Raw genomic sequence first — 113,572 nt, 5'->3', positions numbered from 1 at the left:
AAACGCGTGCTGAAACGGATCGTCGCCTCCGGGTAATCCAGATGCTCGAAAATAACGTGGGAGGCCGCCAGCGTAGCGTGCCCGCAAAGGTTGATCTCCCCCTGGGTGGTGAACCAACGCAGCTCAAAGCCCTCATCCGTGGTCACAAAAAAAGCCGTTTCCGACTGATTATGCTGCTGCGACATTTTCAGCAGCGTTTCATCCGGCAGCCATTCGCTGAGCGGGCAAACCGCCGCCGCGTTGCCGCCAAACGTTGCGTCTGCGAAGGCGTCTACCATATAAAAGTCAATTGCTTGCATTGGCGTTACTCCTGCTTTTCATTGTTATTTTCTTCACCTCTACCATGACATACTCGCCCGAACTGTGCTGTTTTTTTTCTACCGTACCCAGGCGCCAGCCCCAAATGAGACATAAATCACAAAATGGGTTGTGTCGTCGATCTGATGGTTTTATGATCGCCCCATTCCTACCCCTTATTTACCTGCATATTCCCTTATGACAATTGCTACCGTTTCACGCAAAACGGCGTGGCTGCGGGTCGTCACTCTCGCCGTCGCCGCCTTTATTTTTAACACCACCGAGTTTGTGCCCGTCGGCCTGCTGTCCGACATTGCGCAAAGCTTTGGCATGGAAACCGCGCAGGTCGGGATCATGCTGACTATCTACGCCTGGGTGGTGGCCCTGATGTCGCTGCCCTTTATGCTGATGACCAGCCAGGTTGAACGTCGCCGCCTGCTGATTAGCATTTTCCTGCTGTTTATTGCCAGCCACGTGCTGTCGTTCCTCGCCTGGAACTTTACCGTGCTGGTCATCAGCCGCATTGGGATTGCTTTCGCCCACGCCATTTTCTGGTCGATTACCGCTTCCCTGGCCATTCGTATGGCTCCGGCGGGCAAAAAAGCGCAGGCGTTAAGCCTGCTCGCCACCGGCACGGCGCTGGCAATGGTGCTGGGCTTGCCGATCGGGCGTATCGTCGGGCAGTATTTCGGCTGGCGTACCACCTTCTTCGTCATTGGCGTCGTGGCGACCATCACGCTGTTTTGCCTGATGAAACTGCTGCCCAAACTGCCGAGCGAGCATTCTGGCTCGCTGTCGAGCGTGCCCAAACTGTTCCGCCGCCCGGCGCTGATCAATATCTATGCCTTAATCGCGGTGGTGGTCACCGCGCATTACACCGCCTACAGCTATATCGAACCTTTCGTCCAGCAAATTGCCGGGCTTAGCGCTAACTTCGCCACCCTGCTTTTACTGCTGTTTGGCGGCGCGGGCATCATCGGCAGCGTGCTGTTTGGCAAATGGGGGAATAAATACGCTTCGGGGCTGGTGTCCGGCGCGATTGCGCTGATGGCCGCTTGTCTGGTCCTTCTGTTGCCCGCCGCGCAAAGCGAACTCACCCTTGCCGGGCTCAGCCTGTTCTGGGGCATTTCAATTATGATCGTGGCCCTGGGGATGCAGGTTAAAGTCCTGGCCCTGGCGCCGGATGCCACCGACGTGGCGATGTCGCTGTTCTCCGGGATCTTTAATATCGGCATTGGCGCGGGCGCGCTGGTGGGGAACCAGGTCAGCCTGCATATTTCCATGTCAGATATCGGCTTTATCGGCGCGATTCCGGCGCTTATCGCGCTGGTCTGGTCCATTCTGGTGTTCCGCCGCTGGCCGGTGGCGCTGGAAGAGCGGCCCCAGCCTACGCAGTAACAAAAATGCCCTCATCACGAGGGCATTTTTTTCCATCACGCTCAAATCAGGCGGGATAAGTTTTAATAATTTCCAGCACGCCGTTAATAATAAACTGCACGCCCATACATACCAGCAGGAAGCCCATCAGGCGGGAAATCGCTTCAATGCCGCTTTTACCCACCAGACGCATAATCGCACCGGAGCTTCGCAGGCTGGCCCAAAGAATCACGCCCACGGCCAGGAAAATCAGCGGTGGCGCAACGGTAATGACCCAGCTCGGGAAGTCAGAGCCCGCCCGCACCGTAGACGCGGAGCTGATAATCATCGCGATGGTGCCCGGCCCTGCCGTGCTCGGCATCGCCAGCGGCACAAAAGCGATATTGGCTTCCGGCTCTTCGCTTAACTCTTCCGACTTGCTTCTCGCCTCCGGGGATTCATGTGCTTTCTGCTGCGGGAACAGCATACGGAAGCCGATAAAGGCGACGATCAAGCCCCCGGCAATACGCAGCCCGGGAATCGAAATCCCGAAGGTGTTCATCACCACCTGCCCGGCGTAATACGCCACCATCATGATGGCGAACACATTCACCGAAGCTATGAGTGCCGTGCGATTGCGCTGCCGGCTGTTCATGTCCCCGGAAAGCCCAAGGAACAGTGCCACGGTGGTGAGCGGGTTCGCCAGCGGCAGCAGTACCACAAGGCCAAGGCCGATAGCCCTGAGTAAATCCATCATATTTTTATCCTTTTTTTGTCCTTTATTGAACAGCTATAGCGCAGGTTAGACTATAGCAGCCCGCAGTTTACTGACCGCTGTTGAAGCGTTTTAGCTTTTCGTGGCATCGGCTGAATCATCACGTTGACTTATACTTGCCTCGGCAATAGTATCTGCCGTGACTAATCTACTTGCCTGGGCAAACATAGTGAAAAGCACCTGTGATCTGTTTAACGAAATGATCCCCCTCGGGCGATTGATCCACATGGTGAATCAGCATAAAGATCGCCTGTTAAACGATTCTCTCTCCCCGCTGGATATCACCGCGACCCAGTTTAAGGTGCTGTGCTCCATTCACTATGAAGTGTGTATTACCCCAGTCGAGCTGAAAAAAGTGCTTTCCGTTGACCTCGGTGCGTTAACCCGAATGCTGGACCGCCTGCTGTGCAAAGGCTGGGTCGAGCGTTTGCCGAACCCCAACGATAAGCGCGGCGTTCTGATCAGGCTGACGCCGGATGGCGTGGCGCTGTGTGAAGAATGCCGAAACCTGGTGGGGCTTAGCCTCCATAAAGAACTCACTAAAAACCTTACGGACGACGAAGTCGATACGCTTTATCGCCTGTTGAAAAAGGTATTGCCGTAAACCTGCAAAGAGGTGAAACGATGTCCAGACGCAACAATGATGCGGTCACAATTCAAAGCATTTTGGGGTGGATTGAAGAGAACCTGGAAACCCCGCTCTCGCTGGAGAAGGTTTCTCAGCGCTCAGGCTACTCCAAGTGGCATCTGCAGCGGATGTTTAAAAAAGAAACCGGCCACTCAATGGGCCAGTACATCCGCAACCGTAAGCTGACCGAAATCGCCCTGAAGCTTAAAGAGAGCAACGAACCGATCCTTTATCTGGCCGAGCGCTACGGTTTTGAATCGCAGCAGACGTTAACCCGCACCTTCAAGAACTACTTCTCGGTGCCGCCGCACAAGTACCGCGTAACCCGTCTCGCTGGCGAAGGCAAATATCTGCACCCGTACAACCAGTATTGCAGTTTGTGTAACTAACGCATCACCGTCCGTTTTACAGACGTAACCGAGGAAATATGAAAGTCATCTCCGCAGCCGCGCTCCTTCTGGCGATGGCATCAACCAACGCTCTTGCGGAGCAGTCCGGCAGCTTCAACGCCACCCAGGCCAACTACGGCAACATGATCACCTGCTCCGGCAGTCAACTGTCTAAAGGGCCGCAGCAAACGGCAGCTGAACGTTCAGAAGAGCTGGGCTCCCCGTACTACCACGGTCATTCGCGTTCGTAAGATAAAGGCTGACCCGCCCGATGCTGGGCGGGTGCCGCGAATATCAGGATGAGGCCCGCTTCACCGACCGGCCAAAACGCAGACCAAAGACGTTGATATACAGCCCGCCCATAATCAGCATCGCGCCCAGCAACTGCATTACCGTCAGCTTTTCACCGAGCAGCAACGCCGCGCTGGCCATACCCACCACAGGCACCAGCAGCGACAGTGGAGCTACGCGCCAGGTTTCATAGCGCCCCAGCAGCGTGCCCCAGATCCCGTAGCCCACAATGGTAGAGATAAACGCCAGGTAGATCAGCGACAGAATGGTCGTTGTATCGATGTTCACCAGGCTTTGCAGCATCGTTGCCGGGCCATCCAGCAGCCAGCTTGCCGCAAAAAACGGCAGCACCGGGATCAGCGCACTCCAGACAATCAGCGACATGATTGCCGGGCGCTGTTCATGCTGCATGATCATCTTGTTAAAGATATTGCCGAATGCCCAGCTCATGCCCGCCGCCAGCGTCAGCATAAAGCCGAGCAGCGCGACGTGCTGGCCTTCGAAACTGCCCTTAATCAGCACCAGCACGCCGAAGACCGCCAGGGTGATCCCGGCCAGCTGCTTAGCCTGCAGCCGCTCGCCAAAGAAAAACGTTCCCAGAATAATGGTGAAAAACGCCTGAGACTGCAGCACCAGTGAAGCCAGCCCGGCGGGCATGCCAAACTTGATCGCGGTAAACAGGAAGGCAAACTGCCCGAAGCTGATGGTCAGCGCATAGCCCGCCAGCAGCCGAAACGGCAGCTTTGGCCGGGCCACAAACAGCAGCGCCGGAAACGCCACCAGCAAAAAACGCAGCCCCGCCAGCATCAGCGGCGGCATATTGTGCAGCCCCAGCTTAATCACCACAAAATTCACGCCCCAAATCACCACCACCAGCAATGCCAGCAATCCATCTTTACGCGTCATTGTCCCGCCCTGTATTTATTATCGATTTGTAAAAAAATAAACCTTATCCCCCTGAGTAAATAGATACAGATCCCACTTTTTGTCAGGAGTACAGATGTGATGTATCGTGCTTATGTCAGATCTGGTTGCTATACCAGGCTGATTTTTCGTGATAAATCTTTCTTGTTCTCTTACCTCACGATGACTAAAACAGGCCGCCATGACCGCCCTCAGAAATCCGTTTGCAGGCAAACAACTTGCAACAACTGTGTTACTTATTTCTTCGCTGCTGCTGACTATCGGGCGGGGTCTGACGCTGCCATTTATGACCATTTATCTTTCGCGCGAATACCAGATGGCGCTGACGGATATCGGCCTGGCGATTACCGTCGCGCTGGTGGCCGGGGTGATCTTCAGCCTGTGGTTTGGCATCCTTGCGGATAAATTTGATAAGAAAAAAGCGATGCTGCTGGCTATCGTCATCTTCCTCGGCGGTTTTGCGGTTATCCCGCTGGTACACAACGCCGGGCTGGTGGTGCTGTTTTACTCGATTATCAACTGCTCTTACACCGTGTTCTCCGTGGTGGTGAAAGCCTGGTTTTCCGAAACGCTGGACATCAGCCTGAAGCCCAAAATCTTCTCCCTCAACTACACCTTCGTCAACGTTGGCTGGACGGTTGGCCCGCCGATAGGCACCTTCGTAGTGATGTACAGCACCAATCTGCCGTTCTGGCTCTCCGCCATGACCGCTTTGCTGCCGATTCTGATGATTGCCCGTTACGTACAAAGCCAGCCGGTGAGCAGCCGCGCTACGGAAGTGGAAGACAAGGTGCTGCCGTCGCCGCGTATGATGCTGCGCGACAAACAGCTGATGTGGTTCACGACCTCGGCATTTTTAGGCTCGATGGTTTACGGCGCGTTCGCCGGCTGCCTGTCGCAATATGCGATTGTTATTGGCGATACCGGGCTGGCGGAAAAGGTGGTCAGCGTCGTGCTGTCGGTCAACACTATTGTGGTTGTCGCTTTCCAGTACTTCCTGGGTAAAAACATACGCCCCGATAACATCAAAAAGATGATGTTCTACGGCACGCTATTTTTCGTCTGCGGCCTCGGCGGCTTTATGATTTCTGGCACTAATCTGTGGCTGTGGGGCTTGTCTTCGCTGGTGTTTACCATTGGGGAGCTGATCTACGCGCCCGGGGAATACATGCTTGTCGACAACATCGCGCCGTCGGGGCTGAAATCAAGCTACTTTGCCGCCCAGCAACTCGGCTGGCTTGGTGGAGCCTGCAACCCGCTGGTCACCGGGCTGTTGTTGAGCTGGCTGCCGCCTTACATGCTGTTCGTGGTGCTGATGGCGACAATTGTACTGGCTTACTACGTCATCGTGATCGGCATGAATACGCCGCCCCGCCAGCCCATAACGGCCTGACGAGGCGCTCGTGATTACACGTCTTTTTCGTATTTGATAAAGCCGGATTTCTTCGCCACTTTGTCATACAGCGTCTGCGCAGTGGCGTTAGTTTCATGGGTATGCCAGTACAGGCGCGAACTGTTGTTGGCTGCAGCATGCTGACGTACCGCTTCAATCAGCGCCCGACCAACGCCTTTGCCCCTCGCCTGCGGCGTCGCAAACAGATCTTCCAGGTAGCAGTAGTTAGTTGCTGACCAGGTACTGCGGTGATAAAGGAAATGGGTGAAACCAAGCATAGTGCCCTGGTCGTCAAAAGCCCCGAATCCCCACAGCGGCTCCTGCGCATCCAGCATACGTTCCCAGGTCAAATCGGTGACACTGTCACTTATTTGGGCATCATAAAAGGTCAGATAGCCCTGCCAGAGCGCCTGCCACTGCGCCCGGTCGCCCGCCGTTAGCAGGCGGACATTCACCTGCCGAGCGGGTTCACTTTTCTGGCGGCTAAGTGCGTCGCGAATAGCCGCCAACCCAACACGCTGTACGCCGTGAGGCATATTGTCCGCGGCAAGCCAGCGTTCAAACGCGCTTTTCACCAGCGGCCACTCGCCATCGGTGATAGAGAACCACGCCGTATCGCGGGTACGCCCTTTGTAGATGCCCATCTGACGGAACACGCCTTCAAAACGGAAGCCCAGACGCAGCGCCGCGCGGCGAGATGGCCCGTTCAGGCTGTCGCACTTCCACTCATAGCGGCGGTAGCCCAGCGTTTCAAACGCATACTTCATCAGCAAAAAGTGGGCTTCCGTGGCCAGAGCGGTACGCTGCAGCAACGGCGAAAACACCACAAAGCCGACTTCAATACTGCCGTTCGCCGGGTCAAGGCGCATCAGCGACAGCGTGCCCAGCGCCTGGCCGCTGGCGGTATCCACCACGGCAAAATGAAAAGGATCGGCGCTTGTTTCTGCCCCGGCAATGTACTGCATAAAGTCGGCTTCGGTATCGAACGGTCCAACGCTGAGATAAGTCCAGCCTCGCGCATCTTCAGCCTGCCCCCAGGCCTGCCAAAGCTGCGCCCCGTGCCGAGCCGCACTTAATGGCTCGAGGCGGCAAAACTGTCCGTTTAACGTGACGCGTTCCGGCAGCGGGCGGCGCTGCCAGTCAGGAAGAGATAAGCCAATCGGCTGTTGGAAACTGTTGACGGTAAAAGACATGCTAACCTCTGGAATTCGATGGTGAATGTCGAAAACTATAGGCGCAAAGAGGTTCAGCCAAAAGTACCACAATCGGTATTTTTTGGCAGACCACTTATATCGCCACCAGCCCCCGGACGCCTTCCTGTTCCATGGCGCTGCCGTGCCCGCGCTGGACTATCTCCCCGCGCGACATCACCAGATACTGGTCCGCAAGCTCTGCGGCAAAATCGTAAAACTGTTCCACCAGCAGAATTGCCATATCCCCACGCCCGGCGAGGTGGCGAATCACCTGGCCAATCTCTTTGATGATCGACGGCTGGATCCCTTCCGTCGGTTCATCCAGAATCAGCAGCTGTGGCTTACAGGCCAGGGCGCGGCCAATCGCCAGCTGTTGCTGCTGCCCGCCGGAGAGATCGCCGCCCCGCCTGAGCTTCATCTCTTTTAGTACCGGAAAGAGCTGGTAAATCTCGTCCGGGACGGCCTTTGCCTCGCGCCCGGAAAAGCGCGACAGCCCCATCAGCAGGTTTTCTTCCACCGTCAGCCGCGGAAAGATTTCCCGCCCCTGCGGCACGTAGGCAATACCGGCCTGAACACGCTGGTGTGGTTTGCGCTGGGTGATGGTTTTCCCCTGCCAGCTAACGCTGCCGCCTTTCACCGGCACCAGCCCCATCAGGCTTTTCAGCAGCGTGGTTTTCCCCACGCCGTTACGCCCGAGCAGGCAGGTCACTTCCCCCACGCGTACCTCAAAACTGACGCCGCGCAGAATATGGCTGCCGCCGTAATACTGGTTAAGCTCATTCACCTGCAGCATATTTGCTCCTTAACGGCCAAGGTAGACCTCAATAACCTGCTCATTCGCCTGCACTTCGCGCAGGGAACCTTCCGCCAGCACCTGCCCCTGATGCAGCACGGTAACGTGGTCGGCAATGGTTTCCACAAACCCCATATCGTGCTCAACCACCATCAGCGAATGTTTCCCCGCCAGGCTGCGAAACAGCTCCGCCGTGTATTCGGTTTCGGCATCGGTCATGCCCGCCGCAGGCTCGTCCAGCAGCAGCAAATGCGGCTCCTGGACCAGTAACATGCCGATCTCGAGGAACTGCTTTTGCCCGTGGGACAACAGCCCGGCCCGGCGATGGCGCTCCCCGGTCAGCCGCAGCGTCACCAGCATGTCATCAATGCGGTCGCGCTGTTCACCGCTGAGTTTTGCCCGCAGGCTTGGCCATACCGACTTCTCGTTTTTCTGGGCGATCTCCAGGTTCTCGAAGACCGTCAGCGCCTCGAATACCGTGGGCTTTTGAAATTTACGGCCAATGCCCCGCCGGGCGATTTCAATGGGTTCCAGCCGCATCAGGTCGATGGACTGATCGTAAAAGGCCTTGCCGCTTTGGGGTTTGGTCTTGCCGGTGATCACGTCCATCAGCGTGGTTTTTCCCGCACCGTTCGGCCCAATCACGCAGCGCAGCTCCCCCACGCCGATGTTCAGCGACAGGTTGGTTAACGCCTGAAACCCATCGAAGTTAACGTTGATATTTTCCAGCGCCAGCACCGGGTCGGTCTGTTCGCGAAAGCGATCCGTGGCGTACTGGCGGGTAAACAGAGATTCGGCAGGCTGCATCATTTCTCTCCTTTGCGCAGCAGGCCAATCACCCCGCGCGGTAAAAACAGCGTCACCAGAATAAAAATCAGGCCAAGGAACAGCTGCCAGTACTCCGGCACCGCCATGGTGAAGTAGCTTTTCGCCCCGTTCACCAGCCCCGCGCCCAGCACCGGACCAATCAGCGTGCCGCGCCCGCCCAGCGCCACCCAGATAGCGGCCTCAATAGAGTTGGTCGGCGACATTTCGCCCGGGTTAATGATGCCCACCTGCGGCACGTACAGCGCCCCGGCCAGGCCGCACAGCACCGCAGAAAGCGTCCACACCAGCAGCTTGAAGCCCCGGGGATCGTACCCGCAGTACGTCAGGCGGTTTTCCGCATCGCGCACCGCCGTCAGAATGCGACCAAACTTGCTGCGCGCCAGCCAGAAGCCGAGGCCAATGCTCGCCACTAAAAGCAGCACGGTAGCGATAAACAGCCCGATACGCGTCCCGACCGCTGTAACGGGCATCCCCAGCAGAGTGGTGAAGCCGGTAAACCCGTTATTGCCGCCAAAGCCGGTTTCATTGCGGAAAAACAGCAGCATCCCCGCATAGGTCAACGCCTGCGTCATGATCGAGAAGTACACGCCCTTAATCTTTGAGCGAAAGGCGAAATAGCCGAACACAAACGCCAGCAGCCCCGGGGCCGCCATCGCCAGCAGCAGCGCCCAGGCGAAGTACTGTGTGCCGGACCAGTACCACGGCAGCTCGTTCCAGGAGAGAAACGACATAAAGCCGGGCAGCCCGTCACCGGCGGCCTGGCGCATCAGGTACATGCCCATGGCGTAGCCGCCGAGAGCGAAAAACAGACCGTGCCCGAGGGAAAGCAACCCGGCATAGCCCCAGACCAGATCCAGTGCCACCGCGACGATGGCATAACAAAGGATTTTGCCGATCAGCGTCAGGGTGTAGGTCGACAGGCTGAACGGATTACTGGCAGGCAACAGCGCCAGAAACGGCAGCGTCAGCAGCAAAACCACCAGCAGCATCCCCAACACCAAAGTCAGGCGCGGGGCTTTACGTCCGAGCGTTAAAGTCAGCGGCATACTCATCAGTCAATGACCCTCCCTTTGAGCGCAAACAGCCCCTGTGGCCGCTTCTGAATGAACAGTACAATCAGCACCAGAATCAAAATTTTGCCCAGCACCGCGCCGATTTGCGGTTCGAGGATCTTGTTGAAGATGCCCAACCCGAACGCCGCCGCCACGCTCCCGGCAAGCTGCCCGACGCCGCCCAGCACCACCACCAGGAAGGAGTCGATGATATAGCCCTGGCCGAGCTCGGGGCCGACGTTACCCAGCTGAGAAAGCGCCACGCCCCCCAACCCGGCAATGCCGGAGCCAAGCCCGAACGCGAGCATATCCACGCGCCCGGTCGAAACGCCGCAGCAGGCCGCCATCGCGCGGTTTTGCGTCACGGCTCGCACGTTCATGCCCAGCCGCGTTTTATTCAGCAGCAGCCAGGTAAACAGCAGCACCAGTAGCACAAAGCCCAGCACCACCAGGCGGTTCCACGGCAGGATCAGGTTCGGCAGCACCTGCAGCCCACCGGACAGCCAGGCCGGGTTAGCCACTTCCACGTTCTGCGCCCCAAACAGCATGCGCACGATCTGAATCAGCATCAGGCTGATACCCCATGTCGCCAGTAGCGTCTCCAGGGGGCGGCCATACAAATGGCGGATAATCGTGCGTTCAAGCGCCATGCCAATCCCGGCGGTGATCGCAAAAGCCACCGGCAGCGCAACCAGGGGATAAAGCGCCAGCCATGCCGGGGCAAACTGCTGGAAAGCAGCCTGAACGCCCCACGCCGAGTACGCGCCCAGCATCAGCATTTCGCCGTGCGCCATATTGATTACGCCCAGCAGGCCATAGGTGATCGCCAGCCCCAGCGCGGCAAGCAGCAAAATCGACCCCAGAGAAAGCCCCATAAACGCCTGGCCGAGAATATCCCCCAGCATCTGGCGGCGTTCGATTTGACGCAGCCCGTCAGCGGCGGCCTGCCGCACGTTGGCATCCGTCTCTGCGCCAGCATCGGTTAAAGGTTTGAGTAACGCTTCCGTGTCCGGGTCGGTGGACTTGCCGAGCAGCTTAACCGCCTCCAGGCGCACGGCGGCCTGCGGGCTGGCTAGCTCAAGGCGGGCGGCGGCCAGCGTCAGCGCATCACGCACGCTTTGCTCTTTTTCTGCGCTCATCCGCTTCTGTAAAACGGGCAGCAGCTCCGGCGGCGCCTCTTTCTGCAAAGCTTTCGCGGCGTTTAAACGAACGGTGACGTTGTCACTTATTAATTGATGGCTGGCCAGCGCTCCGGCGACCAAAACGCGCAGCCGGTTGGTCAGTCGGAGTTTTTTGGTTTCGCCCTGCGGCTGGGCTTCGTCGCCCAACGGCGTCAGCACGGCTCCGGTCTGGTTGAAAGCCGAATGCCCGTCGGTGACCAGCGTTTCCTGCTGCAGCGCATTGAGCAGCGGTAAACGAGCGGGATCGGGCGCCAGCGTCCAGCTTTGCAGCAGGTCAGCCTGCGCCGTGCGGTTTGCCGCCGCAAACGTTTCTGCATCCCCGGCGGCGGCTAGTCCCGGCAATATTGCGGCCACAACCAGCAGCAGCCGGGCCAGTGTTGCTAATGTCATGGCGTTCTCCTGAATGGTTTTACCCTGATGCCCCTCGGCCAGCCCCTCACCCTAACCCTCTCCCCAAAGGGGAGAGGGAATAAAAGATTTCCCCAGCTCCTTTTCAGAGAGGGCTTTCCCTCTTTCTCCCTCTCCCTTCCAGGGAGAGGGCCGGGGTGAGGGTTAATGCGCCGAAGGTCGAACATCAGTTGCTGGCAGTCTTCACCGGCAGATCCGATTTCTTATCATTCCCGGGAATAAACGGGCTCCACGGCTGGGCGCGCACCGGCTTATCCGTCTGCCACACCACGTTGAACTGGCCGTTGCTTTCGATCTCGCCGATCATCACCGGCTTGTGCAGATGGTGGTTGGTGGCGTCCATCGTCAGGGTAAAACCAGACGGCGCTTTAAAGGTCTGTCCGGCCATCGCCGCGCGGACTTTATCCACGTCAGTCGTCCCCGCTTTCTCTACGGCCTGCGCCCACATATGTATGCCGACGTAAGTCGCTTCCATCGGATCGTTAGTGACCACGGTATTGGCGTTCGGCAGGTTGTGGGCTTTGGCGTAGGCCTTCCACTCGCTGACAAACTGTTTGTTGGTCGGGTTATCGACGGACTCGAAGTAGTTCCAGGCCGCGAGGTTACCCACCAGCGGTTTAGTGTCGATGCCGCGCAGCTCTTCCTCACCCACGGAGAAGGCCACCACCGGCACGTCGGTCGCCTTCAGGCCCTGGTTCGCCAGCTCTTTGTAGAACGGTACGTTGGAGTCGCCGTTGATGGTGGAGATCACCGCCGTTTTACCGCCAGCGGAGAATTTTTTGATATTGGCCACGATGGTCTGGTAGTCGCTATGGCCAAACGGCGTGTAGACCTCTTCGATATCTTTGTCCTGGACGCCCTTAGAGTGCAGGAAGGCGCGCAGGATCTTGTTGGTAGTGCGCGGATAAACGTAGTCCGTGCCCAGCAGGAAGAAGCGTTTAGCCGCCCCGCCGTCTTCGCTCATCAGGTATTCCACCGCTGGGATCGCCTGCTGGTTAGGTGCCGCCCCGGTATAAAACACGTTCGGCGACATCTCTTCCCCTTCGTACTGCACAGGGTAGAACAGCAGGCCGTTCAACTCCTCAAAGACCGGCAGCACGGATTTACGCGACACGGACGTCCAGCAGCCAAAAACCACGGCCACTTTGTCCTGGCTCAGCAACTGGCGGGCTTTTTCAGCGAACAGCGGCCAGTTAGACGCCGGATCAACCACCACCGGCTCAAGTTTTTTCCCCAGCACGCCGCCCTTCGCATTAATGTCGTCGATGGTCATTAACGCCACGTCTTTCAGCGGCGTTTCTGAGATAGCCATGGTGCCCGACAGCGAGTGCATGATCCCGACTTTGATGGTGTCCGCCGCCTGGGCGGCGAAGGCCAACCCGAAGCTGACAAACGAAGCGGAAAGCGCGAAAGCTTTAACAAAGGTACGACGTTGCATAAGTCTGACTCCCCTGAAGAAACAATAAGTGATTAGCTCAGCTTGAATTGCCGGGCCTGGTGCAGCATATGAAGCGTTATCTGACGAACCTCTTTCTGACTGGCGGCGATATGGTCGTGTAGTCGGGTTTGGGCCTCCTCAAGGTTACGGTCCCGGACGGCGAGCAGGATCTGCCCATGCTCGGCATACGTCGCGCTGACGCGCGGCTGACGAGTAAAGTCCAACCTGCGCACAATGCGAATTTTTTCGGTGATCTCCCGGTGAACCCTCGCCATTTCAGGGTTGCCCGCCGCAGAGACCAGCGTCATATGAAAAGCCTCGTCGTGCGGCGCGACGTTCATTCCCTCAGCCAGCGGTGGTTCATCCAGCCAGAACTGTTTCAGCGCCTGCAGCGACAGCGGGAAAACGGAGTCTGCCCGCAGGCAAAGGCGCTTCACCGCCTCCAGCTCCAGAACGATACGCAGATCGTAAAGCGCTTCGAGATGATCGAAATCCACGGCGCGGATCTGCCAGCCGCTGCGGGGCTGTACATCGACATAGCCTTCCTGCTGCAGGGCATAAAGCGCCTGGCGAACCGGCGTGCGGCTGGCGCTCATGCGCTCCGCAATTTCGTTTTCGCTAAAGCGGTCCCCCGGCAGCAGCAGGAAGTCGAAAATTTCCTTTTTGAGCTGCTGGTAGATGCGCTCGGCTACGGCTTCTGGTCGCTTTGGCATAGTGCTACACCGCCTCCAGCCACAGCAGCGCATCCCCTGGCCCCACTGGTCGGCCCTGCTGGCACTGGATCCGCACCACCTTGCCGTCGCACGGGGCGCTAACCAGCAGCTCCATCTTCATCGCCTCAACGACGAGCAGCGGCTCGCCCTGCTTCACGCTTTGCCCCGGCTCAACCAGAATCTTCCAGATATTGCCGTTCAGGTCGGCGCTGACGAGCTGCCCGGCCTGCTCTTCCTCCGGCAGATCCGCCGCCATCAGCGCGCTCTCCACCGCCGCGCTTTCCTGCTCTTTCCAGTGCGCCACTTCGCTCAGGAAAGCCGCCTGCTGACGGCTGCGGAAATTGGCAATATCGTCGGCGTTGTCCGCAAGAAAACGGCTATATTCGGCAAAATCGAACTCAACTTCTTCGATCTCAATCTGCGCACGCCCTTCCCGGAACGCCGTGCGAAACGCAGTTAACGCTTCCTCGCTTACCGGGTAGAAACGCACCTGATCGAAGAACTTGAGCAGCCACGGCTCGTCGCCAAACTGGTCGTTTTTGAGAAATTTGTTCCAGATGGGCAGCGTGCGGCCCACCAGCTGATAGCCCCCCGGCGAATCCATGCCGTAGATGCACATATACATCCCGCCGATCCCTACCGTGCCTTCTGCCGTCCACGTCCGCGCCGGGTTGTACTTCGAACTCAACAGCCGGTGACGCGGGTCGAGCGGCACGGCGCAAGGTGCGCCGAGATACACGTCTCCCAGGCCGAGCACCAGATAGCTGGCGTCAAACAGGATCTGCTTCACCTCGTCGCGGCTTTGCAGCCCGTTGGTGCGCTGAATAAAGTCCACGTTGTTCGGCAGCCACGGCGCGTCTTCCCGCACCGTTTGCTGATAACGCTCCACCGCCGCCAGCGTGGCGCTGTCTTCGAAGGCCAGCGGTAAATGCACGATGCGTGAAGGAATTTTCAGCTGGGTCACATCGCCCAGCTGTTGCTCAATGCCCAGCAGCAGCGTGAGCAGCTGGCTCTGGGAAATACGCTGGCTGTCATAGCGGATCTGCAGCGAACGCACGCCGGGGGAAAGCTCCTCAATGCCCGCCTGCGCCGCCTGGGTAATCGCCTTCATCAGCAGATAAATGCGCAGCCGCAGCGCCAGGTCGAGCACGTTATCGCCGTATTCAATCAGCACATAGTTGTCGCCTGCCTGACGGTAAACCACAGCCGGAAGCTCAGCCTGAGCGGGGATTTCCGCCAGAATCGCCGCACTGGTCGTCGCGCCTGGCGCAATAGAAGGATGCAGATCCGGCAGGCTTGTGCCGGCACACAGATTGGTCACCGCCACCTGCTGGGCAATTTCCAGCGACTGCGCGTGCTCAAAGCCGATGGCGTGAAAGCGAATCCGGTCGCCCGGCTTCACCTGCCCGACTTTCCACAGTTCGGCTTTGGCAATCGTCACCGGGCAGACAAATCCCCCGAGGCTTGGGCCATCGCGCGTCAGGATCACCGGGAAGTCACCGGTAAAGTTCACCGCACCGATAGCATATTCGCAGTCGTGCACGTTGGAAGGATGCAGCCCCGCTTCGCCGCCGTCGGCCCTGGTCCACTCCGGCTTCGGCCCGACAAGGCGCACACCGAGGCGGTTAGAGTTGTAGTGAACCTGCCACTCGGCGTTGAAAAAGGTGTCCATCGACTCCGGCGTGAAGAAGTCTGGTGCGCCGTGCGGCCCGTACAGCACGCCTATCTCCCACAGCTCGCCATAGTGCGGGATCAGCGCCGGTTCCGGGGCCTGCGGCAGGCTAATCGGCGCCGGCGTCGTGCAGGCCGGCAGGCAAGGCTGAGAAATAGCCAGCACATCGGCCACCCGCAGCGTGCGCCCGGCGTGGCCGCCAAACTGACCAAGGGCAAAAGTGGAACGACTGCCGAGATACACCGGCACGTCAAAACCGTTACGCACCGCCAGATAGGTACGACACCCGCTGGTCGCCCTGCCCAGCGTCAGGATCTGCCCGGCTTTCACTACTGTGGGCTGCCAGAAAGTCACCGGCTGATCATCCAGCGTGGCCGGACAAGGAGCCCCGGTCAGCGCGATGATGGCCTCGCTGTGGAAGCGCAGCGTCGGCCCCTGCAGGGTAAATTCCAGCCCGGCGGCCGACGGATGGTTGCCGACAATACGGTTCGCCAGACGGAAGGCAAAATCATCCATCGGCCCGGACGGCGGCACGCCGATATCCCAATATCCAAGGCGGCCAGGGCTGTCCTGAATGCTGCTCCAGGTGCCCGGCTCCAGCACTTCCACGGCCTGCGCCCGATAGCTCACGCTATCCAGCAGCCGCGTCCACATTACGCCAGCTTTGAACTCCGGCAGGCGGACGATCTGGCGCAGATAATCCAGATTGGTGGCGATCCCGTGCAGGCGGGTAGCGGCCAGCGCCTCGTTCAGTTTACTTAACGCCTGCAGGCGGTCATCGCCGTGAACGATGATCTTGGCGATCATCGGATCGTAGAACGCGCTGACTTCGCTGCCGGTGCTGACCCAGCCGTCAACCCGCACGCCCTCAGGAAAATAAACATCGGTTAATACGCCCGGCGAAGGCTGGAAGTTTTTCAGCGCGTCCTCGGCATAAATGCGGACTTCAATCGCCGCCCCCTGAGGCGCTTCGACCATTTTTTGCCAGTCCGGCGATGCGCCTGCCGCCACCCGCACCATGCATTCGATCAGATCCAGCCCCGTGACGCATTCGGTTACCGGGTGTTCAACCTGCAGGCGCGTGTTCACCTCCAGGAAGTAAAATGCATCCCGCGCTGCGTCGTAGATAAACTCCACGGTTCCCGCACTGCGGTAATCAACGGATTCACCCAGCGCCACGGCGGCACGGTGCAGCGCTTCACGCGTGCTCTGCGGCAGATTTGGAGCGGGCGTTTCCTCGACCACTTTTTGGTTGCGGCGCTGCAGCGAGCAATCACGCTCCCCCAAGGCAACCACCTTGCCTCTGCCATCGCCAAAGATCTGCACTTCCAGGTGCCGCGCTTTATCAATAAAACGTTCGATAAACACGCCGTCGTCGCTGAAAAACTGCGCGCCCATACGCTTCACGCTTTCCCAGGCCTCAAGCAGCGCCGGTTCGCTGTCGCAGCGGGTCAGGCCGATCCCGCCCCCGCCCGCCGTGGTTTTGAGCATCACCGGATAGCCGATTTCCGCTGCCGCCAGCTGCGCCTCAGCAAGGGATGTCAGCAGCCCGGTGCCCGGCGTCATCGGCACATCTACGCCGGAGGCCAGCTCGCGGGCGCGGTGTTTCAGGCCAAAATCGCTGATTTGCTGCGCCGTTGGCCCGATAAAAACAACGCCTGCCGCTTCACAAGCCTCGGCAAATTCCGCGCGTTCGGAAAGGAATCCGTAACCGGGGAAAATCGCCTCCGCGCCGCTCTCTTTTGCCGCCGCCAGTATTTTTTCGATATTCAGATAAGTGTCGCTGGCTTTATCTCCGCCGAGCGCTATCGCCTCATCGGCATCAATCACGTGCTGCGCGCTGGCATCCGCATCGGAATAAACGGCCACGCTGGTGATGTGCATTTTCTTCAGCGTGCGAATGGCGCGGCAGGCAATTTCACCGCGGTTGGCAATCAAAACCTTGCTAAACATAATCCTTCTCCTCAAGCGCCTGGTTGACGAGCAAGCCAGGCTTTCCAGCCGCCCCATGGGGTAATGTCCGTAGCGCCTTCTGTCGCGCACGGTTCACAAATGAAGCCCTTCACCCTGCGCCCGTCCTGCAGGGTCAACGTGCCGATCCCCAACGGGGCGGGAATTTCGGCAACAAACTCGCCAAAGCGCGCGAGCGGGATATCCCACAGCTCAACGGCGATTGGCTGCCCTTCGGCGGCGCGCACCAGGCCCGGCTTCGGCGGCTTAGTATTCGCCAGGGCGTAAAGGCGATAGGTTTCTGCAGTGTGGGTTGCTTCTACAAAGACGGCGTTACGGTCGGTTAGCTGGTGGTTAAGCGGCATCCCACGCAGATGAGCCCCCACAACAGCGACGCGCACGAAGCTGCTGGCAGGTGCCATGGTCTGCTGGTCGGGCACTTTCTGGGACGTTGCTCCGGCGGGCAGATCAAGTCGCGCCTGCCACTGCGCACCAAAATGGCTGAGCGCGGCATCATGCCAGGCGGGTGCGATCAGCGTTATTCCTGCTGGCAGACCATCGGCCCGGAAATCCGCCGGAAGCGCCAGCGCGCTCAGGTCAGCCAGGTTGGTGAAGTTGGTGTAGGTGCCAAACTGCGAGTTATAGGCCACCGGCTCGTCGCGCATTTCAGCCAGCGTGTGAATCGTCGGCGACGTCGGCACCACAAGGGCATCAAATGCGGCAAGCTGCCGCTGAATACGGCGGGCAAGCTCGGCGCGGGTATATTCCGCCTGCCAGGCATCGCAGGCCGTGAAGCCCAGCCCGCTGGCGACGATCCCGCGTACGGTAGGATCCATGGCGTCAGGATGCTTTTCGAGGGTCTCTCTCACCGCAACGGTTCGCTCGGCCACCCACGCGCCGTTATACAGCTGCTCGGCCAGCCGGGTGAAATCGCTGAAATCTATCGCCACCAGATCCGCACCCATCGCCATTAACCTGTCCAGCGCCAGCTGAAAGGCCTCTTCGCTGAGTTTGTCGCCGAAGAAGGTCAGGCGGTCTGGAATGGCAAAGCGCAAGCGCGGGCTAAAGCGAGCCGGGGCGGTGTGAGGGTTGCTTCGGGAGTAGGGATCGAGCGGATCGTACCCACCTGCTACGTTGGCGACGAGGGCCGCATCCGCCGCCGAGTGGGCGAAGACAGAAACGCAGTCGTTGAGGCGGCAGGCCGGAACTACGCCCGTCGTCGATAGCCAGCCTTTGGTCGGTTTTAAGCCAACGATGTTATTGAACCCGGCGGGTACGCGCCCGGAGCCTGCGGTGTCCGTTCCCAGTGAGAAGCCAACCAAACCGCGCGCCACCACCGATGCGGAGCCTGAACTCGAACCCCCGCTGACGTAGTCCGGGTTGAAGCTGTTCACCACCGCGCCATACGGCGAGCGGGTGCCAACCAGGCCGGTCGCAAACTGATCGAGGTTAGTTTTGCCCACCACAATGGCTCCGGCGGCGCGAAGGCGTGCAATCACCGTGGCATCATCAGCGGGATGATAAGTAAACACCGGGCAGGCGGCGCTGGTTGGCATCCCGGCCACGTCTATATTGTCTTTGACCGCAAACGGCACGCCAAATAAGGGGAAATCCGCCGGTGTTTTGTCTCCGGCCTTAATGACCTGCAATAAAGCCTTTATTTGCTCATTAATTTGCTGTTCGCTGGCGATATAAATCCACGCATTATCCTGGCGTGAAATATTGGCCATTAATTGCTGATAAGCGTCTGACAACCTTTCCGGCTGAGGCTGGTAATCGGCTACCCACTGCGACAATAAAGCGACTGACATAAGCTGGCATCCCACCTGGTATACAAGATGGAATAGATAAAGCAATTACGATGCCAGATTATATTACTTGTTTATTATCAATGACTTCATATTAAGAAATAAGATTTTATTATATTTAAAGCACCGCGACGGGGCGTTATTTTAGTGCGGGTGAATATTTAGAGGGATATATCTGGCGACGAAAGTAATATCCTCGCCGCCAGATAAGGTTATTTCCCGCTGCGGCGCGCGGAAACGGTGGCTAATGCCGCCCAGTCAAGATGTTCATCGCCGTGGGCCAGCGCATCGAGGTAGTTATCCCGCAACACGCCCGCAAAACCCATTGGCACATTTTTATTTTCCGCCGCCTGCTGCGCCAGGCGCACGTCTTTCAGCCCCAGCTTCATGGTGAACCCGGCCGGGCTGTAGCGTGATTCGGCGATCATCGCGCCATAGTTTTTATACGCTGGCGCGGCAAACAGCGTGCTGGTCAGCATACCGAGGAAATCCCCGGCGGCCACATCATAGGCCCCCACCAACGCAGAAGATTCCCCCATCGCTTCGATGGCGCTGGCGAGCATAAAGTTAGCCGCCAGCTTCACCGCGGCAGCCTGCTCTGGCCTGTCGCCAAAGCGCCAGGTTTTTTGCCCCAGCACATCGAAGATCGGCTGCACGCTGTCCAGCAGCGCCGCTGGCCCGGCGGTAAGAATGTTGAGATTGCCTGCGGCGGCAACGTCCACACGCCCCAGTACCGGCGCGGCAATATACCGATGCCCGGTTGCGCTGGCTTTTTCCGCCATCTCATTGGTAAACGCGACGGAAACCGTGGCCATGTTGATCCAGATTGTGCCCTGCGGCAGTGCTTCCAGCGCGCCCTGCTCAATTACCACGCGGCGGCTGGTGTCGTCGTCGGCCAGCATAGTGATCAACACTTCGCTGTCGGTGAAAGCGGCTGGCGTGGCGTGTATGGTCGCCCCTTTCGCTTTTAAGGCTTCAGCCGGTGCCTGAGAGCGGTTCCAGACGGCAACCTGATGCCCGGCTTTCAGTAGGTTTTCGGCCATTGGCTGGCCCATACCGCCCAGCCCGATAAATCCAATACGCATAATAACTCCCGGCTAGAGAATGGTGCCGCTGCGGGTCAACTGCTCGCGGCGTTCTTCGGCTTCTTCTGTGTGGTGATTGCCTTTGTGGGCAATGGCGATACGCAGCCGCTGCTGCTGGGCGTAGCGGTCTTCCCGCGTGAGCGCTGCGTCGTCGCTGAGTTCAATCAGTAGTTCGTTCATCGGAATGATGATGTCTTTGGCAATGGCGTCGTCTACGCGGCTGATAACGTCTGCGAGATGGGTCATGGCATGTTCCTTATCATGTGTTGCCCCTCACCCTAACCCTCTCCCCTGCGGGGAGAGGGGATAAAAACACCGACGTCCGCATTCCCCCTCTCCCTTCCAGGGAGAGGGCCGGGGTGAGGGTTAATAAAATTTAATCCAGCTTCGCTTTGGAGAAATCACTCCCGGCGAGGCTAACGGTATAACCGCTCACGTTGCTGCGGGTCGCATAGAAGGTTTTACCGTTCGCCAGCGCGATCCACGGCGCCTGCTGATAGTAAATTTCCTGCGCCTGGACGTAGAGCTTCGCGCGGGCGGCCGGGTCGCTGGTCAGCTTCGCTTTCTGTACCAGTGAATCGTAGCTTTTGTCACACCAGCGGGCGACGTTCGAGCCGCTGGCAACGCTGCCGCAGCCCAGCAGGGTATCGGCAAAGTTATCCGGGTCGCCGTTGTCGGACATCCAGCCAAACAGCGCCGAGGAGTGTTCCCCTTTCCGCATCCCGGACAGGTATTCGCCCCATTCGAAGGTGACTATTTTGGCTTTCACGCCCACTTTCGCCCAGTCACTCTGGATCATCTCCGCAATGCGCCGCGAGTTCGGGTTGTACGGCCGCTGCACCGGCATAGACCACAGATCGGTATCAAAGCCCTTCTCCATCCCGGCCTGCTTCAGCAAGGCTTTGGCTTTTTCTGGGTCGTACCCGTAGTCTTTCAGATCCTTGTCGTAGCCCAGCATGGTTGGCGGGATCGGCGATTTAGCTACCGAGCCGGATCCCATAAAGATGGCGTTGACGATGGCTTTTTTGTCCACCGCATAGTTCAGCGCCTGGCGCACCAGCGCGTTATCGAACGGCTTCTTGCTGGTGTTGAACGCCAGGTAACCGACGTTCAGGCCATCAATGCTGTGCAGCGCCAGGTTTTTGTCCGCTTTAATGGCGTCGAACTGTACCGGGCTTGGTGCAGGGATAATCTGGCATTCATTTTTCTGCAGCTTCGCCAGCCGGGTTTGTACGTTCGGGGTGATGGAGAAGATCAGGTGTTTGGTCGGGACTTCGCCTTTCCAGTAATTCGGGTTGGCGACGTAGCGAATCACGGAATCCACTTTGTAGTCCTGCAGCGCGTAAGGCCCGGTGCCGATCGGGTTGTTGTCCACCCGCTCCGGCATACCGGCTTTCAGCATCGCATCCGCGTACTCCGCAGACAAAATAGAGGCAAAGTCCATGCCCCAGTCGGCGAGAAACGCCGCATTCGGCTCGCTCAGGGTAAACTGGACGTGATAGTCATCCAGCTTTTTAACGTCCACGATGAGCTTGTCGAGGCCGACGTCGTTGAAGTATTCGTAGTTCGCCTGCGACACCTTGTGATACGGGTTATTGGCGTCTTTCTGGCGCATGACCGAGAACACCACGTCGTCGGCGTTGAAGTCACGCGTTGGCTTAAAGAATTTGTTGCTGTTGAACTTCACGCCCTTGCGCAGGGTGAAGGTATAGGTTTTACCGTCGGGACTGATTTTCCATTCCGTCGCCAGCGACGGCACCGGCGTGTTGTCGGTCAGGCTGAAATCAATCAGGCGGTTGTAGAGGGTTTGCGAACTGGCAACAAAGCTTGGGCCAGAGCTGGCAATTTGTGGGTTAAAGGATTCAGGAGAGGCTTCGGAGCAGTAAACCAGCGTGCTGTTGGCTGCCGCCATCGCGCTTCCTGCCGGGAGGAGCGCACTCAGCAGCAGGCCGAGCAGTGTTTTCCCTTTAGACATAGTGTTTGCCTTTTATTTGCTTGCCAAATGGTTGAGCTACTTATTATTTCTCACAGTAATAACAGCACAGCCCTTAGCGACAAGCAAATGACAAACCCTTCCTTTCTATACAATTGTGGCGGTTAAGGCGGGCGTTCAGACCGAAGGCAAAACAAAACGCTGCAAAATTGCTCTGGCCCCGGGCGTAGCGCTGACATCGTTCGACAATGTCTGTTTATTTTCTTGCCGTAACGATGCCTGCTCGCTTCGGCTGGCGAGAATTTTGTTCATCACCGTGGCGGTGAATTCCGGGTGAAACTGCACCGACAGCGCATTGGGCGTGTAGCGGATGATTTGGTGAGGATCGTGGGCCGATGACGCAAGACAAACGGCCCCGGGCGGCAGCGCCAGGACGCTCTGCGCATGGCTTAAAAAGACCGGGAACGACTCAGGCAGATGACTCAGCGCCGGATCGTCTCGCCCTGCCTCTGTCAGTGCCACCGGCAGTTGCCCGACCTCACTGCCCTGCGGGTGATAATCCACTTTCCCGCCGAGCGCGTAAGCCATCAATTGATGCCCGTAGCAGACGCCAAATAGCGGCGTACCGGCGGCAACAACGGTTTTAACCCATTCCGCCGTGCGCTCGCTCCACGCTTCATGCTCCGTCACCATCGACCATGAACCCGAAATCACCGCCGCCTGAAAGCTTTTTGGCGCGGGCAAAGGCTCGCCCAGAAACGGCCTGACGATGTTAAGTTCGACATCCGGGTACTTTAGCGCCTGCGCAAACCAGGCCGGCTGATCCCCTACGGCTTGCTGAATTTCCTCGGGGGGCCGCCCCATTTGCACCAACAAAACCGGCAATCTTTGACTCATATTTCGGACCTCTGCAGCCATATAATGGCTTCAGAATTAGCACAGGCAACCCGGCTTGTCTTAGATAAAAAAGCGATAACGTAGAAGCTTTAGCCCACAACCTTCACGCCCTGCCCGGCAAAATCACGCCACAGGCAGGTCAGCACCGCAATGACCATCAGCGCCAGGGAAAGCAGCGAAATCGTAGTAAAGCCGTGCTCGGTATAAAGCGGCCCGTAGCTACTGCTGCCGGCAAACACAGCCAGGTAAGTCACGGCGCTGTTCAATCCCATCAATGTGCCGCGCCTGGCCGGGTCGATGGCCGTCAGGCGCTGAATCAGTAAGTTCACCCCCAGGTGGTTCACCAGGCCAAGCACAAACAGCAGGCAGATAACCCCCACGAGCGAACCGCCAAGCATCGCCAGGCCCAGGTAAACAAAGGCTGCCACCAAAAGCACCAGCGGCATCAGGCGTTTAGGGCCAAACCGGTCCACCATCCCGCTGAGCAAAGCGGCACAGCCGAATCCCGCCCCATAGGCAATCGCCACCCCGCCGTTGGCCGTCACCGGCAGGCCGAGATCCTGATGAAGATGATCGCCCAGATAAGCATAAATCCCGTAAAACGCCGTCATAAACGCCCCGCACACCACCAGCAACGACTTGATGCCTGGCAGCCCCAGGGCAGACAGCGGTGAAGGCGCGATGCCCGCCGCCGGGCGATCCTGCATGTTCAACCTGACGAGCGCGATCAGCGCCAGGGCCGCCAGACAGCTCACGGACACATACACCGCGCGCCAGCTGAACAACTCGGTCAGCACCACGGAAAACGACACGCCGGCGATCATGCTCAGCGTCCAGCCGGTCAGCACCTTGCCGATGGTCCGGCTTTCACGCCCCGGCTCCGCAATGGCGGCCGCGCTGGCATAAATCGCGGGCAGCGCGATACCGGAAGCCATCCCGGCAATCAGCTGAGCAGCAATAAATACCGCCACGGAAGGCGAAGCCGCGCAAAGCAGCAGCGCCGCGCCCAGCAGCAGCATGGTGAATTTGAGCATCCGCGCCGAGCCGACTAAGTCGATCAAACGAGCCAGAAAAAGTGCGCTCGCCGCCGTGCCCAGGCCAAAAGCCGCCGCGGCCATCATCACCGTCGGCACTCCCGCGTCTATAGACGATGCCACTGCCGGCGCAATAGGCCCCAGCACCATTGAGTTGGCACCGATAACGCCGACGCAGCCGGTCAGCACATACACGGCTTTGGCGGGAGACAGAGACGGCTCTGGATGAAGTTCCAGACACTGGCTGTTTTTCATTTTTCTTCCTGACAAGGATTAAACTTGACTTACATTCGATAAAAACCAATTTTATCCGAATGAAATTCAGCGTCATTAGTCAGGGGCAATATGAAAAAAGAAACAGACAGTATTAAGCAGAACGGTGCGGCAGAGCGAACTCTCGATGCCGCCGACCGAAGAATATTAGGCGCGCTGGTGGAGGACGCGACCATCAGCTACGCCGAACTCGGCGAAAAGGTCGCCCTTTCCGCCCCGGCGGTACACGAAAGAGTCAAACGCCTGAAGCGCTCTGGGGTGATCCAGCAGACGGCGGCCTTGCTCGACCCAAAGGCCATCAGCAAATCCCTGCTGGCCTTCGTGCACATTGATACCAAAGGCTGGGGAAAAACGCCGGATCTGCTGCGAATTTCCGCCTACCCGGAAGTGGAAGAGATCCATTCCGTCGCCGGGGACACGTCCATGCTGTTGAAGGTCCGCACCGAGGATTCAAGGGCGCTTGAGGCCCTGCTGGCGCATCTGTATGAGATTAACGGCGTGGTGGCGACCAGGACGTATATCGTGTTGTCCACCTATCTTGAGCGCCCTGTCCAGCCGGGCATTACCCGCGACTGGCCGGAACAGGACTAACGTCATTTCACGATATAGCGCGTTGAGGCAAAGTTATTCAGTATCTTATGGATAATAAAGGTCACGGCCAGGGTGCCGACAATCGCCACCGACACCGATGAAATACGGTACAGCGCGCTAAAAACGATATCCTGATTAGGGTGCATGTATTGCCCGAACATCAGCGCCAGCGTGGTCAGAATAGAAAAGCCCACGCCCGGCCCGACCTTCTCAAACACGTGAATTCGCGCGGCCAGCAGCAGGCCGAGGCTAATCAGCGGCATCAGCAGGATCAGGTGACGGCTGAAATCATAGATCACCAGCTGCACCAGAATCGCGTAAAGACACCCGGCAATCACCCCAACAATGCGCCACCAGGACGAAAGGATCGCCCCGCGAAAATGCATGGGGAACAGGGCAAAAATGCCCGCCATCAGCGCGGCCAGGGAGTCATTCAGCGTGTAGACCTGGAACACGGTGAATAAGAGAGTCGCCGTTAACGAGGCGAGCAGTGTTTCATGCATCACCCGTGGCCCGTCCTTTTGAATCGCAGGCGGCGGCTTACGCGGCTCTACGTCCGGCAGCAAATAACAGCTAAGCGCCGACAGCCCCACCGCCAAAAGGCTGCCAATGATGTTAGAAAACATCAGGTCGCTCATGTCGGTGGTCGGGTAGCTCAGGAAATTAGCCATCACGCTTAAACAGACCACGCCCATCGAGCCAAACAGAAAGAGCGGCCCCCGGCTCATCAGGTAGAAGCGCGTCATGTACATCAGGAACACAATCAGCGTCATTGGCAGCGGGTAATTCGCCAGCACCGCAAACAGCAGCGTCATTTCCACACAGTTCAGCAGCGCGTTAGCGATCATCTGCCGGGCAATATGGCCGTTAAAAATGGGCACCAGCCCGGTGAGCATGATGGGGTAAACCACGTAGAACACCCCGTACTGCGTGTTAACCCAGCTGTAGACAAACATCCCCACGCAACCCGCCATGACGATGCGCAGCATATGGCGGAAATCATTGCCGCTGAACGGCGTCGGTGCATTGCGTTTCAGCGGGCCAAGAATAAATTTAATAAACATAATGCAGGTAGCTCACCAGCCTGATTTGCATCCCGCCGATAAACGACGCGAAAGCGGAAGGCGAATTGTAAAGCTGCACCGTGGCCCGTGCGCCAGCCGGCAGATCTGGCGTTTTCCCGTCTTCAAGCAGCAAATGAATACGCATGCGCTGCGCGTCCCTCACCCAGCGGTTTGACGTTTCCGGTGCGGAAAGCTGCCCGTTGATAGCCTGCTGCCCCGGCAAAACCCCCGCATCTTTGCTGGTGACTCTGGCTTTGAAAACCTGCCCCGGCAGCCCGTCGAATACTATATCCGCCGTTGTTTCTGGGCGGGTTTTACTCAGGCTTTTCTCACGGAAGTCGGCCACGATATCGAGCTTGTCGTTAACCAGCGCCAGCGCGGGGGATCCCGCCCCGGCATACCAGCCCTCTTTCAGCTGTAAATTGCTGATAATGCCGTCGCTGCTGGCAACCACGCGGGTGTAATCCAGATTGAGCCGGGCGTCGTTCAGCAGGTTACGGTATTTTTGCAGCGTGACGTTTTGATCCCCGCGTTCCCCGCGCGAAATCACCAGCTGTGCCAGCGCGGCCTGGAGGTTGTTGACGTTTTGCACCGCGCTTTGCCAGCGCGTAAAAGCCCCGTCCAGATCCTGTTTAGAAATCAGGTTACCGCTGCTAAGTCCGTTAAACCGGTGATAGCTGCGCCCGGCGTTGTCGGCATCCAGCTGGGCGGCTTTAATTTTTGCCCGCGCGGCACTGATTTGGGCGTCAATTTGCTGGTTGTCGAGAATCGCCTGCTGATAAGCAATTTCCGCGCGTTCGAGCTGATTCTGGTAAGGCTTATTGTCGATGTCGAACAGCACATCCCCTTTCTTCACCACGCTGTTGTTGCTGACGTAGATATGCGTCACGTAGCCCGATACGCGTGATGAAACCGGGGTCACCACGCGCATCACGGTGGAGTCCGGGGTTTGCGGCACCCAGATGTCGGCGGCCAGAAAATAGCAAAACATCGCGGCAAACAGCGCCAGCGTGATTTTTACCCAGCGGGTAAATCGTTGTTCAGGGGTCATAACTACTCGCTAAATGAGAAACACGCCGGGAGACCAGGCGTGAAAGAACTATCGAATTTTGATCATGTTGGCGGCCAGCAGGTTTACCGTCTGGCTGAACTGTTCTATTTGCTGCGCCGGAATGCCCTGTGCAACCTGGGCCTGGCACCGCTCCACCGTTTCACTTACCGCCTTAATTGCTTTTTGGCCCGCAGGCGTGAGGGAGATAAATTTCACCCGTCTGTCTTTTTCGTCCGGCGTGCGGGTGACATAGCCCTCTTTTTCCAGCTGTGCCAGCGTGCGCGTCAGGGGCGGCAGGTCGATGCCCTGCGCCCGGGCCAGATCCGTGACGGTGATTTTTTCCCCCGCCACGCTGAGCTGCATCAGCGTCGTCCAGCTGCTTTGGGTCAGGCCGGTAAACGCCACGGCATCATCCACGATGCCACGCCACAGGCGCACCAGCATCGCCAGGCGCATCCCCAGCGGGCGATCGGGAAAATCGACAATGTCGTATTTATCGTCATGCATCGGGTAATCCCCATGTAAATAGTCACCATGATAATTATCATGATAAGTATTTATTTGGTGAATACAACTGACAATAACCAGGGGTAATTACTGAGGAAGTGGCAAAGACAAAAGCGCCCGCAGGCGCTTTAGAAAAGAAAGGATTTTTTAGCTCAGGCGGGCAGCAATATCCGCCACGCGTGCGCCGTATTTGACGGCGGTGTCCAGGTCGCCCTGGGCAATTTGTTCGGCGCCTGCGTCAGACGGAGACTGCACCAGCAGCCCGACCGAGCCGCCCAGGTTGTTCGCGTCTTCGCGGGTTGCCGCCAGGGTATTCGAAGGCAACTGGCCCAGGCTCACCCAAATGCCGCCGTGCTGAGAGGCCAGCGTTTGCATCCACTGCAGGCTCACCTGCTTGTCGCCGTTCAGGCTGGCGCTATTGGTGAAACCGCCGAACACTTTGTCCTGCCAGCCACGGGTGAACCACACTTTGGAGGAAGCATCGGCAAACTTTTTGAACTGCCACGGCACGTTGCCCATGTAGGTCGGCGCCCCAAAGATGATCCCTTTGGCGTCGTTCAGTTTTTGCCAGTCTGCTTCCTGAATATCGCCATTGCTGTCCACGGCGACGAGGTCGGCGTTTGCCCCTTGTGCAACATGCTCTGCCACACGTTTGGTGTGACCGTATCCGGAAAAGTAAATAACAACGATTTTAGCCATAATTTTTCTCGACATGGTTAGAGGGAAAGCCCCGGCCAGAAGGCCGCAAAATAGGGGTTCATCGTGTCTGTCTTTTTCTTTCTAGTCAAGAAGTTACCTGCCAGTAAGTGACTTACTTCCGGGTAAGTATCGCCGGCTTCACACCGCCCCATTTTGTCTAATAGCCAGATAATTTACCCATTTTGCCGTCTCTTCTGCCGTTTGACTTAGGGCCGCTTCGTTAAACTGTAAAGCGTGAAGATGGCTCTCGGGTGAGCCGTTAACAGCAGGATTGATGACGTGGCAAAAACATTATTGCGCAGCGGATGCCTGGATGACTTTCTCGCGCTGGGCGAAAACGGTCAGGCAGTGTTTGATTCCGCGTTTCAAATACGCGAAACATTACGCCTTCGTAAACAGCAGGCCGTCGCCGACGCGCTGGCCATTCCCCAGCCCAACGACGAAGGCGACCGCGTCGACTGGTATGCGCCTCAGGAAGGCAGCGTCACCAGCTGGGCCGCCGCCAGCGACGAAGAACGCCGCACCGCCCTTCGCTATCTGGATAATTGCTTATCCAACGTCGCCTCGCTCAGCGCGCGCTGCCAGCAGGCGGAGAAAACCTCGATTCGCCTCTTTGGCGCACTGCTGGAAAAAGCTCTGCAGTTCCCCGGCAGCCAGCACGTCTACCTGGTGAACGGCAAGCCGGTGATCACCTTCTGGGGGTTCGTGAATCTTAACCAGGGCACACGGGACGATGTGCTGGAGTGCCTGCGGGTGGTGGAATCGCGCGAGCCTGAAATTGCGTTTATCCCTGAAGAAACGATGCCGGAGCCAGAGCCACTGCCGGTAGAAATTAGCGAGCCAGAAAAGCCGCTGCTTGAAGCCCCGATGGCGGTTCAGGTGGATGATGATTCTCCAGTTTATAGCCTCACCGCAGTGAAAAAAGCCGCAGTCGAAGAAGAAAAACCGGCCCCGAGCCCGGAACCTGTCGCCGTAGCCGCGAAACCGCGTCGCCGCTGGCTGCTGCCGGTCGCCGCCGTGATTGCCGTCGCCATTGCGGCCCCGGTGGGTTATCTGCTGCTTAGCGGGAGCCAGACCGCGCCGGTGGCAACCGCCCAGGCCGAAGTCCCGCCTAAACCTATTGCGCCAGCGCCAATACAGGCCGTCGATGTGGCCAAAACTACCCTGCCGCTGACGCCAGCCGAAGTTGTGGTGCCGCCTAAGCCTGAGCCAGCGCCGGTTGCCGCGCCGGAAGAAAATCCTGAGCCAATTACCGTTGCCGCAGACGTGCCGAAAAATGCGTTAATTCTACCGGCAGAAGCCGTGAAAATTGGCTCCACTAAATTCCTCAACGGCACCTGGCGAGCACAGATCGATTTCAGTGACCCGATCACCGGTAAAGCGCCAAGCCTGCGCTACCAGATAGCCAACAACAAAGGCACGGTGCGCCTGGTGCACGGCGATAACATTGTCTGTAAAGCCGAGGTGTTTTCCGGCCTGCATCAAAATGGCGCGCTGATGATTAAAACCCGCGGCAGCGCGCGCTGCGGTGACGGCAGCCGCTACCCGATGCCGGAAGTGACCTGTAAAACCGGCAGCAACGGCGCCGCCGTTTGCACCGGCCGCTATGAAGGCGACAAAGTCATACCGATCACCTTCCGAAAAGTGAGTAACTGATCATGCTGGCGACCCTTTTTCACTACAAGCCGAGCGTCACGCTCATCAAAGACAGCGGCATTCAGTTCCTGGACTTTGGCCTTGCGCCGCAGACTAACGCCGCCCACGCCGGGCGCTTTGTGCGTCAGACGGCCAACGGCCCGCTGCTACGCCTTGATTACGATGTTGTGCCCGGGAAATTTACCCTACCGGGCGAAAACGGTACCGCGCCAGAAGTGGTGAAACCTGAAAGCACCATTACGCTTGGCCACTCCCTGCGGGTGATGGACAAAACCTGGCTGCCGCTGCCGTTCCTGCGCTTTAACCCGCCGCGTACCTTTGTGGGTGGACCGGATAACTGGGCCCGCGTGCAGGTGCGTGTTCTGGAGACGCCCGATTCCGCCGGGAATACGGTGCGTATCAGCCTCGCGCTGGACAGCAAAATTTACGCGGACGATCACCCCGCCGCGCATCTGGCACCGACGGAAAACGACGTCCGCAACGGTGCCCGTTTTGCGCTGGCCTGGCACAACCACGAGATCAAAGATTTTCTCGACCAGACCTGGGTGGACGGCTGGCTGCGCGAAACCTTCACCCAGTTTGCCACCCGCGTGGAAAATCGCACCGAGCGTGAGCTCGCCGCCGCTATGAAAGCCTTTGAATATCAGGCTCACTATCTGAATATTCTGGAGCTTATCGGCAACCAGCTCGCCGTGCCGGAAGTGAAGATCGTCACCGCCACGCTGCAATCCCCGCCGATTGACGTAGATTTGGTGCTGGATGTGGGGAACACCCACACCTGCGGCGTCCTGATCGAAGATCACGGCGAAGAAAACGACGGTCTGCGCCAGACTGCCGAGCTGCAGATCCGCTCCCTGAGTGAACCACAGCTGATCAACGACGCGATGTTTACCAGCCGCCTGGAGTTCAGCGAGGCAAAATTTGGCAAGCAGCATTTCTCCGTTGAAAGCGGGCGCGACGACGCCTTTGTCTGGCCTTCTATTGCCCGCGTGGGCGACGAAGCTCGCCGTATGGCCTGCGCTCGCCTGGGTACCGAAGGCGCCAGCGGGATCTCCAGCCCGCGCCGCTACCTGTGGGACGTCACGCCAGCCAGCCAGGACTGGCGCTTCAGCCAGATGGGCGTGAAAACCCAGCGTGAGCCGCTGGCGACCGCTTTCCCGCTGATGAACCTGATGAACGACGACGGCCAGCCGCTGTACGCCCTGCCGATGGACGAACGCCTGCCGGTGTTTTCACCGCAGTACAGCCGCAGCTCGCTGATGACTCTGATGCTGTGCGAGCTGCTCTCCCAGGCGCTGATGCAAATCAACAGTATTGGCTCCCGCCAGAGCATGGGGCACCCGACCTCGCCTCGCCAGCTGCGCAACCTGATTCTGACTTTACCTTCCGCTATGCCAAAACCGGAACGCGAGCTGTTCCGCCAGCGTATGCAGGAGGCGGTCGGCCTGGTGTGGAAAGCGATGGACTGGCACCCGACCGACGAAGGTTTCACCCTCGAGCGAGACAAAAAGAAAAGTATCGTGCCGGTGCCGGAAGTGCAGATGGAGTGGGACGAAGCCACCTGCGGCCAGCTGGTCTGGCTGTATAACGAGGCGCTGGTGAACTACGCCGGGCAAACCGGGCGCTTCTTTGAAAGCCTCGCCCGCCCTGACCGCGCCCTGACGCCGGACGAACCCGTCGGCAAAACCCTGCGCGTGGCGTCGATTGACATCGGCGGCGGCACAACCGATATGGCGATCACCCAGTATCAACTGGACGACGGCGTGGGCAGCAACGTGAAAATCGCGCCGCGCCTGCTGTTCCGTGAAGGCTTTAAAGTCGCCGGGGACGATATTTTGCTGGACGTGATTCAGCGCTGCGTCCTGCCTGCGTTGCAGGCCCACATCCACAAAGCGGGCGTAGCTGACGCGCCAGGCCTGATGACCACGCTGTTTGGGGAATCCGGCCGCATGGACACCCGCGCCACGCTACGCCAGCAAACTGCGCTCCAGCTGTTTATTCCGCTCGGCCATGCGGTGCTTTCTTTCTGGGAAGAGAGCGACCCGGAAGAGCCGGATTCGGTGCTGGAAGCAACCTTCGGCGAGCTACTGACCCAGCAGCCAACCCGCAACGTGATCAACTACGTTCAGCAGGCCGTGCAGCACGAGCTGCCAGCCGACGCGCCGCAGTTTGACATCATGAGCGTGCCGCTGCAGGCGGAAATTGCCGCGCTGCAGGATGCGCTGCTGGCGGGCCAGTTTACCCTCACCGCGCCGCTGCAGGCGCTGTGCGAAGTGATCAACCATTATTGCTGCGACGTGCTGTTAGTCACCGGTCGCCCTGGCTGTCTGCCTGGCGTGCAGGCGCTTCTGCGTCACCTGCAGCCGGTTCCGGTTAACCGCATTGTCTGGCTCGATAACTACCAGACTCACGAGTGGTATCCGTTCAGCCAGCAAGGGCGCATCGGTAACCCGAAATCTACCGCCGCGGTGGGCGCAATGCTGTGCAGCCTGGCGATGGATCTGCGTCTGCCGAGCTTTAACTTTAAAGCCGCCGATATTCAGGCCTATTCCACCGTGCGCTACCTGGGCATGCTGGACGGCAACGACCGGCTGCTGGAAGACAACGTCTGGTACCGGGATATCGATCTCGACAGCCCGCAGGCGAACCTGGACACCCGAGTCCACTTTCCGCTGCGCGGCAACGCCTGCCTGGGCTTCCGTCAGTTGGATAACGCCCGCTGGCCAGCCACGCCGCTCTACACGCTGGCAATCAACTCGCCGCAGCTGGCGAAATCAATTGCCGGAGACGGCGTGCTAAACGTGCGCCTGAAGCAGACCCGCGAGGCCGAGTCATTCAGCCTTGCCGAAGCCTGGCTGTCGGACGGCAGCAAAGTCCCCCTCGAACAACTGAGTTTTAAACTGAATACCCTCGCCGGCAGCTACAGCGGGGCGACGCATTACTGGATAGACAGCGGGAGCGTATACCAAAAATGAAGCAGCTAACTACCACGCTCAGCCATCTGGTGAACTGGGTTCAGATGACCCGCACTTTCTCCCCGCTGCTCGACAATGAAGCGGACAGTCTTTTGGCGCGCCTCCAACAGCTAAGCGAACGCCACCGTCGCATCAGCGCGCTGGAGGACGCTCCGCTGACGCTGGGCATTTATGGTCACGCCCTGGACGGCAAAAATCATCTGCTGAATACCCTGCAGGGCAGCCCGAATAGCCGCATTGATATTCAGCTCGGTGATAAACGGCTGGACTACCTGACGCACATCAACCCAGGCCATACGCCAGCGGCGATGGCGGTGCGCTTCAGCGCCCAACGGCCCCCTGAAGTAGAGAATTACCCGCTGCTGCTGACGCTGTTTAGCGAGGCCGAACTGGCGCAGCAGTTTATCAACAGGTATCACGCCTCTGACGCTCCCCGTCTGGCAACGTCCAGCGCGGTAGCTCTGCGGCTGACCGAACTGGAGTCCCGCCGTCTGTCTGCCGCTGCACCAGGATTAACCCGTGAGCAAACGGCCGATCTGCTGTACGGCTACCACCGCCTCCAGCGCCGTCAGCATCACCTGGATGAGCGCCTGGTTTACCGCATGGCCGAGCTTGCACCTTACCTTTCGACAGAAGATCGCGCCTTGCTGTTCGCCCTGCTGTGGGGCGAAGATAGCGCCCTGACGGAAACCTGGCTGCGGCTGGCGCAGGCCTTGCAGCATTTGGGCTGCGTGGAACAGGTTCTGGCTCCGGCAAGCCTCGTGGTGGACAGTTTCCTGCTGCCTGCCGAAGGTTTTCTCATTCCTTCCGGCCCGGAAGACGCACCGGAACAGGCGGATGTGATGGTTTGCCCACTGCTGGGAAATCAGCCTGGTTCTCACCTCAGCCTGCCGCAGAACGACCTGGCGCTGCTGTGCGCCGAGGTTATTTTCACCCTCAGCCAGCCGACTGCGCTGAGCAACGTGGATTTACTGGATATCCCGGCGAATCAGCTTAGCTGGTACACCACCCGGCTTCAGCCGGACACGCTGCTGGTGTGTAACGCCGTCAGCGAACGCAGTGAAGTTCAGGCGACGGGGAAAGCGCTGGCATGGTGGGTAGACAGCACCCAAAGCCCGGGGCACAGCTCGCTGCCGGGCCTGGTCTGGGCCATCACGCCGTTTGACGCGCGCTTTATGCTGGGTGCCAGCCTGGACGACGGCGTTCAGCGACTGATTGGCAACCCGGGCAAGCGCTGGGGCACGCTGCAGGCGCTGGACAGCAGAAACATGCATCGCCTGCTGGAATGGCTGACCGATGCGCTAAATCCCACCCGCCGTGAACAGCGCCTCGCTGCCCTGCGCGGTGAGCTGGAAACGCAAACCGTCGAACTGTTCCAGCGCTTTATTGACACGCAGCAGGCCACCCCACAGCAGGCTCGCCAGCAGGCAGAAGATCTGGTGCGTGCTCTGCAGGCCCGGGCGACCCAGCACGGTGATTTGCTGGCAAGCCTGGTGCCATCCCGGGATGCTCTGCAGCAGATCTGGCTGCAGCACCAACAGCAGCATCAGCCTAAACCGGAAGGCTTTGCGCTGGAGATAGACTTGTTTGCCGACGCGGCCGAGCATGTTGCCCCTCAGACCGAAGGCATCAGCTACGCCCGCGCCGTGCATCAGCTTTGGGTTAACCACCTGCGCCTGCTGGGCCAGCGTCGGGAAGCCGCACACCAGTTTGGCCTGGACAGCGTTCAGCTTCAGGCGCTGTGCAACACACTGATCGTCGCCAGCTACCGGCTGGATGTGTCGATGAGGCTGGAACGCAGCATGCAAAACGGCGACTCCGGGCTTGAGCTGGATATTTCCCGTGCCAGCACGGTGCTGGGTGATTTTATTGCCTGGCTGGGCTACGCCAGCGTGCCAGTTACCGATCGCCCGGCAAGCCGCGTCAATAAAGGTCAGGCCGTGTTTGCCCCCCCTGCCCAGGCGGATATCAGCCGTCGACTGACAAAACTGGGCGAGCAGCCAACGCGCGGCAACGCCAGCTACGTGTACGACTGGCTGGTCGCGCTATATACCCGGGCCACGGAGAATATCGGCTATCAAAACCCGCTGGATATTAATGAGAAGCAGCGGCAGACGCTGGTGAAGCTGCTGGGATGAATTTGGGGGCGTCAGCCCCTCACCCCGGCCCTCTCCCCAAGGGGCGTGGGAGAAACGACAGGTCAAAACAGTAGGTCATCTATTCCCTCTCCCTTCCAGGGAGAGGGTAAGCAGCGACGCCGCCGTCGAATGCATTCGTAACAAATTCTGGCAGGTGGCAACCCATTCACTTTCCCGCTACAATCCGCCCACCTATTCACTCAATATATATAAGGAGGATCCCCATGATGTCTTGTGAGCGCTTTAACCGTTCGCATACTTTTGGCGATCGTCTCTGCTCAAGCGTTATCGGTTCCGTGCTGCGATAACTTCGGCTTGAGCGAAGAAACTTACTGAATCCCTTCTCTCGGGCTTACCGGGTTATCGTCAGCGTTATACGACGAGGCGTTTGCACGCCATAACTCTTGAGTAAGCACATATGAGCACTTTATTAACCGCCCAATCTCTGCACCTCGACACCGCTTTCGGTTCGCTGCTGGAGTCCATCACTTTTACCCTGAAAAAAGGCGACCGTATTGGCCTGATCGGTCATAACGGCTGTGGCAAAAGCACCCTGCTGAAACTGCTGGACGGCACTCTTTCGCCCACCAGCGGCTCGGTGACTCAGGCGGCTAGCTGCCTGATGGCAAGGGTAGAACAGCATCTGCCGGAAAGCCTCAATACGATGACCATGCTCGATGCTGTGCTGGAGAAAAATGAGGAAAACCAGCGAGATAGCGAATGCTGGCGGGCAGAAGCTTTGCTGGCAAGTATGGGCTTTAGCGAAACGGACTGGCGACTGACTTCCGGCACGCTGAGCGGCGGGCAGCATACTCGCCTGCTGCTGGCGCGAGCGCTAATTAGTGAGCCAGATTTACTGTTGCTGGATGAACCCAGTAACCACCTGGACTTGCCCACGCTGCTGTGGCTGGAACAGTTCCTGCGCGGCTGGAGCGGCAGCTTCGTGCTGGTTTCGCACGACCGCAGCCTGCTGGATAACGTCACCAACGGCAGTTGGATTTTGCGCGATCGTTCACTGCATTTCTTTGCGCTACCGTGTTCTCAGGCGCGCAGTGCGCTGGAGGAACGGGACAGAACCGATGCCCACCGCCATCAGGCGGAGCAAAAGGAAATCGACCGCATTACCGCCAGCGCCAAACGGCTGGCAATTTGGGGCCGGGTCTACGACAACGAAGATCTTTCCCGAAAAGCCAAGCAGATGGAAAAGCGCATTGATCGGCTGAAGGACGAGCAAACTGAGCTCACGGCGGGCAGCCAGTGGCAGCTTAAGCTGAAAGGTGAAGCGCTGATTGCCGACAGGCTGCTGGAGCTGGAAGCGCTTAACGTTCGGCCTGCGCCGGAGTGTGAACCTCTATTCACTCTGCCGTTGCAGCGAGTGAAAAGCGGCGACCGCGTGGCGGTGATAGGCCGGAACGGCTGCGGCAAGTCGTCTCTGCTGCGCCTGCTTTGGCAGCAGTACCAGCAGTCAGAGCGTGAGGACGCTATTCGCCTGCATCCTCGGGTGCATCTGGGGTATTACGACCAGACGCTGCACCAGCTTAACGACGGTGATTCGCTGCTGGAGGCGCTGGAGCCATTTGCCCCGCTCAGCGAGCAGGACAGGAAAATGGCGTTAATCAGCGCCGGATTTCCGTGGCTGCGACACCAGCAAGCCGTCAGTACGCTGAGCGGCGGAGAGCGTTCGCGCCTGCTGTTCGTTGGCCTGACGCTGGCCCGCTATTCCCTGCTGATGCTGGATGAACCGACCAACCACCTGGACATGGAAGGCAAAGAGGCGCTGGCGGAAACGCTGCAAACCTTTGAAGGTGGCGTGCTGTTAGTGACCCACGACCGCGAGCTGATAGCCAAAGGCTGCAACCGCTTCTGGCTGGTGAACAACGGCGTGCTGAGCGAATGGCACGACCTGGACGCGCTGTACGCCCTGCTGACAGCAGAGGAAAGCGGGCTGCCGCTGACCGAAGTGAAATCCCAGCCAGAGCAAGTCATCCAGCAAGCACCGCACTATAGAGAAAGCGATGCGCTGCTGGAACGGCTTATCGAGCTGGAGGAAAAGCTGGCGGAGGACGTGACGCGCAAGGAAAGGCACCAGAAACCTGCGCTGCAAAAACAGTGGCGGGAAGAAATTGAGGCGTTAAATAAAAAGTTAGCGATTTAAAGCCAAAGCCATCCTTCGGGATGGCTTTCAGGCCGCTGACAAACCTCTATAAATAGAAGAAATACCCGACGATCCGTCAAAAGAAACAGGAAAATCAATTCATTGATTTTCGGCTGATAACCACGAAGAGGGAAAAACCACGCTTTTTTCCTCTCCGTCTGTCACCAAAAGCCATCCTTCGGGATGGCTTTTTTATTACGCCCTGCATTGCTCGGCCAGCACCCGCGCCAGCCCGGCCGGGTTCTCCCACGACATGGAATGCCCGGCGCTCGGTACGATGGCTGTCAACCCGGTCTGCTGTAATGCGGTAAAATCTTCATCCGGCAGCGAAAGCTCACCGAAAATTAGCGTTTTGGGGATTTTTAGCTGAGCAAAAAGCTGATACCAGTCCGGTTCGATGCCGCTTACCAGACTAACGGCGGCGCGCCATACAGCACTGGGATCGCTATTTTGCAAGCTGCCGGACCACGGATTTTCCGCGTTAGCCGCGATTGCTTTTTGGTAACCATGAGCCACGAATTCGTCTTCGGTCTGCGCGGCAATCATGCGGCTATACATCCCGCCGCCGGCGCGGAAATTGGGCTCCGACACCATCAACCCTGCGATTTTCCCCGGCATCGACGCCGCCACTTCAATGGCGATGCTGCCGCCCATGCTGTGCCCGTAAAGAAAAAAGCGATTTAACCCTAAATGTTCCACCAGTTCGCCCACGACACTTGCCTGTTCACGGGTGCTGTAGCCGTAAGACTGCGGCCTGTCGCTGTACCCGCTGCCGGGGAGATCGATGAGAATGCTACGCCGGGAACTCCATGCCGGATCGCTGACCACGCGGGGATAGTCATAAGAGGAAGCGCAGCCAAGGCCATGAATGAACAGGAGCGGCACACCCCCGCCGGGTAAATCCAGATAGCGCACCCGACATTGCGCCGTGGCGGAGAAGAAGTTTTGCATCAGCATTCCCTTTTCTTACAATAACTGTGTTTATATACAGCATACCGTATTTTCCTGCCACTCCTTTCTCTAAAATGCGCCTGGCCCGCCTGGCATCATTGGCTTGCTCCTCTGCCGCAGGCGACAAAGGAGCAAGGGCAAAAATTACTTCAGGGGTTCGGGCAGCTTAATCACCCAGAAATCGTTTTGTGATTCTGGTTTTTCCAGCGGCTTCAGCTCAATTTTGGTCGCCACTTCCGCGCCGTCTTTCAGCAGGTGACCTTTGCCGTCCACCTGGTAGTCATCGGCGTTCGCCAGCACGGCCTGCAGGCCAAAATCGTTGTCGTTGATCACGGCAATCGTCTGATTATCAATCAGCGCCATGCCTTCGGCTTTTTCCTGCTGCCAGCCCAGCTTGCGCAGGTCGACAACCTCTTTTTTGCTCGCCAGCTTGATGCCGCGCGCCTTCAGCTGCTCGGCATCATCAAACTCCGGGGCTTTTTCTTTATCGAACCCGGTCAGATCGGACGCGCCGTTCAGGTCAACCACGTAGACCAGGTTGCGCATCTGTTTGTTTTTGTCACCGCCTTGCTCAATCAGCAGCAGGCGGTGGTTGTCCAGCGCCACGATATCGCCAATTTTGGCATCTTTGGCTTTTTTATAGACGTCCACGTCGATCGGGTAGCCGTACATTTCGGTTTTACCGGTCGCCGGGTCGAGGCTGACCAGACGCGTGAACTGCGCGCTGTTTTTGGTTTTGCCGTCAATATCCAACGTGCTCTGCACCGCCGCAATAATCCGGCCATCCGGCATGCGGGTGATGCCTTCGAACCCACGGTTAGGCTGGCGCCATTTGACAATATTCGGCAATCCGCCCGCCACGCCCTGTTCACCGTGCTCAGCCTGCGGGCCATATTTTTTCAGGATTTTGCCGTCAGCATCCACATGGATAATGAACGGGCCGTACTCGTCGCACAGCCAGTAACCGCCCTTGCCGTCCGGCGTGATGCCTTCGGTGTCCAGCCCGCGCTGGTCACTCTTCAACTTCTGGAGCGTATCGCTCAAGGCAATTTCATTGGTTGCGCCAATCAGCCCTTCCGGCAGCGGCAGCCCGCTAATCGGCCCCTGCGCATCATGCAGCGGCTTCGCGTCGATAGCTTCGGCTTTACCGTTGCTCACGCGGATGGTCATCAGCAGCGGCGTGAAGTCAGGATTTGCAAAAATCTTGGACTCTTTTTTCCCGGCTTTAGGCGAGTCAGCATTGGGCCCGCGATCCGTCACGGTAGTAAAGATCAGGTCGTCGCCCTGCTTGCCCATAAAGGTCAGGCCCGAGCCAACGCCTACCGGCAGTCCGTGCGGGAAGTTAGCGGCGTATTCACCTTTGTAGGCCACGCTGTCCCCTTGCGGGAACGTGACAACGTAACGGTCAACCTGCGCATCCGCAGCGTGACCAGCCAGAGGGAATACGGTACTGCAAAGTAAGGCAAGTGTTTTTAATTTCATGGTTTTTATATATATCGGTGGTTGAGGTACCGGAGTTATAAAATAGCCAGATGACAGTAAGATTACACTTTGTGCTCTAAATTTCCCGCCCGGTAAATATCCCCTTTCAGCTGCCGATAACCCTACAGCCAGCAGTGTTGAATGCTCTTCAGCGCGGCTGGGAAAAGAATATTTCACCGACTTAAGGATTTAGTATGTCAGTCAGGCGTTTTTCGATTTTGGTTTTCAGCACGCTGTTGCTTATTTTTCTCGCCAGCACGGCGTCCAATATTTGGTCCCTTACCCGCAGCAACCATGCCCTCAATGACGTCAACAGCGAAATACGCGTAGTGTTATCCGTCATTGACCCCATTAACCACAGCCGCACGATGCGCGTTCGCGCCATGCAGGCCATTCAGGAGATGGAATCCGGCAACGCCGAGCAGGCTAGCCAGAGCCTGGCTGGGGCAAAAGAAGCGCTGGGTAAAGCAGACACCAGCTTTAAGGCTTACCTTGAAGCGACGAAGCAGTCCGGGGAACAAGCGCTCGCCGATGACTATAAAGCCGCCTGGCTCGCCTATCGTGACGGAGGGCTGCTGCCTCTGTTAGAGGCCGCCCAGGCCAATGACAAAGCCCGCAGCGCGGAACTGGTCACGGGCACCATCCCGGCGCTCGATCGGGGGTTCGAAATCACGCTGGATAAGCTGCTGGCATTCCGGGAGCAACACGCACACCAGCTCAACGCCGAGGCACAGGCAGGTTTTCAGTCGAGTTTTGTCGCCATCGGCCTGTTTGCCGCGCTGTTTATCGCGATTCTTGCCGCCGTGTTTGTTTTGCTGAAAGTTCGCGTCCTCAAAGAGCTGGACACCGCGAAGGCACACTGCGCTGAAATTGCCAACGGCCTGCTGCACCGTTCCATTGATATCAAATCCAATGATGAAATCGGCCAGATGATGCACAGCCTCGAGCAAATGCGCCTGTCGCTCACCGAAATCATCAGCCAGGTACGCGAGTCCAGCACTACCGTCGGCTATGCATCAGAAGAGATTGCGGCGGGCAATACCGACCTGTCCGCTCGCACCGAAGAGCAGGCGGCGTCGCTGGGTGAAACGGCGGCCAGCATGGAACAGTTGACCGTCACGGTTAAACGGACGTCAGAAAGCTCGCATCAGGCCAATACGCTGGCTAACGGTATGCGCGCGGCGGCCAGCGAAGGTCAGCAAATCGTCGACCAGGTCATCGGTTCTATGCGCAATATCGAAACCAGTTCCGGCAAAATCGACAGCATTATTTCCATCATCGAAGACATCGCCTTCCAGACCAATATTCTTGCCCTTAACGCGGCGGTTGAAGCCGCACGAGCCGGGGAACAAGGTCGCGGTTTCGCGGTGGTCGCAGCGGAGGTACGCAATCTCGCCCAACGTTCTTCCGTGGCGGCAAAAGAAATTAAAGAGCTGATAGAGCTGTCCGGCCAGCAGGTCACCAACGGCAGCGAGCTGGTCAACCGGGCCGGGGAAAGCATGAAACGCATCGCTACCTCGATTACCCAGGTCACCACGCTGATGGCTGAGATTGCCGTCTCTACCGATGAGCAGAGCCGCGGCATTGAGCAGATTAATCAGGCCGTGCTGCAAATGGACGTGGTCACCCAGCAAAATACCGCGCTGGTTGAGCAGGCCTCTGCCGCCGCGCATTCCCTAAAAGATCAGTCGCAGCGGCTCAATGAGTCGGTTTCAGTGTTTAAACTCGCCTGATAACCCTGGGGCTACCTCAACGCGCTTTGGGGTAGCCTTTGTTAAGTTTCTGTAGCGATAAAGATTGATCTGCGTCACAGTCTGCCGTTAAATACAGTCTCTTGTTACTAGTCTGTTACTCATCATGATCGTTCGCCCGCATCAACACTGGTTGGCTCGCCTCTTCGTCTGGCACGGCTCAGTGCTGGAAAAGATTTATTCCCGCCTGCTGCTGAATCTGCTGCTTTCTATTAGCGTTATTTTTTTCCTGCCGTGGTACGAAACCCTCGGAATCAAGCTCACCATCGCGCCATTCAGCATTCTCGGCGTGGCTATCGCCATTTTTCTCGGGTTCCGCAACAGCGCCTGCTACGCACGCTTCAACGAAGCGCGTCTGCTGTGGGGCCAGTTGGCCATCACGTCGCGCTCTTTGTTACGCGAGGTGAAAACGCTGGCGGGGGATCAGCCCGAAACGGTGCAGCGGTTTGTGAATTTACAGGTCGCCTTTTGCAACAGCCTGCGCATGACGTTGCGCAAAAAGCCGCAGCAGGAAACGCTTAGTCGTTACCTGAGCCCGCAGGATCTGGCCTGGGTCAGCGCAAGCCATGCGCCGTGTAATCGTATTTTGATGCTGATGGGCAGTTGGCTGAACCAGCAGCGCGAGCAAGGCGTGATTTCCGACGTGCTATGGCGCAGCCTGGACAATCATCTGAACGAACTGTCGGCGGTGTCCGGCGGCTGCGAACGCATTATTTCTACACCGATGCCCTTCGCCTATAGCCTGATTCAGCACCGCACGGTGTATATCTTCTGCATCATGCTGCCGTTTGCTCTGGTGACCGACCTCCACTACATGACGCCGTTTGTTTCCGTATTTGTGTCGTATACCTTTATTTCCCTCGACTCGCTGGCCGAAGAGCTGGAAGATCCGTTTGGTACCGAGGACAACGACCTGCCGCTGGATGCTATTTGCGTGGCGATTGAGCGTGATTTACGGGATATGAACGATGAGGCGGAGAAGCCAGAGGCGCTGCAGCCGAACAGGCATTATCGGCTGAGCTGATTTTACCCTCAGCCTAACCCTCTCCCTCAAGGGAGAGGGGATCACTCATGCTCCCCGTCGGCTATTTTCTCCCTTTTCCTTTGGGGAGAGGTGAAAACTCTGTCAAAACGCCACCCCAAACAATCCTGCCAGCTTACGCTTCCCGCTCTCGGACACGTGCAGCTCACGACTGACCAGATCCCGCCGCATCCACCCTTTTTGTTCGCAGGTGTGCAGCAACGCTTTGCCTAGCTGTCCTCCCAGATGTTCGCGTCTTTCACTCCAGTCCAGACAGCCGCAGGCGTAGCGCCGGCGCGAGGCCCCGCTTTCCACGTTTACGCCCAGAAGCAGCAGTTGTTCTTCCCCCCTGGCGGTGACCACATACTCTTCCCCCTCCAGCCAGCGAAGGCGAAATAATGCGTCATGGAGTGCCACGGCGATCTCTCCCGCCATATGGTCATAGCAGGTTCTGGCGTAGCGAAGATTGCCGGGAGTTTTGGTGCGCATAGTCGCGTCATCGCGGCCAACCAGCCCCATTAATCCTTCCAGCGCCCCGGCAATTTGGCTGCTGTGAAGCCGGTAGTAACGATGTCGCCCCTGCTGCACGCAGGCAATCAGCGATTGCTCCATTAACTTTGCCAGATGGCTGCTGGCCGTGGACGGTGCCACATTAGCCATGATGCTCAGTTCGGTTGCCGTCCAGGCCCGGCCATCCATTAACGCGCACAGCATGCTGGCTCGGGTTTTGTCCGCAATGGCGGCGGCAACGGCGGCAAGCCGGGTTTCGAGAAAATCTGTTTCCATATTTCGATGCTCAGCGAAGCGTCCTGTCTGACGATGGATTAGGGTTAGCAGGAGATAACAATAAGGAGCAACCTGATGATCGCCGTAATCTTTGAAGTCCTGCCTGCAGAAGGACACTATAGCCGCTATCTTGAACTGGCGGCAGAGCTAAAACCCGTGCTTGCCGATATTGATGGGTTTATTTCCATTGAACGTTTTCAAAGCCTTAGCGAACCTGGAAAAATCCTGTCGCTTTCGTTCTGGCGCGATGAGGCCGCCGTGCTGCAATGGCGCAATCAGGAATTACACCGCAGCGTTCAGCGCCAGGGCCGCCACTCGGTCTTTAGCGATTACCGGCTCAGGGTGGCGGACGTGATCCGCGATTACGGCATGTTTGAGCGCGAACAGGCCCCGCAGGATAGCCGCAACGCACATAAGGAAAACACGAATGAATGATCTCAGCCTGAGCCTTGCCATTGCCGCTACTTTTGTTCTCGCTGGCACCGTAAAGGGTGTCACGGGGATGGGGTTACCTACCGTCGCCATGGGGATTCTGGGGTCATTGATTTCCCCGGTGGCGGCGGCGGGCATGCTGCTTTTACCCTCTTTCCTGACCAATATTTTCCAGCTTTATGAAGGGGGCAACCTGGCGGCATTGCTCCAACGCCTGTGGCCGATGATGCTAACCATTGTGCTGGGTACCCTTGGCAGCAGCAGTTTATTGGCCTCGGGCAGTAGTCATGCAACCACCGTGGCGCTGGGCATTGCCCTGATCGTCTATGCCTTATGGACGTTGTTTGCCAGGCCGCTGCACGTTCCCGCCCGCCACGAGCGCTGGCTCTCGCCGCTGATCGGCCTCCTCACCGGTTTATTGACCGGTGGCACGGGCGTGTTTGTGATCCCAGCCGTGCCCTATATTCAGTCGCTTGGGCTTGAGCGCGATGAACTGGTGCAGGCGCTCGGGCTGTCCTTTACCTTTTCAACCCTTGCACTGGCCGCCGGGCTTTGGTGGCACGGCGCGCTGCAGGAAATAGCCATTAGCACGTCCGTCATGGCGGTTGTCGCCGCGCTTATCGGCCTGTTTGCAGGCCAGCGTATCCGCAGGCGCATCAGCCCATTAGCCTTCAAGCGCGGCTTCCTGATCTGCCTCGTTCTGCTTGGCGGTGATATGGTGCTCCGCGCGCTGATTTAGGCGAAAGGCAAACCTTCATCTTCCCAGCCGGTGATGCCGCCGGGCATCACCTTCACTAGCCTGCCGAGCTGCGCCAGTTTCAGGGCCGCCCGGTCGGCACCGTTGCAGTGCGGCCCGGCGCAGTACACCACAAACAGCGTGTCCTCGGGCCATTCGGCCATGCGGGATTCGGTGATCAGCCGATGGGGTAAATGAATAGCCCCCGGCAGGTGCCGTCGGGCAAATGTTTCATCAGAACCCACCACGTGCAGCAGCACAAAATCTGGATCGCCGCTCTGGATCGCCGCGTTGACGTCGGCACAGTCGGTTTCAAGCGACAGTTTGTGCAGGTAATGCGCGGCGACGGTTTCTGAGGCTGCCGCAGGGTGGTCAGTCACGTAGCTCATGTTTATCTCCTTTTGGTTTGAGCTTTGATTCTGACGCCGCGACGGAGGCTTGACAGCTGACACGAATGACGATTAGCGTAAATATCATGACAATATTAGCCCCCCTGCCTAAAAACCCTCTTGTCGTCACGCTGGCTTACGACGGCCTTTGCACGTTCGAATTCGGCGTTGCCGTAGAAATTTTCGGCCTGCCGCGCCCCGAGCTGGGTGAGAATTGGTATCGCTTTGCCGTCGCCGGCATTGAGCCCGGCGAACTGCGGGCGATGGGCGGTATTCGCCTGGTGGTGGATGGCGGGCTGGATTTGCTGGCTGAAGCCAGTTTGATCGTGGTTCCTGGCTGGCGCGGGATCGATCAATCCGTGCCAGAGTCACTTATTGCGGCATTGCGGGCGGCACATGCGCGCGGTGCACGCCTGATGTCCATTTGCTCCGGCGTGTTTGTGCTGGCGGCAACTGGTCTGCTTGATGGCCAGCGGGCAACCACCCACTGGCGCTACACGGAAGCGCTGCAGGCGCGTTACCCGGCGATCGAAGTGATCCCGGACGTGCTTTATCTGGATAACGGGGATGTTTTGACCTCGGCGGGCAGCGCGGCGGGCATCGACCTCGCCCTGCATCTGGTGCGCCGGGATTTTGGTGCCGCAGCGGCCAACAGCGTTGCCCGGCGCTTAGTCGTGCAGCCTCATCGCGAGGGCGGCCAGGCGCAGTTTATCGAACAAGCAGTCCCCGTAGAGTACGAAGGAGAGCGGTTTGCGCCGCTGTTTGATCACCTGCAGCGCCATTTAAGCGAGCGGCACTCCGTGGCAAGCCTGGCCGCCTATGTCGGCATGAGCCCGAGAACTTTTTTACGCCGCTTCGAAGCCGCGACGGGCCTCACGCCCGCCGCCTGGCTGCTGCAAACCCGCCTTAAACGCTGCCGGGAGCTGCTGGAAAACAGCACGCTGCCGATAGAGCATATTGCCGAACAGACGGGATTTGGCTCAGCGGCGACGCTGCGTCATCATTTCCGGAAACATCTTCGAACGTCTCCCGCCACATACAGAAACGCATTTACTTCACAAATCGAATAATTTACCTGCGGTTAGGGATTGTTTAAGTTGTGTACGGTATGATAGCTCTACTCATCTGAGTAAACCCTTTTTTATCACGCGAGGTATTTCTATAGAAATGCAGTAATCTGGAGGATTAACTATGTTAGGGAACATGAACGTATTTATGGCAGTACTGGGATTCATCTTATTTTCCGGTTTTCTTGCTGCCTGGTTTAGCCACAAATGGGATGACTAATGAACGGTGACCTTCCCCCACCTACGACGCCTCTCGCGAAATAAACTTTCCGGGAGGCGTTTTCATTTCTGCTCCATTGCGGTGGAGGATTTGCTAACAAAAAAATACAGCGCGTAATGAGTAAATCGGCACAATTTGTTGTCTTCCTATACGGAATCAACAAAAGCAGACTGGATTCACTCTGGAGAATTTATGCGCAAGTCAACAAAAGTAGCGGTATTAACAGCGGTATGGCTCGCGGGCGCGCTGCCCTCTCTGGCCTTTGCCTATTCAGGTGATAAGCAGCTAAAGGCGACGGCACCGGGCACGTCGGCACAGTCCTATGAACTGAAAGAATTCTCCTCAGATTTCAAAATGTACAAGATCGGCGACATTGCGCCCGACATCTACCGGACCGAACCCTATAACATCAAAAGCTGGCAGCTTCGCCATCTCCCTGCGCCACAGGCTGGTAGCCACTGGACCTACATGGGCGGCAATTATGTCTTAATTACCGACGCCGAAGGAAAGATCCTTCAGGCAATGGCTGGCGATATATTTTATCAGCACTAAGGATAATCCAACCCTGAGGCTGGATATCCTTAACAGCGAAAGGGTTTAATTTAATAAATTTCTCAGGGGATCGATTTCAGTATATTGATTGTCGATCTCCAGTAACCCCGCAATATCCAGTACCTGCCTGTACTCATCAGGGCTAATACGCACCTGATAATTTGCGATATGTCCACACAGCGTTTCAAAAGCCAGTACATTTTCTGAGAAGTCGATATATTCCAGCGCGAAGTCAATGAGTGACGAATCGAGCCGGTTTTTAAGAGCCTCACCAAAGGTTTTGATTTTTTCGTTGATATCCATATTGACCACGTAAAGTTAATTGTTATTTGCGTGCCATCATTGGGAATGGGAAACGGCATCCTGCCGAAATACATCCCTATGGATATCGGATTGCGGGGAAATTTCTTGAGGGGCGTGCGTAATACTTATTTCAGATAACGATCCGACACTAACTTTTCGCCAACCATTTCGCGTAATGATCGGGCCATTTCACGGTCGGTGTGCCAGGTTTGCCCATGCCGAAACCGTGGCCGCCGCTGCTGTAGCGGTGCATTTCTACCGGCACATGCTGCTGCTCACAGGCCGCGGCCATAATTAACGTATTCTGCGGGTCGGAAATTGGGTCGTCTTCGGCCTGGACCAGGAAAAACGGCGGCGAATGCGGGGTGACATAATTCTGCACGGACCAGGCGGCGTTCTCGGCTGATGAAGCATCTTTGCCGACCAGAATTTTATGCGTAGAGGTGTGCTCATAAGGTTTTTCCAGCGTAATGACCGGATAAATTAACGCCGCCCGATCGGCAAAGGCGGGTTTCTCGTCTAAACGATCCTGCTTTGGATACGAGCGGTAATCGGGTCGCGTGGCGGCCAGGCCAAGCAGATGCCCACCGGCGGAAAAGCCCAGCACGCTGACGTTATGTTCACGATCGCGCACGATTCTTAACGCGCGCTGCGCGTCCTGCAAGGCAACCAGATTGCCATCAGTCCATCCTTCCGACGGCAAACGGTAGCTCAGCACATACGCGGTATATCCCCGCGCCACCAGCCATTCCGCCGCGGGCCAGGCTTCTGACCCCATTTCAATGCGCTTATAGCCCCCGCCCGCCGCCACCAGCACGGCCTGGCCATTAGGTGATTCGGGTTCAATCACGGTCAGAATCGGGAGCGCAATATTGCTCTGCGCCCCGCGCGCCGACGTCTGAATACTCCCTGTCGGCCCACCACCGCCCGGTGGCGTGCCTTTCCACAGCGGAATAGCCGAACGCTTCACGCCTGATGCAGCAAACGAGATGCCCGCTTTAGCCGCGAGCAATCCGGCGGTAACACAGGTAATAAAATGGCGACGATCCATAGTAAACTCCTGACAATACAGGTTAATCACTATGCCAAAAGAGTGTGTCTGAAGTCATATTCTAAACCAGCAATACGTAACCAGCCGTTTCGCTTGAGTTAATTATGGAGAAAAACCGCCTGGTGGAAATCATTCTGTCCACTTTACTCATCGCAAAATAACAACCAATTCATCATACAATTTGATTTTGATTAATGAATCCTGCCGCGTATCGGCCTTAAATAGGCTCCGGTTAAACTGTTTCATTCGTTAAGAGGAGTGCTCAACATGATGATGACCTGGGACCGCAACAGGAATGCCATTACCACCGGCAGCCGCGTTTTGATTAACGGCACAGGCAAAACCGGGCTGATTAAAGCCATTCACGGTGAAGGTAAAAATGCCGAGCAAATTCGCCGCAGCAAATGCGTGGAAGTGGAAGGTTGTGAAGGGCAATTTGAACCGACGGAATTATTCCGCCTGGGCTTACACTGATAGCTAAAAGTTACCCGGCCTGCCGCCGGGTAACGGATGCTATTTACGCAGTGCCCTGACCTGCGAAAAACCGTGCTCAAACACGCTGTCAGCGGCACAGATGATCACGATAACGTCGCCACCGGATGCTTCCTCCAGCAAACGCGCCAGCTCGGCGTCCAGCTCCCGGTTCATTTTCGGCATCGCCAGGTGCATTTCCCCCGGATAATCCTCATCCTCGTCAGGCGGCATGTCTTCGATGCGGCTGCCCTTCACCACATAAATCAGCAGATCATTGTCGTTATGGGTGAGCTCTAGTCTCAAATATTTGCCAACCGGATGTTTAGCCATGCGTTACCTTCAATAGCGTATAAAATAATTTGTCGGCAATGTTAGCAAAGCAACGAGGATAAAACGATGCAGGACTGGAACCCCACGCTCTATTTGCAGTTTGAAGCTGAACGTACCCGCCCGGCCGCTGAGTTGGTTGCCCGAATTAACCACCCTGGCGCAAACACCTTTACCGATTTGGGCTGCGGCCCCGGCAACTCCACGGCGCTGCTGCGTAATCTGGCGCCAGAAGCTTCGATTACCGGGCTGGATAACTCTCCCGCGATGCTCGCCAAAGCCGGTGCCGCACTGCCAGACTGCCGCTTTGAAGAGGCGGATATCGCCACCTGGCAGCCCGCCGTGAAACAGGATGTGATTTTCGCCAACGCTTCGCTGCAGTGGATAGCCAACCATAAGCAGGTCTTCCCACACCTGGCGGCACAGCTGGCAGACGGCGGCGTGCTGGCGGTGCAAATGCCCGATAACTGGCAGGAGCCCACGCATACATTAATGCGCCAGGTTGCCGACGAACTGGGGATCTCGCGCTCGAGCCGCGAAGCCTTGCTAACGGCTCAGGAATATTACGATCTGCTGGCCGAAAGCGGCTGCACGGTGGATATCTGGCGCACGACGTATTTCCACGTTATGCCGTCCGCCCGCGCCATCATTGAATGGTTAAGCTCGACCGGCCTGCGCCCTTACCTGCACGGGCTGGACGCCATTCAGCAGGAGGCGTTTCTTGAGCGCTATCACCAGTTGCTGCAGCGCGCCTACCGCAAACAGCATGACGGCAACGTGCTGATGCCGTTCCCCCGCCTGTTTATTGTGGCGCGGAAAACGGCCTAGAATGAAGTGCCCTGTTGACGCAGGGCATCAATGTCCTGCAGCGGCGACGCGCCAAATGCCCGGCGATACTCCCGGTTAAACTGGGAGGGGGAATCATAGCCCACCTTCCAGGCGACGCTGGCCACATCGCCTTCGCAGCTCAATAAACGCCGGCGGGCCTCCAGCAGGCGAAGCTGTTTTTGGTACTGCAGTGGGCTCATGATCGTCAGAGCTTTGAAGCGGTGATGCAGGCTGGAAGCGCTCATGCCGACGCGCTTCGCAAGCTCATCAATGACCAGCGGTTCGGCATAATTCTGTTTGATCCAGTTAATGGCTTCCCCCACGCCTTTGCCCTGCGCCCAGCCCAGCGCCTGTTTCCAGAATGAAGCCCCGGCGGGAGCAATGACCAGCCGGTAGAGAATTTCTTGTTTGATGAGCGGCGCGAGGGCATGCAGATGCTGCGGGCTGTCCAGCAGCGTGACCAGACGCAGAAAAGCGCCCTGGAGTTCTTCTTCCGCGGCGGCAACCCAGGCCCCGGTTTTCTCCCCGTTGCCGTCCGGCAGCACCACGTTCATGTTCATGATCAGGTCGGCAATTTCTTTCCCGTCGAGATCGATGCGCACGCCGTAGTAAGGCTCGGCTTCGCTGGCGCGGGTCACCTGCCCGGACACCGGCATATCCACGGCGGCCAGCGAATAGCTGCCGGGGCCGTATTCCGTGACGTTGTCACCGATGAGCATTTTTTTGCTGCCCTGCAGCACCATGCACATTGACGGAGAAAGCATCCCGCGATTGAGCAGCGTCGGCTGTTCGATGCGAATAAAGCTGAGCCACGGCAGCGCGCAGCTCAGCTCTTTCACCCCGCCGCCGCCCGCCGGGTAACGACGGGCTACGCGCTGGTGCAGTTCTTCAATAATGCGGCCCGAAGGCCGCTCAGTTGGTTGCATATTACTGCCCCATGATGGCTTTGGGTTCAAGATACGCTTCCAGCCCGTAAGTGCCAAATTCACGGCCAAGCCCGGACTGTTTAAAACCGCCGAACGGCGCGAGCGGCTCGTCATAAACCCCGTTGACGAACACGCGCCCCGCGATAAGCTGCCGGGCAACGGCCGCCGTGCGCACAGTATCTTTCCCGCTCACGTAGGCCTGCAGGCCATAAACCGTATCGTTGGCGATCTGCACTGCTTCGGCGTCATCGCGGTAGGTAATCACCGACAGTACCGGGCCAAAAATTTCCTGCTGGGCGATGGTCATGTCGTTACGCACGTTCACAAACACCGTCGGTTTCACAAAGTAACCACTTGTCAGCCCTTCGGGACGCCCTTCTCCGCCGCAAAGCAGCTCCGCCCCTTCGGCAATCCCGCTGCGAATATACTCCTGCACGCGCTGGTACTGGCGGGCGGTCACGGCGGCCCCGATATTCGTTTTCGGATCCCGCGGGTTGCCTGGTACCAGAATAGCCAGATGTTTGAGAATTTGCGCTTTGATCTCGGCCAGTCTGCTTTCCGGCACCAGCAGGCGAGTCCCTGCGATACAGGCCTGGCCGCTGTTCCAGCTCATCACCTGCAACGCCAAAGGAATGGCGGTGTCGAGGTCGGCATCGTCCAGCAGCACGTTGGCAGATTTGCCGCCCAGCTCGAGCGTGACGCGCTTCATGGTTGCCGCCCCGTCGCGAGCAATCGTTTTGCCCACCGCCGTTGAGCCAGTGAACGAGATTTTAGCCACGTCCGGGTGGCGCGTGATTTCCGCACCAACCACATTGCCCAGGCCGGTGACGATATTAATCACGCCGTCGGGCAGCCCGGCGGCATGCAGGCATTCCGTGATGATCGCCGTTTGACGGGCGCTGAGCTCGCTGGGCTTGATAACCGCTGTGCTGCCGGAGGCAATCACCATCGACAGTTTGCCAGCGATAAAGCCGTAGTTAGCGTTCCAGGGGGTAATGAGCCCCACCACGCCCAGCGGCTCCATGACCACTTTCGCCATCCCCGCCTGAGATTCAAAAGAGTAGTCTTTCAGCAGATCGATTGCCTGGAGGAAGCTGTTGTACGAGCGAGCCACGGTGCTTTGGGCAAAAGCTATCGGGCAGCCGTATTCATCCACCATAGTTTCCACCAGCTCGTCTTCACGCGCTTTCACGGCGTCGTGCAGCAGCTGCAGCCAAATCATTCTTTGTTCGCGGCTGGAAAGGCGCATTTGCGGAAATGCGGCTTTTGCCGCAGCAATGGCGAGGCGGGTGTCTTCTTCGTCTGCCAGGCGAACCTGAGCGACAGGTTGTTCGCTGACGGGATGAATTAAGGTCAGCACCTCAGTGCCGTGGGGCGTGACGTGCTGACCGTTAATATAGAGGGTGTCGATGGTTTTCATTTATTGCGCTCCAGGGGGTTGTGTCTGACGACTTAAAGTGTCGTCGAACGCGGCCGTTTTCCTGTAGCGCAATCCTGTTTGATGCTTGCACAATCCTGCAAATCAGGACTGCTTTTTCATCTCTCTGCTGGCCACGTTCTGAAAGCGTTTGGCGCGCAGCCAGTCGTAGCACCAGTTATAAGCCACGGTGTACGGCAGGAAGAACAGGAAGAAACCAATCTCTACCATCAGCGCCTGCAGCAGCGTGACATTCAGCATCCAGGCGGCAAGCGGCAGGCCAATCAGGATAAAGCCCCCTTCGAAGCCCAGCGCGTGCGCAACGCGCAAGCCCATACCACGCTTGAGTGACGGCGGGTAAAATTTATCAAACCCGGCGTTGTAAATAATGTTCCAGACCATCGCGACGGTGGACAGCATGATAGCCAGCGCACCCATCTGGAAAAGCGGTTTGTTCATTAGCCAGGCGGCGGTTGGCGCACAGATACCGATGGCGATAGCCTCGAAGCCGACGGCATGCACAATGCGCTCAGACAGGCTTCTGTTGTTTTGCGATTTCATTTTGATGACTCCTTTTTCACAAGGTCGCCATTATCATCGCAATTATTGATATAATATAGCTAACAGCCATCGATAAAAGCGATAGTTTATGCGTTACTCCCCGGAATCACTGGAAGCCTTTTTACAGGCCGTTGAAACGGGTTCTTTTTCCGCCGCCGCACGCAAGCTGAAAAAGAGCCAGTCCACCATCAGCAGCGCTATTGCCAACCTGGAAGTTGACCTCGGCGTGACGCTGTTCGATCGCCACGCCAGGCAGCCCACGCTTACCCCGCACGGGCAGCGCGTTTTGCCCTATGTACAGGCTATTTTTGCCGCCAGCGAGCGGCTGGATGAAGTTTCCGTCAGGCTGGCGGACAACGTCGAGCCGCGCCTGACGTTTGTGCTTTCCGACATGTGGCAAACCGCCCACCACGAATCCATCCTGCAGCAGTTTTCCGAGCGTTACCCGGACATCGAATTTGAATGCATTATTGCTGAGGATGAAGACGTGATTGATAGTCTGCAGATTGGCCGCGCCCACGTCGGCGTCCTGCGGGTTCAGGAGAGTTACCCGCCGGATATCACCGTCGCCCGCCTTCAGGTCGGCGCAGAAATGACCATTTTTATTCATCGCGATCACCCGCTGGCGAAGCAGACAGAGGTGCGGATGGATGAGCTACATACCGTGCGGCAACTGGTGCTTAAAACCTTTGTGCGCCCCGGTAAGGTCGCCGCACGCGGCCCTATCTGGTCGTCCCCATCTTTACTGCTGCTGCTTGAGATGGCGGAACAGGGTTTTGGCTGGGGAATATTGCCGAGCTGGCTGGTTAACCAGTTTGGGCACGGCGTGCTTAAGCCGCTGAAGGTGGAAGGCTGGCCGCAAAATCTTGAGGTGGATGTCGCCTGGTCGAACAAAACGCCGCCCGGCCCAGCTGGCCGCTGGTTGATCGACCGGCTACGCGAGCGGCGGTAATAACTCGGCACACACTTGCGGTTGTCACCCGCACGGCTTTCAGGTTAAAAAACGTTATTCCACCAACAGGATCCCGTAAATGAGCGTTATCACTCCCCTTTTTGCTATTACCGCCACCATCGCGCTGGGCGCCATGAGCCCCGGCCCAAGCTTTGTTTATGTCGCTCAAAATGCCGTAGCGCGTTCACGCGCGCATGGGCTGGTGACCGCGCTGGGAACCGGCGTCGGGGCGGCGGCATTTTCGCTGATGGCGCTGCTGGGTTTACAGGCTTTTCTGCTGGCGGTGCCGGTGGCCTATACCGGGATCAAGATAGCCGGCGGGCTTTATCTGCTGTGGCTGGCTTATAAGATAATCAAACACTCTCGCGAGCCGCTGCACGTGGGCGCCGTGGGAAAAAGCGATAAAAGCATGATAGCCACCTTCCGTGACGGGCTGTTCACCCAGTTGAGCAACCCGAAAACCGCCGTCGTGTTTGCCAGTATTTTTACCGCGCTGCTGCCGCGCGAGATCCCGGCATTCTACTACGTCGTGCTGCCGGTGCTGTGCTTTGTGATTGATGCGGGATGGTATTCGATTGTCACGCTGGTGCTCTCTTCCGAGAAACCGCGCAATGCCTACCTGCGTTTTAAAACTGTGATTGACCGCTTAGCGGGCGGCGTGATGGGGATTTTGGGGCTGAAGCTGATTTTCTTCTCACGCTAAAAAACAGAAAGCCACCGCAAGCGGTGGCTCAGACAGAGTGGGATCAGTGAATCCCCAACCGGTGCGCATGGAAAATCTCTTCACGCAGTTCGAGGTGGGTTAAACCCAGCAGATCGGCAAACTCCAGCTTGAGCTGCTGCAGGCGGATCAGGAATTGCGCGGGGGTTAACTGCTCTTGTTCACGACGAAGAAATTCAAACGCTAAGGTGGTTGGGGTTATCTCGGTGTCCATGGTAATCCTCTGTTGGGTTGTGAAATCAACAGTATTGTACCACCAACGCGCTGTTCAAAAAACAGCCAGAGCAGGATTTCTGGCGCTTAACTTTTATAACAACATCAGGACTGAAACATGTTTTCTAAGCATTATGAAGTGGATGAAAGCCATATTGATTTTCAGGGCGTAGTCGACGGCCTGTACTATCCTTTTTACATGGAGTGGACGCGCCACGCCTACATGCGCGAGGCGCTCGGTATTGATATCGAGGAAGAGTTCCGCCAGGGCAAACTCTATATGGTACTGGAATACTCCCTGCGCTTTCGTAAGAGCCTGCAGAAAGGCGACAACGTTGAGGTCACCTGCCAGCTTGAGCGCAACGAAAAACGCAACCGCGTGAACTTCGCGCAGCAGATCAAAGTTGATGGCGTGGTTTATGCCGAAGCGACGTTTGTCGCCACCTGCCTGGCCAATGGCCGCCCTTCCATGCCGGAAGCCGTACTGAACGCACTGGAACAGCTTTAAGATCGATTAGCGAAGGGCAACCGCGCTCTTCGCTAGCCTTCCTCCAGCGCCTGGAGGATGTAATCTGTTCTCCACTCCACGCTCCCCTCCGGCAACACGATTATCCGATACCCCAGTTTGCCGTAAGTGTCAGCCATGATTGCAGCCGTCTGCACCGCCTCTTCCCAGCTCTGCTTTCTTTCTGCATCCCCGGCATAAATAGCCTTCCAGGGCGGTGCCAGGAAAATATCAGAATGGTAGGGAAACCGTCTAACGGCTTCCAACAGATGATCGGGAATGGGCAACTGCATCAGGGTGAGATAACCCAGGATGTCCGGCACGCCGCGATCGTAAAAACAATAAGTCTGTTTTTCGTCTGCGCCATACCAGGAGCGCATTTCCCACCCAAGCATCTGCTCAGCAAATGCCGCAGGATCCTGCCAGGGTAAGGCGTGCCCGCCAATTTGCTGCTGGTGCTGAATAATGCTCCTCCCGGCCTCCGGCTGACAATCAAAACCCCGGCGTTTGAGCTCATTAATGAGGGTACTTTTCCCGGAACCTGGCCCGCCGGTAAGCACCACACGTTTCACCTGAATATTGTTCATAAACCTCCCAAACATTATTTTCTTTACTGATTTATGGTGATTCCACACCCTCGTTCCTGCTACCCTCTGGCAAAAAAGTGAATAAGACTTAGGATCACCCGCATGCAAGAATTTATCCGGCCGGTTTTGAACCTGCCTAACAACGAGAAGAAACTGCTGCTGCACTCCTGCTGCGCCCCCTGCTCGGGTGAAGTCATGGAGGCCATACACGCGTCCGGTATCGAATACACCGTGTTCTTCTACAACCCAAATATTCACCCGCAGAAAGAGTATTTACTGCGCAAGGATGAAAACATTCGCTTTGCGGAACAGCACGGCGTGCCGTTTGTGGATGCGGATTACGATACCGATAATTGGTTTGAGCGTGCGAAAGGGATGGAGTGGGAGCCGGAGCGTGGAGTGAGATGCACCATGTGCTTTGATATGCGTTTCGAGCGTACCGCACTTTACGCCCATGAGCACGGATTTAATGTCATCAGCAGTTCGCTGGGGATTTCCCGCTGGAAAAACATGCAGCAGATTAACGACTGCGGGCACCGCGCCGCCGCGCCTTATGAAGGCATGCGCTATTGGGATTACAACTGGCGCAAACAGGGTGGCTCCGCTCGCATGATTGAAATCAGCAAGCGCGAACAGTTCTACCAGCAGGAATACTGCGGCTGCGTCTATTCCCTGCGCGACACCAACCTGCACCGGAAAGCCAATAACCGGCCGATGATTAAAATCGGCAAGCTGTTCTACGGCAAGGACGACGAGTCATCTCAGGCTTAACCCACTGAATGGTTGACACATTTTTGCATTAATTAACGGTTGCCCGTAGTAAGGGCAGCTGTTTTAATTTCCTCTTTAAATTATTACCAGAGGGAACTATGCAAAATAATACTCACGCTGGCGTCAGGGCTTACAACCCTATCACTCTAAAACTTTACGACTGGTGGGTGTTAAAGATCTCAAATCAGTACGCCTGGCGTTGCCCGACAGACACCGTTTTGCTCCCGCATTTCAAGGCCCACACCGGCGAAAATCATCTGGATATCGGCGTGGGAACGGGCTATTACCTGCCTCACCTGCCTGCCACCGTTGAACTTTCCCTGATGGATTTGAACACCAGCAGCCTGCAGGCGGCCTCGGCGAAAGCGGGCCACAGAATCAAAGACCATCTGCAGCATGACGTTTTTAAGCCCCTGCCGCAGAGCTGGCACGATCGTTTTGACTCCATCTCACTTTTCTATTTACTGCATTGCCTGCCCGGCTCGCTAAACGACAAAGCGCTGGCGATAGATAACATCGCCCGTACGCTTAAAACAGAAGGCACGCTCTTTGGCGCGACGATTCTGGGTGAAGGCGTGGCGCACAATGCTTTTGGCCGCAAGCTAATGAACGTTTATAACAAGAAAGGGATCTTTTCTAATCGGCAGGATTCAGCAGGGCTGCTCAGGGATGTTTTGACCGCGAGATTCGAACAGGTCGACGTAAAAATTGAAGGAACAGTCGCGTTATTTACCGCCAGCGGACGCCGCGATTAAGAGGGAAAATCCGGGAGCCTGCCGACATCGATCAGGCCCCGTAATCGTTCAAAGTAACCCAGAAGTACCCTGCATTTTCCCGAGCAGGTTTGAAATTTATAGCCAGCAACCCTGGACATTGCACGGATATATTCTGTTTGATTTTTAAGGCACTTAACGCAAATCAGGGCTTTGCAGTTTGCGTTAAGTGCGATTTCACTGCGGCTACACTAGTGAGAGCGCTTTCTTTGCCATTATTGCTCCGCCAGCCCGCGGTTTTTCAGCATCGGTTCGCTGTGCGGATCGTGCCCTCGCCAGTCGCGGTACAACGCTTCCAGATCGCTGCTGTTGCCTCTTGAGAGAATCGCTTCCCGGAAGCGCTGACCGTTTGCGGCGCTGAGCCCGCCCTGCTCCACAAACCACTGATAGCCGTCGTCCGCTAACATTTGCGTCCAGATATAGGCGTAGTAACCCGCCGCGTAGCCGCCGCCAAAAATATGGGCAAAATAGCTACTGCGGTAGCGAGGCGGCACCTCGGCCAGCTTGATGTGCTCTTTTTCCAGCGCTTCAGCTTCGAAGCGCGCCACATCGTCAATAGCCGTGTCTGGCGCCAGGCTGTGCCAGTTCATGTCCAGCAGCGCCGCCGCCAGCAGCTCGGTCATGTCATAGCCTTTGTTAAACTGCGCGGCGCGGAACAGTTTGCTGCGGAGCGACTCTGGCATTGGCTCGCCGGTCTGGTGATGCCGGGCATAATTGGCAAAGACCTCGGGATGGCTCGCCCAGTGCTCGTTAATTTGCGAAGGGAACTCCACAAAATCTCGCGGCGTGTTGGTCCCCGAAAGGCTCGCATAGCGCTGGGTAGCAAACAGGCCGTGCAGCGTATGGCCGAACTCGTGAAACAGCGTTATGACATCGTCCCATGAAATCAGGGCAGCCTCGCCGCTGGCCGGTTTGGTGTAGTTGCATACGTTGTAGATCACCGGCATGGCGTCAAACAGCGTGGATTGCTCGACAAAGTTCCCCATCCACGCCCCGCCGCCTTTGCTGTCTCTGGCGAAGAAATCACCGTAGAACAGCGCCATGCCGCGCCCATCGTTATCAAAAATCTCCCAGGTGCGCACATCCGGGTGGTAAGTCGGGATATCAAAACGTTCCACGAAACGCAGCCCGAAGAGCTGGCTGGCGGCCCAGAATACGCCGTTAGTCAGCACACCGTTGAGTTCAAAATACGGTTTAATCTGCCCTTCATCGAGATCGTACTTCGCACTACGCACCTGCTCGGCGTAAAACTGCCAGTCCCATGCCGTGGCCTGGAATCCCCCGTTCTGGGCATCAATAACGTCCTGAATGTCTTTCAGTTCGCGGCGCGCCCGCCCGGTGGCCGCAGGGACGATGTTCCGCATAAAGCGCAGCGCCGCATCGGGGGTTTTCGCCATCTGGTCGGCCATTTTCCAGGCCGCGTAGTTTTCAAAGCCCAAAAGCTGAGCTTGTGCAGCCCGCAGCGTAGCCAGGCGAGCGACGATGGCGCGAGTATCGTTCGCATCGTTGCGCTGGGCACGCGTCCAGCCAGCCTCAAAGAGCGCTTCTCGCGTGGCGCGGTCGCTCAGGCTTTGTAAAGCCGGCTGCTGGGTAAAATTCAGCAGCGGAAGCAGCCATTTCCCCGGCAGGCCTTTGTCAGCCGCAGCCTGCGCAGCAGCCGCAATTTCCGCGCTGGTCAGGCCGTTAAGCGCCTCAGCGTGGTCAACCACCAGACCACCGGCTTTATCCGCCGCATGAAGACGATTATTGAACTGGCTGGTGAGCTGGGCGCTCTCTTTGTTCAGCGCTTTCAGCTGCGTTTTATCCTGCTGGCTTAACGTGGCGCCCGCCAGCTTGAACGACTGCCAGGTCACCTCCACCAGCCGCAGGGATTCCGCATCCAGATTGAGGTCGTGGCGCTGCTGATAAACGCGATTCAGCCGGGCGAATAAGGTGTCGTTCAGGCGAATTTCATCGGCAAGCTCAGCCAGTTCGGTGGAGAACTCTTCATCAAGCTGCTGCAGGAAATCGCTGGTGTGCGCCGACGTCATGGCGTAGAACACGGTAGTCACGCGGCCCAACATCGCACCGGTTTTCTCCAGCGCCAGGTAAGTATTTTCAAACGTAGGCTCAGCCGGATCACCGGCAATGGCGGCGACTTCTGCACGCTTGATGCGCTTACCTTCATCGAAAGCCGGTCGGTAATGGTCGTTAGTTATCTCGTCGAAATGCGGGGCCTGATAAGGCAATAAACTCGGCTGGAAAAACGGGTTGCTCTGCAACATCCTCTACTCCCGGTGACCTGAAATGTGGGTTAGTTATAGCGCATTTAGCTTCGTTTCTTAAAAGAAAAACTAAGATTACCGTGGCCCGTTAGCGTGCTAAGGTAGTGCCGGACAAAAGCGTTGAGGAACAGAGAGATGATTGTACTGGTTACGGGTGCTACCGCGGGCTTTGGTGAAAGCATTACCCGCCGTTTCGTTAAGAATGGCCATAAGGTTATTGCCACCGGCCGCCGTCAGGAACGCCTGCTCGAGCTTAAAGAAGAGCTGGGTGACAACCTGTTTACGCTGCAGCTGGATGTGCGCAATCGCGCGGCAATAGAAGAAGCGCTGGCTTCCCTGCCGGCCGACTGGCAACAGATTGATATCCTGGTCAACAACGCCGGGCTGGCGCTGGGCATGGAGCCTGCGCATAAAGCCAACGTCGATGACTGGGAAAACATGATCGACACCAACAACAAAGGCCTGGTTTATATGACCCGCGCCGTGCTGCCGGGCATGGTCGAGCGCAATCGCGGCCACATTATTAACATCGGTTCCACCGCGGGCAGCTGGCCTTACGCCGGGGGCAACGTCTACGGGGCGACCAAAGCCTTCGTGCGCCAGTTCAGCCTGAACCTGCGCACCGACCTGCATAAAACGGCCGTTCGCGTGACGGATATCGAACCAGGCATGGTGGGCGGCACCGAGTTTTCCAACGTGCGCTTTAAGGGCGACGATGACAAAGCCGGCAAAACCTACGAAAACGCCAACGCGCTGACGCCGGAAGACGTTACCGAGGCCGTCTGGTGGGTGGCGACGTTACCGAAACACGTCAATATCAACACCCTGGAAATGATGCCGGTCAGCCAGACGTTTGCCGGTCTGAGCGTCCATCGCGAAGGGTAATTCTGGCGGAAGTCATGCTGAAACGGGGCCTTTGCAGCCCCGTTTTTTCATCTTACGGCACGCTAAAACGCGGAGCGATCAGGCCCGGCCCCAGCCAGCAACGATGATCAGCATCCCACAGAAAGCAATGGCCGCTCCGGTCCAGTCGTAAACGCTGAGCTTCACGCCGTCGACCACGCGCAGCCAGAGCAACGCCGTCACCACATAAACCCCGCCGTAGGCCGCATAGACGCGCCCGCTGGCCGCCGGATGCAGCGTCAAAAGCCAGACAAAAATCGCCAGCGACAGCGCCGCTGGCAGCAATAACAACGGAGAGCCGTTGCGTTTAAGCCATAGCCAGGGCAGAAAACAACCAATAATCTCCGCCAAAGCGGTGGCAAAAAATAGCAACGTTGTTTTGATCATATTGTCTTTTCTTCAGTAATAATGATGCCCACTAACTCTGACATTAGGCGCGAATCAGCCTCAATGATATGATTAGTTTTATTAAACTAAAAAGGAAATCGCAATGAACTCAATCCTTCGTAAGTCTTTGTCATGGATGCCGTTAGCCTTGCTGGGAGCTGCATTCATGGTTTCTATGCCAACCCAGGCCGATACTAACGTGATCGTTGTTCCGGGCGGAACGAACGGCGTCGGTGGTCAGGAGAACTCCCTGACCCGCCAGCGCGCAGCGGAAGAAAAAGAGCAGTGGAATGACACCCGTACCCTGCGCCAGAAGATCAACCGCCATAACGAAAAAGTGTTCGACCGTGAGTCGGCGCGCGGAGACAAAGACTGGGCCAAACAAGATGCCGCCCAGGATACCTTCGACAAATGCCAGCAGAGCGCCAACGTGAACGCCTACTGGGAGCCGAACACCCTGCGCTGCCTGGATCGCCGCACCGGCCGCGCGATCAATCCATAATAGTCCCCCTCTCAAACGAGGCTTCTGCTTAAGAAGCCTCACCATCATCAGCGCAAGGATCTGCTATGAGTAACGAACTGCCTATTCGTCTTCGCCCGCTTGAGCGCGAAGATCTCCGCTTCGTCCACCAACTGGACAATAACGCCAGCGTCATGCGCTACTGGTTTGAAGAGCCTTACGAAGCCTTCGTGGAGCTGTCTGACCTGTATGACAAACATATTCACGATCAGAGCGAGCGCCGCTTTGTCATCGACTGCAACGGCGTTAATGCCGGGCTGGTTGAGCTGGTCGAAATCGACCACATCCACCGCCGGGCGGAGTTTCAGATAATTATCACGCCGGAGTTCCAGGGCAAAGGGCTCGCCTCGCGCGCGGCCAAACTGGCCATGGAGTACGGTTTTACCGTGCTCAATCTCTATAAGCTCTACCTGATTGTCGATAAAGAGAATGAAAAAGCGGTACATATTTATAAAAAACTGGGCTTTATCGTGGAAGGCGAGCTGATCCACGAGTTCTTCATTAACGGCCAGTACCGCGATGCCATTCGGATGTGCATCTTCCAGCAGCAATTCCTGGCGCAGAAAACCCCGGAAAAAACCCTGCTTAAGCCGACGGCTCAGTAACCGCTTTTCACAGATGAATGCCGCCCTGCGTGAGCGTTCATCTGTCCTTCCCTGTTTCTCCCGCCAGCCTTCTTGCCGCTTCGTCTATTTTCCAGACAATCAGACGGGTTTTTTCTGCAAACCACTCAATCAGAACTAAAATAATAGGGCTGTAAAATTTTGCGTTTAAAAGGCAACGGCTATCAAATTCGTAGGCCCATCCAGATATTAATTATTGATCGTACAGATTATCGTTATCGGGCATACATATAACGGAGAGCAAAATGAGCAATTCTACTGACTTACACAATGCTTCCTCAGCGAGCGCAGGAAAGTGCCCATTTAACCACGGCCAGAGCACGGACATTGCCGGCGAGGGAACCAGCAACCAGGACTGGTGGCCGCACCAGTTACGCGTCGACCTGTTGAATCAACACTCCAATCGTTCCAACCCGCTGGATGAAAACTTCAGCTACCGCAAAGAATTTAGCAAACTCGATTATTACGCCCTGAAAGGCGACATCAAAGCGCTGTTAACGGATTCTCAATCCTGGTGGCCTGCCGACTGGGGCAGCTATATCGGTCTCTTTATCCGTATGGCGTGGCACAGTGCAGGAACCTATCGCTCCCGCGACGGTCGCGGTGGCTCCGGACGCGGTCAACAGCGTTTTGCGCCTCTTAACTCCTGGCCGGATAACGTCAGCCTCGATAAATCCCGTCGCCTGCTTTGGCCCATTAAACAAAAATATGGTCAGCAAATTTCCTGGGCAGACCTGATTATTCTCGCCGGTAACGTGGCGCTGGAAAATGCGGGCTTCCGCACCTTCGGCTTTGGTGCCGGGCGCGAAGATGTCTGGGAACCCGATCTCGACGTTAACTGGGGGGCAGAGAAAGAGTGGCTTGAGCACCGCCACCCGGAATCTCTGGCACAGGCTCCGCTCGGTGCGACCGAAATGGGTCTGATTTACGTCAACCCGGAAGGCCCTGAGCACAGCGGCGACCCGCTTTCCGCAGCGCCTGCTATTCGCGCCACCTTTGGCAACATGGGGATGGACGACGAAGAGATTGTCGCCCTGATTGCCGGGGGCCATACGCTCGGTAAAACCCACGGCTCTGCAGCCGCCACCCACGTTGGCGCAGACCCGGAAGATGCTCCGCTTGAGGCGCAGGGGCTTGGCTGGGCAAACAGCTACAATAGCGGCGTCGGCGCGGATGCCATAACCTCCGGCCTCGAAGTGGTCTGGACGCAAACGCCAACCCAGTGGAGCAACTACTTCTTCGAAAACCTGTTCGGCTACGACTGGGTACAAACCCGCAGCCCGGCAGGCGCCATTCAGTTTGAGGCGACCAACGGCCCGGATATCATTCCCGATCCGTTTGATCCGTCCAAAAAACGCAAACCAACGATGCTTGTAACTGACCTGACGCTGCGCTTCGATCCAGAGTTCGAGAAAATTTCTCGCCGCTTCCTGAACGATCCGCAGGCCTTCAACGAAGCCTTCGCCCGCGCCTGGTATAAACTGACGCACCGCGATATGGGGCCAAAAGCGCGCTACATCGGCCCGGAAGTGCCAAAAGAAGATCTGATTTGGCAGGATCCGTTGCCGAAAGCTACCCACGCGCCGTCCAGCGCCGATATCGACGCGCTGAAAAAAGCGATTGCGGATTCCGGCCTGTCCGTCAGCGAGCTGGTTTCGGTGGCATGGGCATCTGCCTCAACCTTCCGCGGAGGGGACAAACGCGGCGGTGCCAACGGGGCGCGGCTGGCACTTGCTCCGCAGCGCGGCTGGGAAGTGAACGCCGTGGCGGCCCGTGCTCTGCCTGTGCTTGAAGCAATTCAGAAGGCATCCGGCAAAGCGTCGCTGGCGGACATCATCGTGCTGGCCGGCGTGGTAGGCATTGAGAAGGCCAGCCACAGCAAAGTACCGTTCACGCCGGGGCGCGTGGACGCCACTCAGGAGCAGACCGACATCGAGTCCTTCGAGCTGCTGAAACCGGCCGCTGACGGCTTCCGAAACTATCGCCGCATTGCGAATGCCACCTCAACCGAAGCGCTGCTGATCGACAAGGCGCAGCAGCTGACGCTGACGGCTCCTGAGCTGACGGTCTTAATCGGCGGTTTGCGCGCGCTGGGCGTTAACTACGATGAAAGCCAGCACGGCGTGCTGACTTCTCGTCCGGGTGAGCTGACGAATGATTTCTTCGTCAATCTGCTGGATATGCGTACCGAGTGGAAAGCCGCTGACGCAGGCTCCGAAGTGTTTGAGGGCCGCGATCGCCTTAGCAGAGAAGTAAAATACACCGGCACCCGCGCCGATCTGGTCTTTGGCTCTAACGCCGTGCTGCGCTCCCTGGCGGAAGTGTATGCCAGCCAGGATGCCAAAGAGAAGTTCGTCAAAGACTTTATCGCCGCATGGACAAAGGTAATGAATCTCGACCGTTTCGACCTACAGCAGTAAAACGAAAGGGAGGCTTTTGGCCTCCCCCTGGTTTAACGCTATATGGGAAGGCATTTCGCCTTCCCTTTTTACTGCTTACTCTTCGCCGAAGTGGATCACGGTGCGAATCGATTTTCCTTCATGCATCAGGTCAAACGCTTCGTTGATCTTGTTCAGCGGCATGCGGTGAGTAATGAACGGATCCAAATTGATTTTGCCCGCCATTGCATCTTCTACCATGCCCGGCAGTTGAGTGCGGCCTTTAACGCCCCCGAACGCTGAGCCACGCCAGACGCGGCCAGTCACCAGCTGGAATGGGCGGGTTTTAATTTCCTGCCCCGCCCCGGCCACGCCGATAATCACGCTCTCGCCCCAGCCTTTGTGGCAGCATTCCAGCGCGGAACGCATCACGTTCACGTTGCCGATACATTCGAAGCTGTAATCCACGCCGCCGTCGGTCAGCTCAACGATCACATCCTGAATCGGCTTCTCGTGATCTTTCGGGTTAATGCAGTCGGTGGCGCCCATTTCACGCGCGAGGGTGAATTTTTCCGGATTGGTATCAACGGCAATGATTCGCCCGGCCTTAGCCTGCACCGCGCCCTGAATCACCGCCAGGCCGATCCCACCGAGACCAAATACCGCCACGGTATCGCCCTCTTTCACTTTTGCCGTGTTGTGCACCGCGCCGATGCCGGTGGTCACGCCACAGCCAAGCAGACACACTTTATCCAGCGGCGCCTGAGGGTTGACCTTAGCCAGAGAGATCTCCGCCACTACGGTGTATTCGCTGAAAGTGCTGGTACCCATGTAGTGATAAATTGGCTCGCCGTTGTAGGAGAAGCGGGTGGTGCCATCCGGCATCAGGCCTTTGCCCTGCGTGGCGCGAACGGCCTGGCAGAGGTTAGTTTTGCCGGATTTACAGAACTTACACTCGCGGCATTCTGCGGTATAGAGCGGAATAACGTGGTCGCCCGGCTTCAGGCTGGTCACGCCCTCGCCCACTTCCACCACGATGCCGCCGCCTTCGTGGCCCAGCACCGCCGGGAATACGCCTTCCGGATCGTCGCCGGACAGCGTGAAAGCATCGGTATGGCAAACGCCGGTGTGGGTGATTTTCACCAGCACCTCACCTTTTTGCGGTGGCGCAACGTCGATTTCCACAATTTCCAAAGGTTTACCCGGCCCAAAGGCCACCGCAGCACGTGATTTCATTGTTTTGTTCCTTTTGGTGGGGGTGTTTTTATTTTAGATAAGAGCGCAGCAAATTCCCGACCTCCGCCATCCGCAGCGCGCGCTGCTCTTCGGAGGTGTCGCCGGTGACCAGCTCGTCTTTAAGGTGAATTTCCATCATTTCGCCCATCAGGCCGTTGGCTGCCCCGCGAACGGCCGCGATCTGCTGCAAAATGGCGAGGCACGGATCGCCGTTTTCCAGCGCGCGCTCAAGCGCCTCGGCCTGGCCGCGAATGCGCCTGACGCGGGTCAAAATACGTTTTTTGTCTTCCGGAGAGTGTGGCATAACCGCCCCTTTGATACTGTAGGGGGGTATAGTAACGTAATTTTTAGGTTATTGACAATTTTAAATATTATCTAAATTTCAATGAATTAAGGACTCACACTAAAAGACATATGGAAGCATCCCGGCAAACCGGACCATTCACATTTAGAGATCTTCCGGGATACCGATTATGTCCCCGGAGGAGATCGCCATGCGCAAAGCCCGATTCACCGAACACCAGATCATCGCCGTTCTGAAGTCCATCGAAGCCGGGCGCACCGTTAAGGATATCTGCCGCGAGGCCGGGATCTCTGAAGCCTCGGATTACAACTGGAAAGCCCACGCAGAATGCCTTTATCGAACGGTTCAACCGCACGTACAGGACAGAAATACTGGATTTTTATCTGTTCAGAACGCTGAATGAAGGACGGGAAATTACAGAACGCTGGCTGGCTGAATATAACAGCGAGCGCCCTCATTAATCCCTGAATAACCTGACGCCGGAAGAATACCGGCTGATAACTGAAAACCCGGAAATCTCAAAAAGTGCGATCAACTAAAACGGGTGTGCTTACAGCAGGGTTTCGAAGGTTAATTACCTGCGGGCGAGACATTCCATAATTTGAACCCTACACGCCAATATTATGCAAAGTCAACCATTTTGACTGCACCGTTCCCCTTTTCATTGTGTTATACCGTTGCAACCTTTTTCAACTCCAAACAAACGATGTTACAGGATTTGCGTTATGGATAACTATCTGGATAAAAAACGATTTAACAACTATTACCTTATGCTTGCACAGCGAGAAGCAAATAGCCTCCAGCGCTACGCCAGACAGATTTCATCACTACATCTTAAAACCTTAGTTCCCCGACTTAACTTCAATAATGAAATTGATAAATTTATTGACGCACAAATAAAACAGATAACAACTGCAAAGAATGAACGTGAATGTAAAGAGTGCTTATTTAATATCAGGGAAGAAAAAAGACTTATCGAGCAGCAAAATACCGAACTAAAAATGGGTAGCACTAAAATCGTTGTTTCCGCAGAACTGGTGAATAAACTGGATGCGTGGGGCTATGTGATTAATGGGGTTGGGGTCGTTCTGAGCGGATTTCAGGTAATTGCAGGGGCTGGCATCACTATCGCATCTATAACTCATGGAAATATGATAGGGCTTACTGCTGGTTCGCTACTGATTTTACATGGGGTTAATGGACTTTATGAGGGGGTAACGAATATCTCGACAGGGCGATCTGACACGACTGGTGCAGTAAAAAAAGGCTATGTAAGAGTCGCTGAGTTTATGGGATTCAGTGACAAGGCAGGACTCTTGGCATACAGCGGTATGGATCTGGCCTTGTCTGGATACGGCCTGGCAAGACAAATCATGAAAGCTGATGCATGGCGATTATTCAGGCATTTACCGTCTGATTTCGTAAGAAACTATAAAAATATGAGCACAACCGCATTACTTATTGAAGGAGGCGGTGATGGAGTTGCACTCAAATCAATTGCGGATAGCTATAAATCTAACTGATTTATAATTTTATTATAATTTAAAAAAATCTTCGCCCCTAGCTTAAAAGGGGCGAAAACCTCAAGAACAAAAAATGAAAAGACACCAACAAAAATAATCCCATAGAACGAATCGACACCATCATTGATGTAACTAACAACACAGAAGGCTAAAATTAAAAGCCTCAAGAAAACGCCCCCCAAAAATGCTCTTCTTAACTGCCTCAATATAACAATATAAGATACGCCCTCCTTGTCTACCCAATGCGCTATAAATGCACTTTCCTTTTTGGTAAAGCCACGCGAGAATAAAACAGTTCGAATTTCTTCTTTGTCCATGACAGCTATATCCCTTTATAAAATCACACTATATAGTAACGTGTTATTATAATGAAATGTAGCGTTTTTGACTGCAACTTAATCAGCAAAAAACCTCCGTAATGCGGCAGGGTTCCATTATTCGCAGCATCAGAAAGCAAATTCAGAATTCTGATCGCGCCACAACCCTAAAAGCGGTCTCGGCCTTTTCCTCTTCTACACAAGAGACATTCACCAGTCCCTCATAAAACCGCTTCCAGTTACGCGACCATGAAGACTGGTGAAGATCCGGCAGGCGTTTCAGTATTGCCCGGTGAACGGTAGCTGACGATACGACGCTGACCCCGTTTCCCGCACCTAAAGGCCTATCATCTCCGACGGCGTATTCTGTCCCGCCTACCTAATGCCCGGCTCTATCGAAAAAAAAGCCCGTCGACTAAATGGCTTCCGATACTATTTTCACATCAGCAATAAACTCGATAGCCCCGCTCTTTAGCACGCGCTGATTCACTGTAGAAAAACTCAACGCCTGGCTCACCGGCAGCAGCGGGATCCCCGCCCCGATAACGACCGGGATCTGGGTGACAAACAGGCGCTGCAGCTCTCCGGCTTCGGCGAACCAGGCGGCAGTTTTACCTCCGCCTACCAGCCAGACATCTTTGCCTTTGGCGGCTTCGCGGGCTTGCGCGGTAATGTCGACGGCTTCGCCCTGTACCAGCGTGATATTTTGCCCTTCCGGCACCGATAGCGAACGGTGCGTGACGATAAATGCCGGGACATCGGCATAGGGCCAGGCCTCTGGCGAGTTTTCCAGGATCCAGCTGTAGGTTTCCGCCCCCATGATCACCGCCCCTACGGTCTGATAGAACTCATCGTATGGTGTGGCGTCATCCCCCAGCGGGAAGTTCATTAGCCAGTCCAACTGATGCTGCCGATCGGCAATGTAACCATCCAGCGTCGCCGCAACGTAATAGACTAAATTCGCCATGTTTTTCCCTCTCAGTCAGGCCATTATCCGACTGAGTGTACAGAGATAAAAACCTGTCGCCACTGCCAATTTTAGGCTTGCAGTTCTTCATCTCCTCGCGCCTGGCGGCGTATCACCTGCGGTGGCTGGCCGTAGGCACGAAGAAACGCCCGGCGCATTCTGTCCCGCTCGCCAAACCCGGTTTGCCGAGCCACTTCGTCGATGGAGCGGGCGCTGGTTTCAAGCAGCATACGGGCGGACTCCAGGCGCAAATGTTCGATCGCGCGAGCGGGCGACTGGCCGGTTTCAGCCTGAAAGCTGCGGCTAAACTGGCGGGGAGATAAATTCGCCACCGCCGCCAGCTCTTCCACGCTCAAGGCGTTTTCCAGGTGTGCGCGGGCGTAAGTCATCACTTTTTGAATACGATCAGATTTAGGCTCCAGTTCAAGAAGGGAGGAAAACTGAGACTGCCCACCGGCGCGCCGATGATAGAGCACCAGCTTCCTGGCGATGGTGCGGGCGATATCAGCCCCCAGATCGTCTTCAATCAGCGCCAGCGCAAGATCGATGGCCGCCGTCATCCCCGCAGAGGTCCAGTAAGGCCCGTCGCAAATAAAAATCTTATCTTCTTCCACGCTGATGCCCGGAAAACGCTGCTGCAGATCTCGCGCATACATCCAGTGCGTGGTGGCTCGCCGCCCCTCAAGCAACCCGGCTTCGGCCAATAAAAAGGTTCCGAGGCAGGCTGCGGCCACGCGGCGCGCATAGACCGCCGCCTGGCGAACAAAATCAATCGTCGCGGGGGAAGCCTGTTCCATCGTGGCGCCGAACAGCAGGAGATCGTACTGCGTATCCGCCATTGGCTCAGTCATCACCTCAAACCCTGCCGACGTAGGCACCCCGCCGCCCTGCTCAGACAGCAAATGCAGCTCATACACCGGCTCGCTCGCCATCAGGTTAGCCACTTCAAATGCCGTAATGACGGCGAATCCCATGGTGGAATACCCGGGGGTAACAACAAAACCGACCTTTTGCATGTGGCAGACCGCCGTGATTGATGGTGTCATAAAAAGACGGTTATATGACATTTGAGACACAAAAAGCCAGTGTTAATGTTGCTTTCGTCAATTAACCCCCTTTTCAGGAGCTACACAATGAGCAACACATCTACAGGCACAGCCCTCGTCACCGGGGCATCCGGCGGGATCGGCGCCGTCTACGCGGCCCGCCTGGCTAAACGCGGTTATAACCTGATTCTGGTGGCTCGCAACACGGACCGCCTGAACCAGGTCGCCCAGCGCATTCGTGAAGAAAGCGGGCAATCGGTGGAGGTTGTTCCCGCCGATCTGGGTAACGCGACAGAGCTGCAGCAGATCGAAACGCGGCTAAAAAACGACGAGTCTATTACGCTGCTGGTGAATAACGCGGGCTTTGGCTCAAAAGAAAGCGTGCTGGAAGCCAGCGTGGATGAAATGACCGCGATGATAGACCTCAACGTGACTGCGTTAACTCGCCTGACCTATGCGGCGGCCCCGGCAATGGCTGCCCGCCGGCACGGCACCATTATTAACATTGCTTCGGTCGTCGCTATTGCCCCTGAATTGCTGAACGGTGTTTACGGGGCCAGTAAAGCGTTCGTGCTGGCATTGAGTCACTCTTTGCAGCAGGAGCTGGCGGAGTCCGGCGTGCGCATTCAGGCCGTGCTGCCTGGCGCCACGGCCACGGATTTCTGGAATATTGCCGGCGTGGGCGGGCACGAAAATCTGCCGCAAAGCTGGGTGATGAGTACCGGAGATATGGTGGATGCCGCGCTGGTCGGCCTTGATGCCGGTGAAAAGGTGACCATTCCTTCGTTGCAGGATGGCCACGAATGGGATAACTGGGAGGCTGAACGCCGGGTGATTAGCTCGCATCTGAGCGCTTCTCAGCCAGCGCCGCGTTACACTCGCTAAGCAATCACGCTATTTTGCTCTACAGATGCCGCCCTCAGGCGGCATTTTTGCTGTTATCAACGCTAACTGTCGCTCAAATCACCTGCCTGTAAGAATATTTAAATGATAATGAGTATCATTTAAATATTTTATTTGTTAACATCCTGCCCGCGGTAAATTGATCGACATCAAGACTAACAGCCAGTGAAGGCTACCTCCGGGCAAAAGATATGCATAAAAAATTGATCCTTACGTCTTTGATAGCGTTAGCCAGCCTGGGCCTCAGCGCCTGCAGCCAAACCTCTCCCTCGCCTCAAGCGGCAAGCCATGTCGCCGTCACGCATGGGCAAATCATTGATTTACAAAGTGGCGAAACGCTGACAGAACGACAGCTGCTGGCCAAACTCGCCAGCGCTCAGCGGCTTATCGTCGGCGAAAAGCACGATAACGCCGAACATCACCAGATTGAGCTTTGGCTGCTGCAGAATCTGCAAAAAGAGCGTCCTCAGGGCAGCGTCCTGCTGGAGATGCTAACCGCCAGCCAACAGCCGCGCGTCACCCAGGTGAAGGCCTGGCTCAAAGAGGAGCCGCAGGTGCGGGACAGCCGCATTCAGGAACTGCTTCACTGGCAGAAAGGCTGGCCGTGGGAGATGTATGGCGGCGTCGTGACCGAAGCCCTGCACGCGCCCTCACCTTTACTCAACGCCAATATCAACCGCGATGAGATAATGCGTCTTTATAAAGACCCGCGCTTCCCGGAAGGGAAAAAATCAACCGTGCCCGCCGTACAGGCCGCGCTGAAAGAAACGATTATTGCCATGCACGGGGGCAACATCGAAGGCCAACAGCTGACGTCAATGCTGGCGATTCAGCAGCAGCGCGATCGCTATATGGCCCAACAGTTGCTGAGCGCCCCAACGCCCGCTTTACTGATTGCGGGCGGATATCATGCGTCCAGGAGCATCGGCGTGCCGCTGCATATGGAGGACTTGTCTCCCGCCTCGAAGCCGGTAGTGCTGATGCTGGCGGAAAAAGGCATGAATATCACGGCAGAGCAGGCTGATTATGTGTGGTTTGTTGCGCCTGCTCCGGCAAAACGGTAACCGTCGATGACAGACACGTTGACGCCTTCTCTGGCGGGCAGAAGCGGCACGGGTTTTACGCTGTCTCTGCTTCTCCACGGAGGCCTTTTTTTAGCGCTAATCTGGCAGGTGTCTGACACGCCCTCTGCCCTGGAGCCTGCGCCCGCCGTGATGCTGCAATGGGCCGACGATATCGAAGCCCCGCCGACACCAGTCCCGCTTCCGGTGGGCATTGCCCAGCAGGAGTCAGCGGCAGCAGAAGAAAAGCAGCAGGCTGAAGACAAGCAACAGCAGCCTTTGCCGATAGCCAAAGATGCGGTGATTGAAGTCACTCGTCGGAAAAAAGCTGCCGAAGGTGAAAAGAAAAAACCTCGCCCACCGCGCAACGTCAGGGAGCAAACCAGCGACAGCAGCCAGGCGGCCATCTCGACCAATGCCGCTCCTCAGCCCAGCGTGGTGTCCTCGCGTATTGCCGCGCCTTACCACAGTGATGCCGAGAAACAACACAGCCAGCAGGATAGCTGGGAGAGTCGGGTCAAAGGCCATCTCAACCGCTTCAAACGCTACCCCGGCGACGCCCGTCAGCGTGCCAGAACGGGCATCGCAGTGGTGACGTTTACCGTGGATGCTGCGGGCAAAGTTGTTGCCAGTTCTCTAACCGGTTCATCGGGAACGCGCTCGCTTGATCGGGAAGCCGTGGCCGTTTTAGAACGTGCCCAGCCGCTGCCGAAACCGCCCGTCGAGCGCTTAAAGGGAGGCGTGTATAACGTCACAATGCCAATCAATTTCGACCTGACGGAACTTAGCCGAAGCTAGCGCTAAGCCCCACAACCTGAACGTTAACTTTATGCTGAATATTCGGCAGGGCGCTCCATCGCCCGACATTAAGGACGCCTCATGGAAAAACTATGGAAAGCCACCCCGCTGCTCCTCGTCTGTTCGCTATCTGCCCGTTGGGCAATCGCCGACGCGCCGCAGCCCCCGGCTACGCCCAAAATTCCCCACCAGCTTATTGAGCATGGCGATGTTCGCGTGGATAACTATTTTTGGCTCAGGGATGACAGCCGCAGCGACGCGAAAGTGCTGCGTCATCTTGAGGAGGAGAATAATTACGCCCGCGAGGTACTGAAGCCGTCCGCAGCGTTAACGGACACGCTGTATCGGGAAATGGTGGCGCGAATGAGCCAGGAAAACCGCTCTGTACCCTTCCAGCGAAACGGTTATCGCTATCAGGATGTTTATCTGGCCGGGCAAGAATACGCCGTCAGCCAGCGGCAGCTCGTCGGGGGCGAAGGTGACTGGCAAACGCTGGTGGACGGCAACCTGCGTGCCAAAGGCCAGGCCTATTACCAGCTAAATGGCCTGGTCGTCAGTCAGGACAATCAGATGATGGCGATTGCCGAGGACACAACGGGCCGCCGCCAGTATCGCCTTTCGCTGCGCGATTTGAACAGCGGAAAATGGCTCCCGGATGCGATCGAAAACACCTCCGGGAATATGGTGTGGTCTAATGACGGGCGCTACCTGTTTTATATCCGCAATAATCCACAAACCCTGGTGCCCTCGCAGGTCTGGCGGCATCGTCCCGGCACGCCTGTTGCCGAGGACGTGCTGGTCTATCAAGAGGCTGACGGCGGCTATTATCTTGGGCTTTCCCGTTCGGCTTCGGACCGCTATTTAATCATCACGCTCAGTGCCAGCACCTCATCAGAAGCCCGCCTGATCGATGCGGATAAACCCGAAACACCCCCGGTACTTTTCGTCACCCGCAGGCCGGGGATTGAATATTATCTCGACCATTTTGAGGGAGAGTTCTACCTGCGTGCAAACCAGGAAAGCGCCAATTTTGGGCTGTATAAAAGCCACGCACCCGGCGACAAATGGCAGGCAGTGGTTGCGCCCCAACCCAATAAAATGGTGGAAGGATTCACCCTGTTTAAAGACTGGCTGGTGGTGGCTGAACGCCGGGACGGGCTGAGCCAGATACGCAAGATTAACTGGCTGAACCACAGTGAGCAGACGCTACAGTTTGATGACGCCAGCTATATGGCCTGGCTCGGCTATAACCCGGAGCCACAGGCCGGCAAGCTGCGCTATGGCTACTCTTCGATGACCACGCCCACCAGCGCTTATGAATGGGATCTGGCCAGCGGCGAACGTACCCTGCTAAAACGCCAGGAGGTCAATAACACCTCGCCGGAGAATTACCACAGCGAGCGGATCTGGATCGCCGCCCGCGACGGCGTGAAGGTGCCCGTCTCGCTGGTGTATAACAAAAAAATGTTCAAACCGGCCCACAGCCCGCTGCTGGTTTACGGCTATGGTGCCTACGGAATGAGCATGGATCCGGCCTTCAGCGCCAACAGACTCAGCCTTCTGGACCGCGGTTTTGTGTTCGCTATTGTGCACGTTCGCGGCGGGGGTGAGCTTGGCCAGCGTTGGTATCAGCAAGGGAAGCTGGAAAACAAGCCCAACAGCTTTAATGATTTTCTCGATGCAACCCACGGCCTGGTTAAGTTGGGCTTCGGGCAGGCTGGCAGACTTTACGCCATGGGCGGAAGCGCTGGCGGCTTGCTGATGGGCAACGTGATTAACCAGCAGCCCACACTCTTTAATGCCGTGGTGGCGCAGGTGCCGTTTGTGGATGTGGTGACAACCATGCTGGACGAATCCCTGCCGCTCACGGTGGGAGAATATGACGAATGGGGCAACCCACACCGTAAGACGGACTATCTGCGGCTCAAATCCTGGAGTCCTTACGACAACGTTAAGCCTTCGCACTACCCAAATCTGCTGGTGACCAGCGGCCTCAACGACTCGCAGGTGCAATACTGGGAGCCAGCAAAGTGGGTCGCGAAGCTGCGTGAAAACCAGCGGGGCTCCGGCAAAATCCTTCTGATGACCGAGATGCAGGCCGGGCACGGCGGTAAATCAGGCCGAATAAAACGCCTGGAGAATACCGCCCTCGAATACAGTTTTATTCTGGAGGCAGATAAACAGCACTAACCTGGAAGCCTTCCCTTAATGGGAAGGCCTACTCAGGCAACATAATAATAAAAATAACTTTTATTTTATTACAATACTTCAAGGACACGTATGAACGTTAATAAACTGGCCGTAACTCTCGGCTCGGGCATGTTATTGCTCAGCGCCAGCGGATTGGCAAAAAATAGTGATGAAATAACTAACGGGGACAAAAAAGGCTCGGCGGTATTTAGCCCACTTAATGTTTCCGCCGGAAATATTACCCGCGAACAAGAGGCGCTGGAAAAACCTGGCGCAACCAGCTCCCGCGCCACGGATAAAAACCTGCAATCTCTGGATGCCACGCTCCGCAGTATGCCTGGCACCTATACCCAAATCGATCCTGGCCAGGGGACGGTGAGCGTGAACATTCGCGGGATGAGCGGTTTTGGCCGGGTTAACACAATGGTGGACGGCATTACCCAAAGCTTTTACGGCACCACAACGTCCGGCACTACCGTTCACGGCTCCACTAACAACCAGGCCGGGGTGCTTATCGACCCGAATTTCCTGGTCGGCGTGGACGTTACGCGTGGGGACAGCAGTGGTTCTGCGGGAATCAACGCCCTTGCCGGCAGCGCAAACATGCGCACCCTCGGCGTCGATGACGTGATTTTTAAGGGGAATGATTACGGGTTGCGGTCGCGCTTCTCGGTGGGCAGCAACGGGATCGGGCGCAGCGGGATGATTGCGTCGGCCGGAAGAACAGACGCCTTTAGCGACACCGGGAGCTTGGGCGCAATGGCCGCCATCAGCGGCAGTTCTATTTATTCTAATTTCTCGAACGGCTCAGGCATTAATAGTGAAGAGTTTGGTTACGATAAATTCATGAAGCAGAACCCGAAATCCCAGCTTTATAAAATGGATATTAAGCCCAACGAATTTAATAGTGTCGAACTGTCGGCGAGAACCTATGAAAATAGATTCTCCCGCCGGGACATCACCAGCGACGATTATTATATTAAATATCACTATGCCCCGTTCTCTGAGCTAATTGATTTTAACGTCGCGGCCAGCACCAGCCGCGGCGATCAGAAATACCGGGATGATTCGTTGTTTACTTTTTACAGCACCTCCGCGCAAAACCGTTCCGATGCGCTGGATATAAACAATACCAGCCGTTTTAGCCTGGGCGATAACGATCTGGCGTTTACGCTGGGCAGTAAGCTAATGCGCACCCGTTACACCAGGCTTATTAATGCCGCCGCAGGGGATGAGAAAACCAACCAGGAGGCTATAGAAAACAATCCATTCGCACCTTCCGGGCGGCAGGATATTTCGGCGTTATACACCGGACTGCAGGTGACGCGCGGTATCTGGCAGGCGGATCTTAACCTCAACTACACGCGCAACCGAATTACCGGGCATAAGCCGCCCTGTGACGAACGCGTTGTCTGCGTCCCCCAGGGAAGTTATGACGTTGACCAACGAGAAAGTGGTTTTAACCCATCGGTCCAGCTGTCGGCCCAGGCTACGCCGTGGCTTCAGCCATTTGTCGGCTACAGTAAATCGATGCGTGCGCCAAATATTCAGGAGATGTTTTTCTCCAACTCCGGCGGCGCATCCATGAACCCGTTCTTAAAACCTGAACTCGCGGAAACCTGGCAGGCCGGATTTAATATCGACACCAAAGATCTGCTCGTTCAGCAGGACTCGCTGCGCTTTAAGGCGCTGGGCTATCGCAGCAAGATCCAGAACTATATTTTCAGCGAATCTTACCAGGTCTGCTCCAGCGGGAGAAAATGCAGCATGTCCGAGGTCATTGGCAACGACTGGGCAGACATGAGCGACGACTACAGCGACAATATGTACATTTACGTGAACTCTGCCACCGGCGTCACCGCCCAGGGCGTTGAGCTGGAGATGGACTACGACGCAGGCTTCGCCTTCACCCGTCTCTCCTTTAGCCAGCAGTTGACCGACCAGCCCACGTCCATCGCCAGCACCTACTTCGGCGCAGGGGACATGACCGAGCTGCCGAGAAAGTACATGACGCTGGATGCCGGGGTACGTTTCTTCGATGAGGCGCTGACCCTCGGGACGATAGTCAAATACACCGGAAAAGCACGGCGGCTGTCGCCTGATTTTGAAACCGATGAGCACACCGGCGCCATCATAAAAGAGGATTTGCCGCAGATCCCAACGATTATCGATCTCTACGGCACCTACGAGGTGAACCGCAATCTGATGCTGAAGCTTACGGTGCAAAACCTGATGAACCGGGATTACTCCGAGGCGCTGAACAAGCTCAATATGATGCCAGGGCCAGGGGATGATGCCAGCCGGGCGAATACCGCCCGCGGCAGAACCTGGATTTTTGGTGGCGAAGTTCGCTTCTGATTGTCAGCCCATCGCCCGGTTTTAGGCCGGGCGATGGGTAATTAGCGGTATTTCATCTTCTGCAAGTCTTCAATCAGACCGGGTCCTGATGGCCGCCAGCCTGTTTTCTGCTGCGTGATGGCGCTGGAGGCCGACATGTCGTGGGCGGCAAAATTTCCCAGCCAGCCAAAATGATCGCTGGCTTTGTCGGCGGCAATGCTGCGTACCGGCACACCAAGCCCCTGCCCGATCGTTTCGGCGATCGTTTTAGTCGCGATCCCTTCTTCCGCCACGGCGTTGTAGCGCTCCCCGGCCACGCCTCTCTCCACCGCCTAAACATACAGACGGGCAGCATCGCTCAGATGCACCGCCGACCAGCGGTTTTTGCCTTCGTCAACATATGCCGCCACGCCTTTGTCGCGAGCCAGCTCAATAAGCGGCGTAATTAGCCCCTGCCTGAAGGTGTCATGCACCTGTGGCAGCCGCACAAACGAGGCGATAACGCCACGCTCAAGCAGGCTGGCATCGGCAATTTCCGTGGCCTTGCGTGGGTTTGGCGTCTGAAGGTTATACCCCGCTTCCGTCGCCGGTTGGCCCGGTTCAGTGGCGCCCATTGCCACAAAGGAGGTGATCACCATCGGGCGAACCGAGCCCACCAGCGCGTCCCCCATGGCAGTAATCACTTTCCCGTCCGCCTCGCAGTTGGCGACAAAGTTAGAGAAATCATGATTAAACGCAGTGTGAATCACGGCATCAGCAAGATCTGCCCCGTGCTGCAGGCTGGCGAGGTCATCCAGATCGCCATAATGTGCTTTTGCGCCCCAGGCTGATAAAGCCTCGGCTCCGCGCTGAGAACGCGTTAACCCCAGTACCTGATGCCCGGCGGCGAGCAGCCGTTGCACGATGGCCGAGCCAAGAAAACCGGTCGCACCGGTGACAAAAATACGCATAGTCATTACCCCAAAACGTCACTGAGGACTGAGTTGCCGTCCGACGGGATTTACTGTAAACAGGGGAAGAAAGACGAACAATGTTCAAAAGTCGCCATTTTTGGTCTCATCGTCTGGAGTTGCTATGGATCCGCTGTCTGAACTGCTTTCTCTGCTGAAACCCCAGAGCTATGCCTCCGGCGGCGTGGCGCTGCATGAAGGTATGGCCATTCAGTGGCCTGAGCATGCCGGCATCAAGTGTTATGCCGTGGTGTCAGGCCGCTGCTGGCTTTCGGTTGAGGGTATGAACGAGCCGCTGCTGCTACAGGCGGGGGACTGTTATCTCCTGCCGCCGGGGCCGCCTTTTTGCCTCGCGACCGGGCTTGATGCCGCACCTGTAGATTTCTACACGCTGCGCCAGGCGGGCAAGCTGGGGCCTGACGTTGTCCCCGGCCAGCAGGAAAGCTGTTTCCTGGTCGGCGGCCATTTTGTGCTGAGCGGGGAAGCGGCCGATCTGCTGCTGAGTTCTTTGCCGCCGGTGGTCTGCATTCAGAAACCTGAAAGTAAGGCCGCCATGCGCTGGGCGCTGGATCAAATGTCCGATGAAGTCCGCCAGCCTCGCCCCGGTAGCGCGCTTATTATTCAGCAGCTTGCGTGGATGCTGCTGATTCAGGCTTTGAGGCTGCACTTAGCTCAGCAACCCGCCGTGGGCTGGCTGTATGCGCTGGCGGATAAACAGCTTAGTCTGGCCCTGACCTGCATGCATAAAGAGCCCGCTTTCAACTGGACGCTGGAAAAACTGGCTGAGCGCGTGGGAATGTCGCGGTCGGCGTTTGCCGCCCGGTTCAAAGCGGTGACGGGCGCATCCGCTATCGATTACCTGACGCGCTGGCGCATGATGCTGGCCTGCGACAGGCTGCGCCAGTCGGGTGATTCCCTGGCGCGTATTGCGGTGGCATTGGGGTATGAATCTGAAAGCGCGTTCGGTAAAGCTTTTAAGCGGGTGATGGGCTGCTCACCCCGGCAGTATTCAAAAGGCTAGCGGCTGGCGCTCAGGGCCGCTGGCGCTTGCCGGGCATCATCCGCAGCAGCGTATTGTCTTTCCAGACGTAATGGTGAAACAGCGCGCCGAAGGCGTGGATGCCAATCACGAAATAGCCGGTGTTGGCGAGGAGTTCATGCCAGGACTTGAGACTAAACTCCATGTCTTCGTCCGGCACCGCCGCCACCGGCATGTTTAACCCAAAGGCCACCCAGTCACTGCCGCGATAGTACATTGCCAGGAAGCCCAGCACCGGCAGCGCAATAAACATCAGATAGACAATCGTGTGGACCAGATGAGAGATGCCGATCGCCGCCGGATGCGGCTTTGGCACAATGGCCGGGGCGCGGTATTTGATGCGAACCAGCAGACGGGCAACCATCAACCCCAGCACGGAAATGCCGCAGGTGAAATGAATGGCGTTGATCAGTGGCCGGTAGCTGCGCGGGGCAAAGCCACGCAGCTCCATGGCGCAATAAGCCCCCACGACCAGCAGAAAAACCAGCCAGTGGATCGAAATCTGTACCGAGGTATATTTAGTCCGCATGAGAGACCCTGCCCTGAAATTACGTTGAATGCCAGGATAACGAAGAAACATTAAAAGAGTATTAACATCAACATATTATGGGCGTTAATTTGTTTCAGCGTGTGATTTTTTAGCCATAACGTTTATCAGGGCAAGATCGAGGGATTACAGCCCCCGCTGGCGAATCAATGCGCTTAGCGCCATGTCCTGCTGGAGCGCATGCCAGGCGGCCATCACATGCGGGGGAATATCGACGTGAACGATAAAGTCCCGCCCCTGCGGGCCATAGCCGGTTGCGTCGTCACGTAAGCGAGGGATTTCACCCAGCGCCAGCGAAACGTAGCGCTCAATCGGCCATAAACCTTCAGCTTCTCCGGCAAAAACAGTGCCCTGTTCTCCCTCGACTAATTCAGGAGCCACACCGGGCCAGCTTAGCCATTCCGGCGCCTGCGCGTCGCCCTGCCAAACCCGAGCAAAAGTCGCCACGGTGCGGCGCTGCATGGTCGGATCCTGAATAATCAGCACACGCTCGGGGCTCAGGCCATGTTCGGCCATTTTCTCCACGCTAAACCGCGCGTTTTCCCCACAGTTGGTCGATTTCTCTTCGGTAATAATTTTCTCGTTCGGGACTTTCCAGAACTGGTGGGCAATGTCCTGGATGATCGCCGCTTCGGCACGGCCGGTGGTTGGAATCGTGTTGTAGCGCGGGTGGCGAGCAATTTCCGCGTAGAGGTATGTTGTGGAATGGCCTATGCCGCCGGCGATGAGCAGCGGTTTTTCACTGTTGGCGGCAAACTCACACGCGGCCTCGAGGGTTGGGATCACGGCGTTACCGGCCAGGATAATCAGATCGGCATCCTGTGCCTGCGGCGCGCCTGTAAAATCGCTTTGCGCCAGCCACTGGCCGAGCGTATTAACGGCCTGAATTGTCGGCTGACTCAAGGTTGGAGATGTCATCATGAGCGGGATCCTCCCGGTTAAAAACCAGCGTGTAGCCTAGCCCGGTCAAGGCTATACGCCAATCAGATGCGACTGAAAGGGCTGTTTCAGGCTGCCAGCGACTTGCGCAGCAGCAGGCGGTAATCGTCCGTGTCGCCCTTCGGCTCAATCTCAATAAGCTGATAGCCGTTTTTAAGCAGCATCATTAGCATGCCGCAAAATTTGTTGCGAGTTTTCACGGTCAGCGTGCAGAAGCCCTGTTCCATCGCCCATTTTTCCTGCTCGACCAGTAAAGCCTGAGCGACGCCGTCCCGCCTGAACTCAGGTAAAACGCCGCCGAGCCAGCTGTAAAACGCCGTCTCACCGAGCGCGTAGCCGAGCTTAAACCCGGCGGGAACGCCGTTGACACAGGCGATAAGCTGGCTGGTTTGGTTCGTTGCGAGACGAGTCTGAAGATCCGCCACGCTTTTACAATCATCAAATTCGGGCAGGCGGTGGTAAAGCGCGAGGATCTCCTCCAGCGAGGCATGCCGCACCGTCAGGCCAACGCCCTGAAAAGTCATACCCTGATAAGGTTTTGCCCGGCAGGCCGTAAGCCGACTGGCTAAATCCCCGACGTGCAGCTCAAGCTGGTGGTTGTCCGGGTCAAGAAAGTAGAAGGAATGCCCTTCGCTGCGGTTGTCTTTCCAGACCCGCGCGCCTTGCTGTTCCAGCGCCTTAACCGTTCGGGGAAAGGCCTCTGCGCTCACGCTGAACGCGTAGTGGGTATAATGCGCGGGCCGCTCACCGGCCTTTGCGTCCAGAGCAAGACACAGCCATAAGTCACCGCAGGAAAGATAAGCCCCGGCGTCCCAGCGCGCATGCAGCCTGATGCCCGGCAGGCTTTGATAAAACGCCAGACTCCGCGCCAGATCGCGCACCGCAAGCGTCAGGTGATTCAGGCCGGTTAGCATGATTATTCCTTATTTTTGGCCTGCCAGTTAGCCCAGGGGCTGTCCGCAGGTAAGTCGTTTTCGGTCTCAGGCTCATCCAGAGAGGCGATGTACATCTCTTCCACTTCTTTGCGCGCCCAGGGCGTACGGCGCAGGAACTTCAGGCTGGACTTAATGGTGGGATCGCTTTTAAAGCAGTTGATATTTACCTGCCGCGCCATTTCGGCCCAGCCGTAACGTTCGACCAGAGCGTTAAGCAACGCTTCAAGCGTCACGCCGTGCAGCGGATCTTTTGAACTCATGTTTTTTCCGGCTATTTCGTCAATTTGCGCACACCTTACTGATTCTAAAGGCATGGCGCAACAGCGTGCGGAGCGAAACTAAAAGAAGTGAGAGGCGGCCCATTGCTGAGCCGCGAGAGGTAAATCAGAAAGTTTCCCAGTTATCGGCAGACGCCGTCGCCGGGCGCGGCGGGGCAGATGTTGGAGACGAAATAACGGGATGTTTTTGCGGCGCAGCGGCGAAGCTTGTCGTCAGCCGGAAGGTACCGACCGCCTCCGTCAGGCGAGCGGCCTGCTCTTCCAGAGAAACGGCGGCGGCTGACGCCTCCTCCACCAGTGAGGCATTTTGCTGCGTGACGTTATCCATTTCGTGTATCGCCTGCCCAACCTGCTGAATGCCCCGGCTTTGCTCATCCGAAGCGGCGGCAATTTCCAGCATAATATCGGTCACGCGGCGAACGGCTTCCACAATCCCGGTCACGGTGGTACCGGCCTGCTCCACCTGGCGGGAGCCGCTGTCGATCAGCGACACGGATTCGCTGATAAGCCCCTCGATCTCTTTTGCCGCCTGGGCGCTACGCTGTGCCAGCGTTCGCACCTCGCTTGCCACCACGGCGAAACCTCGCCCCTGTTCCCCCGCCTTTGCCGCTTCCACAGCGGCGTTCAGCGCCAGAATGTTGGTCTGGAAAGCGATGCTGTTAATCACCGCGGTGATCTCAGAGATTTTCTTCGAACTGGCTGAAATGTTGTCCATGGTGCTGACCACGCCCGACACAATACGCCCGCCGTCGCTGGCTTTCTGGGAGGCATCTTCCGCAAGCTTTGTCGCGTGGTGGGCGTTGTCGGCGTTTTGTTTCACCGTGGCGGTCAACTGCTCCATGCTGGCGGCGGTCTGTTCAATGGCCGCCGCCTGCTGCTCGGTGCGGGAAGAGAGATCGGTATTGCCGGCGGAAATTTCACTCGAGCCCTGATAGATAGCCTCGGCACCTTCGCGCACCGTGCTGACTGTGCTGACCAGTTGCTGCTGCATATGCTGCAGGTGCTGGCTGAGTTTGCCAATTTCGCTGTTGCCGGTCGCCTCTGCTGGCAGCGTCAAATCCCCCCCGGAGATGTGCTCGATTCGCTTCGCGGCGCGCTGCAGCGGGCCAATCACCACGCGACGTAGCATGATGAAGGTGAACACGGTCATAAACAGCGCAATCGCAAAGGCCCCGGCCATCAACGCCACGCTGGTGCGGGTGCGGCTGTCGGCCTGTTCTCTCAGGGCGTTTGCGCGGTCGGTGCGAATATTGACGGCCTGCTGCAGTTTGGCATCGTAATCGCCGTCCAGCTTGCGCACCACTTCGCTTTCATGGGTGATGATCGCCTCAAACATGCCGTTTTTGGCGAACTTCAGCATTGGCTTCATCCCTTTTTCAAGGTAGGCGGCAAAGTCATCCTGCAGCACTTTGTCCAGTGCCTGGTCTGCCTGCGTTTTTACCTTGCGGGCCATATAGGCGCTGAAGCCAGCCTGCGCCTGTTTGATAAGCCCTTCGGCATTGGCCACGTTCTGCTTAACCTGATCCATATCCGCCACGCGGCTTGCGGCTCCGGCGTTGATCAGATTGATACGTGCCGTACGCAGGTGGTTGGCGCTGTCCGCCAGCCCCATTCGCACCTGGATTTCTTCGGTGACGTCCTGAAGCGCACGGTCACTCTGAATGAGAAAATAGCTGGCGAAACCGATGCATAGCGCAAACAGCAGCAGAATGCCGCCGAGGATAGAGGAAAACAGCGGCACCAGCCGGATGTGATGCCAGAAGCGCACGCCGTTTTGTGGGGTCAGAGTTTTTATCGACATGTCCGTGACTCTCTTTGTATGGGGAATTCCCTTCAAAGGTCATCGGCCCCGGCGCAGAAAAACATTACGCGCCACGTCACAGATTTGCGTTAATGAAGCTCACAGAAGTCCCGGAGAGTTAAGTGGATCACAGGTTTGTACCAGCCGCTGTTCTGCCGCCCTTTCAGCGATGAATATTTTTGATATCAACCGGCTGTCCAAACAGGAAGCCCTGAATTTCGGTACACCCTTCTTCCTCCAGAATACGTAACTGCTCGTTGGTTTCCACTCCTTCGGCGATTAGCGGCGTATTGATGGAGTTGCCGAGCGAAATGATCGCCCGAACGAAGGAACGCGCCTGGAAGTTACTTTCAACGTTCGTCAGGAAGCTGCGATCCAGCTTGATGACGTCAAAATGGAATTCCCGCAGCGTGCTCAAAGAAGAATATCCGGTACCAAAATCATCCAGCGCAATGCTGATCCCCATTTTCTGGAACTGATGCAGGATATTAAACGTCAGCTTTTTATTAATGATGAACGCCGTCTCCGTCACCTCAAACTCAAGCAGCGTTATTGGCCACGCCGTTCGCATGAGAATGTCACGGACATTGTCGATAAAGCTGAGATTACGCAGCTGCACTGGAGAAATATTGATCGAGATTTTTTTGTCCAGCTTGTTGGCAAGCGACTCTTTACATACCGTTTCAATCACCCAATAGCCCAGCGGAACAATGGCCCCGCTTTCCTCGGCAATAGGGATAAATTCATCAGGGGGAATCAGTCCTTGCTCCGGGTGATTCCAGCGAAGCAGCGCCTCATAGCCGGTAATCGCCTTATCTTTCAGCGAGCGTTTCTCCTGGTAATGAATGAAGAACTGCCCTTCTTTGATCCCACGGCGAATATCCGCGGCCATCAGGTTACGCAGCCGCGTTTTTTCGTCCATGTCTTTTTCATACCAGCAGATCTTGTTATCCAGATTAGCTTTGGCACGGTACATCGCCAGATCTGAATTGCTGATAAGCGTATTGATGTCCGTGGCGTCATCCGGGTAAACCGCCACGCCGATACTGGCGCTAACGGTAATTTCGCTGTGGGCAAAAATCTGTTTGCCGACAAAACAGCTGTGCAAGCGCTCGGTGAAATTACGCAGTTCGTCGTCGTGGTTGTAAGGCTTCGCGGCGACAAATTCGTCGCCACCAAAGCGGGCAACTATCTCATCTTTTTCCATCGCTTTAACCACTGAGGACGAAACCCGCTGCAAAAGCTGGTCACCCACCAGATGCCCTTCGGTATCGTTGATCTCTTTGAATTTATCGAGATCAACCGTGCAAATAGCAATGTGGTTATAGTCAGACTCAGCGAACAGTTTCTCCACAAAACTGAAGAATTCGACTCGGTTAGGGAGCCCGGTCAGCGCATCGTAGCGAGCAAGCCACGAGATTTTGTCGATCACGACCTTCTGCTCGCTAATATCCCGCGTAATTTTGGCATAGCCCAACAACGTGTGATGCTCATCATAGATGGCATCAATCACCACATGAGCCCAAAACCGGCTGCCATCCTTGCGATAGCGCCAGCCTTCCCCTTCAAATTTTCCATTTTTAAGTGCGATATTCAGATTACGCTCGGGCAGCCCGTTTTTTTGCTCCGCATCGCTGTAGAAAACGCCAAAAAACTGCCCCACAATCTCCTCGCGCAGATATCCCTTCGCTCGCAGCGCCCCCTCGTTCCAGGTGGCTACGGTGCCATCAACGTTCAGCATGTAGATAGCGTAGTCTTTTACGCTCTCCACAAAGTGACGATAGGCGATATCAGTTAAGCTTTCAGTACGCATCTTACCCTTGAGTTAATTGTGGTTATTTTGTTAATAAAAAGAATAATTTATCGCATTATCGGCGGCGGAGCCACGAAGCTTTAAGCCCGTTATCGCCTGTAGCCGATCATTTTTCCCGCTTCACTCGTTGCAGATAGTTTTCCAGTTGCTGGGTGACTTCCAGGCTGAGGGCATACTGATCGTCCCCCACATGATAAACATAGTTGCTTAGCCGCCGGAGATCCCGGTATATCGTCCGTTCGCTTACGCCAAATTTACTGGCCAGTTGATGGCGGGACACGCGCTCACAGCTCAGCATTTCACAAAAAATACCGGCAATTCTGTTGGCAAGCTGCGTGCTTTTTTCGGGGGGGGTCATGGGTGTTTCTCCTGCAAGTCGGTGTCAGGAATGTTAGCGCGAACAAATGACAGGTCGTGTCAGCCATTGACAGAATATATCGCGCGTCTGCTGGGTAATTATTACGCAACATTATGACAAGACTAGATTTTTTTGAACGAAAATTAACACACGTGGAGATCGGACAACATATTGACGGCTTTGCAGGGTATAATCGCGCCTCACAATAAGTAGGCAGACTATGACCGTGAGTAAACATCGGGTAACAAGGCCAGATGAAATTGAGATGAAACAACGGGCCTGGCGTCAGGCACGACGGGCCATCCTGAGCGGCAGACCCGATGTCGCGCCGCTGACGCCTCCCTCGACGCTGTACGAAGAATTGGCCATCGGCTACCACATCCGCCAGCTCACGCGGCTACAAAAATGGTTTACCGACCGGGGGCTTCCCCTCCCCGAGTAAATACCGCATTGCGCAACGGGGTAAAATCATCAGGCCTTCTTCGCGCTGGTGCGCAAGGCAGCAAGCAAGCGCCGGCGTTAACTCCGCATCATTTATAACGACAAAACCGTGGCGTACATACCAGGGGCCATTCCAGCTCACATCTCTGTAAGTTGTCAGTGTGATTTGGCTTACGCCAAGCGCCTGCCCCATGCGTTTGACCTCAGCCAGCAGCATAGCCCCTACGCCCTGACGCTGAAAATCCGGGTGGGTAGATATCTCCGCCAGATAAAGCGAATCCTCGTGCCGCTCGCAGTAGCAAAAACCCTGGATCCTGCCGTCGCTCCCGACGACCTTCCAGGCGAGCTTATTTTCGATGGCAGAGGCGTGAGTCTGCTTGCTCGTTACCCCAGCGGAGGCTAAAAAAGCCAGTTCAGGCACGGCAAGAAAGCGGTGCGCAGCGGCTGTCTCAACGCGCTGCAGCTCTTCAATATCCCTAATATCACTGGCATACAACATCAGTATTCCCTTCATTGATTGGCATTAATGCCAGGCATTTTAACAGCCTGCTGCCGTGAATCCTGGCCGTTTCGTTGATGGCCGATTGACGTTAGCGCTTCCACAAATGTTAATCAGGAGTAAACTAAAGGTAAGCAACTCATCTGTGTTATTGCGCAATCAACCATAACAAGTGACACCTGCCATATGAAATTCAAATCGGCGATTAAGCCTTACCAGGCCGCAGCGGGCGGCTGGGGTTCTCTCGAAGCGACCACCCGCTTCGTCATCGACAGCAAACATGCCCTGAAAAACCTGCGCAACCTGATGCGCATGAACAAAGCCAAAGGCTTTGATTGCCCGGGCTGCGCCTGGGGGGATGATAACAAAAGCACCTTTAGCTTCTGCGAAAATGGCGCCAAAGCCGTCACCTGGGAAGCGACTCGCCGCTTTATCGACAGCGATTTTTTTGCCCAGCACAGCGTCAGCAAACTCTATCAGCAAAGCGACTACTTCCTTGAATATCAGGGCCGCCTGACTGAACCGCTCAGCTACAATCCACAAACCGATCGCTACGAGCCTATCAGTTGGGCCAGCGCGCTTAGCCTGATTGCGCAACATATTCAGGCGATGGATAACCCCAACCAGATTGAACTTTACACCTCCGGCCGCGCCAGCAATGAGGCCTCTTATCTTTATCAACTTTTTGGCCGCATGCTGGGTACAAACAATTTCCCGGATTGCTCAAACATGTGCCATGAAGCCAGCGGCAGCGGGCTAAAACGCAGTATCGGCGTCGGGAAAGGCACTATTCGGCTGGATGATTTCGACAAAGCCGATGCCATTTTTGTGTTTGGTCAGAATCCCGGCACCAACCACCCGCGAATGCTGCACAGCCTGCGCCATGCGGCAGAAAACGGGGCGCAAATAGTCACCTTCAATACGCTGCGCGAGCGCGGCCTGGAACGCTTCGCCGATCCGCAAAAACCGCTGGAAGTGATCACCCCGCTGGCGGGCACCATCAGCACCAACTACTACCAGCCAAATCTGGGCGGCGACATGGCGGCGGTACGCGGCATGGCAAAAGCCCTGCTGGAAACCCATCGTCGCCTCATCACCGAAGGTGAAGACGGCGTGTTTGACCTGGCGTTTATCGATGCCCATACCCACGGCGTTGAAGCCTGGTTTACCGCCATCGATGAAACCAGCTGGGAGAAAATTACCCGGCAGTCCGGCCTGAGCGAACTCCAGCTTCGCGACGCCGCGGCTATCTGGCAGCATTCAAAGCGGGTGATTTTCACCTGGGCTATGGGCATCACCCAGCACAAACACTCGCTGAATACCGTGCGGGAAATCGTTAACCTGCAGCTGCTGGGCGGCCATTTAGGCCGTCCGGGTGCGGGCCTTTGCCCCGTGCGCGGCCACAGTAACGTGCAGGGCAACCGCACGATGGGGATCGATGAAAAGCCGCCGGTAAGCCTGCTCGATAACCTGGCCAAACACTTTGATTTTACGCCTCCGCGCGAACATGGCCACAATACCGTTGAAGCCCTGGCTGCGATGCTGCGCGACGAAATCAAAGTGCTGATTGCGCTTGGCGGCAACCTCGCCGCTGCGGCGCCGGACAGCCCGCGCACGGAAGAGGCCATCAGCCGCTGCGGCCTGACCGTGTTCATCAGCACCAAGCTGAACCGCAGCCATCTGGTGCCGGGTCAAGCCTCGCTGATCCTGCCGACGCTTGGCCGTACCGAAGAAGACATGCAGGTTTCTGGCCGCCAGTTTGTCACCGTCGAAGACTCCTTTAGCATGGTTCACGCCTCCGAAGGCATCGGCAAGCCGATTGCGGACACCCAGCGCTCTGAAACCGCGATTGTGGCCAGCATCGCTGATGCCGTTCTGGGCAGAAGCAAACTGGACTGGCTGGCGCTGGCCGACGACTACAACCTGATTCGCGATCACATCGCCGCCACATTACCTGGCTTTAAAGATTTCAATCAGCGCTGCGAAGAGCCAGGGGGATTCTACCTGGGCAACGCGGCGGCAGAACTGCGCTTTAATACGCCAAGCGGCAAGGCTGAGTTCAGCAATGCCCCGCTGCCGGATTCGCTGTGGCAAGGTGTGGAAGCCCCGTTCACGCTGCAAACGCTGCGCTCTCACGACCAGTACAACACCACGATTTACGGCCTCGACGATCGTTATCGCGGCGTGTACGGCCAGCGTGAAATCCTGTTTATTCATCCTGATGATATGGGTGAGCTCGGTCTGAACGATGGCGATAAGGTCGATATAGAAACCATCTGGCATGACGGCATCATCCGTAAAGTTAGCGGCTTTAAGCTGGTGGCCTATGACATCCCGCGCGGTAATCTCGCGGCCTATTACCCGGAAACCAACCCGCTGGTGCCGCTCGGCAGCGTCGGGGACGGTACGGGCACGCCGACGTCAAAATCCGTGCCGGTGAAAATCACCCGCAGCGAAGCGGAGCATACGCAGCGTATTGCCTGATCGGATATCCCATTCCCTCTCCCGCAAAGCGAGAGGGAAAACGTTATCTCTAAACATGGAGTAAGCGATGCAGAAAAAATGGTCCGATGTTGATGAGTACCTCGTTCATTCCCTGATCCCTTCCGATGCTGTTTTCCAGCAAATTCTGGCCAATAATCATGCCGCCGGGCTGCCTGCCCACGATGTGGCCCCGAACCAGGGGAAATTCCTGCAGTTGCTGGTGGAGATGACCGGCGCGAGAAAGATTCTGGAAATTGGGACGCGGGGCGCGTACAGCTCCGTCTGGATGGCAAGAGCATTGCCCGCTGACGGGAAGCTAATCACCCTTGAAGCCGATCCTCATCATGCCGAAGTTGCGCAAAGGAACATTCAGCTTGCCGGGCTGGAAAAACAGATTGACCTGCATGTTGGCCCAGCGGCAGAAACGCTGGCCGGTTTAGGCCACGACGCACCGTTCGATGTAATTTTTATTGATGCCGATAAGCCGAACAACCCGGTTTATCTGGAGTGGGCATTGAAATATTCGCGTCCCGGGACGTTAATCATCGGTGATAACGTGGTCCGCGACGGCGAGGTTGCCAACCCCGAAAGCACTGATGACCGCGTCCAGGGTGTACGCACTTTTATTGAACTGATGGGCAACAACCCGCGCCTTTCTGCCACCGCACTCCAAACGGTCGGCAGTAAAGGCTGGGATGGTTTTACGCTGGCAAGAGTGAAATAGCGGCAGGCCCTTTCCTGAGGAAAGGGCCTGGGTTCAAAGTGCGACCTGCTCCATGGCCTGCAAAATACGCTTATCGGAAATCGGGTACGGGGTCCCAAGTTGCTGAGCAAAATAACTGACGCGCAGCTCCTCGATCATCCAGCGGACCTCCTGCACCTCTTCGTTTTCGCGGCTGGCCGGCGGCAGCTTGTTCAGCCACTGCTGCCAGGCCTGCTGCACGCTTTCCACCTTGAGCATCTGCGCGCGATCGCGGTGCGGATCGATAGCCATTTTTTCCAGCCGTTTTTCGATTGCCTGCAGGTAACGCAGCGTGTCGCCGAGGCGTTTATAGCCGTTACCGGTGACAAAACCTCGGTAGACCAGGCCGCTCATCTGCGCCTTAACATCCGACAGGCCAAGCGCCATGGTCATGTCCACGCGCCCTTTCAGCCGTTTGTTGATGTTAAACACCGCCGTGAGGATCTGCTCCACCTGCTTAGCAATCTCAACCACCGTGTCGTTCAGCTCGGCGCGCACTTTCTCGTGCAGCGCGGCAAAGCCTTCTTCACTCCAGACCGGCCCGCCGTTTTGCGCAATCAGCTTATCAATACCGCAGGAAATGCAGTCGTCGATAAGCTCAAGCACCTTGCCGTACGGGTTAAAATAAAGACCCAGCTTGGCTTTGTTCGGCAGCTTTTCGTGCAGATATTTCACCGGTGACGGGATATTCAGCAACAGCAGACGGCGCAGCCCGCGCCACATCGCCCGCTGCTGCTCGAGCGGGTTATCAAACAGCTTAATCGCCACGCTCTCTTTTTCATCCACCAGCGCCGGGAAGGCTTTCATCCGGTAATTGCCGCGTTTCTGCTCATAGCTTTCCGGCAGCGAGCCGAAGCTCCAGATGTGCAGCCCGCTCTGCTCGATGCCGTCATCCGCCACGGCGGACAGCGTCTGCTGCACTTTATCCTTCAGGCCGCCTTTCAGCTCGCTGAGGTTTTTGCCCTCTTTGAGCTTCTTGTTGTGCTCGTCCACCACGCGGAAGGTCATTTTTAGGTGATCGGGTACCTGATCCCAGTGCCAGTCTTCCCGGTCTATGGTGACGCCCGCCATGCGGCGGAATTCGCGCTCCAGGCTGTCCAGCAGCGGCAGTTCCAGCGGCGTAGCCCGGCCTAAAAACGCCTCCGCATAGTTCGGGGCCGGCACAAAATTGCGGCGCACCGGCTTCGGCAGCGATTTGATCAGGGCAATAATCAGCTCGCGGCGCACGCCGGGGATTTGCCACTCAAAACCAGACTCTTCAACCTGGTTCAGCAGCGGCAGCGGGATATGCACCGTCACGCCGTCGGCGTCAGCGCCTGGTTCAAACTGATAGGTCAGCCGCAGCTTGAGGTTGCCCTGATGCCAGAAGTTCGGATAGTCCAACTTGCTGACCTGCTCCGCGCCTTCCCTGATCAGCATATTTTTTTCAAAGTTCAGCAGATCCGGCGTTTCGCGGCTGGTCTTTTTCCACCAGCTGTCGAAGTGGCGTGCGGAAATTACATCATGGGCGATGCGCTGGTCATAAAACTCAAACAGCGTTTCGTCATCCACCAGGATGTCGCGGCGGCGGGATTTATGCTCCAGATCTTCGATTTCCGCCCGCAGCTTGAGGTTATCGCGGAAGAACGTGTGACGGGTTTGCCAGTCGCCTTCAACCAGCGCATGACGAATAAACAGCTCACGGCACAGCGCCGGATCGATATCGCTGTAATTCACTTTCCGCGCCGCCACAATCGGCAGGCCATACAGAGTCACTTTTTCCTGCGCCATTACCGCGCCCTGGGCTTTCTCCCAGTGCGGTTCGCTGTAGGAGCGCTTAATCAGATGCTGTGCCAGCGGCTCAATCCACTCCGGGTCTATCCGGGCGGCAATGCGCCCCCACAGGCGGCTGGTTTCCACCAGCTCGGCTACCATCGTCCACTTCGGCGGCTTTTTAAATAAGCCCGAGCCAGGGAAGATGGAAAATCTGGCGTTGCGCGCCCCGGTGTATTCCTGCTTTTCCGTGTCCTTTTGCCCGATGTGGGACAACAGCCCCGTCAGCAGCGCCGAGTGCACCGAGCGGAAGTCCCCCGGCTCGCTGTTCACCGGCAGGCCAAGCTCTTTCACCACCTGGCGCAGCTGGGTGTAAATATCCTGCCATTCGCGGACGCGCAGGTAGTTGAGGAAGTCCAGCTTGCACTGGCGGCGGAACTGGTTCGAAGAGAGTGCTTTTTGCTGCTCGCCGAGGTAATTCCACAGATTCACGTAGGACAGGAAATCAGACTCTTTGTCGTGGAAGCGGCGATGTTTCTCGTCAGATGCCTGCTGTTTATCCATCGGCCGCTCGCGCGGATCCTGAATCGACAGCGCGGAGGTAATGATCATCACCTCACGCACGCAGCCAAATTTCTGCGCTTCCAGCACCATTTTAGCGAGGCGCGGATCGACAGGCAGCTGCGAAAGCTGACGGCCAGAGGCCGTCAGTTTGTAAACGCTATGGTCTTCATCGCTGGTAATGGCGCCCAGCTCTTCAAGCAGGCGCACGCCGTCCTGAATGTTGCGCTTGTCCGGCGCCTCTACGAACGGAAACGCCTGAATATCCCCCAGGCCCAGCGCCGTCATTTGCAGAATGACCGACGCCAGGTTGGTGCGCAGAATTTCCGGGTCGGTAAATTCCGGGCGCGACAGGAAATCATCTTCGGAATAAAGACGAATACAGATCCCTTCCGATACGCGGCCACAGCGGCCTTTACGCTGGTTGGCCGAAGCCTGAGACACGGGCTCAATCGGCAGGCGCTGAACCTTAGTGCGGTAGCTGTAGCGGCTAATACGTGCCGTACCTGGGTCGATAACGTATTTAATCCCCGGCACCGTCAGCGAGGTTTCCGCGACGTTGGTCGCCAGCACAATGCGCCGCCCGACGTGCGCCTGGAAAACGCGGTTCTGCTCGCTGTTGGACAGACGCGCATAGAGCGGCAGAATTTCCGTATGCGGCAGGTTGAGCTTAGTTAGCGCATCAGCGGTGTCGCGAATTTCACGCTCGCCGCTCATAAAGATCAGGATATCGCCCGAACTTTCGTGGCCCAGCTCATCCACCGCGTCGAAAATTGCCTGCAGCTGATCGCGATCGACATCGTCATTGTCTTCCACCATTGGGCGATAGCGCACTTCCACCGGGTAAGTGCGGCCTGACACTTCGATAATTGGCGCGTTATTGAAGTGGCGCGAGAAACGCTCCGGATCGATAGTCGCCGAGGTAATAATGATTTTAAGATCGGGCCGCTTCGGCAGCAGTTCACGCAGGTAACCCAGCAGGAAGTCGATATTCAGGCTGCGTTCGTGCGCTTCATCGATGATGATGGTGTCGTACTGCATCAACAGCCTGTCCTGCTGAATTTCCGCCAGCAGGATCCCGTCCGTCATCAGTTTGACCATCGTGTTGTCGCCGACGTGGTCGGAGAAACGCACTTTATAACCTACGCAGCCGCCGGGTTCGGTTTGTAGCTCTTCCGCAATACGGTTAGCCACGGTACGCGCCGCCAGACGGCGAGGCTGTGTGTGGCCGATCAGCCCTTTAACACCGCGCCCCAGCTCCATACAAATTTTTGGCAGCTGAGTGGTTTTGCCGGAGCCAGTTTCACCCGCCACGATCACCACCTGGTGGTCGCGCACGGCGTTCAGAATGTCCTGTTTCTTCTGGCTGACCGGAAGATTTTCAGGGTAGGTAATCGCCGGGCGCGCGGCTTCACGCAGCTGTACTTTGCCCGCTGCGGCGTCAATTTCTGCGGCCAGCGTGTCGAATAAGGCCTGCTGAGCGTCAGCATTTTTAATTTTCTTCGCGCCGTGCAGGCGGCGAGAAAAGCGTTGTCTGTCGCGGAGCATCAGCCCGTCAAGACGGGCGAACAAAGAGGACAGCGAGGGTTTTGTCATTTCCATTTTATCTATCGTTATTTCGCTACCGGGCACAACCGGATAAGTCACGGCGTCAATTTCCGCTATTTTACCACACCCCGATTTCGAGCGCCTTGTTCAATAAATTCGAATATAGGGTTCGATATATTGCGCTATCTCTGTCATCGGATTGTGAATACAGTAAGTCCTAACGAACGGGCACACTGTCCGACTGACCAAACACTAAGGAATCCCCCCATGAGCAAAGTATTAGTTCTGAAATCCAGCATCCTGGCAGGTTACTCTCAGTCCAACCAACTGTCCGACTATTTTGTTGAACAATGGCGTGAAAAACACAGCGCTGACGAAATCACCGTTCGTGACCTGGCAGCAAACCCAATTCCAGTGCTGGATGGTGAACTGGTCGGTGCTCTGCGCCCTTCCGATGCCGCGCTGACCCCACGTCAGCAGGAAGCTCTGGCGCTGTCTGATGAACTGATTGCCGAACTGAAAGCGCACGACGTGATTGTCTTCAACGCGCCAATGTATAACTTCAACATCCCTACCCAGCTGAAAAACTATTTCGACCTGGTGGCTCGCGCTGGCGTGACCTTCCGCTACACCGAGAAAGGCCCTGAAGGCCTGGTAACCGGTAAACGTGCTCTGGTTGTGACCAGCCGCGGCGGGATCCACAAAGACACCCCAACCGATCTGCTGGTGCCTTACCTGAACGTGTTCCTGGGCTTCATCGGGATCACCGACGTGAATTACGTGTTTGCCGAAGGCTTTGGCTATGGCCCGGAAGTAGCGGCTAAAGCACAGACTGACGCGAAAGCGGCTATCGACAGCATCGTTGCTGCGTAAGATTTGCTCTGGGTGACTGACCCTCACCCTTGCCCTCTCCCTAAAAGGGAGAGGGGATAAACAGTATTCTCCAGGTCCGCTTTCTCTCTCGCCCCTTAGGGGAGAGGGCCGGGGTGAAGGGAATTAACAGCTTTTCTTAGGCTGATGCAAATCCTCAAACACCAGACGCTTCCGCCCCGCCTCAACCTCCCGCAGCGGCTCCACCTGATGCATCGTTTGCTGGCAGCGAATCACTAAATCCTGGTACTCCTTCGTGCCCTGTTTCTTCCAGGCCAGCTCTTCAGGCCGTAATTCACGTATCGCTTTCGCCGGGCTGCCGATAATCATCGTATTCGCCGGAAATTCCGCCTTGCCTTTAACAAAAGCCGCGGCGCCGACAATCGAATTCTCACCAATTTGTGCCCCATCCAGGATCACCGCGTTCATGCCCACCAGCGCATTTTTGCCAATCCGGCAGCCGTGCAGAATGGCGCCGTGCCCGATGTGGCCATCCTGTTCAACAACGGTGTCCTGTTCAGGAAAACCGTGCATCACGCAGTTGTCCTGCACATTCGCTCCGTCTTCGACGATAATCCGCCCAAAATCACCGCGCAGGCTAGCATTGGGGCCAATGTAAACGCGGTGCCCGAGAATAACGTCGCCGATCAGCACCGCCGTCGGGTGAACATAGCTGTCTTCCGGGACGACAGGCGTCAGGCCATCAATCTGATAAATTGACATACGGGCTCCTTATTTTAGGGGTTGAGTCCACCGAATCGCTTCTGGTAACCGCCCACCGGGGCGGGCAAGTCGCCCACCGAGGTTTCGCCCAGCTCGCTGACGTAGGTAAGCGCGCCGGCGGCGACCCGCTGATAGATATTGATGCACAGCTGGCGGGCATTCTGCCCCAGCCAGTGCGGCGGCAGCAGTTCATCCGGCAACAGCGGATCTTTCAGCACGACACGGCGGTAGAAGTGGATCAGCAGCAGCTGAATGTGAAAACAGCGCTGCGGCGTTAGCTCATCGTTTCCCGCCTCACGCAGCAGCGGTAAAAGCGGGCGAAAAGAGTTGATAAATTCAGCGTAACGTTCGTTTTTGTCGGTCAGCAACCAGCACTCTTCCACGCGGGATCTCAGCGCTGCGCGGGACGTTTGCAGCGGGGATTCAGCCTCAAAACAGATGACCTGCTCAGCCACGCCTGCCTCATGGAGCAGGCTTTGGATATCCGCGAGGTTTTGCGAGGGCGAAGCCATCAGGTTCGGCGCGAGCGCCCCAAAACCCTGCCAGATGAGCTGTTTTTTCACCTGTTGCAGCGTGGTTTTTTCCAACCCTTCGGAAAGCAGCAGCAGCCACTTTCCATCCCAGGCCGGCTGTCCGGCGCGATAAATTTTCGACTCAGCGCGGCGGGTCATTCTTTGGCCCATATCGGTCAGGCGATAAAAACTGCGGCGCCCCACTCGCTCCACGTCCAGCCAGCCCTCTTTATTGAGGCGAAAAAGCGACGTGCGCACAAAACGCTCACCGAATCCCAAAGGCTCCAGCATCGCCGCGAGGCTACCCAGCCAGATTTCGCCGCCTCGATGAGCCAGCGCATCGCCGTACAAAGAGACAATCAGCGACGTGCCGCTGATGGGCACGGCGCTGACGGCCTGCTGAATAAAAGTGTCGAGTTTGCTGCTCATCCTGCCTCATTGCCGCTATGGGAATTTCAGAGAAAAAACATAGCATAATAAAGCGGACGGCCCACATTGAATTAGGTGTTATGATTCAAAAAATCTCAAATCACTCATCTTAACGTAACGCATAACTTAACGCGTCGACAGCCCCAGTCGGCGGCTAATCGGCTCAAACTCAGGCGTGGCATGGCGCGGTAAAGTGTCCGGCTTATGTTCATCCATCGCCTGCCAGTACGACCAGGGCACTTTCCTTTTTCCCAGCTCATAATCCATGCCGTCCCAGGCATCTTCGCGAAAGCTGTAGAATGCCCAGTGCGCCTGTGTTTTATCCAGCGCGCTGAGGACATCCTCGAGATACTGGCGACACCCGGCCAACTGGCGCATACAGCCAAACTCCCCCGCCACCATACGATTCTGCGCCACCCCTCGCTGCTTAGCCCACCAGAATGGCTGCTGCAGATACCCGGCCACGCGCTCTCCGTTCCATTTTTCCTGCTTACCGCCAAAAGGGACAACGCCGGGATAGACATACGGCTTCAGGCGTTTGAGGTTTGGCGCGCTGGTCGCGTCGTAGGGTTCGTACATATGAAAACTGTAAAGCACGCGATCGTCACTCAGGGCGGAAGGCCAGTAGCTAAAGCTGTCGGCGGCGGCGTACCAGCCGCTATCCACCATGATGGGCGTCGTCTTATCCACTTCGCGAATCGCGTTGATCACGGTTTGATAGAACTCTGGCAAGTCTCTGGCCGTGCCCTGGTGCGCTTTGTACCAGGCCTTCATTTCCTCCAGCGAGGCGTGTTCGGGGAGACCAGCCCGCTTCTCCGGCGCAGGCTCATTGATCAGGTTGTAGGCGGCAATCGCCGGGTTATCTTTTAGCTGTCCGGCAAGGTCACGCCAGAACTGCGCGCTTTGCTGCCAGTAACGTTTATCCTGCCACAGCCGGTCGTCAAAGCGGCCATCATTGTTTTGCGCCCAGCGCATACCGGGCAGCGACAGCGGCGTAATCACCACTTTAAGTCCGGCGGCGTGAGCACGCGCCAGCGTCTCTTTGAGGATGCGGAGATCCTGCGTCATCAGCCTCCGATAGTTGTCGGCATTACCCAGCAAAAAATCACGTTGTTCCGGTCGCCATTTGTCCCACGAAAGCCTTACCCAACTGGCACCGTAGCCTTTGAGAGCGGTGAAATAGGCTTGATCGGGCGGCAGACGGTTAAAGCTGTTGCCTCCGTGCTGCGGCGAATTCCAGAAGGCGATGCTGTCCATGGCAAAGGCGGAACCAGAGAGCAGCGCCAGTCCTGCCCAAAGTGCTTTGAGTTTCATGACAAATACCTCAGTAACGAAAGAGGCTGCAGTATTGCCGGTTAGCGGGCATCGATTGTCAGAGGAATGTCAGGATAGCGGTATAGGCCTTAGTTTTTCATCGTTGCCAGCGGACCGGCGAGGCGGTGTTCGGTTCTTACCGCCACGCTGCCCCGATTTTCCGCACTGACCACGGCCACCGTGGCCCATACGCTTTCGGCAGGCTTCGCAGGCCAGGGCATCAGCGTCAGCTGGTCGCTTTTTGCCCACCAAATCTGGCTATAGTCGCTGCGATTAAGCAGCGTTTGCTCAAGCCAGGGTTTGGGGCAAGCAGGAGACACCTGCGGCGAAGTGAGCGTAATGGCGCGATCGTGAAGCTGGATCTGCGTTAACCCGTCAAGGCCTTGTAACGCCAGAGGCTGCTGCCATTGCTGCCCGCCGCTCGATACGGTCAGCAGATAAACCCCTTCGCTCAGCGGCTGAGTAAACTCTTCGCTTTCGACCCGAAACTCACCTGCCGCTTCATACTGCACCGGCATTGCGGCGAGCGCTTTTTTGCCATCGGGCAGCATCAGGGCAACGTTAATATCCTGGCGGGGGCTCTTTCCACTTAAAGTTATGCGATAAATTCGGTTAAGCGGCATATCACGCTGCATCAACGTGAGCGTTAAGTCGTCCAGCCACTCAGGAACCGCCGGAGTAAGATCTTTGCCGCATTGCCGACTGACCACGGCATTAAGCGCCTCTTTCCAGGCCAGCCGCTGTGCCGCGCTATTCAGCCGCGGCCAGACATCAATCAGCTGACTGTTAGCAAGGTCACCTCGCTGGTTAAACAGCTGATGATATACGGGCTCCAGCGGCGATTGGGGCAACGTTGCACCGACGCTGAACGAGAAGACGATCAGCAGAGCTGACAGGAGAAGTTTCATTCCGCTAGCTCCAGCCGATAGCCAATCCCGCGCACGCTCGCAATCGGCAGGCCCGGCAGTTTTTGCCGTAACTGTAAAACATGCGTATCCACCGTTCTGGTTGACGGAAAGCTTTGATAGCCCCAAACCTGATTGAGCAATTCATCCCGGGTAAACACGCGTCCCGCCATCTGCATCAGCATCGCCAGCAGCGCAAACTCGGTTGCCGTCAGCGCGGCCTCTTTACCCTGCCAGGTAGCAATTTGCCGCGCCGGAAGTAAGCTGAGTTCACCGCAGACCAGCAACCCGTCGCCTAAAGGGCGAAGCTGAGCCCGGATGCGGGCCAGCAGTTCAACGTGGGCAAACGGCTTGCTCAGATAGTCACGCGCGCCCGCTCTTCAATGCTCACTTTTGCCGTCAGCACGATCACCGGCAGGGCTTTTTTTGCCAGCCACTGAGGCAAAAGCCGAAGACTGTCGCCTTCGGGAAGCTGGCGGTCGAGAATCGCCAAATCCGCCTGATACCAATGGTCGAGAACATGTTCACTGCTGCGCAGCCAGCGGCAGTTGAACCCTTCCTGCTGCAAAAATGTCGCCAGCCCTTCGCCCAGCGCGATATCATCCTCAATTAACAATAAAGTATGTGCTTTAGTCGGGATCATACGGCAACTCCAGGGTAAACGTGGTTGGCGCGGGGCTGAACGTCAACTTTCCGTTGAGGCGACGAGCAACCCGCTGAACAATGGTCAATCCAAGACCCAGACTGCTGCTTGACCAGCGTAAACGGCGGCTGTTCAGCAGCGGGTTTTGAGTGATGTTTCCGCTATCGCTAACCTGAAAAATAAGGTGCGTTCTACTTTTATGCACCGTCAGGTGCACGGGAGGCTTTCCGTGACGGAACGCATTATCCAGTAAATTCGTCAGACACAGGCTGCCCCAGTAGAGCGACACGCCCACGATGATGTTTTCTTCCAGGCAGAACGTCAGCCCGTCCCGATCCGCACAAAGGTGATCGAGCCAGTCGCTGAGCCGGACCTGAGTGGGTGTTTCCAGCGCCTCCCGCTGATGCTCCGCTATCAGGTAGTGTTTACTGGTATCGGCCATCTGCCGCATCCGTTGCAGCGTGTCGGCCAGAGCCACAAAATTAAGCTGGGCACCTTCCGGCAACTGGTCGAAGTCACGGCGAAAATGTTCGACCACGTTGCTCAGTTGGGCGATGGGCGTACGCAGCTCATGGGTCAGCATTTGCGTAATAAAGCGCTGACGCTCACGCAGTTGCCTCCGCTGCCAGGCCATCCATATCAACCCCGACGCGGTAAACAGCGCCAGCAGGCCAAAAAGCCAGCGCCAGACATCGCGATAACCTTCCCGAGCATTGACGCACAGCGCCCCTGCCCGCATATCGCAGCGCTCCACGGCATTAACCAGTTCGATATCGGACTGTCGGGCTAGAGGCTGCCAGACCTTTGCCTCATAACGCTGCCATTGCTGCTGGCTGAATCGCCAGAGTTGGCCGTTTTGCAGCAGCCAGCGCTGGCCCCCAAGCAATGCCTCAAGATTGTCATCGGACAGCCTGCCAATGCCCGCCAGGTCGTCAGGTCTTTCCCGCACATGCAGCGAGTTTCTTAGCACCGCTGCCGCGCCCGGATGACGCAAGATGTACTGCCAGGCACTGCTTCCCCCAAGCGGATAGAGCGGATTCGCGGCGAACCAGGATGCAGGCGGAATGTCCGGCTGGCATAAAGCGGCAAGAAATGATTTCACCGAGGGTGATAGCTCGTCCCCGCTGGCACAGCGCTTGTCCAGGTGGTAAAACGCCGTGAGGTCCGGCAGCGACCAGGCCTGAAACTGAGGATACATGGATTCGGGCTTGAGCAACGTAGCATCAAGCTGCTGAAGGGTTTGCAGCGAGACTTGCGCCGCCGGGGTTGACCGGCTTAACGCCGCGCTAAAGCGGGCCAGATCCTCGTCAAGTTCCGCCGCACGAGTCGAACCTGCATGCAGCCAAAGGGCAGCACACAGCCAGAGTATCGCGTAACGAAACAACGGGACAAATCTCCGGGTCACGAGAAAGGCCTTAATTTATGAGGAGGTGGAAAGCTGCCTGGCTGGCAGCATGTTTATCTCGCCGATTGTGCCGCAAGAAAGGCTTCAATTTGCGAGCGGGTGGAGGTGCCCTCCATCGGACCACGCTGCGAAATTGCCAGCGAGCCGCTGGCATTGGCCCAGGTCAACGCTTCCTGTGGCTGAACGCCGGACAAAAACAGGCTGACAAACGTGGCACCAAAGCAGTCACCTGCCCCGGTAGGGTCAACCACCGACACGTTAAAGCCGGGTATATGCCAGGTCTGCCGATCGCTGAAGTAGCTCGCCCCTCGCGGCCCTCGTTTGATCACCACGTGTTTCACTCCGCGCTTGAGCAGATTGTCCACCAGCCGTTGCTCATCCTCCCCCTGATGCCGCCCGAAGTAATCTAACTCCCCGTCGCTCGGCAGGAAAATATCGGTGTAATCAAGGATATATTCAAACGCCTGTGACATTTCCGGGATGTTAAGCATCTCTTTCCGGATGTTAGGATCGAAGGAGACGGTGCCGCCGCGTGACTTCACGTTTTCAATCGCCTTTCGCATGGCATCGATAATGCGAAACGAAAACAGAGACGAGCCCATAATATGAAAATGATTGCACTGGTTAAGCAAGGTGTCGTCGATATGGTCGGCAGTAAGCGAGCCGCAGGCGCTGTTCGGCAGATTAAAAATAAAATCACGCTGCGACTGGGTGCGGTAACTGACAAAGGCGCTGCCCGTGGTGGCTTTTGGCAGGACGGTAATGCCGTTCACGTCGACACCATCTTTTTCCAGCCGGGCAATATTCATCTCCCCGAAGGCATCGCTGCCGACGCAGCTGAACAGCACCGAACCGAATCCTAATTTAGCCACCTGATCGGCAAAAATGGCTGGCGCACCGCTGGGATAAGGCCCCCAGAATTCGCCCGGCTGCGAAAAGCCCTGACTTTCTTTCTTGGCCAAAAACTCCACCAACAGCTCGCCGATGGTACATATCGTCACGTTCATCACCGCTCCTTCATTTTGCTTTTTGCAGCGCTGGGTTGAGCCACGTCAGGCATTCATTGTTGGTGTAGCTATTGCTCAACCCCACAGCGAGAAAGCGGGAATGGTATTCCGCTGCCACAACCTGGGGCGTAATGAGGCCGCTTGCCTGCGCGAGCTGGCCAACGGCATAGCGTTTTTCGCCGTAAACGGGCCGGTTGGCGACGATGGCAATCAGGTGTTTGCTCTGCCCAACGGCCTCACCCAACAGACGTGCGCCTGGTGCATCTCTGACGCTCAGCGTGCCATCTTCTGCAATATGGTCGACGGCAATCAACGTGCGGCTCGGGCGGTAATGGCGAAGCGCATTTAATGCCACCTCACCCTCGACCCTGTGTCCATCTCCGCTCAATACGCCGCCAAGCAGGATCTTTTCACCGGGAAGAAACTCTTGCGCAAAACAGACGTGCGCCAGGTCATTCATCAGCAGTCGCAGATCGTCATAGCCCGTAAGGAAAGGAATCACTTTACGTAAAATAGAGCCAGGGCCTAAAAATACGGTTTCATCCTCGCTGATTAAGGCCGCAGCCTGGCGCGCCATTTCGGCTTCCAGCTCTTTATCCATAACGGCGGCAGGTTCCCGGGGCTGAGCCACCGGTGCCCCCTGCTGGGCGGTATAAATTGCGCCACCAAACGAGCGCTTCAGGTAACCTTGTTGCTCCAGATAATTGAGATCGTTTCGAATGGTGACGCCAGACACAGCAAGCATCTCCGCCAAATCATCTACTTTAATTTCGCCGTTTTTACGGACGATCTCTGCAATATCCAGGCGTCTTTTCAGCAGGCTGGTTGACGGTTTTGCCACAGTAGAGTGCCTTTTAAGTCATTCGAGTAATAACTTTCATTTTTAAATTTATCTTTTCTCTTGTCAAACTCCTGTCTATCACCCAACAAATAAAAACAAACAAATAGCCTTTATTTCAATGCATTAATAGAAAACACCTCTCAACAATATTTTTAAAAATGAATATTATCAATGCCGAATAACTTTCATTTAGTAAATAAAATCGCCGTTGTGTGGCTTCGATCACAGCGACACAGGCATAGGATCGCTAAATCACTTTCAAAACGTAAGTTATTACTCAAATAGCGATTTCATTTTTAAACAAAAAGGAGCAAATATGTATATTATTTCCAGCAAAAACATGTTGTTAAAAGCTCAGCGTCTGGGGTACGCCGTACCGGCATTTAACATTCACAATCTGGAAACGATGCAGGTGGTGGTGGAAACGGCTGCTGAAATGCGTTCCCCGCTGATCCTTGCCGGGACGCCGGGCACTTATAGCTACGCCGGGACCGGCAACGTTGTCGCCATCGCCAGCGATCTGGCCAGACTTTGGGATCAGCCACTCGCGCTGCACCTTGATCACCACGAAGACCTCGTGGACATCACCCGTAAAGTGCAGGCCGGGATCCGCTCAGTAATGATTGACGGGTCGCATCATGCTTTTGAAGAGAATGTTGCGCTGGTGAAAAACGTTGTAGAGCTGAGTCACCGCTACGATGCCAGCGTAGAAGCGGAGCTTGGGCGGCTGGGCGGCGTAGAGGACGATCTGGTCGTTGACGCCAAAGATGCGCTGTATACCAACCCGGAGCAGGCTCGTGAGTTTGTCTCCCGAACCGGGATTGATTCCCTGGCAGTAGCTATCGGGACGGCTCACGGACTGTATGCCGCCGAACCAAAGCTCGATTTCGATCGTCTGGCGGCGATCCGTGAATGCGTGGATGTTCCCCTGGTATTACACGGTGCTTCTGGTCTGCCAGAGGGCGATATTCGTCAGGCTATTTCGCTCGGTGTCTGTAAGGTCAACGTCGCTACCGAACTGAAAATCGCGTTTTCAGACGCGCTAAAGCAGTACTTCATCGAGCAGCCTGGGGCTAACGATCCCCGGCATTACATGCAGCCTGCCAAACAGGCGATGAAAGAAGTCGTCCGTAAAGTCATTCATGTCTGTGGTTGTGAAGGACAGCGCTAACCCACGGACGCAAGGAGCAATGTCGTGATCCATACCCTGACTTTAAACACCGCGATTGATATGAATATTTTTTGCGGCTCTCTGCAGCCTTCTAGCGTGAACCGCACCCAGCGCACGGAATATTGCCCTAACGGCAAAGGCGTTAACGTTTCTTTGGTCCTGAAGCACTTTCAGCGGCCGACCCACGTCATGGGCATATTCGGCGGATTTACCGGGCGCTATATTGTGGAGGAACTTAAAAAACAAAAAATTAACGTTACCCCATCCTGGGTGCAGGCCCCTACGCGAATTAATGTGTTTATAAATGACGGCAACAATGAATATAAGTTGGTCAATGCAGGGGCGCATATTGATGATGAATGTAAACAACAGATTATTCAGCATCTGGACTGCATCCGCCCCGGCGATTATTTAGTGATTAGCGGCAGTTTGCCGCCGGGTATTGAAAGCCAGTTTTATGTGGAGGTTATGTCACTCTGCGAACAGCGCGGGGGAAAAGTCATTCTGGACATCAGCCACCCTGCGCTGCGGCAGTTACTTGAGCTTAATCCCCTGCTGATCAAACCCAATGACGATGAATTAAAAGAAATATTCAATCTTCAGGTGGAAAGCATCCACCAGGTGCGCGAGGCGATGCAGACCTTACATCAGTTGGGCGCACGTAATGTGTTATTAACCCTCGGCGCAAAAGGGCTCTATTTTTCCGACGGTTGTCAGCTGTGGTTCGCCTCCGCGCCCGAAATAGAGCTGGTCAGTTCAGCCTGTGCTGGGGACGCCGCGCTAGCGGCATTTCTCAGCCATTGGCTGAATGGTGAAGACATTCCCGAGGCACTAGCCCTCGCCAGCGCCACGGGTGCGGACGTCGCCGCGTCTGCCGGCCTCGGGAAACTCAATCGTCTGGAAGCATTATTACAACAGGTTCAAATCGTCCAATTATAAAGGTCTGATTATGAAAAAAATCATTGCCGTTACCGGCTGCCCTACGGGTATTGCCCACACGTTTATGGCTGAAGAAGCCTTGAAGACCGCAGCAAAAAAATTAAATGTCGAAATAAAAATAGAAACTAATGGCGCATCCGGCGTTGAAAATGAAATAACGCCGGAAGACTTAAAAAATATTTACGGCATCATCATTGCCGCAGATAAAGATGTCAACGCCGAACGCTTTAATGGCTTACCCGTGATTGAAGTGCCGGTTAAAGAAGCGATTCACCACCCGGCAGATCTTATTAATAAAGTCATCAGCGGGCAACTCTCCCGCCGCCAGGGAATATCTTCTGCTTCGGTAACAGCGGAAAAACATGAACAAGAATCGTTCGGCAGGCAGATTTATAAACACCTGATGAGCGGCGTCTCCAACATGCTGCCTTTCGTGGTGGCAGGCGGTATTCTGATTGCCATCTCCTTCCTGTGGGGCATTTACTCCGCCGATCCCAATTCACCTCAGTACAACGCGATTGCCGCAACTTTAATGCAGGTCGGCCAGCAGGCATTTTCCATTATGGTGCCCGTTTTTACGGCCTATATTGCCTGGTCGATTTCCGGCCGCGCCGGGATGGTTGCCGGGTTCGTTGGCGGCCTGCTGGCTAACGCCACCGGGGCGGGCTTTCTCGGCGGGATCATTGCCGGGTTCGCCGCCGGTTACTTCATGCTGCTTGTCCGACGCCTGCTCGACGGGCTGCCGCGTCAGTATGAAGGCTTAAAATCGATCTTCATTATGCCGCTGATTGGCGTGCTGGTGATTGGCGTACTTATGGTGCTGCTCGGCAAGCCCATCGCGGCCATCAACAGCGGCATGATGGACTGGCTGAGTTCGCTACAACAAGCCAACCCGATCTTGCTGGGTATTGTTGTCGGGGCGATGTGTTCCTTCGATTTTGGCGGCCCGGTCAACAAAGCGGCGTACGTCACGGGAACCTTACTGCTCGGCCAGGGGAACTTCTTCTTTATGGCCGGCGTGTCAGCCGCCTGTATTACGCCTCCGCTGGTCATCGCTCTGGCAACCACTTTCTTCCCCAAAGGTTTTAGCGAAAAGGAGCGCGCGGCCGGGATGGTGAACTATATTCTCGGCTGCACGCATATCACCGAAGGTGCTATCCCCTTTGCAGCGAAAGATCCGCTGCGCGTGATCCCGATGATGATGATCGCCTCTTCCATCTCGGCCGTACTCAGCTACAGCATGCATATAGAAGTCCCGGCACCGCACGGCGGGTTCCTGATCCTGCCGCTGGTCAGCAAACCATTAATCTGGGTGCTCTGCATCCTGGCCGGCTCCGCCTGCGGTGCGGTGATGCTAGGTACGTGGCGACTCTGGAATAACCGCAAACAGCCTACAGCCGGGCTGCAGACAGGAGGTCAGAATGCAACTTTGTGAACAGGATATTTTCATCAGCCATGAGCAGGTCGATAAAGTCACTGCGCTCGAGCAAGTCAGCGACAGGCTGGTATCAGCGGGCAATACCACGCCGGAATATCTTCAAGGCATGTTGGCCAGAGAAGCGCAGATTTCCACTTACCTGGGCCACGGCATTGCCATTCCCCACGGCACACCGGATACCCGTCATGCGGTGCTGAGCACTGGCGTAAAAGTGATTGTATTCCCGCAGGGCGTGGACTGGGGAGAAGATAATGTGGCGTATATGGTGGCCGGGATTGCCGCAAGGTCGAACGAACATCTCGATATTTTGCGTCAGCTCACCCGGGCGTTGAGCGATGAAGGCGTGCCGCACGCGCTGGCGAAGGCCACAACGCCGGCTGAGGTTTTAGCGATTCTGACCGGTAATAACGCCGAAAGTGAGCCACAAACATCCCACACGGAAGGAGAACAGGCCACGTTTGTTGTCCGTAATCCTCACGGGCTACATGCCAGACCGAGCGCCGTGCTGGTGAAACTGATTAAACAGTTTCAGAGCCGTGTCACCGTTGAGAATATGGATAGTCCGGCGGGGCCCGTTGACGGCAAGAATCTGATGAAGATGGTTTCGTTGGGGGTAAAAACGGGCCACCGTATACGGTTCACGGCGAATGGCACCGATGCCCGCACGGCGCTTGCAGCCATTGGGCAAAGTATTGAACAGGGGCTGGGAGAGATGCCTGTCGCCCCGCCAGAACAACCGAAGCGCGGCTGGTTATCCCGCTTGTTTGGTTAACTTCATTTGCCGGATGTCATTGTGGCATCCGGTATTTGTAACACCGATACGATCAATAATACTCCACCGTATTTTTAATGGTGTAACGGTCCACCTTTGGCGGCGTGACGGAATCATCCGTCATTTCCAGATCGCAGGACAGCGAGTTGTAATGGCGGTCATAGTCACAGCTTTGCTTTGCGACCCCGATGATTTTGCCGTTCAGGCTGGTTGTCGCGCTGTAATCCAGCTTTTTCTTTTTATCGACACCCGCTTTCGCCACGATGGCAAGCTCGCTGTCTTTCGATTTGGTGATTTTCCCCAGCGGATAGCCTTCGCTGTCGTACTCATAGGTCACCAGCACATCTTTGCCTTTGGCGGCGGTCACAAAGTCGTTGTCGTCGGTGTCGTAGCTGATGCCCGCGGCAGGCAGTTCAGCAAGCTGGCATTTCCCCTGCAGCCGAACGCGTTTTTCAAGGCTGACCGCATCAACATAGTAGTTTGCATCGAGCGTCAGCGATGCCCCGCTGTTGTTCTCCAGATCGTGAAATTCCAGCGTGTCGAAGCAGCCTTCTTCCGAAAGCGTACCGCTGACCCTTTTCAAAACCTGACCTTTGTCGTTCATCAGCGTCTGGCTAAAATCCTTTACCGGGCCGCGCATTGGATCGAAATCAAATTCGTTAGAAAAACTGGCCATTTCCGGCGTGTACGCCTGCGGCGACGTCGAGTTATCGCAGCCTACAAGGCTAAAAACCAGCGCACCGAGGGTAATGATTTTCTTCACGTTTTGCCGCTCTCCTGTTTTTATGTCATAACATGATATAAGCAAATACAACACTTTACACTAAAAGCGCTATTCTTAACGTTCAACTCAACATAAGGAAGGGATGATGAAACGTACCGTTTGGTTAAGCACGATACTGCTGATCGCTGCCGCACCGGCGTTGGCCGCACAGGGCAGTTGCGAAAAAGTGAAAGCGGATATTCAGCAGAAAATTGTCAATAACGGCGTGCCTGAGTCAGGTTTCTCGCTCACTATCGTACCTAACGATCAGGCAGACAAAGCCGGCGGCCAGGTCGTCGGCCACTGTGCGAACGACACGCAAAAAATCGTTTATACCCGTATCGCGGGCGGTGCTGCGCCGGAAAATGAACCGCAATAATCCCCTGCAGGGTGCCGGGCACCCTGCTTTCCTTCATCTATTTCCCCTCATCCACCGCAACTTTGACTGGCGTTAATAACGTCTACTCCTAATTAAGTAACACTCTTCCCCCGAGCGCCCCCTGACGGGCAGGCTCAGCAATCACCGAACCACAAAAAATACAAATAATAACGTCTTCCACACGACAAAAAGTCATGGAGAGAGCGATGTCGAACCTCAATCATCCAGGCGGGATTAGCCGCCGCAGCCTGGTAAAATCATCAGCCATTGGCGGCCTGGCCCTCGCCGCAGGCGGCATTTCGCTGCCTTTTGGTATGCGCAGCGCCGCGGCCGCGGTTGCCGACGCCCTGTCGCCGGAAAATAAAGACAAAGTTGTCTGGGGAGCCTGCTCGGTTAACTGCGGCAGCCGCTGCGCCCTGCGGCTGCACGTTCGCGACGAAGAGGTTTACTGGGTTGAAACGGACAATACCGGGCTGGACACCTATGGCGACCACCAGGTTCGCGCCTGCCTGCGCGGGCGCTCCATCCGCCGCAGGATCAACCACCCGGAACGCCTGAATTATCCGATGAAGCGCGTGGGCAAACGGGGCGAAGGTAAATTTGAACGCATCAGCTGGGGCGAAGCGCTGGAGATTGTCAGCCACAGCCTGAAGCAGACCGTTGAAAAATATGGCAACGAAGCGGTCTACATTAATTACTCATCCGGCGTGGTTGGCGGGAATATCACCCGCTCTTCCCCTTACGCCTCGCTGGTCGCCAGGCTGATGAACTGCTACGGCGGTTTTCTGAGCCACTACGGCACCTACAGCACCGCCCAAATTGCCTGCGCCATGCCGTACACCTACGGCAGCAATGACGGCAACAGCACTTCGGATATCGAAAACAGTAAACTGGTCGTCCTGTTCGGCAATAATCCAGCAGAAACGAGGATGAGCGGCGGCGGTATCACTTATTACCTTGAACAGGCTCGCGAACGTTCCAACGCCCGCATGATCGTTATCGACCCGCGCTACACCGATACTGCGGCAGGCCGGGAAGATGAATGGATCCCTATTCGCCCCGGAACGGATGCCGCGCTCGTGGCCGGGCTTGCCCACGTCATGATTAGCGAAAATCTGGTCGACCAGACCTTCCTGGATAAATACTGCGTCGGCTATGACGAGACAACCCTGCCCGCCGATGCCCCACGCAACGGTCACTACAAAGCCTATATTTTAGGTGAAGGCGATGACGGGACAGAGAAAACGCCGCACTGGGCATCCCGGATAACCGGTATTCCGGTGGACAGAATCATCAAGCTGGCGCGAGAGATTGCGGGTGCAAAACCCGCTTACATTGCCCAAGGCTGGGGGCCGCAGCGCCAGGCCAATGGCGAGTTGACCTCACGCGCCATCGCCATGCTGCCGATCCTGACCGGCAACGTGGGGATTAACGGCGGCAACAGCGGCGCGCGTGAATCCACCTATACCCTCACCATTGAACGTATGCCGGTGCTGGAAAACCCGGTCAAAACGCAGATCTCCTGCTTCAGCTGGACGGACGCCATCACTCGCGGCCCCGAAATGACGGCCAAACGAGACGGCGTGCGCGGGAAAGAGAAGTTGGACGTGCCGATCAAGTTCATCTGGAACTATGCCGGCAACACGATTATTAACCAGCATTCCGACATCAATAAAACCCACGCCATTTTGCAGGACGATAAGCAGTGCGAAATGATTGTGGTGATCGAGAACTTTATGACTTCGTCGGCGAAATACGCCGATATCCTGCTGCCCGACCTGATGACCGTCGAGCAGGAGGACATTATTCCTAACGATTACGCCGGTAATATGGGCTACCTGATTTTCATCCAGCCCGCCACCGCGCCTAAGTTTGAGCGCAAGTCTATCTACTGGATGATGAGCGAAGTGGCTAAACGCTTGGGCGACGAGGTGCATCAGGCCTTCACGGAAGGACGAACCCAGCGCGAGTGGCTGCAATATCTGTACGCGAAAATGCTGGCGAAAGACCCGGCGCTGCCTGCTTATGAAGATCTGCGGGCGATGGGCATTTACAAGCGCAAAGATCCGGCTGGCCATTTTGTGGCTTACAAAAAATTCCGCGAAGATCCTCAGGCCAACCCACTCAAAACGCCGTCCGGGAAAATTGAAATCTACTCCAGCAAGCTCGCCGGAATTGCCGCCAGCTGGGAGCTGGAAAAAGATGAAACCATCAGTCCGCTGCCGGTGTATGCCTCGACGTTTGAGGGCTGGGACTCTCCGCAGCGCAGCGAGTTTCCCCTCCAGCTGTTTGGTTTCCACTACAAATCCAGGACCCACTCAACCTACGGCAACATTGACGTCCTGCAGGCCGCCGCGCGTCAGGAAGTCTGGATTAATCCGCTCGACGCAAAACGTCGCGGCATTGCCAACGGTGACAAAGTCAGCGTGTTTAACGGGCGCGGTGAAGTGCATATTGAGGCGAAGGTCACCCCGCGCATCATGCCTGGCGTTACCGCTATGGGCCAGGGCGCCTGGCATGACGCCGACATGAACGGCGACCGCATTGACCACGGCGCCTGCATTAATACGCTAACCACGCACCGCCCTTCACCGCTGGCAAAAGGCAACCCGCAGCATACCAATCTGGTTGAAATTAAGAAGATTTAAGCGTGATGGCAAAGGCTTATCGCTTTGCCTGTATTCACCCGGCTCCAGCGACGTGTAGCGGAGCCGGGTGCCCGACGAAAAGGAATGAAAATGCTCTCTGAACAACAACACCTGTCGGCGATAGCCCTTAGCGGCCGGGTGCTCGGAGCCCTGTTTTATCATGCCCCCAACCACCCGGACAGCGCCGCGCTGATGGCGATGCTTGCCGCACCGGACTGGGTGAGCGAATGGCCGTTCCAGACCCCAACGCTGGCGGCAGTTACGCCTCTCATGGCTGCAGGCCTGGCGGATCAGGCCACGCCGATAAACGAAGAGTTCCAGCGCCTGTTCATCGGCCCTTATGCGCTGCCGGCCCCGCCGTGGGGCTCGGTCTATCTCGACAAAGAAAATGTGCTGTTTGGCGACTCGCTGCTTGAGCTTCGCCAGTGGATGCGGACCCAAGACTTTGCCCCACAGACGGAACAAAACGAGCCTGAAGATCATTTTGGCTTAATGCTGATGCTGGCGGCCTGGCTGGCCGACCAGGGGCTGCGGCAGCCGTTGGATGAGCTGCTGGCCTGGCATCTGCTGCCCTGGGCCGAACGTTATCTGAGCCTGTTAACCGAAAACACAGCGAATGATTTCTATCGTGGCCTGGGCGAGCTGGCAAAACTGACCCTCTCAGGCTGGCAAAACGGCATGTTGATGCCCGTCGCCAGCAAAGAACTACATTTCTAAGAATCCTGGGCTTTCAGGAAGCCGGACGCATCCGGTTTCCTGAAAAAACGAGGATTTCTGCACTCCGTGAATGTGACAACGTCACCTTACGTTAACATTTTTAAGACAAATCTTTACTTTTCATCCACAGGCCAGATGCCATAAGGCCTGAGCATCAGTTTATCGACTGAATCATTAGCCTCTTAATTGTCCCTTAAACTGGAATCCTTCCCGCTGCGTTGCTATAGCTCCAGACACCCTGCCGACACATGGCATAACAACAGGCCGCCTCCCCGGCGGCGATAACGCGTGCACACAGGGAGACACACTGCAATGCAAAACGCATCCTTCGCAACACGGTTCTTACTTGGGCTAGTGGCGCTGATTTTAGTGCTTGCTCTGGTGGTTTGGGGCATCGGCCTCGACACACTGAAAGCCCGGCAGGTCGATTTACTCTATCTCGGGCAGCAGCACCTGATTCTGGTGTTCAGCTCAATGGCACTCGCCCTGCTGGTCGGTATCCCCAGCGGAATATTGCTCAGCCGCCCTGCGGCTCGCCGCTGGGCCGAGTACGTCATGCAGATTTTTAATATCGGCAACACGCTGCCGCCGCTGGCGGTGTTAGCCCTGGCGATGGTGATTATCGGCATTGGCGACAAACCGGCGATCGTCGCCCTGTTTCTTGCCTCACTGCTTCCGATTGTCCGTAATACCTATGCCGGGCTTTGCAGCGTTCCTCCGTCACTGATAGAAGCCGCCAATGGGATTGGCATGACCAAATTCCAGCGGCTGCGTCAGGTGGAGATCCCCAACGCCTGGCCGGTGATCCTGTCCGGCGTGCGGATTGCCACCGCCATCAACGTCGGCACCGCCCCGCTGGCCTTTCTTATCGGCGCGAGCAGCTACGGAGAGCTTATTTTCCCGGGGATTTACCTGAACGATTTCCCAACGCTGATACTCGGCGCCGTGGCGACGGCCCTGTTTGCGCTCATCCTCGACTTAGCGCTTGCCAGCCTGGGGCGGGTGCTCAGCCCCCACACCGCCCAATAACAACAATAAGGAGCGTGTATGAAACTGCTTTCACGGATGCTAACTACGGCGTTTGCCGCAGCCTCCCTTATCGCCACCCAGGCCCAGGCCGCACCGCTGATTCTGGCGACCAAAAGCTTTACCGAGCAGCATATTCTGTCGGCCATGACCACGCAGTATCTGGCTAAAAAGGGCTTTCAGGTGACGCCGCAGACCAACATTGCCACCGTAATTTCCCGCAATGCGATGATCAACAAGCAGATTGATATGACCTGGGAGTACACTGGCACCTCGCTGATTATCTTTAACCACATTAATCAGCGAATGACGCCGGAAGAGTCGTACAACACGGTCAAAAAACTGGACGCAAAGCTGGGCCTCGTCTGGCTTAAACCCGCGGAGATGAACAACACTTACGCCTTTGCCATGAAGCGCGAACGGGCAGAAAAAGAAGGCATTACCACAATGTCGCAGCTGGTGGAGCGCATCGAACATGTGCGCCAGACCGACCCAAAACATAACTGGATGCTGGGCCTGGATCTGGAGTTTGCCGGGCGCAGCGACGGCCTGAAGCCGCTGCAGCAGGTGTACAACATGCCGCTGGACCGCCCGCAAATTCGCCAGATGGACCCCGGCCTTGTCTATAACGCCATCCGCGACGGGTTTGTTGATGCCGGTCTGATCTACACCACCGACGGGCGTATGAAGGGCTTTGACCTGAAAGCGCTGGTGGACGATAAGGGCTTCTTCCCAAGTTACGCTGTCACGCCCGTGGTGCGTAAAGACGTGCTGGACTCGCATCCTGGCCTTGAGGCGGCGCTGAACACCCTATCGTCCGAGCTGAACAATGAGGTGATAACAACCCTGAACGCTAAAGTTGATATCGACCATGAAACCCCGCAGCAGGTGGCCCGTGAATTCCTGCAGCAGAAAGGCTTGCTCTGAGGAGGTATCGTGGAAACGTTACATTATATGATTGATAACGCAGGGTATATTGGCTCTCTCACCCTGCATCACCTGTGGCTGGTGCTGATCGCCGTCGGCCTGGCAATCCTGATTGGCGTGCCGCTGGGCATTCTTATCGTGCGCCATAAATGGCTTGCAACGCCAATACTCGGTTTTGCCACTATTTTGCTCACCATTCCGTCCGTGGCGCTGTTTGGCCTGATGATTCCCCTGTTTTCGCTGATCGGTCAGGGTATTGGCGTAGTCCCTGCGGTGACGGCGGTGTTCCTGTATTCGCTGTTGCCGATTGTCCGCAATACCCACACCGCGCTGGACAGCCTGCCGCCGGGGTTACGTGAGGCCGGGCGAGGCATCGGGATGACGTTTTGGCAGCGCCTGCGCTGGGTGGAAATTCCTATGGCGCTGCCGGTGATTTTTGGCGGAATTCGAACCGCGGTGGTGATGAACATTGGCGTCATGGCCATTGCCGCCGTCATTGGCGCGGGCGGTCTGGGCTTGCTGCTGCTTAACGGTATTGGCGGGAGTGATATCCGCATGCTCATTGCCGGGGCGGTGATGATCTGCCTGTTAGCCATCGTGCTCGACTGGCTGCTGCATCGTCTGCAGCTGCATTTCACTAAATGGTAAAAGAGGCCGCTATGCGTTTTATCCCACTCTGCATACTTTCAACGCTGGCGCTGCTGACCGCCTGCTCTTCCCGGCCAGCGCCAGAACCGCCTCAGGACACCCCAGAGT

At 56.5% G+C, this 113,572-nt stretch carries 108 protein-coding genes and 6 pseudogenes (2 of these 114 cut by a window edge); 51 read left to right on the top strand and 63 right to left on the bottom strand.

The annotated features are described in order from the left end of the window. Positions 1–299: the 5' portion of a PhzF family phenazine biosynthesis isomerase gene (locus WFN87_RS02960; protein ID WP_166992585.1), read on the bottom strand. Its footprint begins 493 nt before the window's first position; the window shows 299 of its 792 coding nt (coding positions 1–299); it begins with the start codon at positions 297–299; the stop codon falls past the left edge of the window. A gap of 196 nt (positions 300–495) precedes the next feature. Here WFN87_RS02960 and WFN87_RS02955 point away from each other — a divergent pair, with 196 nt between their 5' ends. After that, positions 496–1,695 (top strand): sugar transporter, encoded by a 1,200-nt coding sequence (locus WFN87_RS02955; protein ID WP_336981099.1) that lies wholly within the window; start codon positions 496–498, stop codon positions 1,693–1,695. Positions 1,696–1,741: 46 nt separating this feature from the next. Here the strand turns inward: WFN87_RS02955 and WFN87_RS02950 are convergent, their stop codons facing one another. Further along, on the bottom strand, positions 1,742–2,410 hold the full coding sequence (locus tag WFN87_RS02950) for a MarC family NAAT transporter (protein WP_008459029.1): 669 nt from the start codon (positions 2,408–2,410) through the stop codon (positions 1,742–1,744). A gap of 187 nt (positions 2,411–2,597) precedes the next feature. On the opposite strand from WFN87_RS02950, the gene marR reads away from it, so the two are divergent. Genes marR through marB form a run of 3 tightly spaced genes read left to right on the top strand, consistent with a single transcriptional unit; the run spans position 2,598 to position 3,696 of the window. Next, positions 2,598–3,032 (top strand): multiple antibiotic resistance transcriptional regulator MarR, encoded by a 435-nt coding sequence (gene marR / locus WFN87_RS02945; protein WP_336981097.1) that lies wholly within the window; start codon positions 2,598–2,600, stop codon positions 3,030–3,032. Positions 3,033–3,052: 20 nt separating this feature from the next. Continuing rightward, positions 3,053–3,445, top strand: a complete 393-nt coding sequence (marA, locus tag WFN87_RS02940; RefSeq protein WP_008459033.1) for an MDR efflux pump AcrAB transcriptional activator MarA — start codon at positions 3,053–3,055, stop codon at positions 3,443–3,445. A gap of 38 nt (positions 3,446–3,483) precedes the next feature. Beyond that, positions 3,484–3,696, top strand: a complete 213-nt coding sequence (gene marB, locus WFN87_RS02935; protein ID WP_336981094.1) for a multiple antibiotic resistance regulatory protein MarB — start codon at positions 3,484–3,486, stop codon at positions 3,694–3,696. A gap of 43 nt (positions 3,697–3,739) precedes the next feature. Here marB and eamA read toward each other — a convergent pair whose 3' ends face one another. Beyond that, positions 3,740–4,642 carry an O-acetylserine/cysteine exporter gene (eamA, locus tag WFN87_RS02930; protein ID WP_166992591.1) on the bottom strand — a complete coding sequence of 301 codons (903 nt, stop codon included), beginning with the start codon at positions 4,640–4,642 and terminating at the stop codon, positions 3,740–3,742. Positions 4,643–4,841: 199 nt separating this feature from the next. On the opposite strand from eamA, the gene WFN87_RS02925 reads away from it, so the two are divergent. Then, the gene (locus WFN87_RS02925; protein WP_336981092.1) at positions 4,842–6,053 is read left to right on the top strand and encodes an MFS transporter; all 1,212 of its coding nucleotides are present in this window, start codon (positions 4,842–4,844) and stop codon (positions 6,051–6,053) included. A gap of 14 nt (positions 6,054–6,067) precedes the next feature. On the opposite strand, the gene WFN87_RS02920 is transcribed toward WFN87_RS02925, so the two are convergent. From WFN87_RS02920 to WFN87_RS02850, 15 genes and pseudogenes are all read right to left on the bottom strand, one after another. Further along, a complete protein-coding gene (locus WFN87_RS02920) occupies positions 6,068–6,508 on the bottom strand; it encodes a GNAT family N-acetyltransferase (protein WP_442892747.1) in 441 nt (146 codons plus the stop codon). Between the two features lie 39 nt (positions 6,509–6,547). Beyond that, positions 6,548–7,246, bottom strand: a pseudogene (locus WFN87_RS02915) (GNAT family N-acetyltransferase); the annotation flags it as partial. A gap of 94 nt (positions 7,247–7,340) precedes the next feature. Next, positions 7,341–8,039: an urea ABC transporter ATP-binding subunit UrtE gene (gene urtE / locus WFN87_RS02910; RefSeq protein ID WP_008459042.1), complete on the bottom strand. Its 699-nt coding sequence runs from the start codon at positions 8,037–8,039 to the stop codon at positions 7,341–7,343. Positions 8,040–8,048: 9 nt separating this feature from the next. Beyond that, positions 8,049–8,846, bottom strand: coding sequence for an urea ABC transporter ATP-binding protein UrtD (gene urtD, locus WFN87_RS02905; RefSeq protein WP_336981374.1), 798 nt, complete (start codon positions 8,844–8,846; stop codon positions 8,049–8,051). Next, positions 8,846–9,919, bottom strand: coding sequence for an urea ABC transporter permease subunit UrtC (gene urtC, locus WFN87_RS02900; protein WP_008459046.1), 1,074 nt, complete (start codon positions 9,917–9,919; stop codon positions 8,846–8,848). The genes urtD and urtC overlap by 1 nt, the downstream gene beginning before the upstream one ends. After that, a complete protein-coding gene (gene urtB / locus WFN87_RS02895) occupies positions 9,919–11,490 on the bottom strand; it encodes an urea ABC transporter permease subunit UrtB (RefSeq protein ID WP_336981089.1) in 1,572 nt (523 codons plus the stop codon). The genes urtC and urtB overlap by 1 nt, the downstream gene beginning before the upstream one ends. A 184-nt stretch (positions 11,491–11,674) precedes the next feature. Beyond that, a complete protein-coding gene (gene urtA, locus WFN87_RS02890; RefSeq protein ID WP_166992605.1) occupies positions 11,675–12,946 on the bottom strand; it encodes an urea ABC transporter substrate-binding protein in 1,272 nt (423 codons plus the stop codon). A 32-nt stretch (positions 12,947–12,978) separates the two neighbouring features. Further along, positions 12,979–13,659 (bottom strand): GntR family transcriptional regulator, encoded by a 681-nt coding sequence (locus WFN87_RS02885; protein ID WP_008459051.1) that lies wholly within the window; start codon positions 13,657–13,659, stop codon positions 12,979–12,981. A 4-nt stretch (positions 13,660–13,663) separates the two neighbouring features. After that, positions 13,664–17,284 carry an urea carboxylase gene (gene uca / locus WFN87_RS02880; protein ID WP_336981086.1) on the bottom strand — a complete coding sequence of 1,207 codons (3,621 nt, stop codon included), beginning with the start codon at positions 17,282–17,284 and terminating at the stop codon, positions 13,664–13,666. A gap of 11 nt (positions 17,285–17,295) precedes the next feature. Beyond that, positions 17,296–19,092: an allophanate hydrolase gene (atzF, locus tag WFN87_RS02875; protein ID WP_336981084.1), complete on the bottom strand. Its 1,797-nt coding sequence runs from the start codon at positions 19,090–19,092 to the stop codon at positions 17,296–17,298. Positions 19,093–19,301: 209 nt separating this feature from the next. After that, positions 19,302–20,174, bottom strand: a complete 873-nt coding sequence (locus WFN87_RS02870) for an NAD(P)-dependent oxidoreductase (protein ID WP_336981082.1) — start codon at positions 20,172–20,174, stop codon at positions 19,302–19,304. 12 nt (positions 20,175–20,186) lie between these two features. Next, complete coding sequence (locus WFN87_RS02865) at positions 20,187–20,420, bottom strand: DUF2526 family protein (protein ID WP_008459060.1); 234 nt, start codon at positions 20,418–20,420, stop codon at positions 20,187–20,189. A gap of 130 nt (positions 20,421–20,550) precedes the next feature. Then, positions 20,551–22,149, bottom strand: a complete 1,599-nt coding sequence (locus WFN87_RS02860; RefSeq protein ID WP_336707033.1) for an ABC transporter substrate-binding protein — start codon at positions 22,147–22,149, stop codon at positions 20,551–20,553. Positions 22,150–22,284: 135 nt separating this feature from the next. Next, a complete protein-coding gene (locus WFN87_RS02855; protein WP_336981080.1) occupies positions 22,285–23,004 on the bottom strand; it encodes a glutamine amidotransferase in 720 nt (239 codons plus the stop codon). Positions 23,005–23,093: 89 nt separating this feature from the next. After that, complete coding sequence (locus WFN87_RS02850; RefSeq protein ID WP_166992618.1) at positions 23,094–24,293, bottom strand: MFS transporter; 1,200 nt, start codon at positions 24,291–24,293, stop codon at positions 23,094–23,096. Between the two features lie 90 nt (positions 24,294–24,383). Between WFN87_RS02850 and WFN87_RS02845 the strand changes: the two genes are divergently transcribed. Then, positions 24,384–24,902, top strand: coding sequence for an Lrp/AsnC family transcriptional regulator (locus WFN87_RS02845; protein WP_039293892.1), 519 nt, complete (start codon positions 24,384–24,386; stop codon positions 24,900–24,902). A gap of 2 nt (positions 24,903–24,904) precedes the next feature. Here the strand turns inward: WFN87_RS02845 and WFN87_RS02840 are convergent, their stop codons facing one another. From WFN87_RS02840 to WFN87_RS02825, 4 genes are all read right to left on the bottom strand, one after another. Further along, positions 24,905–25,966: a DUF2955 domain-containing protein gene (locus tag WFN87_RS02840; RefSeq protein ID WP_166992624.1), complete on the bottom strand. Its 1,062-nt coding sequence runs from the start codon at positions 25,964–25,966 to the stop codon at positions 24,905–24,907. Continuing rightward, the gene (locus WFN87_RS02835; RefSeq protein WP_336981077.1) at positions 25,956–27,017 is read right to left on the bottom strand and encodes an HlyD family secretion protein; all 1,062 of its coding nucleotides are present in this window, start codon (positions 27,015–27,017) and stop codon (positions 25,956–25,958) included. The genes WFN87_RS02840 and WFN87_RS02835 overlap by 11 nt, the downstream gene beginning before the upstream one ends. Before the next feature lie 48 nt (positions 27,018–27,065). Beyond that, on the bottom strand, positions 27,066–27,524 hold the full coding sequence (locus tag WFN87_RS02830) for a MarR family winged helix-turn-helix transcriptional regulator (RefSeq protein ID WP_166992629.1): 459 nt from the start codon (positions 27,522–27,524) through the stop codon (positions 27,066–27,068). 147 nt (positions 27,525–27,671) lie between these two features. Further along, positions 27,672–28,223, bottom strand: coding sequence for a flavodoxin family protein (locus WFN87_RS02825; RefSeq protein WP_008459077.1), 552 nt, complete (start codon positions 28,221–28,223; stop codon positions 27,672–27,674). Between the two features lie 279 nt (positions 28,224–28,502). Between WFN87_RS02825 and WFN87_RS02820 the strand changes: the two genes are divergently transcribed. The 4 genes from WFN87_RS02820 (at position 28,503) to WFN87_RS02805 (ending at position 37,147) form a co-directional block, all read left to right on the top strand. Further along, positions 28,503–29,879 carry an SrfA family protein gene (locus WFN87_RS02820; RefSeq protein WP_336981074.1) on the top strand — a complete coding sequence of 459 codons (1,377 nt, stop codon included), beginning with the start codon at positions 28,503–28,505 and terminating at the stop codon, positions 29,877–29,879. 2 nt (positions 29,880–29,881) lie between these two features. Continuing rightward, positions 29,882–32,854, top strand: a complete 2,973-nt coding sequence (locus WFN87_RS02815) for a virulence factor SrfB (protein ID WP_166992636.1) — start codon at positions 29,882–29,884, stop codon at positions 32,852–32,854. Then, on the top strand, positions 32,851–34,992 hold the full coding sequence (locus tag WFN87_RS02810; protein WP_336981072.1) for a virulence factor SrfC family protein: 2,142 nt from the start codon (positions 32,851–32,853) through the stop codon (positions 34,990–34,992). Before WFN87_RS02815 ends, WFN87_RS02810 begins: the two co-directional genes overlap by 4 nt. Before the next feature lie 418 nt (positions 34,993–35,410). Beyond that, on the top strand, positions 35,411–37,147 hold the full coding sequence (locus WFN87_RS02805) for an ABC-F family ATP-binding cassette domain-containing protein (protein WP_336981070.1): 1,737 nt from the start codon (positions 35,411–35,413) through the stop codon (positions 37,145–37,147). Between the two features lie 195 nt (positions 37,148–37,342). On the opposite strand, the gene WFN87_RS02800 is transcribed toward WFN87_RS02805, so the two are convergent. Beyond that, positions 37,343–38,098 carry an alpha/beta fold hydrolase gene (locus WFN87_RS02800; protein ID WP_336981371.1) on the bottom strand — a complete coding sequence of 252 codons (756 nt, stop codon included), beginning with the start codon at positions 38,096–38,098 and terminating at the stop codon, positions 37,343–37,345. 144 nt (positions 38,099–38,242) lie between these two features. After that, positions 38,243–39,580, bottom strand: coding sequence for an esterase-like activity of phytase family protein (locus WFN87_RS02795; RefSeq protein ID WP_336981068.1), 1,338 nt, complete (start codon positions 39,578–39,580; stop codon positions 38,243–38,245). Positions 39,581–39,774: 194 nt separating this feature from the next. Between WFN87_RS02795 and WFN87_RS02790 the strand changes: the two genes are divergently transcribed. Both WFN87_RS02790 and WFN87_RS02785 read left to right on the top strand, forming a co-directional pair. Continuing rightward, positions 39,775–41,313, top strand: a complete 1,539-nt coding sequence (locus WFN87_RS02790; RefSeq protein ID WP_336981066.1) for a methyl-accepting chemotaxis protein — start codon at positions 39,775–39,777, stop codon at positions 41,311–41,313. Positions 41,314–41,437: 124 nt separating this feature from the next. Next, on the top strand, positions 41,438–42,355 hold the full coding sequence (locus WFN87_RS02785; RefSeq protein WP_336707014.1) for a bestrophin family protein: 918 nt from the start codon (positions 41,438–41,440) through the stop codon (positions 42,353–42,355). 102 nt (positions 42,356–42,457) lie between these two features. Here WFN87_RS02785 and WFN87_RS02780 read toward each other — a convergent pair whose 3' ends face one another. Then, positions 42,458–43,138, bottom strand: coding sequence for an ArsR/SmtB family transcription factor (locus WFN87_RS02780; RefSeq protein WP_008459096.1), 681 nt, complete (start codon positions 43,136–43,138; stop codon positions 42,458–42,460). Positions 43,139–43,213: 75 nt separating this feature from the next. On the opposite strand from WFN87_RS02780, the gene WFN87_RS02775 reads away from it, so the two are divergent. Beyond that, the gene (locus WFN87_RS02775; protein ID WP_336981063.1) at positions 43,214–43,573 is read left to right on the top strand and encodes an antibiotic biosynthesis monooxygenase family protein; all 360 of its coding nucleotides are present in this window, start codon (positions 43,214–43,216) and stop codon (positions 43,571–43,573) included. Further along, positions 43,566–44,309 (top strand): sulfite exporter TauE/SafE family protein, encoded by a 744-nt coding sequence (locus tag WFN87_RS02770; RefSeq protein WP_166992658.1) that lies wholly within the window; start codon positions 43,566–43,568, stop codon positions 44,307–44,309. Before WFN87_RS02775 ends, WFN87_RS02770 begins: the two co-directional genes overlap by 8 nt. Here the strand turns inward: WFN87_RS02770 and WFN87_RS02765 are convergent. After that, positions 44,306–44,695 (bottom strand): rhodanese-like domain-containing protein, encoded by a 390-nt coding sequence (locus WFN87_RS02765; RefSeq protein WP_166874090.1) that lies wholly within the window; start codon positions 44,693–44,695, stop codon positions 44,306–44,308. The genes WFN87_RS02770 and WFN87_RS02765 overlap by 4 nt on opposite strands. A gap of 65 nt (positions 44,696–44,760) precedes the next feature. Here WFN87_RS02765 and ftrA point away from each other — a divergent pair, with 65 nt between their 5' ends. From ftrA to WFN87_RS02750, 3 genes are all read left to right on the top strand, one after another. After that, a complete protein-coding gene (ftrA, locus tag WFN87_RS02760) occupies positions 44,761–45,765 on the top strand; it encodes a transcriptional regulator FtrA (RefSeq protein WP_336981060.1) in 1,005 nt (334 codons plus the stop codon). Positions 45,766–45,886: 121 nt separating this feature from the next. Further along, positions 45,887–45,982 carry a protein MgtS gene (mgtS, locus tag WFN87_RS02755; protein ID WP_008459108.1) on the top strand — a complete coding sequence of 32 codons (96 nt, stop codon included), beginning with the start codon at positions 45,887–45,889 and terminating at the stop codon, positions 45,980–45,982. Positions 45,983–46,174: 192 nt separating this feature from the next. Beyond that, on the top strand, positions 46,175–46,534 hold the full coding sequence (locus WFN87_RS02750; protein WP_008459111.1) for an RcnB family protein: 360 nt from the start codon (positions 46,175–46,177) through the stop codon (positions 46,532–46,534). Between the two features lie 45 nt (positions 46,535–46,579). Here the strand turns inward: WFN87_RS02750 and WFN87_RS02745 are convergent, their stop codons facing one another. After that, complete coding sequence (locus WFN87_RS02745; protein WP_008459113.1) at positions 46,580–46,837, bottom strand: MafI family immunity protein; 258 nt, start codon at positions 46,835–46,837, stop codon at positions 46,580–46,582. 148 nt (positions 46,838–46,985) lie between these two features. Further along, positions 46,986–47,888, bottom strand: a complete 903-nt coding sequence (locus WFN87_RS02740) for an alpha/beta hydrolase (protein WP_336981057.1) — start codon at positions 47,886–47,888, stop codon at positions 46,986–46,988. Positions 47,889–48,158: 270 nt separating this feature from the next. On the opposite strand from WFN87_RS02740, the gene ydfZ reads away from it, so the two are divergent. After that, entirely contained in the window at positions 48,159–48,362 is a 204-nt protein-coding gene (gene ydfZ, locus WFN87_RS02735) for a putative selenium delivery protein YdfZ (protein WP_039296773.1), read from the top strand. A 39-nt stretch (positions 48,363–48,401) separates the two neighbouring features. Here ydfZ and WFN87_RS02730 read toward each other — a convergent pair whose 3' ends face one another. Continuing rightward, positions 48,402–48,692, bottom strand: coding sequence for a hypothetical protein (locus WFN87_RS02730; protein WP_008459118.1), 291 nt, complete (start codon positions 48,690–48,692; stop codon positions 48,402–48,404). A 66-nt stretch (positions 48,693–48,758) separates the two neighbouring features. Here WFN87_RS02730 and tam point away from each other — a divergent pair, with 66 nt between their 5' ends. Further along, positions 48,759–49,517, top strand: a complete 759-nt coding sequence (tam, locus tag WFN87_RS02725) for a trans-aconitate 2-methyltransferase (RefSeq protein WP_166992673.1) — start codon at positions 48,759–48,761, stop codon at positions 49,515–49,517. Here tam and WFN87_RS02720 read toward each other — a convergent pair. From WFN87_RS02720 to WFN87_RS02710, 3 genes are all read right to left on the bottom strand, one after another. Then, entirely contained in the window at positions 49,514–50,443 is a 930-nt protein-coding gene (locus tag WFN87_RS02720; protein WP_336981054.1) for an AraC family transcriptional regulator, read from the bottom strand. The two genes, tam and WFN87_RS02720, sit on opposite strands and share 4 nt — an antisense overlap. Position 50,444: 1 nt before the next feature. After that, positions 50,445–51,863 (bottom strand): aldehyde dehydrogenase family protein, encoded by a 1,419-nt coding sequence (locus tag WFN87_RS02715; RefSeq protein WP_336981052.1) that lies wholly within the window; start codon positions 51,861–51,863, stop codon positions 50,445–50,447. 102 nt (positions 51,864–51,965) lie between these two features. Next, on the bottom strand, positions 51,966–52,421 hold the full coding sequence (locus WFN87_RS02710) for a multidrug/biocide efflux PACE transporter (protein ID WP_166864233.1): 456 nt from the start codon (positions 52,419–52,421) through the stop codon (positions 51,966–51,968). An 88-nt stretch (positions 52,422–52,509) separates the two neighbouring features. Here WFN87_RS02710 and WFN87_RS02705 point away from each other — a divergent pair, with 88 nt between their 5' ends. Then, positions 52,510–53,373, top strand: coding sequence for a LysR family transcriptional regulator (locus WFN87_RS02705; RefSeq protein WP_336981050.1), 864 nt, complete (start codon positions 52,510–52,512; stop codon positions 53,371–53,373). Between the two features lie 79 nt (positions 53,374–53,452). Beyond that, positions 53,453–54,076, top strand: coding sequence for a LysE family translocator (locus WFN87_RS02700; protein WP_008459129.1), 624 nt, complete (start codon positions 53,453–53,455; stop codon positions 54,074–54,076). Between the two features lie 43 nt (positions 54,077–54,119). On the opposite strand, the gene WFN87_RS02695 is transcribed toward WFN87_RS02700, so the two are convergent. After that, on the bottom strand, positions 54,120–54,308 hold the full coding sequence (locus tag WFN87_RS02695) for a YdiH family protein (RefSeq protein WP_008459131.1): 189 nt from the start codon (positions 54,306–54,308) through the stop codon (positions 54,120–54,122). A gap of 117 nt (positions 54,309–54,425) precedes the next feature. On the opposite strand from WFN87_RS02695, the gene WFN87_RS02690 reads away from it, so the two are divergent. Beyond that, positions 54,426–54,815, top strand: a complete 390-nt coding sequence (locus WFN87_RS02690; protein WP_008459134.1) for an acyl-CoA thioesterase — start codon at positions 54,426–54,428, stop codon at positions 54,813–54,815. Positions 54,816–54,847: 32 nt separating this feature from the next. Here WFN87_RS02690 and WFN87_RS02685 read toward each other — a convergent pair whose 3' ends face one another. Then, entirely contained in the window at positions 54,848–55,399 is a 552-nt protein-coding gene (locus WFN87_RS02685; protein ID WP_336981047.1) for an AAA family ATPase, read from the bottom strand. 102 nt (positions 55,400–55,501) lie between these two features. Between WFN87_RS02685 and WFN87_RS02680 the strand changes: the two genes are divergently transcribed. Together WFN87_RS02680 and WFN87_RS02675 are read left to right on the top strand one after the other, a co-directional pair. Next, positions 55,502–56,170 (top strand): epoxyqueuosine reductase QueH, encoded by a 669-nt coding sequence (locus WFN87_RS02680; RefSeq protein ID WP_336981045.1) that lies wholly within the window; start codon positions 55,502–55,504, stop codon positions 56,168–56,170. A 98-nt stretch (positions 56,171–56,268) separates the two neighbouring features. Next, positions 56,269–56,925, top strand: a complete 657-nt coding sequence (locus WFN87_RS02675) for a methyltransferase (RefSeq protein ID WP_336981043.1) — start codon at positions 56,269–56,271, stop codon at positions 56,923–56,925. Positions 56,926–57,158: 233 nt separating this feature from the next. On the opposite strand, the gene dcp is transcribed toward WFN87_RS02675, so the two are convergent. After that, positions 57,159–59,207, bottom strand: a complete 2,049-nt coding sequence (gene dcp / locus WFN87_RS02670; RefSeq protein ID WP_336981041.1) for a peptidyl-dipeptidase Dcp — start codon at positions 59,205–59,207, stop codon at positions 57,159–57,161. Between the two features lie 135 nt (positions 59,208–59,342). On the opposite strand from dcp, the gene ydfG reads away from it, so the two are divergent. Further along, positions 59,343–60,092: a bifunctional NADP-dependent 3-hydroxy acid dehydrogenase/3-hydroxypropionate dehydrogenase YdfG gene (ydfG, locus tag WFN87_RS02665; protein WP_008459146.1), complete on the top strand. Its 750-nt coding sequence runs from the start codon at positions 59,343–59,345 to the stop codon at positions 60,090–60,092. Between the two features lie 78 nt (positions 60,093–60,170). On the opposite strand, the gene WFN87_RS02660 is transcribed toward ydfG, so the two are convergent. Next, positions 60,171–60,497 carry a YnfA family protein gene (locus WFN87_RS02660; protein ID WP_008459149.1) on the bottom strand — a complete coding sequence of 109 codons (327 nt, stop codon included), beginning with the start codon at positions 60,495–60,497 and terminating at the stop codon, positions 60,171–60,173. A 103-nt stretch (positions 60,498–60,600) separates the two neighbouring features. On the opposite strand from WFN87_RS02660, the gene WFN87_RS02655 reads away from it, so the two are divergent. From WFN87_RS02655 to katG, 3 genes are all read left to right on the top strand, one after another. Next, a complete protein-coding gene (locus tag WFN87_RS02655; RefSeq protein WP_008459153.1) occupies positions 60,601–60,999 on the top strand; it encodes a DUF1283 domain-containing protein in 399 nt (132 codons plus the stop codon). Positions 61,000–61,064: 65 nt separating this feature from the next. Next, positions 61,065–61,622, top strand: coding sequence for a spermidine N1-acetyltransferase (gene speG, locus WFN87_RS02650; protein ID WP_008459155.1), 558 nt, complete (start codon positions 61,065–61,067; stop codon positions 61,620–61,622). Between the two features lie 263 nt (positions 61,623–61,885). After that, positions 61,886–64,060 carry a catalase/peroxidase HPI gene (katG, locus tag WFN87_RS02645; protein WP_166874122.1) on the top strand — a complete coding sequence of 725 codons (2,175 nt, stop codon included), beginning with the start codon at positions 61,886–61,888 and terminating at the stop codon, positions 64,058–64,060. A gap of 75 nt (positions 64,061–64,135) precedes the next feature. Here the strand turns inward: katG and WFN87_RS02640 are convergent, their stop codons facing one another. After that, positions 64,136–65,254, bottom strand: a complete 1,119-nt coding sequence (locus WFN87_RS02640) for an S-(hydroxymethyl)glutathione dehydrogenase/class III alcohol dehydrogenase (protein WP_008459158.1) — start codon at positions 65,252–65,254, stop codon at positions 64,136–64,138. A gap of 28 nt (positions 65,255–65,282) precedes the next feature. Continuing rightward, positions 65,283–65,558 carry a metal/formaldehyde-sensitive transcriptional repressor gene (locus WFN87_RS02635; protein WP_008459160.1) on the bottom strand — a complete coding sequence of 92 codons (276 nt, stop codon included), beginning with the start codon at positions 65,556–65,558 and terminating at the stop codon, positions 65,283–65,285. Between the two features lie 190 nt (positions 65,559–65,748). On the opposite strand from WFN87_RS02635, the pseudogene WFN87_RS02630 reads away from it, so the two are divergent. The 3 genes and pseudogenes from WFN87_RS02630 to WFN87_RS02620 form a co-directional block, all read left to right on the top strand. Further along, positions 65,749–65,877: pseudogene (locus WFN87_RS02630) on the top strand (transposase); the annotation flags it as partial. Next, positions 65,861–66,097 (top strand): annotated as a pseudogene (locus WFN87_RS02625) (integrase core domain-containing protein); the annotation flags it as partial. The pseudogenes WFN87_RS02630 and WFN87_RS02625, both read left to right, overlap by 17 nt. Before the next feature lie 186 nt (positions 66,098–66,283). Beyond that, positions 66,284–67,081: a DUF4225 domain-containing protein gene (locus WFN87_RS02620; protein ID WP_336981037.1), complete on the top strand. Its 798-nt coding sequence runs from the start codon at positions 66,284–66,286 to the stop codon at positions 67,079–67,081. On the opposite strand, the gene WFN87_RS02615 is transcribed toward WFN87_RS02620, so the two are convergent. The 4 genes and pseudogenes from WFN87_RS02615 to WFN87_RS02600 all read right to left on the bottom strand — a co-directional run bounded on the left by WFN87_RS02615 (position 67,066) and on the right by WFN87_RS02600 (position 69,381). Continuing rightward, positions 67,066–67,398, bottom strand: a complete 333-nt coding sequence (locus tag WFN87_RS02615) for a hypothetical protein (protein WP_336981035.1) — start codon at positions 67,396–67,398, stop codon at positions 67,066–67,068. The genes WFN87_RS02620 and WFN87_RS02615 overlap by 16 nt on opposite strands. Positions 67,399–67,540: 142 nt before the next feature. Continuing rightward, positions 67,541–67,732 (bottom strand): annotated as a pseudogene (locus tag WFN87_RS02610) (antitermination protein Q); the annotation flags it as partial. 81 nt (positions 67,733–67,813) lie between these two features. Beyond that, complete coding sequence (locus WFN87_RS02605) at positions 67,814–68,365, bottom strand: dihydrofolate reductase family protein (RefSeq protein WP_336981033.1); 552 nt, start codon at positions 68,363–68,365, stop codon at positions 67,814–67,816. A gap of 71 nt (positions 68,366–68,436) precedes the next feature. Further along, complete coding sequence (locus tag WFN87_RS02600; RefSeq protein ID WP_336981031.1) at positions 68,437–69,381, bottom strand: GlxA family transcriptional regulator; 945 nt, start codon at positions 69,379–69,381, stop codon at positions 68,437–68,439. Positions 69,382–69,498: 117 nt separating this feature from the next. Between WFN87_RS02600 and WFN87_RS02595 the strand changes: the two genes are divergently transcribed. The 5 genes from WFN87_RS02595 (at position 69,499) to WFN87_RS02575 (ending at position 76,721) form a co-directional block, all read left to right on the top strand. Next, the gene (locus WFN87_RS02595) at positions 69,499–70,296 is read left to right on the top strand and encodes an SDR family NAD(P)-dependent oxidoreductase (protein ID WP_336981029.1); all 798 of its coding nucleotides are present in this window, start codon (positions 69,499–69,501) and stop codon (positions 70,294–70,296) included. 209 nt (positions 70,297–70,505) lie between these two features. Continuing rightward, the gene (locus WFN87_RS02590; protein ID WP_336981027.1) at positions 70,506–71,378 is read left to right on the top strand and encodes a ChaN family lipoprotein; all 873 of its coding nucleotides are present in this window, start codon (positions 70,506–70,508) and stop codon (positions 71,376–71,378) included. Between the two features lie 6 nt (positions 71,379–71,384). Continuing rightward, positions 71,385–72,173 carry a cell envelope integrity protein TolA gene (locus WFN87_RS02585; RefSeq protein ID WP_336709597.1) on the top strand — a complete coding sequence of 263 codons (789 nt, stop codon included), beginning with the start codon at positions 71,385–71,387 and terminating at the stop codon, positions 72,171–72,173. Between the two features lie 81 nt (positions 72,174–72,254). After that, positions 72,255–74,363, top strand: a complete 2,109-nt coding sequence (locus WFN87_RS02580) for a S9 family peptidase (protein WP_336981024.1) — start codon at positions 72,255–72,257, stop codon at positions 74,361–74,363. A gap of 90 nt (positions 74,364–74,453) precedes the next feature. Next, on the top strand, positions 74,454–76,721 hold the full coding sequence (locus tag WFN87_RS02575) for a TonB-dependent receptor domain-containing protein (RefSeq protein ID WP_336981022.1): 2,268 nt from the start codon (positions 74,454–74,456) through the stop codon (positions 76,719–76,721). A gap of 41 nt (positions 76,722–76,762) precedes the next feature. Here the strand turns inward: WFN87_RS02575 and WFN87_RS02570 are convergent. Then, positions 76,763–77,650 (bottom strand): annotated as a pseudogene (locus WFN87_RS02570) (SDR family oxidoreductase). A gap of 124 nt (positions 77,651–77,774) precedes the next feature. On the opposite strand from WFN87_RS02570, the gene WFN87_RS02565 reads away from it, so the two are divergent. Then, the gene (locus WFN87_RS02565) at positions 77,775–78,671 is read left to right on the top strand and encodes an AraC family transcriptional regulator (RefSeq protein ID WP_008459185.1); all 897 of its coding nucleotides are present in this window, start codon (positions 77,775–77,777) and stop codon (positions 78,669–78,671) included. 10 nt (positions 78,672–78,681) lie between these two features. Here the strand turns inward: WFN87_RS02565 and cybB are convergent, their stop codons facing one another. From cybB to WFN87_RS02520, 9 genes and pseudogenes are all read right to left on the bottom strand, one after another. Continuing rightward, positions 78,682–79,218 carry a cytochrome b561 gene (gene cybB, locus WFN87_RS02560; protein WP_336709606.1) on the bottom strand — a complete coding sequence of 179 codons (537 nt, stop codon included), beginning with the start codon at positions 79,216–79,218 and terminating at the stop codon, positions 78,682–78,684. A 144-nt stretch (positions 79,219–79,362) separates the two neighbouring features. Beyond that, positions 79,363–80,157, bottom strand: coding sequence for a YdcF family protein (locus tag WFN87_RS02555; RefSeq protein WP_336981019.1), 795 nt, complete (start codon positions 80,155–80,157; stop codon positions 79,363–79,365). Positions 80,158–80,243: 86 nt separating this feature from the next. Beyond that, positions 80,244–80,699, bottom strand: coding sequence for a GNAT family N-acetyltransferase (locus WFN87_RS02550; RefSeq protein ID WP_336981369.1), 456 nt, complete (start codon positions 80,697–80,699; stop codon positions 80,244–80,246). Further along, positions 80,691–81,089: pseudogene (gene fos, locus WFN87_RS02545) on the bottom strand (fosfomycin resistance glutathione transferase); the annotation flags it as partial. The gene WFN87_RS02550 and the pseudogene fos, both read right to left, overlap by 9 nt. Before the next feature lie 2 nt (positions 81,090–81,091). Beyond that, a complete protein-coding gene (locus WFN87_RS02540) occupies positions 81,092–81,370 on the bottom strand; it encodes a VF530 family DNA-binding protein (RefSeq protein WP_166992729.1) in 279 nt (92 codons plus the stop codon). Between the two features lie 124 nt (positions 81,371–81,494). Then, positions 81,495–83,189 (bottom strand): methyl-accepting chemotaxis protein, encoded by a 1,695-nt coding sequence (locus WFN87_RS02535; protein ID WP_336981017.1) that lies wholly within the window; start codon positions 83,187–83,189, stop codon positions 81,495–81,497. 163 nt (positions 83,190–83,352) lie between these two features. Next, positions 83,353–85,002: a putative bifunctional diguanylate cyclase/phosphodiesterase gene (locus WFN87_RS02530; protein ID WP_336981015.1), complete on the bottom strand. Its 1,650-nt coding sequence runs from the start codon at positions 85,000–85,002 to the stop codon at positions 83,353–83,355. 106 nt (positions 85,003–85,108) lie between these two features. Beyond that, positions 85,109–85,360: an HTH domain-containing protein gene (locus WFN87_RS02525; RefSeq protein WP_008459199.1), complete on the bottom strand. Its 252-nt coding sequence runs from the start codon at positions 85,358–85,360 to the stop codon at positions 85,109–85,111. Between the two features lie 397 nt (positions 85,361–85,757). Further along, the gene (locus WFN87_RS02520) at positions 85,758–86,300 is read right to left on the bottom strand and encodes a GNAT family N-acetyltransferase (RefSeq protein ID WP_008459201.1); all 543 of its coding nucleotides are present in this window, start codon (positions 86,298–86,300) and stop codon (positions 85,758–85,760) included. A 186-nt stretch (positions 86,301–86,486) separates the two neighbouring features. On the opposite strand from WFN87_RS02520, the gene WFN87_RS02515 reads away from it, so the two are divergent. Next, positions 86,487–88,784, top strand: coding sequence for an FdhF/YdeP family oxidoreductase (locus WFN87_RS02515; RefSeq protein WP_336981012.1), 2,298 nt, complete (start codon positions 86,487–86,489; stop codon positions 88,782–88,784). 67 nt (positions 88,785–88,851) lie between these two features. Next, complete coding sequence (locus tag WFN87_RS02510; RefSeq protein WP_336981010.1) at positions 88,852–89,508, top strand: O-methyltransferase; 657 nt, start codon at positions 88,852–88,854, stop codon at positions 89,506–89,508. A 33-nt stretch (positions 89,509–89,541) separates the two neighbouring features. Here WFN87_RS02510 and hrpA read toward each other — a convergent pair whose 3' ends face one another. Next, complete coding sequence (hrpA, locus tag WFN87_RS02505) at positions 89,542–93,441, bottom strand: ATP-dependent RNA helicase HrpA (RefSeq protein WP_336981008.1); 3,900 nt, start codon at positions 93,439–93,441, stop codon at positions 89,542–89,544. A 213-nt stretch (positions 93,442–93,654) separates the two neighbouring features. Between hrpA and azoR the strand changes: the two genes are divergently transcribed. Then, positions 93,655–94,260: an FMN-dependent NADH-azoreductase gene (azoR, locus tag WFN87_RS02500; protein ID WP_008459208.1), complete on the top strand. Its 606-nt coding sequence runs from the start codon at positions 93,655–93,657 to the stop codon at positions 94,258–94,260. A gap of 123 nt (positions 94,261–94,383) precedes the next feature. Here the strand turns inward: azoR and paaY are convergent, their stop codons facing one another. The 9 genes from paaY to WFN87_RS02455 form a co-directional block, all read right to left on the bottom strand. Further along, positions 94,384–94,980, bottom strand: a complete 597-nt coding sequence (gene paaY, locus WFN87_RS02495) for a phenylacetic acid degradation protein PaaY (RefSeq protein WP_008459210.1) — start codon at positions 94,978–94,980, stop codon at positions 94,384–94,386. A gap of 14 nt (positions 94,981–94,994) precedes the next feature. Beyond that, positions 94,995–95,921 carry a phenylacetic acid degradation operon negative regulatory protein PaaX gene (gene paaX / locus WFN87_RS02490; RefSeq protein ID WP_008459212.1) on the bottom strand — a complete coding sequence of 309 codons (927 nt, stop codon included), beginning with the start codon at positions 95,919–95,921 and terminating at the stop codon, positions 94,995–94,997. A gap of 126 nt (positions 95,922–96,047) precedes the next feature. After that, on the bottom strand, positions 96,048–97,235 hold the full coding sequence (locus tag WFN87_RS02485; RefSeq protein ID WP_336981005.1) for a glycoside hydrolase family 5 protein: 1,188 nt from the start codon (positions 97,233–97,235) through the stop codon (positions 96,048–96,050). Between the two features lie 89 nt (positions 97,236–97,324). Beyond that, on the bottom strand, positions 97,325–98,143 hold the full coding sequence (locus tag WFN87_RS02480) for a DUF2861 family protein (RefSeq protein ID WP_336981003.1): 819 nt from the start codon (positions 98,141–98,143) through the stop codon (positions 97,325–97,327). Beyond that, positions 98,140–98,427 (bottom strand): winged helix-turn-helix domain-containing protein, encoded by a 288-nt coding sequence (locus WFN87_RS02475; protein ID WP_336981001.1) that lies wholly within the window; start codon positions 98,425–98,427, stop codon positions 98,140–98,142. Before WFN87_RS02475 ends, WFN87_RS02480 begins: the two co-directional genes overlap by 4 nt. A gap of 68 nt (positions 98,428–98,495) precedes the next feature. Then, positions 98,496–98,783, bottom strand: coding sequence for a response regulator (locus tag WFN87_RS02470; RefSeq protein WP_336980999.1), 288 nt, complete (start codon positions 98,781–98,783; stop codon positions 98,496–98,498). After that, positions 98,770–100,188, bottom strand: a complete 1,419-nt coding sequence (locus WFN87_RS02465; RefSeq protein ID WP_336980997.1) for an ATP-binding protein — start codon at positions 100,186–100,188, stop codon at positions 98,770–98,772. Before WFN87_RS02465 ends, WFN87_RS02470 begins: the two co-directional genes overlap by 14 nt. A 53-nt stretch (positions 100,189–100,241) precedes the next feature. Then, the gene (locus WFN87_RS02460; protein WP_008459223.1) at positions 100,242–101,195 is read right to left on the bottom strand and encodes a sugar kinase; all 954 of its coding nucleotides are present in this window, start codon (positions 101,193–101,195) and stop codon (positions 100,242–100,244) included. Positions 101,196–101,205: 10 nt separating this feature from the next. Then, positions 101,206–102,000 (bottom strand): DeoR/GlpR family DNA-binding transcription regulator, encoded by a 795-nt coding sequence (locus tag WFN87_RS02455; RefSeq protein ID WP_336981367.1) that lies wholly within the window; start codon positions 101,998–102,000, stop codon positions 101,206–101,208. A gap of 352 nt (positions 102,001–102,352) precedes the next feature. Between WFN87_RS02455 and WFN87_RS02450 the strand changes: the two genes are divergently transcribed. From WFN87_RS02450 to WFN87_RS02435, 4 genes are read left to right on the top strand one after another with little or no spacing between them, the layout of a single operon-like run. After that, positions 102,353–103,207 carry a tagatose bisphosphate family class II aldolase gene (locus WFN87_RS02450; RefSeq protein ID WP_166992756.1) on the top strand — a complete coding sequence of 285 codons (855 nt, stop codon included), beginning with the start codon at positions 102,353–102,355 and terminating at the stop codon, positions 103,205–103,207. A 24-nt stretch (positions 103,208–103,231) separates the two neighbouring features. After that, a complete protein-coding gene (gene pfkB, locus WFN87_RS02445; protein WP_166992759.1) occupies positions 103,232–104,146 on the top strand; it encodes a 1-phosphofructokinase in 915 nt (304 codons plus the stop codon). Between the two features lie 10 nt (positions 104,147–104,156). Next, positions 104,157–105,581, top strand: a complete 1,425-nt coding sequence (locus WFN87_RS02440) for a PTS fructose transporter subunit IIC (RefSeq protein ID WP_336980994.1) — start codon at positions 104,157–104,159, stop codon at positions 105,579–105,581. Next, positions 105,568–106,356 carry an HPr family phosphocarrier protein gene (locus tag WFN87_RS02435; protein WP_336980992.1) on the top strand — a complete coding sequence of 263 codons (789 nt, stop codon included), beginning with the start codon at positions 105,568–105,570 and terminating at the stop codon, positions 106,354–106,356. The genes WFN87_RS02440 and WFN87_RS02435 overlap by 14 nt, the downstream gene beginning before the upstream one ends. Positions 106,357–106,408: 52 nt before the next feature. Here WFN87_RS02435 and WFN87_RS02430 read toward each other — a convergent pair whose 3' ends face one another. Further along, positions 106,409–107,119 (bottom strand): YnfC family lipoprotein, encoded by a 711-nt coding sequence (locus WFN87_RS02430; RefSeq protein ID WP_336980990.1) that lies wholly within the window; start codon positions 107,117–107,119, stop codon positions 106,409–106,411. A gap of 106 nt (positions 107,120–107,225) precedes the next feature. Between WFN87_RS02430 and WFN87_RS02425 the strand changes: the two genes are divergently transcribed. The 7 genes from WFN87_RS02425 to WFN87_RS02395 form a co-directional block, all read left to right on the top strand. After that, positions 107,226–107,498: a DUF1161 domain-containing protein gene (locus tag WFN87_RS02425; RefSeq protein WP_008459230.1), complete on the top strand. Its 273-nt coding sequence runs from the start codon at positions 107,226–107,228 to the stop codon at positions 107,496–107,498. 206 nt (positions 107,499–107,704) lie between these two features. Beyond that, entirely contained in the window at positions 107,705–110,146 is a 2,442-nt protein-coding gene (ynfE, locus tag WFN87_RS02420; RefSeq protein ID WP_336980988.1) for a selenate/tellurate reductase subunit YnfE, read from the top strand. A gap of 90 nt (positions 110,147–110,236) precedes the next feature. Next, positions 110,237–110,863, top strand: coding sequence for a Tat proofreading chaperone DmsD (gene dmsD / locus WFN87_RS02415; RefSeq protein ID WP_336980986.1), 627 nt, complete (start codon positions 110,237–110,239; stop codon positions 110,861–110,863). Positions 110,864–111,175: 312 nt separating this feature from the next. Further along, positions 111,176–111,892: an osmoprotectant ABC transporter permease OsmY gene (gene osmY, locus WFN87_RS02410; RefSeq protein ID WP_008459233.1), complete on the top strand. Its 717-nt coding sequence runs from the start codon at positions 111,176–111,178 to the stop codon at positions 111,890–111,892. Positions 111,893–111,910: 18 nt separating this feature from the next. Next, a complete protein-coding gene (locus WFN87_RS02405; RefSeq protein ID WP_008459234.1) occupies positions 111,911–112,816 on the top strand; it encodes a glycine betaine ABC transporter substrate-binding protein in 906 nt (301 codons plus the stop codon). 9 nt (positions 112,817–112,825) lie between these two features. Next, positions 112,826–113,464 carry an osmoprotectant ABC transporter permease OsmW gene (osmW, locus tag WFN87_RS02400; RefSeq protein ID WP_008459235.1) on the top strand — a complete coding sequence of 213 codons (639 nt, stop codon included), beginning with the start codon at positions 112,826–112,828 and terminating at the stop codon, positions 113,462–113,464. An 11-nt stretch (positions 113,465–113,475) separates the two neighbouring features. Beyond that, positions 113,476–113,572, top strand: the 5' portion of a protein-coding gene (locus tag WFN87_RS02395; RefSeq protein WP_008459237.1) for a hypothetical protein. Its footprint extends 101 nt past the window's final position; the window shows 97 of its 198 coding nt (coding positions 1–97); it begins with the start codon at positions 113,476–113,478; its stop codon lies beyond the right edge, outside the window.

This window comes from Cedecea sp. AS113 (assembly GCF_037152415.1).
Lineage (GTDB): Bacteria > Pseudomonadota > Gammaproteobacteria > Enterobacterales > Enterobacteriaceae > Cedecea.
The sequence above is the reverse complement of the archived record's forward strand: the minus strand, read 5'-3'. Positions and strand labels throughout refer to the sequence as shown.

Coding starts and splice junctions, on each gene's coding strand:
- WFN87_RS02845 (WP_039293892.1), top strand. CDS start 24,384: ATGAAAAAAGAAACAGACAGTATTAAGCAGAACGGTGCGGCAGAGCGA.
- WFN87_RS02510 (WP_336981010.1), top strand. CDS start 88,852: ATGCAGAAAAAATGGTCCGATGTTGATGAGTACCTCGTTCATTCCCTG.
- WFN87_RS02460 (WP_008459223.1), bottom strand. CDS start 101,195: ATGAACGTGACGATATGTACCATCGGCGAGCTGTTGGTGGAGTTTTTG.
- WFN87_RS02470 (WP_336980999.1), bottom strand. CDS start 98,783: ATGATCCCGACTAAAGCACATACTTTATTGTTAATTGAGGATGATATC.
- WFN87_RS02690 (WP_008459134.1), top strand. CDS start 54,426: ATGTTTTCTAAGCATTATGAAGTGGATGAAAGCCATATTGATTTTCAG.
- WFN87_RS02450 (WP_166992756.1), top strand. CDS start 102,353: ATGTATATTATTTCCAGCAAAAACATGTTGTTAAAAGCTCAGCGTCTG.
- WFN87_RS02615 (WP_336981035.1), bottom strand. CDS start 67,398: ATGGACAAAGAAGAAATTCGAACTGTTTTATTCTCGCGTGGCTTTACC.
- hrpA (WP_336981008.1), bottom strand. CDS start 93,441: ATGGAAATGACAAAACCCTCGCTGTCCTCTTTGTTCGCCCGTCTTGAC.
- WFN87_RS02590 (WP_336981027.1), top strand. CDS start 70,506: ATGCATAAAAAATTGATCCTTACGTCTTTGATAGCGTTAGCCAGCCTG.
- WFN87_RS02605 (WP_336981033.1), bottom strand. CDS start 68,365: ATGGCGAATTTAGTCTATTACGTTGCGGCGACGCTGGATGGTTACATT.
- WFN87_RS02825 (WP_008459077.1), bottom strand. CDS start 28,223: ATGGCTAAAATCGTTGTTATTTACTTTTCCGGATACGGTCACACCAAA.
- WFN87_RS02770 (WP_166992658.1), top strand. CDS start 43,566: ATGAATGATCTCAGCCTGAGCCTTGCCATTGCCGCTACTTTTGTTCTC.
- urtE (WP_008459042.1), bottom strand. CDS start 8,039: ATGCTGCAGGTGAATGAGCTTAACCAGTATTACGGCGGCAGCCATATT.
- WFN87_RS02705 (WP_336981050.1), top strand. CDS start 52,510: ATGCGTTACTCCCCGGAATCACTGGAAGCCTTTTTACAGGCCGTTGAA.
- WFN87_RS02950 (WP_008459029.1), bottom strand. CDS start 2,410: ATGATGGATTTACTCAGGGCTATCGGCCTTGGCCTTGTGGTACTGCTG.
- marA (WP_008459033.1), top strand. CDS start 3,053: ATGTCCAGACGCAACAATGATGCGGTCACAATTCAAAGCATTTTGGGG.
- WFN87_RS02865 (WP_008459060.1), bottom strand. CDS start 20,420: ATGACCCATCTCGCAGACGTTATCAGCCGCGTAGACGACGCCATTGCC.
- katG (WP_166874122.1), top strand. CDS start 61,886: ATGAGCAATTCTACTGACTTACACAATGCTTCCTCAGCGAGCGCAGGA.
- WFN87_RS02680 (WP_336981045.1), top strand. CDS start 55,502: ATGCAAGAATTTATCCGGCCGGTTTTGAACCTGCCTAACAACGAGAAG.
- WFN87_RS02685 (WP_336981047.1), bottom strand. CDS start 55,399: ATGAACAATATTCAGGTGAAACGTGTGGTGCTTACCGGCGGGCCAGGT.
- WFN87_RS02720 (WP_336981054.1), bottom strand. CDS start 50,443: ATGCAACCAACTGAGCGGCCTTCGGGCCGCATTATTGAAGAACTGCAC.
- WFN87_RS02640 (WP_008459158.1), bottom strand. CDS start 65,254: ATGAAATCACGTGCTGCGGTGGCCTTTGGGCCGGGTAAACCTTTGGAA.
- WFN87_RS02550 (WP_336981369.1), bottom strand. CDS start 80,699: ATGACTTTTCAGGGCGTTGGCCTGACGGTGCGGCATGCCTCGCTGGAG.
- WFN87_RS02730 (WP_008459118.1), bottom strand. CDS start 48,692: ATGGCTAAACATCCGGTTGGCAAATATTTGAGACTAGAGCTCACCCAT.
- WFN87_RS02710 (WP_166864233.1), bottom strand. CDS start 52,421: ATGAAATCGCAAAACAACAGAAGCCTGTCTGAGCGCATTGTGCATGCC.
- osmY (WP_008459233.1), top strand. CDS start 111,176: ATGCAAAACGCATCCTTCGCAACACGGTTCTTACTTGGGCTAGTGGCG.
- WFN87_RS02595 (WP_336981029.1), top strand. CDS start 69,499: ATGAGCAACACATCTACAGGCACAGCCCTCGTCACCGGGGCATCCGGC.
- WFN87_RS02580 (WP_336981024.1), top strand. CDS start 72,255: ATGGAAAAACTATGGAAAGCCACCCCGCTGCTCCTCGTCTGTTCGCTA.
- WFN87_RS02635 (WP_008459160.1), bottom strand. CDS start 65,558: ATGCCACACTCTCCGGAAGACAAAAAACGTATTTTGACCCGCGTCAGG.
- WFN87_RS02530 (WP_336981015.1), bottom strand. CDS start 85,002: ATGCGTACTGAAAGCTTAACTGATATCGCCTATCGTCACTTTGTGGAG.
- WFN87_RS02805 (WP_336981070.1), top strand. CDS start 35,411: ATGAGCACTTTATTAACCGCCCAATCTCTGCACCTCGACACCGCTTTC.
- ydfG (WP_008459146.1), top strand. CDS start 59,343: ATGATTGTACTGGTTACGGGTGCTACCGCGGGCTTTGGTGAAAGCATT.
- WFN87_RS02795 (WP_336981068.1), bottom strand. CDS start 39,580: ATGAAATTAAAAACACTTGCCTTACTTTGCAGTACCGTATTCCCTCTG.
- cybB (WP_336709606.1), bottom strand. CDS start 79,218: ATGCGGACTAAATATACCTCGGTACAGATTTCGATCCACTGGCTGGTT.
- WFN87_RS02765 (WP_166874090.1), bottom strand. CDS start 44,695: ATGAGCTACGTGACTGACCACCCTGCGGCAGCCTCAGAAACCGTCGCC.
- WFN87_RS02565 (WP_008459185.1), top strand. CDS start 77,775: ATGGATCCGCTGTCTGAACTGCTTTCTCTGCTGAAACCCCAGAGCTAT.
- WFN87_RS02815 (WP_166992636.1), top strand. CDS start 29,882: ATGCTGGCGACCCTTTTTCACTACAAGCCGAGCGTCACGCTCATCAAA.
- WFN87_RS02715 (WP_336981052.1), bottom strand. CDS start 51,863: ATGAAAACCATCGACACCCTCTATATTAACGGTCAGCACGTCACGCCC.
- WFN87_RS02485 (WP_336981005.1), bottom strand. CDS start 97,235: ATGAAACTCAAAGCACTTTGGGCAGGACTGGCGCTGCTCTCTGGTTCC.
- ynfE (WP_336980988.1), top strand. CDS start 107,705: ATGTCGAACCTCAATCATCCAGGCGGGATTAGCCGCCGCAGCCTGGTA.
- WFN87_RS02535 (WP_336981017.1), bottom strand. CDS start 83,189: ATGTCGATAAAAACTCTGACCCCACAAAACGGCGTGCGCTTCTGGCAT.
- WFN87_RS02620 (WP_336981037.1), top strand. CDS start 66,284: ATGGATAACTATCTGGATAAAAAACGATTTAACAACTATTACCTTATG.
- WFN87_RS02435 (WP_336980992.1), top strand. CDS start 105,568: ATGCAACTTTGTGAACAGGATATTTTCATCAGCCATGAGCAGGTCGAT.
- WFN87_RS02575 (WP_336981022.1), top strand. CDS start 74,454: ATGAACGTTAATAAACTGGCCGTAACTCTCGGCTCGGGCATGTTATTG.
- WFN87_RS02860 (WP_336707033.1), bottom strand. CDS start 22,149: ATGTCTAAAGGGAAAACACTGCTCGGCCTGCTGCTGAGTGCGCTCCTC.
- dmsD (WP_336980986.1), top strand. CDS start 110,237: ATGCTCTCTGAACAACAACACCTGTCGGCGATAGCCCTTAGCGGCCGG.
- WFN87_RS02835 (WP_336981077.1), bottom strand. CDS start 27,017: ATGACCCCTGAACAACGATTTACCCGCTGGGTAAAAATCACGCTGGCG.
- WFN87_RS02800 (WP_336981371.1), bottom strand. CDS start 38,098: ATGCAAAACTTCTTCTCCGCCACGGCGCAATGTCGGGTGCGCTATCTG.
- urtB (WP_336981089.1), bottom strand. CDS start 11,490: ATGACATTAGCAACACTGGCCCGGCTGCTGCTGGTTGTGGCCGCAATA.
- WFN87_RS02655 (WP_008459153.1), top strand. CDS start 60,601: ATGAACTCAATCCTTCGTAAGTCTTTGTCATGGATGCCGTTAGCCTTG.
- tam (WP_166992673.1), top strand. CDS start 48,759: ATGCAGGACTGGAACCCCACGCTCTATTTGCAGTTTGAAGCTGAACGT.
- urtD (WP_336981374.1), bottom strand. CDS start 8,846: ATGCAGCCTGCCGAATCTCTGTTTACCCGCCAGTACGCCACGGATCGC.
- mgtS (WP_008459108.1), top strand. CDS start 45,887: ATGTTAGGGAACATGAACGTATTTATGGCAGTACTGGGATTCATCTTA.
- urtA (WP_166992605.1), bottom strand. CDS start 12,946: ATGCAACGTCGTACCTTTGTTAAAGCTTTCGCGCTTTCCGCTTCGTTT.
- WFN87_RS02675 (WP_336981043.1), top strand. CDS start 56,269: ATGCAAAATAATACTCACGCTGGCGTCAGGGCTTACAACCCTATCACT.
- WFN87_RS02855 (WP_336981080.1), bottom strand. CDS start 23,004: ATGAGTCAAAGATTGCCGGTTTTGTTGGTGCAAATGGGGCGGCCCCCC.
- WFN87_RS02700 (WP_008459129.1), top strand. CDS start 53,453: ATGAGCGTTATCACTCCCCTTTTTGCTATTACCGCCACCATCGCGCTG.
- eamA (WP_166992591.1), bottom strand. CDS start 4,642: ATGACGCGTAAAGATGGATTGCTGGCATTGCTGGTGGTGGTGATTTGG.
- WFN87_RS02840 (WP_166992624.1), bottom strand. CDS start 25,966: ATGTTTATTAAATTTATTCTTGGCCCGCTGAAACGCAATGCACCGACG.
- ftrA (WP_336981060.1), top strand. CDS start 44,761: ATGACGATTAGCGTAAATATCATGACAATATTAGCCCCCCTGCCTAAA.
- WFN87_RS02790 (WP_336981066.1), top strand. CDS start 39,775: ATGTCAGTCAGGCGTTTTTCGATTTTGGTTTTCAGCACGCTGTTGCTT.
- WFN87_RS02440 (WP_336980994.1), top strand. CDS start 104,157: ATGAAAAAAATCATTGCCGTTACCGGCTGCCCTACGGGTATTGCCCAC.
- WFN87_RS02695 (WP_008459131.1), bottom strand. CDS start 54,308: ATGGACACCGAGATAACCCCAACCACCTTAGCGTTTGAATTTCTTCGT.
- WFN87_RS02745 (WP_008459113.1), bottom strand. CDS start 46,837: ATGGATATCAACGAAAAAATCAAAACCTTTGGTGAGGCTCTTAAAAAC.
- atzF (WP_336981084.1), bottom strand. CDS start 19,092: ATGTCAGTCGCTTTATTGTCGCAGTGGGTAGCCGATTACCAGCCTCAG.
- WFN87_RS02525 (WP_008459199.1), bottom strand. CDS start 85,360: ATGACCCCCCCCGAAAAAAGCACGCAGCTTGCCAACAGAATTGCCGGT.
- WFN87_RS02955 (WP_336981099.1), top strand. CDS start 496: ATGACAATTGCTACCGTTTCACGCAAAACGGCGTGGCTGCGGGTCGTC.
- WFN87_RS02405 (WP_008459234.1), top strand. CDS start 111,911: ATGAAACTGCTTTCACGGATGCTAACTACGGCGTTTGCCGCAGCCTCC.
- WFN87_RS02515 (WP_336981012.1), top strand. CDS start 86,487: ATGAAATTCAAATCGGCGATTAAGCCTTACCAGGCCGCAGCGGGCGGC.
- uca (WP_336981086.1), bottom strand. CDS start 17,284: ATGTTTAGCAAGGTTTTGATTGCCAACCGCGGTGAAATTGCCTGCCGC.
- WFN87_RS02585 (WP_336709597.1), top strand. CDS start 71,385: ATGACAGACACGTTGACGCCTTCTCTGGCGGGCAGAAGCGGCACGGGT.
- WFN87_RS02775 (WP_336981063.1), top strand. CDS start 43,214: ATGATCGCCGTAATCTTTGAAGTCCTGCCTGCAGAAGGACACTATAGC.
- WFN87_RS02480 (WP_336981003.1), bottom strand. CDS start 98,143: ATGAAACTTCTCCTGTCAGCTCTGCTGATCGTCTTCTCGTTCAGCGTC.
- WFN87_RS02660 (WP_008459149.1), bottom strand. CDS start 60,497: ATGATCAAAACAACGTTGCTATTTTTTGCCACCGCTTTGGCGGAGATT.
- WFN87_RS02600 (WP_336981031.1), bottom strand. CDS start 69,381: ATGCAAAAGGTCGGTTTTGTTGTTACCCCCGGGTATTCCACCATGGGA.
- paaY (WP_008459210.1), bottom strand. CDS start 94,980: ATGTCAATTTATCAGATTGATGGCCTGACGCCTGTCGTCCCGGAAGAC.
- WFN87_RS02885 (WP_008459051.1), bottom strand. CDS start 13,659: ATGCCAAAGCGACCAGAAGCCGTAGCCGAGCGCATCTACCAGCAGCTC.
- WFN87_RS02425 (WP_008459230.1), top strand. CDS start 107,226: ATGAAACGTACCGTTTGGTTAAGCACGATACTGCTGATCGCTGCCGCA.
- WFN87_RS02520 (WP_008459201.1), bottom strand. CDS start 86,300: ATGTTGTATGCCAGTGATATTAGGGATATTGAAGAGCTGCAGCGCGTT.
- WFN87_RS02540 (WP_166992729.1), bottom strand. CDS start 81,370: ATGAGTTCAAAAGATCCGCTGCACGGCGTGACGCTTGAAGCGTTGCTT.
- azoR (WP_008459208.1), top strand. CDS start 93,655: ATGAGCAAAGTATTAGTTCTGAAATCCAGCATCCTGGCAGGTTACTCT.
- WFN87_RS02830 (WP_166992629.1), bottom strand. CDS start 27,524: ATGCATGACGATAAATACGACATTGTCGATTTTCCCGATCGCCCGCTG.
- WFN87_RS02785 (WP_336707014.1), top strand. CDS start 41,438: ATGATCGTTCGCCCGCATCAACACTGGTTGGCTCGCCTCTTCGTCTGG.
- marB (WP_336981094.1), top strand. CDS start 3,484: ATGAAAGTCATCTCCGCAGCCGCGCTCCTTCTGGCGATGGCATCAACC.
- WFN87_RS02750 (WP_008459111.1), top strand. CDS start 46,175: ATGCGCAAGTCAACAAAAGTAGCGGTATTAACAGCGGTATGGCTCGCG.
- WFN87_RS02555 (WP_336981019.1), bottom strand. CDS start 80,157: ATGATGACATCTCCAACCTTGAGTCAGCCGACAATTCAGGCCGTTAAT.
- WFN87_RS02740 (WP_336981057.1), bottom strand. CDS start 47,888: ATGGATCGTCGCCATTTTATTACCTGTGTTACCGCCGGATTGCTCGCG.
- ydfZ (WP_039296773.1), top strand. CDS start 48,159: ATGATGACCTGGGACCGCAACAGGAATGCCATTACCACCGGCAGCCGC.
- urtC (WP_008459046.1), bottom strand. CDS start 9,919: ATGAGTATGCCGCTGACTTTAACGCTCGGACGTAAAGCCCCGCGCCTG.
- WFN87_RS02925 (WP_336981092.1), top strand. CDS start 4,842: ATGACCGCCCTCAGAAATCCGTTTGCAGGCAAACAACTTGCAACAACT.
- paaX (WP_008459212.1), bottom strand. CDS start 95,921: ATGAGCAGCAAACTCGACACTTTTATTCAGCAGGCCGTCAGCGCCGTG.
- speG (WP_008459155.1), top strand. CDS start 61,065: ATGAGTAACGAACTGCCTATTCGTCTTCGCCCGCTTGAGCGCGAAGAT.
- WFN87_RS02810 (WP_336981072.1), top strand. CDS start 32,851: ATGAAGCAGCTAACTACCACGCTCAGCCATCTGGTGAACTGGGTTCAG.
- WFN87_RS02870 (WP_336981082.1), bottom strand. CDS start 20,174: ATGCGTATTGGATTTATCGGGCTGGGCGGTATGGGCCAGCCAATGGCC.
- WFN87_RS02850 (WP_166992618.1), bottom strand. CDS start 24,293: ATGAAAAACAGCCAGTGTCTGGAACTTCATCCAGAGCCGTCTCTGTCT.
- WFN87_RS02780 (WP_008459096.1), bottom strand. CDS start 43,138: ATGGAAACAGATTTTCTCGAAACCCGGCTTGCCGCCGTTGCCGCCGCC.
- dcp (WP_336981041.1), bottom strand. CDS start 59,207: ATGTTGCAGAGCAACCCGTTTTTCCAGCCGAGTTTATTGCCTTATCAG.